The 114,817-nt window shown below is 71.1% G+C and carries 102 protein-coding genes and 2 pseudogenes (1 of these 104 running past the window's edge); 65 read left to right on the top strand and 39 right to left on the bottom strand.

Features of this window, described 5'->3' with window-relative positions:
* The first annotated feature begins 529 nt into the window (after positions 1-529).
* The 13 genes from ACZ43N_RS09230 (at position 530) to pgi (ending at position 18,855) form a co-directional block, all read left to right on the top strand.
* Entirely contained in the window at positions 530-3,208 is a 2,679-nt protein-coding gene (locus ACZ43N_RS09230) for a PAS domain S-box protein (protein ID WP_468096468.1), read from the top strand.
* Positions 3,209-3,512: 304 nt separating this feature from the next.
* A complete protein-coding gene (locus tag ACZ43N_RS09235; protein ID WP_468096152.1) occupies positions 3,513-4,184 on the top strand; it encodes a response regulator transcription factor in 672 nt (223 codons plus the stop codon).
* A 176-nt stretch (positions 4,185-4,360) separates the two neighbouring features.
* Entirely contained in the window at positions 4,361-6,433 is a 2,073-nt protein-coding gene (gene uvrC / locus ACZ43N_RS09240) for an excinuclease ABC subunit UvrC (RefSeq protein ID WP_468096154.1), read from the top strand.
* The gene (rapZ, locus tag ACZ43N_RS09245; RefSeq protein WP_468096156.1) at positions 6,430-7,482 is read left to right on the top strand and encodes an RNase adapter RapZ; all 1,053 of its coding nucleotides are present in this window, start codon (positions 6,430-6,432) and stop codon (positions 7,480-7,482) included. Before uvrC ends, rapZ begins: the two co-directional genes overlap by 4 nt.
* Positions 7,479-8,549, top strand: coding sequence for a gluconeogenesis factor YvcK family protein (locus tag ACZ43N_RS09250; RefSeq protein WP_468096157.1), 1,071 nt, complete (start codon positions 7,479-7,481; stop codon positions 8,547-8,549). Before rapZ ends, ACZ43N_RS09250 begins: the two co-directional genes overlap by 4 nt.
* Positions 8,540-9,529, top strand: a complete 990-nt coding sequence (whiA, locus tag ACZ43N_RS09255) for a DNA-binding protein WhiA (RefSeq protein WP_055710847.1) — start codon at positions 8,540-8,542, stop codon at positions 9,527-9,529. The genes ACZ43N_RS09250 and whiA overlap by 10 nt, the downstream gene beginning before the upstream one ends.
* A gap of 188 nt (positions 9,530-9,717) precedes the next feature.
* Complete coding sequence (locus tag ACZ43N_RS09260; RefSeq protein WP_468096159.1) at positions 9,718-12,675, top strand: M14 family metallopeptidase; 2,958 nt, start codon at positions 9,718-9,720, stop codon at positions 12,673-12,675.
* Positions 12,676-12,944: 269 nt separating this feature from the next.
* Positions 12,945-13,955 (top strand): type I glyceraldehyde-3-phosphate dehydrogenase, encoded by a 1,011-nt coding sequence (gap, locus tag ACZ43N_RS09265; RefSeq protein WP_055538514.1) that lies wholly within the window; start codon positions 12,945-12,947, stop codon positions 13,953-13,955.
* Between the two features lie 134 nt (positions 13,956-14,089).
* Positions 14,090-15,301, top strand: a complete 1,212-nt coding sequence (locus ACZ43N_RS09270; protein WP_468096162.1) for a phosphoglycerate kinase — start codon at positions 14,090-14,092, stop codon at positions 15,299-15,301.
* 39 nt (positions 15,302-15,340) lie between these two features.
* The gene (tpiA, locus tag ACZ43N_RS09275; protein ID WP_468096470.1) at positions 15,341-16,096 is read left to right on the top strand and encodes a triose-phosphate isomerase; all 756 of its coding nucleotides are present in this window, start codon (positions 15,341-15,343) and stop codon (positions 16,094-16,096) included.
* A 102-nt stretch (positions 16,097-16,198) separates the two neighbouring features.
* On the top strand, positions 16,199-16,429 hold the full coding sequence (secG, locus tag ACZ43N_RS09280; RefSeq protein ID WP_055514354.1) for a preprotein translocase subunit SecG: 231 nt from the start codon (positions 16,199-16,201) through the stop codon (positions 16,427-16,429).
* Between the two features lie 204 nt (positions 16,430-16,633).
* On the top strand, positions 16,634-16,969 hold the full coding sequence (locus tag ACZ43N_RS09285; protein ID WP_003957010.1) for an RNA polymerase-binding protein RbpA: 336 nt from the start codon (positions 16,634-16,636) through the stop codon (positions 16,967-16,969).
* Between the two features lie 230 nt (positions 16,970-17,199).
* On the top strand, positions 17,200-18,855 hold the full coding sequence (pgi, locus tag ACZ43N_RS09290) for a glucose-6-phosphate isomerase (protein ID WP_468096163.1): 1,656 nt from the start codon (positions 17,200-17,202) through the stop codon (positions 18,853-18,855).
* 97 nt (positions 18,856-18,952) lie between these two features.
* On the opposite strand, the gene fabG is transcribed toward pgi, so the two are convergent.
* Complete coding sequence (gene fabG, locus ACZ43N_RS09295; RefSeq protein ID WP_468096165.1) at positions 18,953-19,669, bottom strand: 3-oxoacyl-ACP reductase FabG; 717 nt, start codon at positions 19,667-19,669, stop codon at positions 18,953-18,955.
* 109 nt (positions 19,670-19,778) lie between these two features.
* Here fabG and ACZ43N_RS09300 point away from each other — a divergent pair, with 109 nt between their 5' ends.
* Positions 19,779-19,937, top strand: coding sequence for a hypothetical protein (locus tag ACZ43N_RS09300; RefSeq protein ID WP_468096167.1), 159 nt, complete (start codon positions 19,779-19,781; stop codon positions 19,935-19,937).
* A 252-nt stretch (positions 19,938-20,189) separates the two neighbouring features.
* Here ACZ43N_RS09300 and ACZ43N_RS09305 read toward each other — a convergent pair whose 3' ends face one another.
* The 12 genes from ACZ43N_RS09305 to ACZ43N_RS09360 form a co-directional block, all read right to left on the bottom strand.
* Positions 20,190-21,629, bottom strand: a complete 1,440-nt coding sequence (locus ACZ43N_RS09305) for a nitrosuccinate lyase (protein ID WP_468096169.1) — start codon at positions 21,627-21,629, stop codon at positions 20,190-20,192.
* Complete coding sequence (locus tag ACZ43N_RS09310; protein WP_468096171.1) at positions 21,626-23,500, bottom strand: FAD/NAD(P)-binding protein; 1,875 nt, start codon at positions 23,498-23,500, stop codon at positions 21,626-21,628. Before ACZ43N_RS09310 ends, ACZ43N_RS09305 begins: the two co-directional genes overlap by 4 nt.
* Entirely contained in the window at positions 23,497-24,417 is a 921-nt protein-coding gene (locus tag ACZ43N_RS09315; protein WP_468096173.1) for an NAD-dependent epimerase/dehydratase family protein, read from the bottom strand. The genes ACZ43N_RS09310 and ACZ43N_RS09315 overlap by 4 nt, the downstream gene beginning before the upstream one ends.
* 3 nt (positions 24,418-24,420) lie before the next feature.
* Positions 24,421-24,975: a hypothetical protein gene (locus tag ACZ43N_RS09320; RefSeq protein WP_468096175.1), complete on the bottom strand. Its 555-nt coding sequence runs from the start codon at positions 24,973-24,975 to the stop codon at positions 24,421-24,423.
* Positions 24,972-26,657 (bottom strand): class I adenylate-forming enzyme family protein, encoded by a 1,686-nt coding sequence (locus tag ACZ43N_RS09325; RefSeq protein WP_468096177.1) that lies wholly within the window; start codon positions 26,655-26,657, stop codon positions 24,972-24,974. Before ACZ43N_RS09325 ends, ACZ43N_RS09320 begins: the two co-directional genes overlap by 4 nt.
* Positions 26,644-27,480 (bottom strand): hypothetical protein, encoded by an 837-nt coding sequence (locus ACZ43N_RS09330; protein WP_468096179.1) that lies wholly within the window; start codon positions 27,478-27,480, stop codon positions 26,644-26,646. Before ACZ43N_RS09330 ends, ACZ43N_RS09325 begins: the two co-directional genes overlap by 14 nt.
* Positions 27,477-28,664, bottom strand: a complete 1,188-nt coding sequence (locus tag ACZ43N_RS09335; protein WP_468096181.1) for a beta-ketoacyl-[acyl-carrier-protein] synthase family protein — start codon at positions 28,662-28,664, stop codon at positions 27,477-27,479. The genes ACZ43N_RS09330 and ACZ43N_RS09335 overlap by 4 nt, the downstream gene beginning before the upstream one ends.
* Complete coding sequence (locus ACZ43N_RS09340) at positions 28,654-28,947, bottom strand: acyl carrier protein (RefSeq protein WP_468096183.1); 294 nt, start codon at positions 28,945-28,947, stop codon at positions 28,654-28,656. Before ACZ43N_RS09340 ends, ACZ43N_RS09335 begins: the two co-directional genes overlap by 11 nt.
* The gene (locus tag ACZ43N_RS09345; RefSeq protein ID WP_189783644.1) at positions 28,944-29,219 is read right to left on the bottom strand and encodes an acyl carrier protein; all 276 of its coding nucleotides are present in this window, start codon (positions 29,217-29,219) and stop codon (positions 28,944-28,946) included. The genes ACZ43N_RS09340 and ACZ43N_RS09345 overlap by 4 nt, the downstream gene beginning before the upstream one ends.
* 64 nt (positions 29,220-29,283) lie before the next feature.
* Positions 29,284-30,690 carry a class I adenylate-forming enzyme family protein gene (locus tag ACZ43N_RS09350; RefSeq protein ID WP_468096184.1) on the bottom strand — a complete coding sequence of 469 codons (1,407 nt, stop codon included), beginning with the start codon at positions 30,688-30,690 and terminating at the stop codon, positions 29,284-29,286.
* A gap of 6 nt (positions 30,691-30,696) precedes the next feature.
* Positions 30,697-31,890, bottom strand: coding sequence for a 3-dehydroquinate synthase II family protein (locus ACZ43N_RS09355; RefSeq protein WP_468096186.1), 1,194 nt, complete (start codon positions 31,888-31,890; stop codon positions 30,697-30,699).
* The gene (locus ACZ43N_RS09360; RefSeq protein ID WP_468096471.1) at positions 31,887-32,750 is read right to left on the bottom strand and encodes a 2-amino-3,7-dideoxy-D-threo-hept-6-ulosonate synthase; all 864 of its coding nucleotides are present in this window, start codon (positions 32,748-32,750) and stop codon (positions 31,887-31,889) included. Before ACZ43N_RS09360 ends, ACZ43N_RS09355 begins: the two co-directional genes overlap by 4 nt.
* Positions 32,751-33,229: 479 nt before the next feature.
* On the opposite strand from ACZ43N_RS09360, the gene ACZ43N_RS09365 reads away from it, so the two are divergent.
* Positions 33,230-34,630 carry an MFS transporter gene (locus tag ACZ43N_RS09365; RefSeq protein WP_468096187.1) on the top strand — a complete coding sequence of 467 codons (1,401 nt, stop codon included), beginning with the start codon at positions 33,230-33,232 and terminating at the stop codon, positions 34,628-34,630.
* 148 nt (positions 34,631-34,778) lie between these two features.
* On the opposite strand, the gene pgl is transcribed toward ACZ43N_RS09365, so the two are convergent.
* From pgl to tkt, 5 genes are read right to left on the bottom strand one after another with little or no spacing between them, the layout of a single operon-like run.
* Positions 34,779-35,561: a 6-phosphogluconolactonase gene (gene pgl, locus ACZ43N_RS09370; RefSeq protein WP_468096189.1), complete on the bottom strand. Its 783-nt coding sequence runs from the start codon at positions 35,559-35,561 to the stop codon at positions 34,779-34,781.
* Positions 35,558-36,757 carry a glucose-6-phosphate dehydrogenase assembly protein OpcA gene (gene opcA, locus ACZ43N_RS09375; protein ID WP_468096191.1) on the bottom strand — a complete coding sequence of 400 codons (1,200 nt, stop codon included), beginning with the start codon at positions 36,755-36,757 and terminating at the stop codon, positions 35,558-35,560. Before opcA ends, pgl begins: the two co-directional genes overlap by 4 nt.
* The gene (gene zwf / locus ACZ43N_RS09380) at positions 36,754-38,286 is read right to left on the bottom strand and encodes a glucose-6-phosphate dehydrogenase (RefSeq protein ID WP_468096472.1); all 1,533 of its coding nucleotides are present in this window, start codon (positions 38,284-38,286) and stop codon (positions 36,754-36,756) included. The genes opcA and zwf overlap by 4 nt, the downstream gene beginning before the upstream one ends.
* Positions 38,283-39,401 carry a transaldolase gene (gene tal / locus ACZ43N_RS09385; RefSeq protein ID WP_468096192.1) on the bottom strand — a complete coding sequence of 373 codons (1,119 nt, stop codon included), beginning with the start codon at positions 39,399-39,401 and terminating at the stop codon, positions 38,283-38,285. The genes zwf and tal overlap by 4 nt, the downstream gene beginning before the upstream one ends.
* Before the next feature lie 33 nt (positions 39,402-39,434).
* On the bottom strand, positions 39,435-41,537 hold the full coding sequence (gene tkt / locus ACZ43N_RS09390; RefSeq protein ID WP_468096193.1) for a transketolase: 2,103 nt from the start codon (positions 41,535-41,537) through the stop codon (positions 39,435-39,437).
* Between the two features lie 373 nt (positions 41,538-41,910).
* Here tkt and ACZ43N_RS09395 point away from each other — a divergent pair, with 373 nt between their 5' ends.
* The 4 genes from ACZ43N_RS09395 to ACZ43N_RS09410 all read left to right on the top strand — a co-directional run bounded on the left by ACZ43N_RS09395 (position 41,911) and on the right by ACZ43N_RS09410 (position 45,477).
* Positions 41,911-42,867: a heme o synthase gene (locus tag ACZ43N_RS09395; RefSeq protein WP_468096194.1), complete on the top strand. Its 957-nt coding sequence runs from the start codon at positions 41,911-41,913 to the stop codon at positions 42,865-42,867.
* A 197-nt stretch (positions 42,868-43,064) separates the two neighbouring features.
* A complete protein-coding gene (locus ACZ43N_RS09400; RefSeq protein ID WP_055710870.1) occupies positions 43,065-43,427 on the top strand; it encodes a hypothetical protein in 363 nt (120 codons plus the stop codon).
* 57 nt (positions 43,428-43,484) lie between these two features.
* Positions 43,485-44,591, top strand: coding sequence for an amidohydrolase family protein (locus ACZ43N_RS09405; protein ID WP_468096196.1), 1,107 nt, complete (start codon positions 43,485-43,487; stop codon positions 44,589-44,591).
* A gap of 49 nt (positions 44,592-44,640) precedes the next feature.
* Positions 44,641-45,477 carry a DUF4111 domain-containing protein gene (locus tag ACZ43N_RS09410; protein ID WP_468096198.1) on the top strand — a complete coding sequence of 279 codons (837 nt, stop codon included), beginning with the start codon at positions 44,641-44,643 and terminating at the stop codon, positions 45,475-45,477.
* 1 nt (position 45,478) lies between these two features.
* Here ACZ43N_RS09410 and ACZ43N_RS09415 read toward each other — a convergent pair whose 3' ends face one another.
* The 3 genes from ACZ43N_RS09415 to ACZ43N_RS09425 all read right to left on the bottom strand — a co-directional run bounded on the left by ACZ43N_RS09415 (position 45,479) and on the right by ACZ43N_RS09425 (position 48,255).
* Positions 45,479-46,492 carry a COX15/CtaA family protein gene (locus ACZ43N_RS09415; RefSeq protein WP_468096200.1) on the bottom strand — a complete coding sequence of 338 codons (1,014 nt, stop codon included), beginning with the start codon at positions 46,490-46,492 and terminating at the stop codon, positions 45,479-45,481.
* A 72-nt stretch (positions 46,493-46,564) separates the two neighbouring features.
* Positions 46,565-47,281: an ABC transporter permease gene (locus ACZ43N_RS09420; protein WP_468096473.1), complete on the bottom strand. Its 717-nt coding sequence runs from the start codon at positions 47,279-47,281 to the stop codon at positions 46,565-46,567.
* 50 nt (positions 47,282-47,331) lie between these two features.
* Positions 47,332-48,255, bottom strand: a complete 924-nt coding sequence (locus ACZ43N_RS09425; protein WP_468096201.1) for an ABC transporter ATP-binding protein — start codon at positions 48,253-48,255, stop codon at positions 47,332-47,334.
* Positions 48,256-48,547: 292 nt separating this feature from the next.
* Here ACZ43N_RS09425 and ACZ43N_RS09430 point away from each other — a divergent pair, with 292 nt between their 5' ends.
* The gene (locus tag ACZ43N_RS09430; protein ID WP_468096202.1) at positions 48,548-49,462 is read left to right on the top strand and encodes a glycoside hydrolase family 16 protein; all 915 of its coding nucleotides are present in this window, start codon (positions 48,548-48,550) and stop codon (positions 49,460-49,462) included.
* 28 nt (positions 49,463-49,490) lie between these two features.
* Here the strand turns inward: ACZ43N_RS09430 and ACZ43N_RS09435 are convergent, their stop codons facing one another.
* The 5 genes from ACZ43N_RS09435 to ACZ43N_RS09455 are packed head-to-tail and all read right to left on the bottom strand — an operon-like array spanning position 49,491 to position 54,922.
* Positions 49,491-51,590: an ATP-binding protein gene (locus ACZ43N_RS09435; RefSeq protein WP_468096203.1), complete on the bottom strand. Its 2,100-nt coding sequence runs from the start codon at positions 51,588-51,590 to the stop codon at positions 49,491-49,493.
* Positions 51,587-53,068, bottom strand: a complete 1,482-nt coding sequence (locus ACZ43N_RS09440; RefSeq protein ID WP_468096204.1) for a glycosyltransferase family 2 protein — start codon at positions 53,066-53,068, stop codon at positions 51,587-51,589. The genes ACZ43N_RS09435 and ACZ43N_RS09440 overlap by 4 nt, the downstream gene beginning before the upstream one ends.
* Positions 53,065-54,165: a HEAT repeat domain-containing protein gene (locus ACZ43N_RS09445; protein WP_468096205.1), complete on the bottom strand. Its 1,101-nt coding sequence runs from the start codon at positions 54,163-54,165 to the stop codon at positions 53,065-53,067. The genes ACZ43N_RS09440 and ACZ43N_RS09445 overlap by 4 nt, the downstream gene beginning before the upstream one ends.
* Positions 54,162-54,536 (bottom strand): response regulator transcription factor, encoded by a 375-nt coding sequence (locus tag ACZ43N_RS09450; RefSeq protein ID WP_468096206.1) that lies wholly within the window; start codon positions 54,534-54,536, stop codon positions 54,162-54,164. Before ACZ43N_RS09450 ends, ACZ43N_RS09445 begins: the two co-directional genes overlap by 4 nt.
* Positions 54,536-54,922 (bottom strand): response regulator, encoded by a 387-nt coding sequence (locus ACZ43N_RS09455; RefSeq protein ID WP_468096208.1) that lies wholly within the window; start codon positions 54,920-54,922, stop codon positions 54,536-54,538. Before ACZ43N_RS09455 ends, ACZ43N_RS09450 begins: the two co-directional genes overlap by 1 nt.
* Positions 54,923-55,138: 216 nt before the next feature.
* Between ACZ43N_RS09455 and ACZ43N_RS09460 the strand changes: the two genes are divergently transcribed.
* The 8 genes from ACZ43N_RS09460 (at position 55,139) to ACZ43N_RS09495 (ending at position 61,726) form a co-directional block, all read left to right on the top strand.
* Positions 55,139-55,870: a helix-turn-helix transcriptional regulator gene (locus ACZ43N_RS09460; protein WP_468096210.1), complete on the top strand. Its 732-nt coding sequence runs from the start codon at positions 55,139-55,141 to the stop codon at positions 55,868-55,870.
* Complete coding sequence (gene sufB / locus ACZ43N_RS09465; protein WP_055537499.1) at positions 55,867-57,291, top strand: Fe-S cluster assembly protein SufB; 1,425 nt, start codon at positions 55,867-55,869, stop codon at positions 57,289-57,291. Before ACZ43N_RS09460 ends, sufB begins: the two co-directional genes overlap by 4 nt.
* An 89-nt stretch (positions 57,292-57,380) precedes the next feature.
* Positions 57,381-58,574 (top strand): Fe-S cluster assembly protein SufD, encoded by a 1,194-nt coding sequence (gene sufD / locus ACZ43N_RS09470; protein ID WP_468096212.1) that lies wholly within the window; start codon positions 57,381-57,383, stop codon positions 58,572-58,574.
* Positions 58,571-58,891, top strand: a complete 321-nt coding sequence (locus tag ACZ43N_RS09475; protein WP_055514965.1) for a non-heme iron oxygenase ferredoxin subunit — start codon at positions 58,571-58,573, stop codon at positions 58,889-58,891. Before sufD ends, ACZ43N_RS09475 begins: the two co-directional genes overlap by 4 nt.
* A gap of 7 nt (positions 58,892-58,898) precedes the next feature.
* The gene (gene sufC / locus ACZ43N_RS09480; protein ID WP_055712746.1) at positions 58,899-59,663 is read left to right on the top strand and encodes a Fe-S cluster assembly ATPase SufC; all 765 of its coding nucleotides are present in this window, start codon (positions 58,899-58,901) and stop codon (positions 59,661-59,663) included.
* Positions 59,660-60,916 (top strand): cysteine desulfurase, encoded by a 1,257-nt coding sequence (locus ACZ43N_RS09485; protein WP_468096214.1) that lies wholly within the window; start codon positions 59,660-59,662, stop codon positions 60,914-60,916. Before sufC ends, ACZ43N_RS09485 begins: the two co-directional genes overlap by 4 nt.
* Positions 60,917-60,932: 16 nt before the next feature.
* Entirely contained in the window at positions 60,933-61,397 is a 465-nt protein-coding gene (sufU, locus tag ACZ43N_RS09490; protein WP_468096216.1) for a Fe-S cluster assembly sulfur transfer protein SufU, read from the top strand.
* Positions 61,394-61,726, top strand: a complete 333-nt coding sequence (locus ACZ43N_RS09495; protein WP_055514975.1) for a metal-sulfur cluster assembly factor — start codon at positions 61,394-61,396, stop codon at positions 61,724-61,726. The genes sufU and ACZ43N_RS09495 overlap by 4 nt, the downstream gene beginning before the upstream one ends.
* Before the next feature lie 70 nt (positions 61,727-61,796).
* Here the strand turns inward: ACZ43N_RS09495 and ACZ43N_RS09500 are convergent, their stop codons facing one another.
* Positions 61,797-62,702, bottom strand: a complete 906-nt coding sequence (locus tag ACZ43N_RS09500; RefSeq protein WP_468096218.1) for an AbfB domain-containing protein — start codon at positions 62,700-62,702, stop codon at positions 61,797-61,799.
* Between the two features lie 330 nt (positions 62,703-63,032).
* Between ACZ43N_RS09500 and ACZ43N_RS09505 the strand changes: the two genes are divergently transcribed.
* The 6 genes from ACZ43N_RS09505 (at position 63,033) to ACZ43N_RS09530 (ending at position 67,580) form a co-directional block, all read left to right on the top strand.
* Positions 63,033-63,353, top strand: coding sequence for a DMT family transporter (locus ACZ43N_RS09505; protein WP_468096219.1), 321 nt, complete (start codon positions 63,033-63,035; stop codon positions 63,351-63,353).
* Positions 63,353-63,892 carry a TetR/AcrR family transcriptional regulator gene (locus ACZ43N_RS09510; RefSeq protein WP_468096221.1) on the top strand — a complete coding sequence of 180 codons (540 nt, stop codon included), beginning with the start codon at positions 63,353-63,355 and terminating at the stop codon, positions 63,890-63,892. The genes ACZ43N_RS09505 and ACZ43N_RS09510 overlap by 1 nt, the downstream gene beginning before the upstream one ends.
* Positions 63,893-64,303: 411 nt before the next feature.
* On the top strand, positions 64,304-65,293 hold the full coding sequence (gene dapD, locus ACZ43N_RS09515; protein WP_468096223.1) for a 2,3,4,5-tetrahydropyridine-2,6-dicarboxylate N-succinyltransferase: 990 nt from the start codon (positions 64,304-64,306) through the stop codon (positions 65,291-65,293).
* Between the two features lie 118 nt (positions 65,294-65,411).
* On the top strand, positions 65,412-65,636 hold the full coding sequence (locus ACZ43N_RS09520; RefSeq protein WP_468096225.1) for a hypothetical protein: 225 nt from the start codon (positions 65,412-65,414) through the stop codon (positions 65,634-65,636).
* 169 nt (positions 65,637-65,805) lie between these two features.
* Positions 65,806-66,360 (top strand): SigE family RNA polymerase sigma factor, encoded by a 555-nt coding sequence (locus ACZ43N_RS09525; protein ID WP_468096227.1) that lies wholly within the window; start codon positions 65,806-65,808, stop codon positions 66,358-66,360.
* Positions 66,357-67,580: a WD40 repeat domain-containing protein gene (locus tag ACZ43N_RS09530; RefSeq protein ID WP_468096229.1), complete on the top strand. Its 1,224-nt coding sequence runs from the start codon at positions 66,357-66,359 to the stop codon at positions 67,578-67,580. The genes ACZ43N_RS09525 and ACZ43N_RS09530 overlap by 4 nt, the downstream gene beginning before the upstream one ends.
* A gap of 16 nt (positions 67,581-67,596) precedes the next feature.
* On the opposite strand, the gene dapA is transcribed toward ACZ43N_RS09530, so the two are convergent.
* On the bottom strand, positions 67,597-68,499 hold the full coding sequence (gene dapA, locus ACZ43N_RS09535; RefSeq protein WP_468096231.1) for a 4-hydroxy-tetrahydrodipicolinate synthase: 903 nt from the start codon (positions 68,497-68,499) through the stop codon (positions 67,597-67,599).
* Between the two features lie 681 nt (positions 68,500-69,180).
* On the opposite strand from dapA, the gene ACZ43N_RS09540 reads away from it, so the two are divergent.
* Positions 69,181-69,624, top strand: a complete 444-nt coding sequence (locus tag ACZ43N_RS09540) for a phage holin family protein (protein WP_468096233.1) — start codon at positions 69,181-69,183, stop codon at positions 69,622-69,624.
* A gap of 8 nt (positions 69,625-69,632) precedes the next feature.
* Positions 69,633-69,908, top strand: a complete 276-nt coding sequence (locus ACZ43N_RS09545; RefSeq protein ID WP_468096235.1) for a DUF3618 domain-containing protein — start codon at positions 69,633-69,635, stop codon at positions 69,906-69,908.
* A gap of 166 nt (positions 69,909-70,074) precedes the next feature.
* Here ACZ43N_RS09545 and ACZ43N_RS09550 read toward each other — a convergent pair whose 3' ends face one another.
* Positions 70,075-71,154 (bottom strand): YihY/virulence factor BrkB family protein, encoded by a 1,080-nt coding sequence (locus ACZ43N_RS09550; RefSeq protein WP_468096237.1) that lies wholly within the window; start codon positions 71,152-71,154, stop codon positions 70,075-70,077.
* A 109-nt stretch (positions 71,155-71,263) separates the two neighbouring features.
* Here ACZ43N_RS09550 and ACZ43N_RS09555 point away from each other — a divergent pair, with 109 nt between their 5' ends.
* The 3 genes from ACZ43N_RS09555 (at position 71,264) to ACZ43N_RS09565 (ending at position 73,521) form a co-directional block, all read left to right on the top strand.
* A complete protein-coding gene (locus ACZ43N_RS09555) occupies positions 71,264-71,968 on the top strand; it encodes an antibiotic biosynthesis monooxygenase (RefSeq protein WP_468096239.1) in 705 nt (234 codons plus the stop codon).
* Between the two features lie 80 nt (positions 71,969-72,048).
* Entirely contained in the window at positions 72,049-72,762 is a 714-nt protein-coding gene (locus ACZ43N_RS09560) for an ArsR/SmtB family transcription factor (protein WP_468096241.1), read from the top strand.
* A gap of 15 nt (positions 72,763-72,777) precedes the next feature.
* On the top strand, positions 72,778-73,521 hold the full coding sequence (locus ACZ43N_RS09565) for an SRPBCC family protein (protein WP_468096243.1): 744 nt from the start codon (positions 72,778-72,780) through the stop codon (positions 73,519-73,521).
* A gap of 22 nt (positions 73,522-73,543) precedes the next feature.
* Here the strand turns inward: ACZ43N_RS09565 and ACZ43N_RS09570 are convergent, their stop codons facing one another.
* Positions 73,544-75,370: an endonuclease/exonuclease/phosphatase family protein gene (locus tag ACZ43N_RS09570; RefSeq protein ID WP_468096245.1), complete on the bottom strand. Its 1,827-nt coding sequence runs from the start codon at positions 75,368-75,370 to the stop codon at positions 73,544-73,546.
* A 369-nt stretch (positions 75,371-75,739) separates the two neighbouring features.
* Here ACZ43N_RS09570 and ACZ43N_RS09575 point away from each other — a divergent pair, with 369 nt between their 5' ends.
* The 5 genes and pseudogenes from ACZ43N_RS09575 (at position 75,740) to ACZ43N_RS09595 (ending at position 83,349) form a co-directional block, all read left to right on the top strand.
* Complete coding sequence (locus ACZ43N_RS09575) at positions 75,740-77,212, top strand: hypothetical protein (protein WP_468096247.1); 1,473 nt, start codon at positions 75,740-75,742, stop codon at positions 77,210-77,212.
* A gap of 643 nt (positions 77,213-77,855) precedes the next feature.
* Positions 77,856-79,328, top strand: a complete 1,473-nt coding sequence (locus ACZ43N_RS09580) for an alkaline phosphatase PhoX (protein ID WP_468096249.1) — start codon at positions 77,856-77,858, stop codon at positions 79,326-79,328.
* A gap of 507 nt (positions 79,329-79,835) precedes the next feature.
* Positions 79,836-81,419, top strand: coding sequence for a TROVE domain-containing protein (locus ACZ43N_RS09585; protein ID WP_468096251.1), 1,584 nt, complete (start codon positions 79,836-79,838; stop codon positions 81,417-81,419).
* Positions 81,420-81,523: 104 nt separating this feature from the next.
* A pseudogene (locus ACZ43N_RS09590) lies at positions 81,524-82,162 on the top strand (GntR family transcriptional regulator); the annotation flags it as partial.
* A 167-nt stretch (positions 82,163-82,329) separates the two neighbouring features.
* Positions 82,330-83,349, top strand: a complete 1,020-nt coding sequence (locus ACZ43N_RS09595; protein ID WP_468096252.1) for a 1-aminocyclopropane-1-carboxylate deaminase — start codon at positions 82,330-82,332, stop codon at positions 83,347-83,349.
* An 84-nt stretch (positions 83,350-83,433) separates the two neighbouring features.
* Here ACZ43N_RS09595 and ACZ43N_RS09600 read toward each other — a convergent pair whose 3' ends face one another.
* The 8 genes from ACZ43N_RS09600 to ACZ43N_RS09635 form a co-directional block, all read right to left on the bottom strand.
* Positions 83,434-84,663 (bottom strand): TerD family protein, encoded by a 1,230-nt coding sequence (locus ACZ43N_RS09600; RefSeq protein WP_468096474.1) that lies wholly within the window; start codon positions 84,661-84,663, stop codon positions 83,434-83,436.
* A 73-nt stretch (positions 84,664-84,736) separates the two neighbouring features.
* On the bottom strand, positions 84,737-84,970 hold the full coding sequence (locus ACZ43N_RS09605) for a hypothetical protein (protein WP_468096254.1): 234 nt from the start codon (positions 84,968-84,970) through the stop codon (positions 84,737-84,739).
* A gap of 70 nt (positions 84,971-85,040) precedes the next feature.
* Positions 85,041-86,030, bottom strand: a complete 990-nt coding sequence (locus tag ACZ43N_RS09610) for a zinc-dependent alcohol dehydrogenase family protein (RefSeq protein ID WP_468096255.1) — start codon at positions 86,028-86,030, stop codon at positions 85,041-85,043.
* Complete coding sequence (locus ACZ43N_RS09615; protein ID WP_468096257.1) at positions 86,027-86,851, bottom strand: carbohydrate ABC transporter permease; 825 nt, start codon at positions 86,849-86,851, stop codon at positions 86,027-86,029. Before ACZ43N_RS09615 ends, ACZ43N_RS09610 begins: the two co-directional genes overlap by 4 nt.
* Positions 86,848-87,786: a carbohydrate ABC transporter permease gene (locus ACZ43N_RS09620; RefSeq protein WP_468096258.1), complete on the bottom strand. Its 939-nt coding sequence runs from the start codon at positions 87,784-87,786 to the stop codon at positions 86,848-86,850. The genes ACZ43N_RS09615 and ACZ43N_RS09620 overlap by 4 nt, the downstream gene beginning before the upstream one ends.
* Positions 87,783-89,153, bottom strand: coding sequence for an ABC transporter substrate-binding protein (locus ACZ43N_RS09625; RefSeq protein ID WP_468096259.1), 1,371 nt, complete (start codon positions 89,151-89,153; stop codon positions 87,783-87,785). Before ACZ43N_RS09625 ends, ACZ43N_RS09620 begins: the two co-directional genes overlap by 4 nt.
* An 80-nt stretch (positions 89,154-89,233) precedes the next feature.
* Complete coding sequence (locus ACZ43N_RS09630) at positions 89,234-90,004, bottom strand: DeoR/GlpR family DNA-binding transcription regulator (RefSeq protein ID WP_468096261.1); 771 nt, start codon at positions 90,002-90,004, stop codon at positions 89,234-89,236.
* Positions 90,005-90,287: 283 nt separating this feature from the next.
* Complete coding sequence (locus tag ACZ43N_RS09635; RefSeq protein ID WP_468096263.1) at positions 90,288-91,112, bottom strand: NAD-dependent epimerase/dehydratase family protein; 825 nt, start codon at positions 91,110-91,112, stop codon at positions 90,288-90,290.
* Between the two features lie 215 nt (positions 91,113-91,327).
* On the opposite strand from ACZ43N_RS09635, the gene ACZ43N_RS09640 reads away from it, so the two are divergent.
* The 21 genes and pseudogenes from ACZ43N_RS09640 to ACZ43N_RS09740 all read left to right on the top strand — a co-directional run bounded on the left by ACZ43N_RS09640 (position 91,328) and on the right by ACZ43N_RS09740 (position 113,119).
* Complete coding sequence (locus tag ACZ43N_RS09640; protein WP_468096265.1) at positions 91,328-92,296, top strand: 5-dehydro-4-deoxyglucarate dehydratase; 969 nt, start codon at positions 91,328-91,330, stop codon at positions 92,294-92,296.
* Positions 92,293-93,468, top strand: coding sequence for a hypothetical protein (locus ACZ43N_RS09645; protein ID WP_468096267.1), 1,176 nt, complete (start codon positions 92,293-92,295; stop codon positions 93,466-93,468). Before ACZ43N_RS09640 ends, ACZ43N_RS09645 begins: the two co-directional genes overlap by 4 nt.
* A 314-nt stretch (positions 93,469-93,782) precedes the next feature.
* Entirely contained in the window at positions 93,783-94,388 is a 606-nt protein-coding gene (locus tag ACZ43N_RS09650; protein ID WP_468096269.1) for a TIGR03086 family metal-binding protein, read from the top strand.
* A 66-nt stretch (positions 94,389-94,454) separates the two neighbouring features.
* Positions 94,455-95,204 (top strand): MBL fold metallo-hydrolase, encoded by a 750-nt coding sequence (locus ACZ43N_RS09655; protein WP_468096271.1) that lies wholly within the window; start codon positions 94,455-94,457, stop codon positions 95,202-95,204.
* A gap of 171 nt (positions 95,205-95,375) precedes the next feature.
* Entirely contained in the window at positions 95,376-96,086 is a 711-nt protein-coding gene (locus tag ACZ43N_RS09660; RefSeq protein ID WP_468096273.1) for a GntR family transcriptional regulator, read from the top strand.
* A gap of 71 nt (positions 96,087-96,157) precedes the next feature.
* Positions 96,158-97,069 carry a dihydrodipicolinate synthase family protein gene (locus ACZ43N_RS09665; protein WP_468096275.1) on the top strand — a complete coding sequence of 304 codons (912 nt, stop codon included), beginning with the start codon at positions 96,158-96,160 and terminating at the stop codon, positions 97,067-97,069.
* Positions 97,066-98,787, top strand: a complete 1,722-nt coding sequence (araD, locus tag ACZ43N_RS09670) for an L-arabinonate dehydratase (RefSeq protein WP_468096276.1) — start codon at positions 97,066-97,068, stop codon at positions 98,785-98,787. Before ACZ43N_RS09665 ends, araD begins: the two co-directional genes overlap by 4 nt.
* A gap of 190 nt (positions 98,788-98,977) precedes the next feature.
* Positions 98,978-99,910 (top strand): carbohydrate ABC transporter permease, encoded by a 933-nt coding sequence (locus ACZ43N_RS09675; RefSeq protein WP_468096277.1) that lies wholly within the window; start codon positions 98,978-98,980, stop codon positions 99,908-99,910.
* Positions 99,907-100,809 (top strand): carbohydrate ABC transporter permease, encoded by a 903-nt coding sequence (locus tag ACZ43N_RS09680; RefSeq protein ID WP_468096278.1) that lies wholly within the window; start codon positions 99,907-99,909, stop codon positions 100,807-100,809. The genes ACZ43N_RS09675 and ACZ43N_RS09680 overlap by 4 nt, the downstream gene beginning before the upstream one ends.
* Positions 100,806-101,459, top strand: coding sequence for a pectate lyase family protein (locus ACZ43N_RS09685; protein WP_468096279.1), 654 nt, complete (start codon positions 100,806-100,808; stop codon positions 101,457-101,459). The genes ACZ43N_RS09680 and ACZ43N_RS09685 overlap by 4 nt, the downstream gene beginning before the upstream one ends.
* Positions 101,456-102,634 carry a Gfo/Idh/MocA family protein gene (locus tag ACZ43N_RS09690; RefSeq protein ID WP_468096281.1) on the top strand — a complete coding sequence of 393 codons (1,179 nt, stop codon included), beginning with the start codon at positions 101,456-101,458 and terminating at the stop codon, positions 102,632-102,634. The genes ACZ43N_RS09685 and ACZ43N_RS09690 overlap by 4 nt, the downstream gene beginning before the upstream one ends.
* The gene (locus ACZ43N_RS09695; RefSeq protein WP_468096282.1) at positions 102,634-103,479 is read left to right on the top strand and encodes a DUF6807 domain-containing protein; all 846 of its coding nucleotides are present in this window, start codon (positions 102,634-102,636) and stop codon (positions 103,477-103,479) included. Before ACZ43N_RS09690 ends, ACZ43N_RS09695 begins: the two co-directional genes overlap by 1 nt.
* A 17-nt stretch (positions 103,480-103,496) precedes the next feature.
* Positions 103,497-103,898, top strand: a pseudogene (locus ACZ43N_RS09700) (beta-xylosidase family glycoside hydrolase); the annotation flags it as partial.
* Positions 103,899-104,320: 422 nt separating this feature from the next.
* Positions 104,321-105,664, top strand: coding sequence for an ABC transporter substrate-binding protein (locus tag ACZ43N_RS09705; protein ID WP_468096283.1), 1,344 nt, complete (start codon positions 104,321-104,323; stop codon positions 105,662-105,664).
* A 150-nt stretch (positions 105,665-105,814) separates the two neighbouring features.
* A complete protein-coding gene (locus tag ACZ43N_RS09710; RefSeq protein ID WP_468096284.1) occupies positions 105,815-106,618 on the top strand; it encodes a rhamnogalacturonan acetylesterase in 804 nt (267 codons plus the stop codon).
* Between the two features lie 57 nt (positions 106,619-106,675).
* Positions 106,676-107,980, top strand: coding sequence for a pectate lyase family protein (locus ACZ43N_RS09715; RefSeq protein WP_468096286.1), 1,305 nt, complete (start codon positions 106,676-106,678; stop codon positions 107,978-107,980).
* Positions 107,980-109,095, top strand: a complete 1,116-nt coding sequence (locus tag ACZ43N_RS09720) for a pectinesterase family protein (RefSeq protein ID WP_468096287.1) — start codon at positions 107,980-107,982, stop codon at positions 109,093-109,095. The genes ACZ43N_RS09715 and ACZ43N_RS09720 overlap by 1 nt, the downstream gene beginning before the upstream one ends.
* Position 109,096: 1 nt before the next feature.
* Positions 109,097-110,125 carry a pectinesterase family protein gene (locus tag ACZ43N_RS09725; RefSeq protein ID WP_468096288.1) on the top strand — a complete coding sequence of 343 codons (1,029 nt, stop codon included), beginning with the start codon at positions 109,097-109,099 and terminating at the stop codon, positions 110,123-110,125.
* A gap of 365 nt (positions 110,126-110,490) precedes the next feature.
* Positions 110,491-110,706: a hypothetical protein gene (locus ACZ43N_RS09730; RefSeq protein ID WP_468096289.1), complete on the top strand. Its 216-nt coding sequence runs from the start codon at positions 110,491-110,493 to the stop codon at positions 110,704-110,706.
* 34 nt (positions 110,707-110,740) lie between these two features.
* A complete protein-coding gene (locus ACZ43N_RS09735) occupies positions 110,741-111,853 on the top strand; it encodes a right-handed parallel beta-helix repeat-containing protein (protein ID WP_468096290.1) in 1,113 nt (370 codons plus the stop codon).
* Between the two features lie 111 nt (positions 111,854-111,964).
* A complete protein-coding gene (locus ACZ43N_RS09740) occupies positions 111,965-113,119 on the top strand; it encodes a right-handed parallel beta-helix repeat-containing protein (RefSeq protein ID WP_468096291.1) in 1,155 nt (384 codons plus the stop codon).
* Between the two features lie 101 nt (positions 113,120-113,220).
* Here the strand turns inward: ACZ43N_RS09740 and ACZ43N_RS09745 are convergent, their stop codons facing one another.
* Positions 113,221-114,817, bottom strand: partial view of a rhamnogalacturonan lyase B N-terminal domain-containing protein gene (locus ACZ43N_RS09745; RefSeq protein ID WP_468096292.1) — the 3' portion only. Its footprint extends 89 nt past the window's final position; the window shows 1,597 of its 1,686 coding nt (coding positions 90-1,686); the start codon falls outside the window, past its right edge; its stop codon occupies positions 113,221-113,223.

Raw genomic sequence — 114,817 nt, forward strand, 5'->3', positions numbered from 1 at the left:
CGCCCCGTCCTCCGGGCCCGCCTCGCCGTCCCCCGGGACGAGCGGTTCGCCCGCGCCCGGCGGCGAGCCGGACCTGAGCGGCGGTCAGCCCGCGACGGGCCCGGCACCGAACGGGACCCGCTCCCCGAGGGAGGAAGCGCGGGTACCGGACCCGCCCGGCTCCTCCTCAGCGGGCCGCGTGAGCGCACCGCGCCCTTCGTCGTCGGCGGGCCGCGTGAGCGCATCGCGCCCTTCGTCGTCGGCGGATCGCGTGAGCGCATCGCGCCCTTCGTCGTCGGCGGGCCGCGTGAGCGCATCGCGCCCTTCGTCGTCGGCGGGCCGCGTGAGCGCACCGCGCCCTTCGTCGTCGGCGGGCCGCGTACCGAGCCCGCGCCGCCCCGCATCCCCGGTGGACCGCGGTCCCCGTCCGTCGGCGGAGGGCTCCGGCCGGGCCGCGTCGCAGCCCCGGGGTACCGGGACGGGCCGGGGGCGGGGGAGGGGCCTTCGGGGGGTGCCGTTCTTCGCCCGGCTGCGGGTGGGCGCCAAGCTGATGCTGCTCGTGCTGTTGCCGGTGACCGTGCTCCTGGTGTTCACGGTGTTCGCCGCCGTGTCGCACTGGGAGAAGGCGCGGACGCTGCACGACTTCGACACGGCGATCGCGGTGTCCTTCGTGACCGGCGAGGTCTCCGACGCCGTCGCGCGGGAGCGGATGGCCGCGGTGAAGGCCCGGCTGCACGTCGAACCGGGCACGGCGCGCGAGCGCTCCGACGCCCAACACGCCACCGACGACGCACTGCGGCGGGCGTCCCGGCACGCCACCGGCCGGCCGGAGCCCGACGTCGCCGGTGTCCTCGACGCCGTACGCAGGCAACTCCACGCGCTGCGCGTCGAGACGGGCACCACCTCACTGGACGCGCAGACCGTCGCCCAGCGGTACGACGCCATCGAGAACGTCCTGCTCGACACCGTCGCCACCCTGGAGTCCGGCCGCCCCACTCGGGCCGCGGGCCGCGCCGCCGACGCCCATGTGGCGCTTCGCAAGGCCATCGCGGCCGCCGAACGCGAACGGGCCGAGCTCGCCATCCTGTTCGATGTGCCGGCAGGCCAACGCCCCACCGCCGCCGGCCGCTGGACCGAACTGGAGAAGGCACAGCTGCGCACCTTCGAGCAGAACACCTCCGCGGCACTCTGGGCCGAGCTGCACAGCACCATGTTCCAGGCCCCCGGCCGCGCCGTCCGCAAGGTCCGCGACATGCTCGACGACTCCGACACCCGGCCCGCCGACTGGCCCTCGTACGACGCCTGGCTGGCCGACTCCGAGAAGTACGTCGACGATCTGCGCGCCGTCCAGAGCCGGGCCATGCGGGAACTCGCCGGCACCGCGGACCAAGAACTGCGGGCCACCCGGACCCGGGCCTACAGCGAACTGGCCCTCTTCCTGGGGGTCCTGTGCGCCGTCACCGTCCTCGCGCTGGCCCTGCGCCGCTCGATCACCCGACCCCTCGGACAGGTCGCCGCCGGCGCGCGGGCACTGTCGGAGGGCGACCTCTCGTACGACATCCGCTACGCGGGCCGCGACGAACTCGGGGCCGTCGCCGACACCTTCCGCGAACTGCGGGTGACCACGGAGCGGCTGGCCGGCCAGATACGTGCGATGAACATGGCGATCGACGCGGGCCGCCTCGAACACCGGGCCGACGTCGACGCCTTCGACGGCACCTGGGCCCACCTGCTGAGCGGCATGAACGACACCATGGCGTCCTTCGCCGCCGCCCACGGCCGCCGCAAGCGCGCCGAACGGGAACTGGAAGGCATCTTCCACCTCTCCCTGGACCTGCTCTGCATCAGCGGACTCGACGGCTACTTCAAACGCGTCAACCCGGCCTTCGAACGCACCCTCGGATATCCCGCCGAGATCCTGACCGCGAGGCCGCTCGTCGAGTTCGTCCACGAGGAGGACCGCGACAGCACCCACGAGGCGATCGAGCTGCTGGCGAGCGGCGCCGACGTCGCCGAGTTCGAGAACCGGTACGTCCGCGCGGACGGCACCGAGTGCTGGCTCCAGTGGAGCGCCCGGCCGGTCCCCGAGGAGGGCCTCATCTACGCCGCCGCCCGCGATGTCACCGAGAGCCGGCTGGCCGCCCGTGAACAGGCCGCGCTGCGCCGGGTCGCCACCGAGGTGGCCCGCGGGGTGCCGCCGTCCGATGTGTTCGCGAAGGTGGCGGAGGAGGTGGGCGCCCTGCTGAGCACGGCCGCGGCCGTACTGCGCTACGAGACCGACGGCTACTTCACCGTCCTCGGCATCGCGCGCGAACACGTCGACGACGAGGGCGGAGCGCCACGCCTGCCCCGTCGGGAGTCGGCGCGCAAGGTGATGGAGGAGGTGGCCCGGACACGCGGCGCCGCCCGGTCGGGCACCGCAGCGGGCGCCCCCATCGTCGTCGAGGGCCGGCTGTGGGGCGTCGTCGTCGCGGCCTCGCGGCTCGACCCGCTGCCCGAGGGCACCGAGTCCCGGCTCGCCGACTTCACCGAACTGATCGCCACCGCGATCGCCAACGCCGACAGCCGCGCCCAGCTGACCGCCTCACGCGCGCGTGTCGTGGCCGCGGGGGACGCCTCCCGGCGCCGTATCGAACGCGACCTGCACGACGGAGTGCAGCAGCGCCTGGTCTCCCTGCAGCTGGAGCTGCGGATGGCGGAGACCCTCGTCGAGGACCGGGGCTCGGCGCTCGGCAGACAACTGGCCCACCTGGGCAGGGGCCTCGACGACACCTTCCAGGACCTGATCCAGGTGGCCCGCGGCATCCACCCGGCGATCCTCTCCCGGGGCGGTCTGGGCCCCGCCCTGCGCTCCCTCGCCCGCCGCTGCGCGATCCCCGTCGAACTCGGTCTCCGGCTCTCCACGCCCCGCTTCCCGGAGCCGGTCGAGGTGGCCGCGTACTACGTGACGTCGGAGTGCCTGACCAACGCGGTCAAGCACGCGCACGCGAGCGTGGTGAGCGTGACGGCCGAGGACACGAGCGGCGTCCTGGAGGTGGTCGTCCACGACGACGGCGTCGGGGGAGCGGACCCGGGCAGGGGCTCAGGGCTGATCGGGCTCATCGACCGCGTGGAGGCGATCGGCGGCCGGCTCACCGTGGCCAGCCCGCCGGGCGACGGGACGACGCTGTGCGTCCGCCTGCCGCTGACCCCGCCCCCGGAGGCCGGGGACGCCACGCCACGTTCATGACCGCCCGAAGCGTACGCGGCGAGACCCTTCAAGGGGGGAGTGCGGGACTCGGTCGGGCGTACGTTCGGGCGGCCGTGTCGGGCGGCGGAGACGGCCGCCCGGCTCAGTACGCGGGTGAACAACCGGATCCGTCTCCGCCGAGGCAACCGGCCACCCGCGACTGCACTCGTTCGAGGATGCCGTGCGGACACCGAGGTGACGTCCCGGCTCTCCCCCAACTAGGCTTCCAGCTAGCCGTAAGACCCGTGTTCAGGCAGGCTGTCGGGACGAACGGAACAGGTCGGGCAGGGGGAGGCCGAGACCCATGGACGCCGATCAGCATCCGGCGCTCGGGCGGGTGGTGCTCGCGGACGACGACGTGCTCCTGCGTGAGGGGCTGGCAAGCCTGTGCGAGCGCGTCGGCTACGAGGTGGTGGGCCAGGCCGGCGACGGCGGCGGGCTCATGGACCTGGTCGAGTCACACGTACCGGACATCGCGATCATCGACATCAGGATGCCGCCCACGCAGTCCACGGAGGGGCTGAAGGCGGCCCGCGCCATCCGCGAGCGGTACCCCTCGGTCGGGATCCTCGTCCTGTCGGCGTTCGTCGAGGTCGAGGACGCGCTGGAGCTGCTGGCCGGCGGGCGCAGCATCGGTTATCTGCTCAAGAGCCGGATCACCGCCGTGGACGAGTTCCTGGAGACACTCGACCGCATCCGCCGGGGCGGCAGTGTGGTGGACCCGTCACTGGTGCAGGAGCTGGTCGCCGCGCAGCGCCGCGACGATCCGCTGGCCGTGCTCAGCAACCGTGAGCGCGAGGTGCTCGGGCTCATGGCGGAGGGGCGCTCCAACGCGGGGATCGGCAAGCGACTGTGGGTGACCGAGGGGACGGTCGAGAAACATGTGCGGAGCATCCTGGGCAAGCTGAGGCTGCCGGAAGAACCGGATGATCACCGCCGGGTCCTGGCCGTGCTGACGTTCCTGGAGACGCGTTAGGGGTCTTTCACTATGCGCGTCCGATCAGGTCGCGTGGTCTGGTGCCTTGCGAGGTGCGGTGCCGGACCACGCGACCCGGCGGGCATAGTGAAAGGCCCCTTAAAGCCCTGGAGCCGCCCTGGCCAAGGCTCCCCGGGCGCCCCGCGGTGTCACTCCCCGCCAGTAGGGTGTGGAGCATGGCCGATCCCTCCAGCTACCGCCCCAGTCCGGGACAGATCCCGGACTCTCCCGGGGTGTACAAGTTCCGTGACGAGCACCGCCGGGTGATCTACGTCGGGAAGGCGAAGAGCCTGCGTCAGCGCCTGGCCAACTACTTCCAGGACCTGGCCGGCCTCCACCCGCGCACCCGCTCCATGGTCACCACGGCCGCCTCCGTGGAGTGGACGGTGGTGTCCACGGAGGTGGAGGCGCTCCAGCTGGAGTACTCCTGGATCAAGGAGTTCGACCCCCGGTTCAACGTCAAGTACCGCGACGACAAGAGCTACCCGTACCTCGCGGTCACGATGAACGAGCAGTACCCCCGGGTGCAGGTGATGCGCGGTCACAAGAAGAAGGGCGTCCGGTACTTCGGCCCGTACGCCCACGCGTGGGCCATCCGCGACACCGTGGACCTGCTGCTGCGCGTCTTCCCCGTCCGCACCTGCTCGGCCGGCGTCTTCAAGAACGCGGCCCGCACCGGCCGCCCCTGTCTGCTCGGCTACATCGGCAAGTGCTCCGCCCCCTGCGTCGAGCGGATCACCGCCGAGGACCACCGGGAGCTGGCCGAGGAGTTCAGCGACTTCATGGCCGGCCGCACCGGCACCTACCTCCGTCGTCTGGAGCGGCAGATGACGGACGCGGCCGAGGAGATGGAGTACGAGCGGGCCGCCCGGCTGCGCGACGACATCGAGGCCCTGAAGAAGGCCATGGAGAAGAACGCGGTCGTGCTCGCCGACGCGACCGACGCCGACCTGATCGCGGTCGCCGAGGACGAGCTGGAGGCCGCCGTCCAGATCTTCCACGTACGCGGCGGACGCGTGCGCGGCCAGCGCGGCTGGGTCACCGACAAGGTCGAGGCCGTCACCACCGCCGACCTCGTCGAGCACGCCCTGCAGCAGCTCTACGGCGAGGAGACCGGCGACTCGGTGCCCAAGGAGGTCCTCGTCCCGGCCCTGCCCGACCCCGTCGAGCCCGTCCAGGAGTGGCTCACCGGGCGCCGCGGCTCGAACGTCTCCCTGCGCATCCCGCAGCGGGGCGACAAGAAGGCCCTCATGGAGACCGTGCAGCGCAACGCCCAGCAGTCGCTCGTGCTGCACAAGACCAAGCGCGCCTCCGACCTCACCACCCGCTCCCGGGCCCTGGAGGAGATCGCCGAGGCCCTCGACCTCGACAGCGCCCCGCTCAGGATCGAGTGCTACGACATCTCCCACCTCCAGGGCGACGACGTCGTCGCCTCCATGGTCGTCTTCGAGGACGGACTGGCCCGCAAGAGCGAGTACCGCCGCTTCCAGATCAAGGGCCGGGTCGGGGACACGCAGGTCTGGCACGGCGAGGGCCAGGACGACGTCCGGTCCATGCACGAGGTCATCGCCCGCCGCTTCAGGCGCTACCTCGCCGAGAAGGAGAAGACCGGCGAGTGGGCCGACGGCGAGGACGCCCTCACCGAGGAGGACGGCCGCCCCAAGCGCTTCGCCTACCCGCCGCAGCTCGTCGTCGTCGACGGCGGACAGCCGCAGGTCGCCGCCGCCCGCCGGGCCCTGGACGAGCTGGGCATCGACGACATCGCCGTGTGCGGCCTCGCCAAGCGCCTGGAGGAGGTCTGGCTGCCCGGCGAGGACGACCCGGTGGTCCTGCCCCGCACCAGCGAGGGTCTGTATCTGCTCCAGCGCGTCCGCGACGAGGCCCACCGCTTCGCCATCACCTACCAGCGCACCAAGCGGGCCAAGCGGTTCCGGGCCAGCCCCCTGGACGACGTGCCCGGCCTCGGCGACACCCGCAAGCAGGCCCTGCTCAAGCACTTCGGCTCGCTGAGGAAACTGCGCGCCGCGACGATCGACCAGATCTGCGAGGTCCCCGGCATAGGCCGCAAGACGGCCGAGACGATCGCCGCGGCCCTCGCACAGGCGGCTCCGGCGGCACCCGCCGTGAACACCGCCACCGGGGAGATCATGGAGGAAGAGGAGCCCGGCACGACGGCGGACACCTCCGGGGAGCCCGTGGCGGTGTTCACGGCGGGTCCCCCGGACCGGCGACGAGGGCAGGAGACATGACCGAGCACGAAGAGCGCCCAGAACCTCATGAGCGCCCCCAGCGTCCAGAAGAACAGCACCAAGAGCACACAGGGGAGCGCGGGCGGGCCCTCAGCGCGGCGGGCGACCACGCCTCCCAGCACCCAGCGCCCCAGGAAGACGGAGCACACGTGAGTACGGGCATCGAAACAGCCGGGGTCCCCGAGGCGGCCATCCCCGAGCTGGTCATCATCTCCGGCATGTCCGGCGCCGGCCGGTCCACGGCCGCCAAGTGTCTGGAGGACCTCGGCTGGTTCGTCGTGGACAACCTGCCGCCCGCGCTGATCCCCACCATGGTGGAGCTCGGCGCCCGCTCCCAGGGCAACGTGGCGCGGATCGCGGTCGTCGTCGACGTCCGTGGCCGCCGTTTCTTCGACAACCTCCGCGACTCCCTCGCCGACCTCGAGACGAAGAACGTCACCCGTCGGATCGTCTTCCTGGAGTCCTCCGACGATGCCCTCGTGCGCCGCTTCGAGTCGGTGCGCCGCCCGCACCCCCTCCAGGGCGACGGCCGCATCGTCGACGGCATCGCCGCCGAGCGGGAGCTGCTGCGTGAGCTGCGCGGCGACGCCGACCTGGTGATCGACACCTCCAGCCTGAACGTGCACGAGCTGCGCGCGAAGATGGACGCCCAGTTCGCCGGCGAGGAGGAGCCCGAGCTGCGGGCCACCGTCATGTCCTTCGGCTTCAAGTACGGCCTGCCGGTCGACGCCGACCTGGTCGTGGACATGCGCTTCCTGCCCAACCCGCACTGGGTCCCTGAGCTGCGCCCCTACACCGGCCTCAACGAGGAGGTCTCGGCGTACGTCTTCAACCAGCCCGGCGCCAAGGAGTTCCTCGACCGCTACGCGGAGCTGCTCCAGCTGATCGCCGCCGGCTACCGCCGCGAGGGCAAGCGGTATGTGACCATCGCGGTCGGCTGCACCGGCGGCAAGCACCGCTCGGTCGCCACGTCCGAGAAGCTGGCCGCCCGTCTGGCCTCCCAGGGCGTCGAGACCGTCGTCGTGCACCGCGACATGGGTCGCGAATGACCGGACGTGCTGCTCTGCGGCTGAGCAGACTGCGCCGGGTCACCCCGGAAGGACGGACGGCCGGGCCCGCCGAGGCGCGCGGCGGCCGGGCACGTCGTCGTGGCGCCCAGCCCAAGGTCGTCGCGCTCGGCGGCGGCATGGGCCTGTCCGCCTCGCTCGCCGCCCTGCGCCGGATCACCGGCGACCTCACCGCCGTCGTCACCGTGGCCGACGACGGCGGCTCCAGCGGACGTCTGCGCGACGAGCTGGGCGTGCTCCCGCCCGGCGACCTGCGCAAGGCGCTGGCCGCGCTGTGCGGTGACGACGACTGGGGGCAGACCTGGGCTCGCGTCATCCAGCACCGCTTCAAGACCAAGGGCGACCTGCACGACCACGCCGTCGGCAACCTCCTGATCGTCGCCCTGTGGGAGCAGCTCGGCGACCACGTCCAGGCGCTGGACCTGGTCGGCAGGCTGCTCGGCGCCCAGGGCCGTGTGCTGCCCATGTCCGCGGTGCCCCTGGAGCTCCAGGCCCTGGTCAAGGGGCACGACCCGACGCGCCCCGACGCCGTCGACACCGTCCGGGGCCAGGCGACCGTCGCGCTCACCCCCGGCGAGGTGCAGTCCGTGCACCTCGTGCCCCACGACCCGCCCGCCGTGCCCGAGGCGGTGGCGGCCGTCCTCGACGCCGACTGGGTGGTGCTGGGGCCCGGCTCCTGGTTCTCGTCGGTGATCCCGCACCTGCTCGTCCCCGAGCTGCTCGACGCCCTCACCGAGACCAAGGCCCGGCTCGTGCTGTCGCTGAACCTCGCCCCGCAGCCGGGAGAAACCGATGGCTTCTCCCCGCAGCGTCATTTGGAGGTTTTGGCACGACACGCCCCTAAACTCGCCCTGGACGTGGTGCTGGCCGACGAGGCCGCCGTGCCCGACCGCGATTTGCTGACCGAGGCCGCCGAGCGGTTCGGCGCCGCGGTCGAGCTGGCTCCGGTGGCCCGGCCCGATGGATCTCCGCGGCATGATCCGGAGCTGCTGGCCGCCGCGTACGACCGTATTTTTCGGATGCATGGAAGGATCGGCCCATGGCGATGACGGCAGCGGTGAAGGACGAGATCTCCCGGCTACCCGTCACCCGGACCTGCTGCAGAAAGGCGGAGGTCTCGGCGATCCTGCGGTTCGCGGGCGGGCTGCACCTGGTGAGCGGCCGCATCGTGATCGAGGCGGAGCTGGACACCGCGATGGCGGCGCGCCGCCTCAAGCGGGACATCCTGGAGATCTTCGGACACAGCTCCGAACTGATCGTGATGGCACCCGGCGGACTGCGCCGGGGCTCGCGTTATGTGGTGCGGGTCGTCGCGGGCGGCGATCAGCTGGCCCGCCAGACGGGGTTGGTGGACGGCCGCGGCCGGCCCATCCGCGGACTGCCCCCGCAGGTGGTCTCGGGGGCCACCTGCGATGCCGAGGCCGCCTGGCGCGGGGCGTTCCTCGCGCACGGCTCGCTCACCGAGCCCGGCCGCTCGTCCTCCCTGGAGGTGACGTGCCCGGGCCCGGAGGCGGCCCTCGCCCTGGTCGGCGCGGCCCGCAGGCTGTCGATCGCCGCGAAGGCCCGGGAGGTGCGCAGCGTGGACCGGGTCGTCGTACGGGACGGCGACGCGATCGGCGCGCTGCTGACCCGGCTCGGCGCCCATGAGTCGGTGCTGGCCTGGGAGGAGCGGCGGATGCGCCGCGAGGTCCGGGCCACTGCGAACCGGCTCGCCAACTTCGACGACGCCAACCTGCGCCGCTCGGCCCGTGCCGCCGTCGCCGCCGGTGCCCGCGTCGGCCGTGCCCTGGAGATCCTCGGCGACGACGTGCCCGAACACCTCGCCGCCGCCGGACGGCTGCGCATGGAGCACAAGCAGGCCTCGCTGGAGGAGCTGGGCGCGCTCGCCGACCCGCCGCTCACCAAGGACGCCGTCGCGGGCCGTATCCGCCGACTGCTGGCCATGGCGGACAAGCGCGCGCAGGACCTGGGCATCCCCGGGACGGAGTCGAGCCTCACCGAGGAGATGGCCGAAAACCTCGCCGGGTGACAACCCGTCAGCCGCACCCCGCCTCGGCGAACTTGCCGGTGCCGAAGCCCAGTTGGGTTTTCGGCGCCGGCTTTTCGCTTGACGGGTGAATTCCCTGTGTGGCTCGTGCGGCACCCTTGACGTGATCCGGATCTGACATGAGCCTGGCGTCTGTTCGCCACTGTGGCGAACCCACGCAAGGGGGGCTCATGAGACGAAGAGCGAGATCGATCCTCGCTGCCGGCGTGCTCCTGCTGGGCGGCGGCGCGGGGCTCGCGCCGTTCGCCCAGGCGGCCGAGAACAATGGTTCCGGCGATGCGGAAGAGGTCAAGGTCTTCCGCGCCGAGGTCACGAAGGAGCAGGTACCCCTGCTTCTGGCGGCCGGGCAGGACGGACACGAACTCAGCGAGCAGGCACCGGAGAAGGGCACCGCGTCGGTCGAGGTCTACCTCACCGACAAGCAGGCGAAGGCCCTGGAGGAACAGGGCGTCGACCTCAAGGAGCACAGGCTCACCCGCAAGGCGGAGGCCCGGGTGGACGCCGCGGGCGACGGGGTCTACCGCCCCTACAGCGGCGCCGGGAACATCAAGGAGGAGATCCTCCGGACCGGTCAGGAGCACCCGTCCCTGACCAAGGTGGTCTCCATCGGCAAGTCCCTCCAGGGACAGGACATCCTCGCGCTCAAGCTGACCAGGAACGCGAAGAAGACCAAGGACGGCGCCAAGCCCTCCGTCCTGTACATGTCCAACCAGCACGCCCGTGAGTGGATCACCCCGGAGATGACCCGGCGGCTGATGCACCACTACCTGGACAACTACAAGACGGACAAGCGGATCAAGAAGATCGTCGACACCACCGAGCTGTGGTTCCTGATCTCCGCCAACCCGGACGGTTACGACTTCACCCACAAGGCCGACGGCAACCGCCAGTGGCGCAAGAACCTGCGCGACATCAACGGCGACAACGCCATCACCGTCGGCGACGGCGTCGACCTCAACCGCAACTTCGCCTACAAGTGGGGCTACGACAACGAGGGTTCGTCCCCGTTCCCCACCAGTGAGACCTACCGCGGCGCGAGCCCGGGCTCCGAGCCCGAGACCAAGGCCCTGGACGCCTTCGAGAAGCGCATCGGCTTCGAGTACGGCATCAACTACCACTCCGCCGCCGAACTGATCCTCTACGGCGTCGGCTGGCAGGTGGCCACCCCCACCCCGGACGACGTGCTCTACAAGGCGCTGGCCGGTACCCCGGAGAACCCCGCGGTCCCCGGATACCACCCCCAGCTCTCCTCGGAGCTGTACACCACCAACGGCGAGGCGGACGGCCACGCGGCCAACGTCAACGGCACGCCGATGTTCACCCCCGAGATGTCGACGTGCCAGACCGCGTCGAACATCGACCCGGCCGACGCCTGGAAGCCGGAGGACTGCGCCTCCGTCTTCACGTTCCCCGACGACGAGAAGCTGATCAAGCAGGAGTTCGAGAAGAACATCCCGTTCGCGCTCTCCGTCGCCGAGTCCGCCGCGAAGCCCGACCGGCCCAAGTCCTCGGTCGGCCTCGACGCCCCCGACTTCACCCTCGCGCCCTTCACCGCGTCGTACTCGCGCGGCGCCGACCAGGAGATCTCCGTCGTCACCCGCAGGGCGGTGCGCGACAAGGAGCTGAAGTACCGGATCAACGGCCGCGGCCGGACCTACGACCAGACGCTCAGGCCCTGGAAGGGCGGCGAGACGTTCGGCGGTGAGGACAACCTCTGGTTCGACGAGTACCGGGCCAAGGTCCAGGACGGCGAACCGGGCGACAAGGTCGAGGTCTGGTTCACCGGCGAGACGAAGAGCGGCAAGCCCACCCGCAGCGAGCGCTTCACCTACACCATCGCCGAGCGGCCCAAGGCCGACACCCTCGTCGTCGCCGAGGAGGGTGCGACCGCGACCCAGACGCAGACGTATGTCGACGCGCTGAAGGCCAACGGCAAGAAGGCGCTCGTCTGGGACGTCGCGACCCAGGGTGCTCCCGACGCGCTGGGCGTACTGAAGCACTTCAAGCAGGTCGTGCACTACACGGGCGCCGTGCGCCCCGGCGTCGCCACCCAGCTCGAACTGCGCGCCTACCTCAACGAGGGCGGCAAGCTGATCGAGGCTGGCGAGAGCGCCGGCGGCTCCGTCGACCTCGGCGGCGGCACACTGTCCAACGACTTCAGCCAGTACTACCTGGGCGCCTACAGCCGTACGTCCCTGCCCGACGCCAAGGCCTTCACGGGCAGCGGGAAGCTCTCGGGCTTCACGGGAACGCTCGGCGACGCGCCCGGCAACCCGCTGAACACGGCGGGATCGTTCGGCCTCACCTCCGATGCCCTCCCCGCCGACGCCTTCCCGCAGTTCGCGAGCGCCGGGGCGGGCCAGTACCCCGGCACCGTCAACCCGTACGGCCCGTACGAGGGCGCGTCCATGGCGGCGGTCACGCACTCCGACTACGCCTGGAACCGGCTCACCCGCACCATCGACCTCACCTCGGTGACCGCGGCCGACAAGCCCGCGCTGCGCACCCGGATCCTGTGGAACACCGAGGAGGGCTACGACCACGCGGTCCTGGAGGCGCACACCGCCGGGGCGGACGACTGGACGACGCTGCCCGAGGCGGGCGGCGCCACCTCCACCGCCGTGCCCCTCGAGTGCGAGGCCGGGTACTTCATCCAGGCCCACCCGGCGCTGAAGCGGTACCTGACCCCGGGCTCCGGCGGCTGCACGCCGACCGGCACCAGCGGTGCCTGGAACAGCTTCACCGGGGCCTCCGACGGCTGGAAGCAGGTCGAGTTCGATCTGTCCGCCTACGCGGGCAAGTCGGTCGAGGTGTCGTTCAGCTACATCACCGACCCCGGATCCGGCGGTCGTGGCGTGCTGCTCGACAACACCACGGTGGTCACCGGCGGCATCGCCGGCGCGACCGAGGGCTTCGAGACGTCGCTCGGCGCCTGGAAGACCCCCGGCCCGCCCGCGGGCAGCCCGGCGGTCGTCCGGGACTGGGGCCTGTCCGGCGAACTGTTCAAGACGTTCGGCGCGGTCACCACGAACGACACCGTGCTGCTGGGCTTCGGCTTGGAGCAGGTGCCGGGGGCGGCCGACCGCACGGCACTGCTCGGCAAGGCGTTGGCGGCGCTGAGGAGGTGAGCGCCGACTGCGCCGAAGGGCTGGTGGCAGGCCCTGGAGAGGCCACCCCGAACGTCTGGAATCAGATGATCGGGTGGCCGCTCAAAAGGTAATCAGCTTGCAAAACCCGGGCGGTCCGTACCCCTACTGGCGGGTACGGATCGCACCGGCATGTATAGGGCATCTCGATGTCACTCGACGGGCCCCGGGGAGGTAGGGTCGTAGGCGGTCGGGGACATCCCATACAGCTCGCCGGCACTGAGCCGGCGTACCAACGAGGAGATCGGTTCGTGACGATCCGCGTAGGCATCAACGGCTTTGGCCGCATCGGTCGTAACTACTTCCGCGCGCTGCTGGAGCAGGGTGCAGACATCGAGATCGTGGCTGTCAACGACCTGGGTGACACCGCGACCACCGCTCACCTGCTGAAGTACGACACCATCCTGGGCCGTCTCAAGGCCGAGGTGTCGCACACCGCCGACACGATCACCGTGGACGGCCACACCATCAAGGTCCTCTCCGAGCGCAACCCCGCCGACATCCCGTGGGGCGAGCTGGGCGTCGACATCGTCATCGAGTCCACCGGCATCTTCACGAAGAAGGCCGACGCCGAGAAGCACCTCGCCGGCGGCGCCAAGAAGGTCCTCATCTCGGCTCCGGCCAAGGACGAGGACATCACCGTGGTGATGGGCGTCAACCAGGACAAGTACGACCCGGCGAACCACCACGTCATCTCCAACGCCTCCTGCACCACCAACTGTGTGGCGCCGATGGCCAAGGTCCTCGACGAGAACTTCGGCATCGTCAAGGGCCTGATGACGACGGTCCACGCGTACACCAACGACCAGCGCATCCTGGACTTCCCGCACTCGGACCTGCGTCGCGCCCGCGCCGCCGCCGAGAACATCATCCCGACCACCACCGGTGCCGCGAAGGCCACCGCGCTGGTCCTGCCGCAGCTCAAGGGCAAGCTCGACGGCATCGCGATGCGTGTCCCGGTCCCGACCGGCTCGGCCACCGACCTGGTCGTGCAGCTCCAGCGCGAGGTCACCAAGGACGAGGTCAACGCCGCCTTCAAGAAGGCCTCCGAGGACGGCGACCTCAAGGGCATCCTCTTCTACACCGAGGACCAGATCGTGTCCTCGGACATCGTCAGCGACCCGGCTTCCTGCACCTTCGACGCCTCCCTGACCATGGTCCAGGAAGGTACGTCGGTGAAGATCCTCGGCTGGTACGACAACGAGTGGGGCTACTCCAACCGCCTCGTCGACCTGACGGTCTTCGTCGGCAACCAGCTCTGATCGACGGAAACAGGCACTTGATGTGACGGCAGGGCTCGGGCGGCGCAGCGACGCGCCGCCCGGGCCCTGACTCACGTGCGAAACGCCCCTCTTACGATCACGAGCACCACAAGTCCTCTCCGGGAGTCCCCTCAATGAAGACGATCGACGAACTCCTCGCCGGCCCGGTCGCCGGAAAGCGGGTCTTCGTCCGCGCCGACCTGAACGTGCCGCTGTCCGGCACGACCATCACCGACGACGGCCGGATCCGCGCCGTCCTGCCCACCGTGAAGGCCCTCGCCGAGGCGGGCGCCCGGGTGATCGTCGCCTCGCACCTGGGTCGCCCCAAGGGCGCCCCGGACCCGGTCTTCTCGCTCGCCCCGGCCGCCGCCCGCCTCGGTGAACTCCTCGGCGCCGACGTGGCGTTCGCGACCGACACGGTCGGCGAGTCCGCCACGGCCACCGTCACGGGCCTCGCCGACGGCCAGGTCGCCGTGCTGGAGAACCTGCGCTTCAACGCCGGCGAGACGTCGAAGGACGACGCCGAGCGCGCCGCCTTCGCGGACCGGCTCGCCGGCCTCGCCGACGTCTACGTGGGCGACGGCTTCGGCGCGGTGCACCGTAAGCACGCCTCCGTCTTCGACCTTCCGGCCCGGCTGCCGCACTACGCCGGCCACCTCATCGCCACCGAGGTCGGCGTCCTCAAGAAGCTCACCGAGGACGTCAAGCGCCCCTATGTGGTCGCGCTCGGCGGCGCCAAGGTCTCCGACAAGCTCGCCGTCATCGACCAGCTGCTCGGCAGGGCCGACCGCATCCTCATCGGCGGCGGCATGGCGTACACCTTCCTCAGGGCCAAGGGGTACGAGATCGGCAGCTCCCTCCTCCAGGAGGACCAGCTCCCGGCCGTCACGGAGTACCTGGAGCGCGCCGAGAAGACCGGTGTCGAGCTGGTCCTGCCCGTCGACGCCCTCGTCTCGTCCGGGTTCCCGGACCTGAAGGCCAAGGCGCCCGCCAACCCCACCGCCGTCGCCGCGGACGCCATCCCGGCCGACCAGATGGGTCTGGACATCGGTCCGGAGACCCGCAAGCTGTACGCCTCCAAGATCGCCGACGCGGCCACCGTCTTCTGGAACGGCCCGATGGGCGTCTTCGAGCACCCCGATTTCGCCGAGGGCACCAAGGCGGTCGCCCAGGCTCTCCTCGACTCCGAGGCGTTCACGGTCGTCGGCGGCGGAGACTCCGCCGCGGCCGTGCGCATCCTGGGCTTCGACGAGAACGCATTCGGCCACATCTCGACCGGTGGCGGCGCCTCCCTCGAATACCTCGAGGGCAAGACGCTCCCCGGCCTCGCTGCACTGGAGGACTGACCCTCGATGACTGCTGTTGAAAACGGCCGCCTGCCCCTGATGGCGGGCAACTGGAAGATGAACCTCAACCACCTCGAGGCCATCGCCCACGTCCAGAAGCTCGCCTTCGCCCTGGCCGACAAGGACTACGAGGCCTGTGAGGTCGCGGTCCTGCCGCCCTTCACCGACCTGCGGTCCGTGCAGACCTTGGTCGACGGCGACAAGCTCAAGATCAAGTACGGTGCCCAGGACCTGTCGGCCCACGACTCCGGCGCCTACACCGGCGAGATCTCCGGCCCGATGCTGGCCAAGCTCAAGTGCACCTTCGTGGCGGTCGGCCACTCCGAGCGCCGCCAGTACCACGACGAGACCGACGAGATCGTCAACGCCAAGGTCAAGGCCGCCTTCAAGCACGGCCTCACCCCGATCCTCTGCGTCGGTGAGGAGCTGGAGGTCCGCGAGGCGGGCAACCACGTCTCCCACACCCTCGCCCAGGTCGAGGGCGGCCTGAAGGACGTCCCCGCCGAGCACGCCGAGACCGTCGTCATCGCCTACGAGCCCGTCTGGGCCATCGGCACCGGCAAGGTCTGCGGCGCCGAGGACGCCCAGGAGGTCTGCGCGGCCATCCGCGCCAAGCTGGCCGAGCTGTACACCCAGGAGCTGGCCGACCAGGTCCGCATCCAGTACGGCGGCTCCGTGAAGGCCGGCAACGTCGCCGAGATCATGGCCCAGGCCGACATCGACGGGGCCCTCGTCGGCGGCGCCTCCCTCGACGCGGACGAGTTCGTCAAGATCGTGCGCTTCCGTGACCAGTGAGTAGGCGCTAGCGGCGGAACGTCGTAGTCTTGCGGGGGCATGGCTCAGCCGCCATGCCCCTGTCGTCCATCCAGATCCGAGGAAGTTGGTCCAGCCGTGGTTATGGGGTTCTCGATCGCCCTGATCGTCTTCAGCGGGTTGCTGATGCTGCTGGTGCTGATGCACAAGGGCAAGGGCGGCGGCCTCTCCGACATGTTCGGTGGCGGTATGCAGTCATCCGTCGGCGGCTCCTCGGTCGCCGAGCGCAACCTCGACCGGATCACCGTCGTGGTCGGTCTGCTGTGGTTCGCGTGCATTGTCGTACTCGGCATCCTGATGAAGGTCAACAACTGACCTGCGTCACGGACGCACCAATTCGCACGTAAAGCCCCATGCCGGGTACGCGACTTCGGGCGCGGCCTATCATGGGGCTTGCGTCTGGGGTGGGATGTAACTCCAATCACTGGACGCGCGTTGGGCCTTACGTAGACTGAGGCGCTCGCAGCGAAGCGAAACGCCGACTCGCTTCGCCGCACCATCACGCAGGGAGTTACGACCGTGGCAAGTGGCAACGCGATCCGAGGAAGCCGGGTCGGGGCGGGGCCGATGGGCGAAGCCGAGCGCGGCGAGTCCGCACCCCGGCTTCGCATCTCCTTCTGGTGCTCCAACGGACACGAGACCCAGCCGAGCTTCGCAAGCGACGCGCAGGTCCCCGACACCTGGGACTGCCCGCGCTGCGGCTTTCCCGCCGGACAGGACCGGGACAACCCGCCGGACCCACCGCGCACCGAGCCCTACAAGACGCACCTCGCCTATGTGCGGGAGCGACGCAGCGACGCGGACGGCGAGGCGATCCTCGCCGAGGCGCTCGCCAAACTGCGGGGCGAGATCTAGGAATTGAGGCCGGCCGGGCACCCCAGGGTGTCCGGCCGGACCTCTTCGCCGGACACCGCTTTCCTTCTCCAGTCCGTCGCCGCGCTGATACCGGAGCGCACGACCGACGTATCCGTTGTCGAGCCGGACGACGGCGAGACGACAGCTCCTGTTGCCTTGCCTCCATTAGGTTGGGACCGGCAGCGGGGCAAGGTACGCAGGACCAGTAGGAAAGAAGGCTGAAGTCCGAGATGAACGCAGAAAGCCGTACCAGGCTCGACCAGACGCCCGAGTGGACGGCGCTGGCCGAGCACCGGGAGCAACTGGGTCACGTGGAACTGCGGGAGCTGTTCGCGGCCGACCCCGGGCGCGGCACCGGGTACACGCTGGAGGTCGGCGATCTGCACGTCGACTACTCCAAGCACCTGGTCACCGACGAGACGCTGCGGCTGCTGCGGGAGCTGGCCGCCGCAACCGGTGTGTTCGAACTGCGGGACGCCATGTTCCGCGGCGAGAAGATCAACACCACCGAGGACCGTGCCGTCCTGCACACCGCGCTGCGCGCCCCGCGGGACGCGGTGGTCGAGGTCGACGGCGAGAACGTGGTGCCGGCCGTGCACGCCGTGCTGGACAGGATGACCGGCTTCGCCGAGCGGATCCGCTCCGGTGAGTGGACCGGCCACACCGGCCGCCGCATCAAGAACATCGTCAACGTCGGCATCGGCGGCTCCGACCTCGGCCCCGCCATGGCGTACGAGGTGCTCCGCTCCTACACCGACCGCGACCTGGTCGTCCGCTTCGTGTCGAACGTCGACGGGGCCGACCTGCACGAGGCCGTACGGGACCTGGACGCGGCGGAGACGCTGTTCGTCATCGCCTCGAAGACGTTCACCACGATCGAGACGATCACCAACGCGACCTCCGCCCGTGACTGGCTGCTGACCGAGCTGAAGGCGGGCCCCGAGGCCGTCGCCAAGCACTTCGTCGCGCTCTCGACCAACGCCGGGAAGGTGTCGGACTTCGGCATCGACACCGCCAACATGTTCGAGTTCTGGGACTGGGTCGGCGGACGCTACTCGTACGACTCGGCGATCGGCCTGTCGCTGATGATCGCGATCGGCCCGGACCGCTTCCGGGAGATGCTCGACGGCTTCCGGATCGTCGACGAGCACTTCCGCACCGCGCCCGCCGAGTCCAATGTGCCGCTGCTGCTGGGCCTGCTCGGCATCTGGTACGGCAACTTCCACGACGCCCAGTCCCACGCGGTCCTGCCGTACAGCCACTACCTGTCCAAGTTCACGGCGTACCTCCAGCAGCTGGACATGGAGTCCAACGGCAAGTACGTGGACCGGGGCGGCCGCGAGGTCGCATGGCAGACCGGGCCGGTGGTGTGGGGCACGCCGGGGACGAACGGGCAGCACGCCTACTACCAGCTGATCCACCAGGGCACGAAGCTGATCCCGGCTGACTTCATCGGCTTCGCCGAGCCGGTCGCCGAGCTCGGTGACCGGCTCCGGGCCCAGCACGATCTGCTGATGGCCAACTTCTTCGCCCAGACCCAGGCGCTGGCCTTCGGCAAGACGCCGGACGAGGTGCGGGCCGAGGGCGTGGCCGAGGAGCTGGTGCCGCACAAGACGTTCAAGGGCAATCACCCGACGACCACGATCCTGGCGAAGGAGCTGACCCCGTCGGTCCTCGGCCAGCTGATCGCGCTGTACGAGCACAAGGTGTTCGTCCAGGGCGCCGTCTGGAACATCGACTCCTTCGACCAGTGGGGCGTCGAGCTGGGCAAGGTCCTGGCCAAGCGGGTGGAGCCCGCCCTGACCGAGGGCGCCGAGGTGCCGGGGCTGGACGCGTCCACGCGGGCCCTGGTCGCCAAGTACCGGGAGCTGCGCGGCCGTCGGTAGTGGATCGGGTGGGGAGGGGGAGGCACTCCAAGCCCCTCCCCACCCTGCTCTCGGGTCCGCCGGGCTCAGCGCCCGGACCCGGCCGCGGTGACCGGCCTCAGTGCCCCAGGCCCGCGCCTCCGTCGACCGGGATCACGGCGCCGCGCACAGAGCCGGCGCCGGCCAGGAAGGCCACCGCGTCGGCGACCTCCTCGGGGTGGGCCGGTCGTCCGGCCGGGGTCTGCCGCAGCAGCTCTTTGCGCTGCTCCTCGGTGAGCGCGCGGGCCATGTCCGTCTCGATCAGGCCGGGCGCCACCACGTTGCAGGTGATGTCCCGGGGGCCGAGCTCCTGGGTCAGTGCCCGTGCGAAGCCGACCAGACCCGCCTTCGCCGCCGCGTAGTTGGTCTGTCCGGGGTGGCCGTGCAGTGCCGCCGTGGAGGAGATCAGCACGATACGGCCATGGCGTTCCCGGAGCATTCCGCGCACCGCACGCTGGGCGACGCGGAAGGCCCCGGTGAGGTTGGTGTCGATGACGGAGGTGAAGTCCGCCTCGCTCATCCGTACCAGTAGCCGGTCCTGGCTGGTGCCGGCGTTGGCGACCAGGACGGTGACCGGACCGTGGGCCGCCTCGGCCTCCTTGAAGGCCTGGTCCACCTGCTGACCGTCAGTGACATCGCACCGCACGGAAAGAAAGCCCTCGTCACTGGATGGTGCCTCACTGCGGTAGGTCACCGTGACCAGGTCCCCGGACGCCACGAAGCGGCGGGCTATGGCCAGCCCGATCCCCCTGTTTCCCCCGGTCACCAGCACCGAGCGGGGCGTTGCCTGGGTCATCGTGCCTTCCCTTCCTTTCCTGTCCTGTCGTGCCCTGTCGTGTTGTGTCGTCGGCGTCCGCCGGATCCGGTTCCTCTCCCGCAGGCGCCTGCGGCCACAGGACCCCGCGGTGCTTTCCGCGGACCCGTACGCGCGTCCCCACGACACGGACGGCGAGCGCGGCGAAGGCGAGGAGGACGATCCACAAGTGGGCTACGTACATGGCGTCGAGGAAGGCGCGGTGGGCGTCCTCCGCCAGTTGCGGCAGTCGCAGCGAACGAGCCAGTGAGCGTGCCGCCTCGGCCGGGCTCCGCGCGGGCGGCCCGAACCCCGGGGTGGACGCGCTGGAGATCCACTCCGGTTCGGCGGGGGCGCCGCCCAGGCCCCTGACCGGGTCGGCCAGGGGCGTGGCGGCGACATCGAGGACCGAGGTGTCCAGCCGGATCAGCATCTGGGCGCAGACCAGGACCAACGGCCCGGGGCCGGGACGGAGCGGACTCACCCGCTGTCCTGCTCACGTTGCTCACACCGCTCGCATCGCTCATCGGACGCCCGCGTCGTCTTCGTGGTGCCCGTATCCGCGCAGCGCCCGGTCGACCAGCGCGTCGGCCGCGCCCGTGTAGCGGGCCGGGTCGAGTAGCTCCGACAACTCGGCGGGGGTGAAACGGGCCGACAGTTCGGGGTGGCCGGACAGCACCTCTCCGATCGTCCGCCCCGTGTCGGCCGCCTCGATCGAGGCCGCGGTCAGCAGCTTCTTCGCCCGCGCCTTGCCGAGCACCGGGGCGAGGGCCACCGCCAGCCGCTCGGTGACGAGGGCGCCGCCGGTCAGTTCGAGGTTGGCCCGCATCCGGTCCGGGTGGACGCTCAGCCCCTCGGCGAGTTCGACGGCGGTGTGCGCGGCCCCGCCCGCCAGCCGCAGTGCCTCCCGCAGTGGCTGCCACTCGGCGTGCCACGCCCCGGCGGGCCGCTCGTCCTCGGCCAGCAGGCACTGGGCCAGGACGAGGGCATGGGCGGGGACCTGGCGGGCCGCCGCCACGATCAGCGTGGCGAGCGCAGGGTTCCGCTTCTGCGGCATGGCGGAGGAGGCTCCGCGCCCGGCGGCCGCCGGCTCGGACACCTCACCGATCTCGGTACGGGACAGCGTCTGCACATCGAGCGCGAACTTCCCGAGCGCTCCGGTGACCAGCTGGAGCACCGCCCCCAGCTCGGCGACCGGCGTACGCACGGTGTGCCAGGGCAGTACCGGCTCGGCCAGCCCCAGCGCCTTGGCGAACGGCCCCAGCAGCTCCACCCCGCCGCCGTCACAGGCCCCGCCGCCGCTCTCCGCGCGGTCGAGGGCCGCGTACTCGCGGTACGCGGCGAGCGTCCCGGCCGCTCCTCCGAGCTGGGCCGGGAGGGCGGACGCGACGGAGCGGACCCGGACCAGGGCGTCGGCGACCAGCCGCAGCCAGGCCGCCGCCTTCAGGCCGAAGGTGGTGGGCACCGCGTGCTGGGCCAGGGTGCGCCCGGCCAGGACGGTGTGGCGATGTGTGTCGGCCAGCGCGGCCAGGGCGGCGGCGGTGCGGTCCAGGTCGGCGGCGATCACGCCGAGCACCCGGCGGGCCACCAGCATGGCCGCCGAATCGAGAATGTCCTGACTGGTCGACCCCCGGTGCACGTACTCCGCCGCGGCCGGATCCTTCGCGGCGACCACCTCCATGAAGGCGCTCACCAGTGGCACGACGGGGTTGGCCGAGGCCCGCGCCGCGTGGGACAGGGCGACCAGGTCCAGCCGTTCCACATCGGCGACCGAGGAGATCGCCTCCACCGCGGCGGCCGGCGTCAGCCCGACCGCGTGCTGGGCGCGGGCGAGCGCCACCTCGGCGTCGAGCATGGCCTGCAGCCAGGCCTCGTCGGTCACCGCGGCCGCCGCGGGCGTACCGGCCCAGGACGGGGCGAGCAGGCCCGCGTCGGTGCCCACTGACATCCCGCTCACTCTCATCGACTCCCTCCCAGCGCCGCCCGCGCGATCGCGTCCGAGTCCTCCAGCGTCACCGAGCCGACACCCGGCCTGATGCCGACCGCCGTCACCCAGCGCACGCCCTCCGCCGGTACCCCGAAGGCGAACCGGCGAGGGTGCGCTCGGCCCGTCGCGTCCACCAACCGGGGCGGACCGTCGGTCACAGCCAGCCCGCCCGGCTCGTAACCGTCCAGCCGGTACGGGACGCACCCTCCCGAGGCGAGCAGCCCCCGCAGCAGCGGACTGGTACTGCGCGGCAGATCGACGGCGGGCAGCCGGGCCTCGACCAGTGCGTCGACCCGCACCGGGGGGTCGTTCACCAGTTCCGCGTCCACGAGGAATCCCCCCGCCCGCGCCGAGGGCCGTACCCGCATCCCGGGGCCCAGCACATGCACGACGTCCGCCTCGATCAGCGCGATCAGCTGCTCGATGCGGAAGGCGGGCGGCCCGATGGAGGTGAAGGCGTTCAACGGGGTGTACCAGTGGTCGAGCTCGGCACGGTAGGACCCCCCGGTGACGCCGCCGTGGTCGACGACCAGCCGGATCTCGTTGCGCAGGTCCCGCAGGGCGTCCAGAGCCGCCTTCAGCGGGCCGTTCACATTGCCCAGCCGCGCCTCGGCGACATCCCGCCGCAGATACTCCAGCAGCCAGTGCCGGAACTCGTCCCGGTCGGCGAAGTCCCGCTCACCGTAAGGCCGTTCGATGCGTTGCCAGTCCCACCGCTCGGCCGGCGGCACGGCGTACCGGTCGAGCAGGTCCGCCTCGGGGACGCGGCCGGCGAGACACGACCGTACGAACTCCTCGGCGGCCACGGGGCCTTGGGCAGCCCGGATCCAGGCCTCGTAGTACACCGTCCGGACCTCGCGGTCGATCAGAGGCCAGAGGTCGCGGCGAAAGCCGATCGGTCGTCGCCGCAGTCGGGCGATGACCTGCGGGGTCAGGAACCGTGGCTCGTGGCGGCCGAGCGCACCCTTCTCGTTCTCACCGCGGGCGTGGTACGGCACACCGCGCCGCGAACCGGCGTACAGCACCGGCTCGTTGCCGCTCGGCAGGTACACGAGACCGGTCTGGCCCTCCTTGAACGTGCCGCCGCGCCCCTCGGTGAGCAGCGCCAGGCAGTCGAAGAAGTTCAGACCCAGCCCGCGCAACGCGACCGGGGTGCCCGGCGCGATCCCGCTCAGGTCGGCATCGGCCGGGTTGGCGGGTGCCACGTGGACCAGGCCGTGCCGGTCGGCGAAGGAGCGCAGCTCGTCCTCCGCCGGGCTCGGCGTCAGGGCGCCGTGACCGAGGGCCAGCACGACCGCGTCCAGCCCGGTCAGGGGGGCACCCTCCGCCAGTGTCACCGTCTGCAGGCCGTCGGTGGGGTCGTCGTCGAGTGCGATCGCGGTCGTCCGGTGCGTGCGGACGGTGATCCGCGGCGGGGCGGTGTCCAGGAGGCGCCGGAAGACCCACTCCAGGTAGTGGCCGTGGAAGGCGCGCGTCGGGTAGGTGTCCGGGCCGACCCGCCCCGCCTCCTCCAGGACCCACGCGGGGAAACCGCCGGCGCCCTCCCCGGCGCGGATCATGCGCGCCCACGCGTACAGGCTGGGCCCCGGCACCGACGGTCCCGCGCAGTCCACGCTGTCGTCGGTGAACAGGGTCACCTGGGAGGCGACCGTGTTCATCAGCAGCTCGGTGGGCTGGTCGGTACGCCACACCGCGCCCGCGCCGGGCGGGTACGGGTCGACGAGGTGGACCACGACCCGCCGCCCGGCGACCTCCTCGGCATTGGCAAGGATCCGCTCCAGCACCGAGAGGCCGCGCGGGCCGGCGCCGATCACACAGAGGTTGAGAGCGTCACCGGAATCGGTCATTCCTGGCCCAGCCCGTCACGCCAGCTCGGTCTCGTCGGCTTCCAGCCCAGTGCCGCGCGGGCCCGGTCGTTGGCCGCGCCGTGGGCGGAGGTGAGCTGGTGGGCCATGAACCAGCCGAGCAGCCGGGGCGCGAGCGCCGCCGGAACCGTACGGGGCGAGGGACCGGCCAGCACACGGGCGAGATGCGGCAGCCACTGCGCCGCCGGGGCCGGGTCGTCGTCCGTCACATGGAACACCCCGGCGGCGTCCGACTCGACGGCGGCCACGGCCGCCCCCACGGCGTCCTCCACATGCAGGAACGACATGATCCCGGCTCCGCCGCCGGCCAGCGGGAGCCGCCCGGCCGCCACGTACTGCGCTGTCGCGCCGGTACGGGCGTACGCGGTGTGCGGGCCGTACAGCGTGCCGTACCGCAGGACCACGCCCGCGAGGTCGCTGCTCGTGACCAGCCGCTCCAGTTCGGCGACGGCCCGTACGGTCGAGGCCCAGCCGGGGTCGGGGGCGTCGACGTACAGCGGCGCGTCCTCGTCGAGGACCGGCTCCCCGGCCGGGGCGGCGGCGAACGCGATGGACTGGGCGACCAGCCGCCGCGCACCGGCCGCCCGGGCCGCCTCGATCAGGTGGGCGGTGCCCTCGGTGCGCAGCCGCGCGGTACGGGCGAACGCCTCGGGCGGGTCGTCGCGCAGCAGCCGCAGCGCCGACATCTGGTGGACGACCACCTCGGGACGGGCGGCCGACACCGCCGACAGCAGGGCCTCACGATCGAGGGCGTCGGCGACCACCACCTCGTCGGCCTCGGGCGCCCGCCCCTGCGCCCCCTGACGCACCAGCGCGCTCACCTCGTGGCCCCGAGCCCTGAGCGCACCCACCAGCGGACGCCCGACCACTCCGGTGGCCCCGGCGACAAGTACGCGCAACGTTCAGCCCTCCCCGCCACCGGCCGCCGGCAGGGCGACCCGCATCAGCAGTCGGCACTCCTTGTCGCCGTCCCGCAGACAGCTCTCGGCCCGGTTCTCCGTCAGCTTCACGCCGAGACCCTCCGACCAGCCCGCGTGGATGTCGGTGCACGGGCACCGATAGCCCTCCAGGGAACCGGCCATCCGGACCATCGTGATCGCGAAGTTCCGCTTCAGGGTGAGCACGATCAGGTCGTCGTCCTCGACCTCGGTGGCGGCGTTGCGCAGCTCCGGGGGGAACATCCGGTCGCCGCAGTCGTCGTACCGGCGGCGCAGCTCCTCCAGGTCCTTGCGGCCGTCACCGGTGTCGGGCAGCGGCCCGGCCCGGCGGCCCACCCGCTGCCCCACATGCAGGGCGACCTTGCGCAGCGCCTCGGCGTTGATCTCGTTCGCCACGTCCTGCCCGAACCGCGCGGCCACGCCCTGGTACCAGTTGGCGTCGTGCTGCCACCACAGGCGGTACGCCTCACTCGCCCGGGCACGGTGGTTGACGGCGTCGGCGTCGGTGTTCGTGCTCATACGTGGTGCTCCTTGGCGGCGACGACAGCGGCCGCGTCGGCGGTGAACCGGTCGCGCATCACTCGTTTGAGAACCTTGCCGGTGGCGCCCTTGGCGACGTCTTCGGGCTTCATCCGCAGGGCCCGGGTCACCGGGGGGAAACCGGCTTTCCTCAGCGCGGAGTTGACCCGCTCGGTCCACCCCGCGTCGCCGTCGCCGCTCTCGTCGTCCGCGAGCTGGAGCAGCACGTACGCGTCGGCCACCCCGTCGCCGTCCCAGTCCGCCCGTACACCGTCGGGGGCGACCCCGACGACCGTGCAGTCGGCGAGTCCGCTCAGCTCGGCCAGGAGCAACTCCTCGGTACGGGTGCTGAAGACGATGCCGGCGCGGGTGCGGATGGCGTCCGGGGCCCGGTCGAGGTGGTAGAAGTTCCCGTCCTCGTCCTGATGGGCGAGGTCGCCGGTGAGCCAGTAGCCGCCGAGCCGCATGCGGTTCCAGGTCAGCGAGTCGTTCCAGTAACCCGGCGTGAGGGTGGGCGACTTGAGGCCCAGGCGGCCGATCTCGCCGGGCGGCAGCGGGGTGCCGTCCTCCGCGAGCACGGCGGCCTCGGCGAAGCTGATCGGCTTGCCGACACACCGCGAGTACGCCGAGGTGTCCTTGGTGTGCCGGTTGTGGAAGACGGAGTAGCCCGCCTCGGACGAACCGAGCCCGTCCACGAAGACCGAGCCCGCGACACGCGTCCGGCTGAGGTCCCGGCGGATCTCGATGCGGCTCCCGTGCTGGACCAGCGCCCGGATGTGCGCTTCGTGCGCCGCGTCCCCGGTGTTGAACCACACCTGCACGCTGGACAGGTCACGGGCGCTCAAGTCCTCGGCCGCCATCTCGCCGAAGGTCCCGGAGAAGGCCAGCACGGTCGTCGGCCGGAACTCCTCGATGCCGTCCAGCACATCGGTGCCGCGCTGGCTGGAGAGCAGCTTGATGTCGGTGCGCAGCAGCAGGCAGTACAGCAGCGTCGCCACCATCGCGTTGTGCGCGCCCGGCAGCCCGACCAGCGTGCGCTCCATGTCGGTGCCGGTGGAGTAGCGCAGCCGGTGCAACTGCGCGTACATCAGCGTCCGATGGGTGTGCGGCACCCCTTTCGGCATGCCGGTGGTGCCGGAGGAGTGGGAGATGAGCACCGGGTCGGTGGGATCGTGCCGGTACGGGTACGACGCCGGGAGTGACGTGCGGTGCTCGGGCCGGATGTCGCCGGCGGTCACACAGAAGCCGAGCTCCGAGCCCTCCAGCACATCGTGGTGCGGCGCGTCCGTGAAGGCGCCCACCGCGCCCTGCCGCCGTACGTACTCACGGGCGATCTCGGGGGAGAGGTTGCCGTTGACGAACGACGGGATGGCGCCGAGGGAGGTCAGCGCCAGGAAGTTCAGGGCGAACTCGGTGCTGGAGTAGGAGTGGATGGCGACGGGGTCGCGGGGCCGGACACCGTGCGCCGCGTACCAGCCCGCGTACGTCTCCACCACCTCGTACAACTGCCCGAGCGTCAGCACCTCGGGGTGGCCGCCGTCCGGCGCCCGCCAGGTGCCGTCGGTGCGCAGGGCGGGCTCGTCGAGCGCGCGGCCGTACGCCTTGAGGCGGGCCAGGACGTTGCCGGCGCCGAGTTCGGTGTCGGAGCAGATCCGCGCCCGCTCCTGCCTACTGATGAGCATGGGTGTCGGTCTCGTTTCTTTCGGGGAGCGCGTTCGTGGGGGGTTGCGGGTCGGCGGTCAGGACGAAGGCAGGGGCCACCGTGAGCCGGTCGCCTGCCTCCAGCAGCCGCCGGTGGGCGGCGACCAGGTCGAACAGGCCCTGAACGCTGCCGGGGTGCCCGGCTCCGTCGGCTTGGGGAGGCGCCTCGTCCGGTGCGACCGTCACCGGGGTGTCGGCTCCGGGGCGGCCGAGCAGTACCGCCGCGGCCAGGCCCGCCGACTCGGGAAGAGCCGGGACCAGGCGGTCGGTGCTCGCGACCAGCTCCCGGTACGCGGCGGCCAGCCGTGCGCTGCCGCCCAGCTCCACGCCCACCACCAGGACCCGGTCCAGCTCGGGGTCCTCGAGCAGCAGGTCCGCCATCGCCAGCAACTCGGTCAACGGGTCGCCGAGGGTGGAGAGGCTGAACATCTGCCCCGTGATCCCGAACTCCCGACTCGTGTGCCCGAGGACGGAGTTGGCGGTGGCCTGCATGAACAGCAGCGGGTTGTGCACCCGGCCGGAGACCACCCGCCGGCTCGCCAGGTCCGCGGTGGTGGTGTCGCCCATCAGGCTCGCCAGCGCCACGGCCGTACGGGAGCCGTCCCCCGGGCACTTGGTCAGACACCGCGAGGCCACCTCGTACACCAGCGGACTGAACGCCGACTCCACGAAACCGGGCAGCCTCGGCAGCGCGATGTCGCCGTCGGCGCCGGTACCGTGGGTGGCGGTGGTGGCGGTGAGGATGCCGAGGGGGGAGCGAAGAGCCGCCTTCCGGGCCGACAGGGTCTTTCCGGTCGTGGTCACGGCCGCTCCAGGACGAGTGCGGTGTTGGCGCCCCCGAAGGCGGCGTTGATGGTGAGGGCCCGTCGGAGGTCGGCCCGGCGGGGATCGTTCGGCACGTAGTCCAGGTCGCACTCCGGATCCGGCGTGGTGAAGCCTGCGGTCGGCGGGAGTACGCCGTCCATGAGGGCCAGCATCGTGATCACGAACTCCACGACGCCCGCCGCCTCCAGCAGATGTCCGGTGGTGCTCTTGGTGGAGCTGACCGGTATCGCCTCGGCCCGCTCGGGGAAGGCGGCCCGCAGCCCCCGGGTCTCGGCACCGTCGTTGTACCTGGTGCCGGTGCCGTGGGCGTTGACATAGCCGAGGGTCGCCCCGTCCGGATCACCGGCGAGCCGCAGCGCCTGCCGTGCCGCGCGGGTCAGGCCGACGCCCTCCGGATGCGGCTGGGCGATGTGGTGCGCGTCCGTGGCCGCGCCCCAGCCGACGATGCTCGTCAGCGCCCGGGCACCGCGTCGCCGGGCGTGCTCGGCGGACTCCAGTACGACGGCCGCGACCCCGTCGCCGAGCAGCAGCCCGCTGCGGTCGGCACTGAACGGCCGCACCATGCCGTCCTTGGACAGCGCCCGCCCGGAGTCGAACTTGCCGAACGTCTCCTCCTCCACCAGATAGCCGCCGGCGCAGACCGCCACGTCGATGCGGCCGGAGGAGATCAGCCGACAGGCGTGGATGATCGCGGCGGCGGAGGCGACACAGGCGTTGGTGAAGGTCAGCCGGGGCCCGGTCAGCCCCAGCCCCCCGGCCAGCAACTCGGCGAGCCGCGCGGGCACGGCGTCCGCCAGCCGGTCCACCGCCCCTTCCGGCACGCCTCCCCCGGATTCGGCGGCCTTCCGCCAGTACCGAGTGATGCTCGTGCAGTCACCGGCGATACCCAGCAGCACCGCTGTCTCCGAGCCCCGGGGCAGATCCGCCATGTCGAGAGCGTCCGCCCCGCACTCGGCGAGCGCGTGCCGCAGGGCCCAGTCCTCGACGGCGTCGGGACCGTCCGGGGCGACACCGGCCATCGGCGTACGGTACGGGCCGGTGTCGAACCTGGTGGTGGGGGCGAACGAGGGGACACCCGCGAATACCCCCCGCCGCAGGGCTTCGGCACCCGTGCCGAACGCGGTGCGCACGCCGAACCCGGTCACCGTCACCTCACCGGTCAACGGGCTCACCTCCCTGCGCGGCCTCCGGCTGGGCGGCGCTCAGGAACTCGGTGAGCCGACGGAGTGAGGTGAGCTGCGCGATGTCGTCGTCGCCGGGCTCCACGACCAGGCCGTACCGCTCTTCCACCACATGCAGCAGCCAGACCAACCCGAGGGAGTCCAGGACCAGTTCGGCGTCCTCGCCGAGGTCGTCGGGCACACCGGGGAAGATCTTGCGGTCCGACAGCAGCTCCCGGACGGTGTCGGTCGTGATGACGGCCGGCGCGGAGGCTTCCGCGCTCATGCCTTGGCACCACGTCGAACGACCTCGGCGACCAGCCCGCCGAGGGTCAGGGAGGCCAGCGGCTCGATGTCGGTGTCCGGTATCTCCACCCCGAACCGCGACTCCAGCCGCAGCGTGAGCTCGATCAGCGACAGCGAGTCCACTTCCAGCCCGCCGACGGTCACCGGACTGTCGTCCGTGATGCCGTCGCGGCTGGTCAGGATGTTCATCTCGTCGATGACGGCGTTGAGAACGAACTCACGGATCTCGTCTTCCAGGGTTGACGTACTCATGATCAAGTCTCCAGTAACTGTTTTCAGCGAGGGCCGAGTCGAGCGCTCTCGCAAGGGGGGCGGGTCACCCGGTGGAACAGGCGCGCAGCGTCGTCGCCTGGCGTACGAGCTTCCCGTTCGACGTACGAGGCAAGGCGTCCAACAGCCGAACCACCCGGGGCAGCTTGTAATCGGCCAACCGCTCCCGGCACCAGCGCAGCAACTCCTCGGCGGAAGGGGCAGGTTCGACCCCGCCGGTCAGCGCCACATACGCCTCGGTCACGCCCTCGTGGACGAGCACCGCCTGCTCGACCGCCGGATGCTCGCGCAGCACCTGCTCGACCTCGGTGAGGTCGACCTTGAGGCCGCCGATCACGACGAGGGAGTCGGCCCGGCCCCGCACGGTGACGGTGCCGTCGACGTCCACGGTGGCCCGGTCCCTGGTGCGCAGCCAGCCGTCCGCGTACTGGCTGCCGCCCGAGTCGTAGAGGTACGGCGACTCGGCCAGCGCCACGTCCAATTCGCCGTCGCGGTCCCGTACGACGACACCGGGCGCGGCAGGACCGATGGCCGGCCGGGGCAGTGTGCCGCTCGCGTCCATGGCGACCACACCGGTCTCGGTGGTGCCGTACGACTCGCCGACCGGCACGCCGTACGTCTCGGTGAAGCGGGCGGCGACCTCCGGGGGCATCAGCTCACCGCCCGACACGGCGACCCGCAGATCGGGCAGGGCGGGGGGATTCATGGCGGCGGCGAGCAGCTCGTAGTGCATCGGCACCCCGAACAGGGCGGTGATCCGGTGTTCCACCGCGGTCCGCAGGAGGTCCCGGGCGCTGACCCGGGGCGCGAAGACCACGCAGACACCGGCCGCGAGTGAGTGCAGCAGCCCGGCGATCAGACCGAAGCTGTGGGCGGTCGAGCTGAGCAGCAGCAGCCGGTCGCCCTCGCCCGGCATACCGGGGATCGCGGCGAACCGCTCCACCTCCTCGGCCAGCGACCGGGCCGTCCTGCCGATCACCTTAGGCCGCCCGGTGGACCCCGAGCTGAACTGGACCAGCCGGTGCCCGGTGGCGGCGGGGCGCCCGCCCCTGAGCACCTCGGTGGTGACCTCGTACTCGGGCCGGAAACCGAACGCCGCCCGGACGTTCGTACCGGCCCCGACCATGAACTGCGGGCGGCAGACGGCTAAGAGCGCCTCCACCTCGGCCGGCTTCAGCCGGAAGTCGAACAGCAGCACCTGCGCGCCCAGCCGCCACAGCGCGAGCAGCACCTCGACCTGGGTGAAGCTGGGCGGGGTCCTCAGGCCCACGGTGCTGCCGGCCCCGATGCCGTACCCGGCGAACACAGCGGCCTGCTTGGCCACCCGTTCCCGCAGTTCGCCCCGGGTGACCGTCTCCTGCTGGTGCGTCAGATAGGGAAGCCCGTCGTCCCGGGCGTCGAACAGCCGCTCGACGAGGGGGCCCATCCCGTCGTCATCCACGAGCTGAACCATGAGGTCTCAGACCTCCTTGCAGAACTCGCCGATGGGCAGGCCCACATGGCGCTTGTCCTGGGCCAGATAGCCGAGCAGCTCGTCGCCGGTCTGCAGTTCGGTGACGTTGAGGACCTTGCCGCCCGGGCCGAGCACCCGTACGTGCCAGTCGTCCTGCACCGTCAGGCTGACCAGCCGCCCGTCCTCGGCGTGGGTGCGGATCTCGAGGAGCGGCCGCGACTCCAGTTTTGCCCGCCCGACCACCACGCGCCGGGTACGGCCGTCGGCGCCGACCGCCAGCAGCGCGCTGCCGGAGCCGACCTCGCTGAGGTAGTTGGTCCGGTTGCCGGGGCCCAACGTGTAGGAGTGCAGGGCGCCGGCGTTGACCCGGAACGGCCTGATCGGCATGTACGGCAGCGGGTGGGTCTCGCTGCAGCAGAGCACGAACCCGGAGGAGTACGAGCCGACGAGGATGCCCTCGTCCTCCTCGAAGTGCGAGCAGGTGTCCACACAGACCCGGTCGCCGAGCCCGACATGCCGGATGCTCTCCACGGTCAGGGTCGAAAGCTCCAGCTGGGGCGTGGTCGCCTCCAGCAGCCGGGCCAGTGCGAAGACGTCGTCGGCGCTCCGGGGCGTGAACAGGATGCCGTCGGAGCCGCGTTCGAGGACGTCGAAGACGATGGCCGCCTCTTCCAGGTCACCGACGACGGTCACCAGCTTGCCCTCGGCGGATTCGGCCGCCGCGAGAACGATCTCCAGCGGGATCTTGGTCGGGTCCGCGAAGTGGATCACCGTGTACGGCAACGCCATCGCGCCCGCGCAGGACAGCTGGAGCGTCCGGTCGTCACGCACGTCGACGAAGCCGGCTGCCGGGGTGCCGCTCGTGGCGCGGTTCTGCGCGGAGAGTGCGTCCAGCTCGTCCTGGGTGGTGAACTTCCTCAGCAGGACGTCGACTCCGTTGCCGGACTTGGCCTCCTTGGAGCTCGCGGAGTCCTTCGCCTCGCTGTCGCCCTTGTCGGAGGCCTTGTCGCCCGCTCTCTTCGCGGGCGCCGCGGCCGGCCCTCCCGAGACCAGCACCCGGGTGACGGTCGGTGGCAGCGTCCCGAGCAACTCGGCGTCGGCGGAGACGACCCCGGACATCCGGGCGTGGACGGCCGCGTCCACGACCGCCTGGAGCTGCGGACGGGGGACTTCACGGAGATCGATCCACGCGAACCTCATGCGACACCTGCCACGATCGTTGAGTAATGGGTATGGGGGGTGTTCGGAGTGCCGGGGGCACCTGGGGCATGGGAGGCCATGCCGATGTCGTCAGCTCCCCGGCCGCCGGCATGGACGACCTCGGCGAGCCGGGACACGAGAGCGGCGGGGGAGGGGGACGAGAAGATCCGGCGGCCGACGGCCAGCCCCCGGCAGCCGGCGGCCATCACGGCGGTGCCGTACTCGATGAGGTCGGATCCGTCCGCAGGCCCGCCCGCGGCAAGGACGGGGATGGGACTGTGGGCCACCACCTCGGCCATCCGGTCGAGCGGCAGGGCCACGGAGGTCTTCACCATGTCGGCGCCCAGGTCGGCCGCGACGTTCACGACGTGCGCGAGCAGGGCCGGGTCGTGCGGGTTCTCGATGCGGGGCCCGCGCGGGTAGACCATGGCGATCAGCGGCATGCCCCAGGTGTCGCAGGAGCGCGCCACCGCACCCAGATCGGCCAGTTGCCGTCCCTCGGTGTCCGAGCCGATGTTCACATGGACGCTGACCGCGTCCGCGCCGAGGGCCACCGCCTCCTCGACATCGCCGACCAGCACCTTCGCGTCGACATCGGCGGAGCACGCCGTACTGGCGCTCAGATGCACCACCAGCGCGCAGCTCCTGAGGATGTCCGGCGAAAGACTTCGGACCCGCCCTTTGTGGACGATGATTCCATCGGCGCCGCCGGCCACGAGTGCGCGCAAGAGCTCTTCCCATTGACCCGGAGCAGCGACCGGGCCGTCCGAAACACTGTGGTCGAGAGGGATGAGCAGGTGTCGGTCGTCGCCGACGAGGGAAAGTCTCCTCAGGCGCAATGGTTTACCAGTTTTCAGCATGGGTGAAGGGCCTTTCTCCATGGCCGAAAAGGATGGTCGTAGAACTTTCAAATTCTTCCCGCGCCAGCATTCCGTGCGTGATCGGCGGTTGGCAAGGCGTGACCGTCGATAAATTTATATGCGATGGCCGGTATGTTTATTGACAGCGGATTGACAGTAAGTGCAGGCTTGACGCTTTCGCTGAGTGGTGTTCGTGCGTTGTTATGCGGCAAGTGGTGAGGTGGCGGGTGTCGTACGCTCTGGGTGGTTTTCGGGGATGTGTCCCCACCCATAGCGGCATCACATACTTTATTGTCGTGTGCTGAGTAAAAGGGCGCTTATTCTTTCGGTGCGGATTCCGGCGGGAGGCTCGGATTCCTTGTTAGAATCGAATTCCGGGGCTTAGGCTGGCAGTCGCACTCCGGTTCGTGTTACATGCGTGGCCGTCCCCCTCTGGGCCCGGACCATTCGTGTCCGGGCGTACCGGAAGTGAGCCCCCCATGCCCGAATCCCCCGCGAAGACCGCCCCCCAGGCCGTGGGCGCCGGACGGGTCTCCTTACCGTCCGCGCCGGAGCGGTCGACGGCGCCGAAGGTCGCCGTCGCGAGCCTCATCGGCACCACGATCGAGTACTACGACTTCGCCGTGTACGGCACCGCCTCCGCGCTCGTCCTCGGCCCCGCCTTCTTCCCCTCGGGCAACGCCACGGTCTCCTCCCTGGCCGCGTTCCTCACCTTCGCCGCGGCCTTCCTCTCCCGCCCCCTCGGCGTCGTCCTCTTCGGCACGATCGGCGACCGGCTGGGCCGGCGGAACGCCCTGGTCGCCTCGCTGCTGCTGATGGGCGTCGCGACGGTCGGCATGGGCCTGCTGCCCACCTATGAGACCGCCGGACTCCTCGCACCCGTCCTCCTCGTGACGCTCCGTCTGCTGCAGGGCGTCAGCATGGGCGGCGAGTGGGGCGGAGCGGTCCTCCTCGCCGCCGAGCACGCCCCGCCCGGCCGCCGCGCGCTGTACGCGGCCGTGCCGAACGTGGGCCCCTCCCTCGGCTTCCTGCTCTCCAGCGCCGTCATCGTCCCCACGCTGGACATCGTCGGCCGGGACGGTTTCGCCGACTGGGCCTGGCGGGTTCCGTTCCTGCTCAGCGCCGTGCTCGTGGTGGTGGGGCTGTGGGTACGGACGACTGTCGCCGAGTCGCCGGTGTTCGAGGCGGAGGCCGGAGATGGCAGCCGGACACCGGCCTGGGCCGAGGCGGAGGACCGGCCCGCCGAGGCGGCACCGTCCCCGGCGTCCCGCTTCCCGCTCGGCACGCTCATCGTGCGGCACCCCGGCCGGCTGCTGCTCGGCACCGGGGCGGCGCTCGGCGGCTCGGCGGTCTACTACCTCACGATCGTCTACAGCCTGTCCTACGGCCCCAAGGCGCTCGGCATCCCGCAGAACACGATGCTGACAGCGGCGAGTGTCGGGGCGGCGGCCGGGGTCGCGATCACCCTGCCCGTCGCGCGGCTCGCCGACCGGGTCGGGCGGCGGCCGGTCCTGCTGACGGGCGCGGCCGGGTGCGTCCTGTGGGCGGTCCCCATGTACGCCTCGCTCAGCTCGGGGAACGCGCTGCTCATCACCGGCGCGTACTCGGTGGGGCTGATGCTGCTCGCGTTGATGTTCTCGCCGATGGCGGCGTTCCTCGCGGAGCTGTTCCCGGCGCGGCTGCGGCACACCGGGGCGTCGGCGGCGTTCGTCCTCGCCAACACACTCGGGGGCGGGTTCGCGCCGCTCGTCGCGACATGGCTGAACAGCCAGTGGTCGTCGCCGCTGGTGCTCGGTTTCTACACCGGCGGGTTGTGCCTGGTCAGCCTTGCGTGCCTGGCGGCCCTGCCGGAGACCAGGGAGGGGGACTTCTCGGTGTGACGGGGCCTGCCGAGGGCGCCTGACCGCTCGGGGCCGCCTGTGCGCCGCCGGCCGAGGGTGGTTCGTGGTTGCTCGCGCAGGTCCCCGCGCCCCCGCTGGGGGACGCGGGGAACCGCGCGACAAGCCATCACTCAGCCGAGCGTGTCCCTCAGGGAGACGCCGGTGGGTACAGCGAGCGGGGAAGCTCGGACGCCGCCGCCGCGTCCAGGAGCCACAGCGTGCGTGACCTCCCGTACGCGCCCGCGACCGGCGCCTGGATCTCGCCCGCGCCGGACAGGCCGATCGCCGCGGCCCGCGCCTTGTCCTCGCCTGCCGCCAGCAACCACACCTCCCGCGCCGCCCGGATCGCCGGCAACGTCAGGGTGACCCGGGTGGGCGGGGGCTTCGGAGCCCCGCGCACCCCGACCACCGTCCGCTCGGTCTCCCGCACGGCCGGCAGCTCCGGGAACAGGGACGCGACATGCGTGTCCGGGCCGACGCCCAGCATCAGCACGTCGAACCTCGGCGCCGGGCCATGGTTCTCCGGCCCGGCCGCCCGCGCCAGCTCCTCCGCGTACGCGGCGGCCGCCGAGTCCACATCGGCGCCCCACGGTCCGTCCGACGCGGGCATCGCGTGCACCCGCTTCGGGTCGAGCGGCACCGAGTCCAGCAGCGCCTCCCTGGCCTGGGTGACGTTCCGCTCGGGGTCGCCCTCGGGCAGGAACCGCTCGTCGCCCCACCACAGGTCCAGTCGGCCCCAGTCGACGGCGTCCCGCGCGGGTGCCGCCGCCAGCGCGGCGAGCAGGCCGTTGCCGTTGCGGCCACCGGTGAGGACCACCGAGGCGTAGCCGCGCGAGGCCTGCGCGTCGACGACCTTGGTGATCAGCCGGGCGGCCGCCGCCTGCGCCATCAGCTCCTTGTCGCGGTGCACGACGAGCTGCGGAGTGCTCACTGCGAGGCCGCCTTCTTCACCGGCGGCATCTGGGCGGGCGTCGGCCGCTCGCCCTCGTCGTCACCGGCAGCCGGCAACGCGGGCAGGGCCACCGAGGCCGGGGCCGAAGCGGAAGTGGTTGCCGAACCCGAAGCCTGCGCCACCGACGCCGAGGCACTCTCGGAAGCCGACGCCGACGCACCGGTTCCGGCCGAAGCCGCGCTCCCGGCCGACGCCTGGGCCGCCCCGGTCTCGGACGTCGTCGCCCCGACCGGCAGCCCGCTGCCCGCGGAGCCGCCCAGCCGGTCCACCCCGAACCGCAGTGCCGAGGCGTAGGTGTCGTCGGGGTCCAGCCGGCGCAGTTCCTCCGCCAGCAGTTCGGACGTCTCGCGGCGCTTCAGCGCCACCGCCCGGTCCGGCTGGTCCTCCAGCGTCAGCAGGGCGAGGCCGCCGGAGGGCCGGTACAGCCGGATGGGACCGGTGCTGGTCAGCATCCGCACCTCGGTCAGACCGGGGCCCGCCGACACCCCGCGCCGCACATGGACGTGCAGCCGGTCCGCGAGCCACATCGCCAGCAGCTCCACGCTCGGGTTGTACTGCTCGCCCTGCACCTCCGCGGAGATGACCTCGCAGTCCACCTGGTCGAGCGCGGCCGCCAGCATGGAACGCCACGGGGTGATCCGCGTCCACGCCAGATCCGTGTCGCCGGGCTCGTAGTTGTCGGCGCGGGCCCGCAGCTCGTCGATCGGCTTCTCGGCGGAGTAGCTGTCGGTGACCCGCCGCTGGGCGAGCGCGCCCAGCGGATCACGGGCCGGGTCGAGCGGCGCGGTGACCGGCCACCACACCACGACCGGCGCGTCCGGCAGCAGCAGCGGCAGCACCACCGACTGGGCGTGGTCCGCGACCTCGCCGTACAGCCGGAGGACGACCGTCTCGCCGGCGCCCGCGTCCGCGCCCACCCGCACCTCGGCGTCGAGGCGGGACTTCGTACGGTCCCGGGGGCCGCGCGAGACACGCTTGATGACCACGAGCGTGCGCGAGGGGTGCTCGCGGGACGCGTCGTTCGCGGCCTTCAGCGCGTCGTATGCGTTCTCCTCGTCCGTGACGATCACCAGCGTGAGCACCATGCCGACGGCCGGGGTGCCGATCGCGCGGCGGGCCTTGACGAGCGCCTTGTTGATCTTGCTGGCCGTGGTGTCCGTGAGGTCTGTCTTCATGGCCGGCGCCAGCTCCGTCCGTCTCGTTCGAGCATCTCGTCCGCCTCGACGGGGCCCCAGGTACCGGCCTGGTACTGGGCGGGCCTGCCGTGCTTGTCCCAGTACTCCTCGATCGGGTCGAGGATCTTCCAGGACAGCTCGACCTCCTCGGTGCGCGGGAAGAGGTTCGAGTCACCGAGGAGGACGTCGAGGATGAGCCGCTCGTACGCCTCAGGACTGGACTCCGTGAAGGACTCGCCGTACGCGAAGTCCATCGACACGTCCCGGATCTCCATCGAGGTGCCGGGCACCTTGGAGCCGAAGCGGACGGTGACGCCCTCGTCGGGCTGGACGCGGATGACGATCGCGTTCTGGCCGAGTTCCTCGGTGGCGGTGGAGTCGAAGGGGGAGTGGGGCGCCCGCTGGAAGACCACGGCGATCTCGGTCACCCGGCGGCCGAGGCGCTTGCCCGTCCGCAGATAGAAGGGCACGCCGGCCCACCGGCGGTTGTCGATCTCCACCTTGATCGCCGCGTAGGTGTCGGTCTTCGACTTGCGGTCGATGCCGTCCTCTTCGAGGTAACCGATGACCTTCTCGCCGCCCTGCCAGCCGGCCGCGTACTGCGCGAACACGGTGTCCCGGCCGAGGTCCCTCGGCAGTCGCACCGCGCCGAGGACCTTGGTCTTCTCGGCGGCGAGCGCGTCCGCGTCGAAGGAGGCGGGCTCCTCCATCGCGGTCAGCGCCATCAGCTGCAGGAGGTGGTTCTGGATGACGTCACGGGCGGCGCCGATGCCGTCGTAGTAGCCGGCGCGGCCGCCGATGCCGATGTCCTCGGCCATGGTGATCTGCACATGGTCCACGAAGGACCGGTTCCAGATCGGCTCGAACATCGTGTTGGCGAAGCGGAGCGCCAGGATGTTCTGGACGGTCTCCTTGCCCAGGTAGTGGTCGATGCGGAAGACCTGGTCCGGGGCGAAGACCTCGTGGACGACCTTGTTGAGCTCCTCGGCCGACTTCAGGTCGTGGCCGAAGGGCTTCTCGATGACCGCGCGCCGCCAGGAACCGCTCGACTGGTCGGCCAGCCCGTGCTTCTTCAGCTGCTGGATCACGACCGGGAACGCGGACGGCGGTACGGAGAGGTAGAAGGCGAAGTTGCCGCCAGTGCCCTGCGCCTTGTCCAGTTCCTGGATGGTGTCGCGCAGCCGCTCGAACGACACGTCGTCGTCGAAGGTGCCCTGGACGAACCGCATGCCCTGGATGAGCTGCTGCCAGACCTCCTCGCGGAAGGGGGTGCGGGCGTGTTCCTTGACCGCGTCGTGGACCTCCTGCGCGAAGTCCTCGTGCGCCCACTCGCGGCGGGCGAAACCGACGAGCGAGAAGCCCGGCGGCAGCAGTCCGCGGTTGGCGAGGTCGTACACGGCAGGCATCAGCTTCTTGCGTGACAAGTCGCCTGTGACACCGAAGATGACCAGGCCCGACGGCCCCGCGATACGCGGGAGCCGTCGGTCCGCGGCGTCACGCAGCGGATTGCTGCTCGACAAGGTTTTCAGCCCTCCGAGGGTGCGAGGCGCGTCAGCTCCGCCTCGGTCGACTTGAGCAGGTCGTTCCAGGACGCCTCGAACTTCTCGACGCCCTCGTCCTCCAGCAGCTGGACGACCTCGTCGTACGAGATGCCGAGCTTCTCGACCGCGTCCAGCTCGGCACGGGCCTGCTCGTACGTCCCGGCGACCGCGTCACCGCGGATCTCACCGCTCTCGGCGGTGGCCTCCAGGGTGGCCTCCGGCATGGTGTTCACCGTGTTCGGCGCCACCAGCTCGTCGACGTACAGGGTGGGCTTGTACGCCGGGTCCTTCACACCTGTCGACGCCCACAGCGGACGCTGCTTGTTCGCGCCCGCGCTCTCCAGGGCCGCCCAGCGCTCGCCGCTGAAGACCTCCTCGTACGCCTGGTAGGCGAGGCGCGCGTTGGCGACACCGGCCTTGCCGCGCGCGGCCTTGGCCTCGGGCGTGCCCAGGGCGTCCAGGCGCTTGTCGATCTCGGTGTCCACGCGGGACACGAAGAACGACGCCACCGAGTGGATCTTCGACAGGTCGAGGCCGCGCTCCTTGGCCTTCTCCAGACCGGCCAGGTAGGCGTCCATCACCTGGCGGTAGCGCTCCAGCGAGAAGATCAGCGTGACGTTGACGCTGATACCGAGGCCGATGACCTCGGTGATGGCCGGCAGGCCGCCCATCGTCGCCGGGATCTTGATCAGGGTGTTGGGGCGGTCCACCAGCCAGGCGAGCTGCTTGGCCTCGGCGACCGTCGCCTTGGTGTTGTGCGCGAGGCGCGGGTCGACCTCGATGGACACCCGGCCGTCCTGGCCGTCGGTCGCGTCGAAGACCGGGCGCAGGATGTCGGCGGCGTCACGGACGTCCGCCGTCGTGATCATGCGGATGGCCTCCTCGACGGTCACCTTGCGGGCCGCGAGGTCCGACAGCTGCTGGTCGTAGCCGTCACCCTGGGAGATCGCCTTCTGGAAGATCGAAGGGTTGGTGGTGACGCCCACGACGTGCTGCTGGTCGATCAGCTCGGCGAGGTTGCCGGACGTGATGCGCTTGCGCGACAGGTCGTCCAGCCAGATCGCCACGCCTTCCTCGGAGAGGCGCTTGAGTGCGTCTGTCATGGAATTACATCTCCTACGTGTCGTATGTGAGCGTCAGCGCTGGGCGGCCGCGAGCGATTCCTGCGCGGCGGCGGCCACGTTCTCCGCGGTGAAGCCGAACTCCCGGAAGAGCACCTTGCCGTCGGCCGAAGCGCCGAAGTGCTCCAGCGAGACGATGCGGCCGGCGTCACCGACGTACCGGTGCCAGGTCAGACCGATCCCGGCCTCGACGGCGACACGTGCCTTGACGGACGGCGGCAGGACGCTGTCCCGGTACCCCTGGTCCTGCTCCTCGAACCACTCGACGGAGGGCATCGACACCACCCGGGTCGGCACGCCCTGCGCCTGCAGCTGCTCACGGGCCTCCACGGCGATGTGCACCTCGGAGCCGGTCGCGATCAGAATGACCTGGGCGTCGGTGTTCTGCCCTTCAGGCCCTTCGGCCTCGAAGAGCACGTAACCGCCCTTGGCCGCACCCTCGTTGGGCTCGTACGTCGGTACGCCCTGGCGGGTCAGCGCGAGGCCGTGCGGGGCGCCCTTGCCCCACTCCTTCGTCCAGCGCTTGAGGATCTCGCGCCAGGCGATCGCCGTCTCGTTGGCGTCGGCCGGGCGGACGATGTTGAGGCCCGGGATGGCGCGCAGCGAGGCCAGGTGCTCGACCGGCTGGTGCGTCGGGCCGTCCTCGCCGAGACCGATGGAGTCGTGCGTCCACACGTAGGTCACCGGCAGGTGCATCAGGGCCGACAGCCGGACCGCGTTGCGCATGTAGTCGGAGAACACGAGGAACGTGCCGCCGAAGATGCGCGTGTTGCCGTGCAGCGCGATGCCGTTCATCTCGGCGGCCATGGCGTGCTCGCGGATACCGAAGTGGATGGTGCGGCCGTACGGGTTCGCCTCGGACAGCGGGTTGTCCGCCGGGAGGAACGACGACGTCTTGTCGATCGTGGTGTTGTTGGAGCCCGCGAGGTCGGCGGAGCCGCCCCACAGCTCGGGGATCACCGCGCCGAGCGCCTGCAGCACCTTGCCGGACGCGGCACGGGTGGCGACACCCTTGCCCGCCTCGAACACCGGCAGGTGCGACTCCCAGCCCTCGGGCAGCTCCCCGGCCGCGACGCGGTCGTACTCGCCGGCGCGCTCGGGGTTGTTGTCCCGCCACTGCTGGAAGGACTTCTCCCACACGGCACGGGCCGCCTGGCCACGGTCGCCCAGGGCACGCGTGTGTGCGATGACCTCGTCGGAGACCTCGAAGTCCTTCTCCGGGTCGAAGCCCAGGACCCGCTTGGTGGCCGCGACCTCGTCCGAGCCGAGCGCCGAGCCGTGCGCGGCCTCGGTGTTCTGCGCGTTCGGCGCGGGCCAGGCGATGATGGAGCGCATCGCGATGAACGACGGCTTGTCCGTGACGGCCTTCGCGGCCTCGATCGCCTCGAACAGCGCGGCCGGGTCGAGGTCGCCGTTCTCCTTCGGCTCCACCCGCTGCACATGCCAGCCGTACGCCTCGTACCTCTTGACCGTGTCCTCGGAGACGGCCGTCTCGGTGTCGCCCTCGATCGAGATGTGGTTGTCGTCCCACAGCATGATCAGGTTGCCGAGCTTCTGGTGGCCGGCCAGCGACGACGCCTCGGCGGAGATGCCTTCCTGGAGGCACCCGTCACCGGCGATCACGAAGATGTGGTGGTCGAACGGAGACTCGCCGACGGCGGCCTCCGGGTCGAACAGGCCACGCTCGTAGCGGGCGGCCATGGCCATGCCCACGGCGTTGGCGACACCCTGGCCGAGCGGCCCGGTCGTCGTCTCCACGCCCTTGGTGTGCCCGTACTCGGGGTGACCCGGCGTCTTCGAGCCCCAGGTGCGGAAGGACTCCAGGTCCTCCAGCTCCAGACCGAAGCCGCCCAGGTACAGCTGGATGTAGAGGGTCAGGGAGGAGTGGCCGGCGGACAGGACGAACCGGTCACGGCCCACCCAGTCGGGGTCGGCGGGGTCGTGGCGCATCACCTTCTGGAAGAGGGTGTACGCGGCGGGCGCGAGGCTCATCGCCGTACCCGGATGGCCGTTGCCGACCTTCTGTACGGCGTCGGCGGCCAGGACGCGGGCGGTGTCGACGGCCCGCTGGTCCAACTCGGTCCACGCGAGGTCTGTAGTGGTCGGCTTGGTGCTCACCCTGGGTCAGGGCTCCTCTCACATGTCCGGTGCCGGCGTTCTCGGGGCGCCGGCCGCAGTCGAGCCTACCCCCGTAACAACGCGCATTTTTTCGAGTCATTCCAGACTGCCGGGACCGTCCCGGATACGCCTCCCGACCGGCCGTTCCGCATGGTGAGACCAGCGGGTTCGGTCGGTCGACATCTGAATACGCAGCCGCTCATCCGACTGCTCAACCGAAGTGTGTTCGGCTCTTCCCGCCGCCCCGTCCAACACGACCCGACCCCCTTGAAAGGCTGGCTCTGGGCAACGTCTACAGTGGCGTGGTACGCGCGAGCCGTTACGGGGAGTTCACATCCGTGGTGCTCGCTGGGAGTCTCTGTCAGGGGTGTGCGTGACGGCCGTCGAATCCCGTCCACCGGGAGTGCTTGGCGCGAGCAGCACGAGCAGCAGCCGGGGTCAGCGGCCGTTCGGGGCCCGCGTCAAGGCCTTCGTGGCCCTCACCAAGCCGAGGATCATCGAACTTCTGCTGATCACCACCGTTCCGGTGATGTTCCTCGCGGAACAGGGCGTGCCGGACCTGTGGCTGGTGCTCGCCACCTGCATCGGCGGCTACCTCTCGGCGGGCGGCGCCAACGCGCTCAACATGTACATCGACCGCGACATCGACGCCCTCATGGAGCGCACCTCGCAGCGCCCGCTCGTCACCGGCATGGTCACCCCGCGTGAGGGCCTCGTCTTCGGCCTGACCCTCGCGGTCGTCTCCACCGTGTGGTTCGGCGTCCTCGTCAACTGGCTGTCCGCCTGGCTGTCGCTCGGAGCGCTCCTTTTCTACGTCGTCGTCTACACGATGATCCTCAAGCGGCGTACGGCGCAGAACATCGTGTGGGGCGGCATCGCCGGCTGCATGCCGGTCCTCATCGGGTGGTCCGCCGTGACGAACTCGATGTCCTGGGCCGCGGTGATCCTCTTCCTGGTCATCTTCTTCTGGACCCCGCCGCACTACTGGCCGCTGTCCATGAAGGTGAAGGACGACTACGCCCGCGTCGGCGTCCCGATGCTCCCGGTCATCGCCTCGAACAAGGTCGTCGCCCGCCAGATCGTCCTCTACAGCTGGGTGATGGTCGCCGTCTCCCTGCTGCTGACCCCCCTCGGCTACACCGGCTGGTTCTACACGACGGTCGCCCTGGTGACCGGCGGCTGGTGGCTCTGGGAGGCGCACGCCCTCCAGAACCGGGCGAAGAGCGGTGTCACCGGCGCCAAGCTCAAGGAGATGCGCCTGTTCCACTGGTCGATCACGTACGTCTCCCTGCTCTTCGTGGCCGTGGCGGTGGACCCCTTCCTCCGCTGAGGGTTCCTCCCCGAGAGACGTCCGCAACAGCGCCCCTCCAGGGGCGCGGGGCTGTACCCATCTGCGGCTCCGCCGCGCGGGCGCCAGCAACCACGACTCACCTGCACGCCCCACCTGTGTCCACGCACTACGGCGAGTGGCCAACCCCACTGCACCCACCGTCGCAGCACTGCCCTACCGATCGGTAGCATCCAGCCATGGCAGACACGAAGCAGCTCGACGAGGCCAAGGACACCAAGGCCGCAGCCAAGGCGGAGCGCCAGGCAGCCAAGATCGCCAAGCAGATCGGCGCCTTCGCGAAGGCGCACGGCGGCGCCGAGGCCCAGGTCGCCTACATCGGCGAGCGCGGCTCCCGCATCGTCCTCGTGGGCGAGGACGGCGGCTGGGGCGACCTCGTCGCCCCCACCCACGCCATCGCCGAGGAGGCCGTGCGCAAGGCCGGCGTCACGGTCCACGAGGACTTCGACGGCGAGTTCGCCGCCAAGGTACGCACCGGCCCCTACGAGTGGTCCCGGATGGCCGGAATCCAGGTCGGGGGACCGGCCAACAGCAACACCTGAGCCCGCCTCACCCGTTAGGACCTGTGGGAGCACACGGTCCAGCGACGGGGAGTCCGGATGATCGAAACGCCGTCCCTCGTGGATCAGTACTGCCACGGCGTACTGAGAACGGAGCTGGGCCTCGGCACCTTCGAGGCCCACCTCGGCCGCGGCGAGGGACCACCGGCGCCCGGCACCACCTTCTTCGACACCCAGACCGGCTTCGCCGTGCGCCGCTGGTGCCCGCCCCTGCTGGGCCTGGAACCGCACTGCCCGCCGGCCCGCTATCTCGCCCGCCGCCGTGAACTGGGCGTCCTGGAGGCGGGCCGCAGACTGCTGCGGGGCAGCGGCATCACCACCTACCTCGTCGACACCGGACTGCCCGGCGACCTCACGGGGCCGAGCGAGATGGCCTCCACGGGCGATGCGGACGCCCACGAGATCGTCCGGCTCGAACTCCTCGCCGAACAGGTCGCCGACACCTCCGGCACCGTGGAGTCGTTCCTCGCCAATCTCGCCGAGTCGGTGCACGGGGCCGCCGCGCACGCCGTGGCCTTCGCCTCGGTGGCGGGCGTACGGCACGGTCTGGCGCTCGCACCCGAACCGCCCGGCCCCGGCGAGGTGCGCGGGGCCGCCGGACGCTGGCTCGCACACCGGCCCGTCGGCGGGACCCTCACCGACCAGGTGCTCCTGCGTCATCTGCTGTGGATCGCCATCGCCTCCGGCCGCCCCCTCCAGCTCCACGCCGGCCTGAGTGAGCCGGGCCTGCGCATCGACAGCACGGATCCGGTCCTGCTCACCGACTTCGCCCGCGCCACGGCCGGCCTCGGCACCGACCTGGTCCTGCTGCACGGCTACCCCTACCACCGCCACGCCGCCCATCTCGCCGGTGTCTTCCCGCACGTCTACGCCGACCTGGGCGCCGAGCTCGTCCGCACCGGGGCGCGGGCCACCGCCGTGCTCGCCGAGGTCCTCGAACTCGCCCCCTTCGGCAAGATCCTGTTCTCCAGCGGCGCCCATGGGCTGCCCGAACTGCATGTCGTCGGGGCCCGCCTCTTCTGTGAGGCGCTGGCCCGGGTGCTGGGGACCTGGGTGGCGGAGGGCGCCTGGTGCCTGGCGGACGCCCAGCGTGTGGCGGCACTGATCGCGGGGGGCAACGCGCGACGGGTGTACGGGCTGGAGTGAGCCGTACGACGGGTGTACGGGCTGGAGTGAGCCGTACAGACTCGGACCCATGACACGGGATTCGACCAGATCCAGGACCGTCGCCCTACACGCGCCGCCCGGCTTACGGGCGCTGCCCGACACCGCCGTCGACACGGGCGCGCTGCCCGGCACGGCCGTCGCGACCGCCAACCTGGTCCGCCGCTTCGTGGACGGGCTGCGCGGCTGCCCGGCCCCGCTCGCCGTCTGGGCCCACGGCTCCGTCGGCGGGGGCGACTACCAGGAGGGCCGCAGCGATCTGGACCTGATCGCCGTCCTCAACGGCCCGATCACGGCCGGGACCGTCTGGCGGGTGGCCCGGCTGCACGCCCGGCTGCGCCACGAGCCGCTCGCCGCCCAGCTCCACTGCACCTACCTGACCCCCGACACGGCGGCCGACACCGGGCGCAGGCACCTCACCTGGGCGCATGAGCAGCTGTTCCGGCGGACGGTCACCCCGGTCACCCGCCGTGAACTGCACACCTTCGGCGTGGTCCTCCACGGCCAACCGCCCGAGGGCCTGCTGCCGCCGGTCCCGGACGTCGAGCTGGACGCCTTCGTCGTACGCGACCAGCGGGAGTTCTGGCGCCCGGCGGTCGACAAGGCCCACCTGTGGGACCGGGACGTCTGGGTCGACCTCGGCCTGCTCACCTTCGCCCGGGCCACCGCCACCCTGCGGGAGGGCCGGTTGATCTCCAAGCGCGAGGCGCTGGAGCTGCTGCCGGAGCTGGGCGCGCCCGTCGAAGTGGTCCAGGACATCCGGCGCCGGCGCTACCGGGAGCCGTCCGGCGAGGTGCCGCGCAGAGGAGAGCTGACCAGGGCGTTCCTCGGCCCGGCGATCGACGACCTGGTACGGACGTACGGCTGACTCAGCCCTGGGCCGTGACCGGCCGCTCCGCCTCCACCGGACGCGGTACGACCGCCTCGTCCGCCGGCCGCTCCCGCAGGGACAGCAGGACCCGCAGGGTGGCGATCCACACCAGGCAGGAGCCGAGCATGTGGGCGCCTACCAGGACCTCGGGGAGGTCGGTGAAGTACTGGACGTAACCGATGACGCCCTGCGCGAGGAGGACCAGGAACAGGTCCCGGGTAGCGCGCAACGGGTCGCGGGGGGCGTCGACCGCCTTGAGGACGAACCACAGGGCGAAGGTCAGCGTGACCACGATCCAGGCGAGTACGGCGTGCAGCTTGGTGATCGTCTCCCAGTTCAGCGGGATGCGCTCGACCTCGCTGGAGTCACCGGCGTGCGGCCCGGCGCCGGTGACGACCGTGCCGACCGCGATCAGCAGCACCGTCACGCCCACCAGGATCCACACCAGCTGCTGCACCGCCCTGCCGACCAGCGGACGCGGGGCGGCGTCGCCCTCCCGGGTGCGGTGCCACATCACGGCGGCGACCGCGATGAGCGCGGTGGACAGCAGGAAGTGCGCCGCCACCGTGTACGGGTTGAGGCCGACCAGCACGACGATTCCGCCGAGGACCGCGTTGCCCATGACCACCCAGAACTGCGTCCAGCCCAGCCGGGTGAGGTCGCGCCGGTACGGCTTCTGGGAGCGCGCCGCGATGATCGCCCAGCCGACCGCCGCACACAGGACGTACGTCAGCATGCGGTTGCCGAACTCGATGACACCGTGGAGGCCCATCTCGCGCGTGGCGGTGAGCGAGTCGTCGGTGCACTTGGGCCAGGTAGGGCAGCCGAGGCCCGACCCGGTGAGTCGCACGGCACCGCCGGTCACCACGATGACCACCGCCATCACGAGAGCGGCCAGGGCCGCGCGCCGGACCGTCCGGGGATCGGGGGTCCAGCGTTCGGCGATGAAGGCGAGCGGGTTGCGCGCAGCGGAGACGAGGTCGTCGCGGGTCACGTTCGGCACGCGCACCATGGTAGGCCGCCGCTTGTGCACGCGTTCACGAGGGGTCGAGCCCCTCCCGGCGCACCGCTGTGACCAGCCGTGTCACTCCCAGCGGAAGAACCGGGCGGCCGTGCCGAGCCCGAGCACCGCCCACACCGCGAGGATCCCGAGGTCCGCCCACGGCATCCCCGCGCCGTGCTGGAGGACGTCGCGCAGTCCGTCGGAGAGTGCCGCGATCGGCAGCAGCCCGAGCACGCTCTGCGCCGCGTCCGGGAACTTGTCGAGCGGCACCACGACGCCGCCGCCCACCAGCAGCAGCAGGAAGACCAGGTTCGCCGCGGCGAGTGTCGCCTCCGCCTTCAGCGTGCCCGCCATCAGCAGGCCGAGACCCGAGAAGGCCGCCGTGCCGAGGACCAGGAGCAGCAGGACGGCGAACGGGTTGCCCTGCGGTGACCAGCCCATCGCGAAGGCGATCACCGTGAGCAGGATCACCTGGAGGGCCTCGGTGACCAGCACGGACAGCGTCTTCGCGGTCATGAGGCCCCAGCGGGGGAGCGGGGAGACCGCCAGCCGCTTCAGGACGCCGTAGCGACGCTCGAAGCCGGTGGCGATGGCCTGCCCCGTGAACGCCGTCGACATCACCGCGAGAGCGAGGACACCGGGTGCCAGGAAGTCCACGGCCGTGCCCTCGCCGGTGTCGACGATGTCCACCGACCCGAACAGAACGAGCAGCAGGGCGGGGATCACGACCGTCAGGAGCAGCTGCTCGCCGTTGCGCAGCAGCATCTTCGTCTCCAGGACCGCCTGCGCCGCGATCATGCGGGGGAGCGGGGCGGCGCCGGGCCTCGGCGCGTAGGTACCGGTGGTGGTCACGAACGCAGCTCCTTGCCGGTCAGTTCGAGGAAGACGTCTTCGAGGGTGTGCCGCTCCACCGAGATCCGGTCCGGCATCACTCCGTGCTGGGCGCACCAGGAGGTGACGGTCGCGAGGAGCTGCGGGTCGACCTTGCCGGTCACCCGGTAGACACCGGGCGTCAGTTCGGCGGCGGTGGAGTCGGCGGGCAGCGCCTTCAGCAGCGAACCGACGTCGAGGCCGGGGCGGCCGGTGAAGCGGAGGGTGTTCTCGGCGCCGCCGCGGCACAGTTCCTCGGGGGTGCCCTGGGCCATCACCTTGCCGGCGTCGATGATCGCGACGTCGTCGGCGAGCTGCTCGGCCTCGTCCATGTAGTGCGTGGTCAGGATGACCGAGACCCCGTCGGCGCGCAGATCCCTCACGAGGTCCCAGGTGGCCCGGCGGGCCTGCGGGTCCAGACCGGCGGTCGGCTCGTCGAGGAAGACCAGCTCGGGGCGGCCGACCACGGCCATCGCGAGGGCGAGCCGCTGCTGCTGCCCGCCGGACAACCGCCGGTAGGTGGTGCGGCCGCAGCCGCCGAGCCCGAGGCGCTCGATGAGGGCGTCCACGTCGAGCGGGTGCGCGTGCAGCTTGGCCACGTGCCGCAGCATCTCGTCCGCGCGCGCCCCCGAATAGACGCCGCCGGACTGCAGCATGACACCGACCCGCGGCCGCAGCTCGGCCGACTGCGCCACCGGGTCGAGGCCGAGGACGCGCACCGTGCCGGAGTCCGGCTTCCGGTACCCCTCGCAGGTCTCGACCGTGGTCGTCTTGCCCGCCCCGTTCGGGCCGAGCACGGCGGTCACGCCCTCCCGGGCCACCAGGTCGAGGCCGTCCACCGCGGTCTTCGTGCCGTACCGCTTCACCAGGGCCTGGATCCGGACCACGGGCTCACATCGCATGGCCCCGAGTCTAGGGAGGCGCTCACGCCCCGGGACCGGCGGGTGGGTGCACGCCTCGTCCGCACCCTTTCGAGAGCCCTCCGTCTCGAGGCGGCCGCACCGCCGGCACCAGGGGTTCCCGCGGCCGTCGCACATCGGTGCAAGAGCCGCCACCTCGAGCATTCTGGGCTGATCGGGTGAAGCGGTCCTGACTCGCATATGCCGATCTTCTGACGGTGCTTCACTTGCCATGGTCTGCCCCGGGCGACAGGTGGACCCCTTCTCCCTTCCCCTGAAAGGCAGTTGACCCCTCATGATCGGATTCTCCTCGCGCACCCGGCTCAGGGCCGCGGCCGCACTCGTCGCCTGGGGGCTGCTGGGCGCGGCCCTCGCGGTGCTGCCCGCCCCGCGGGCGGTGGCCCAGCCCGTGCTGGGACCGCAGCTCTTCGACGACCTGGCCTACAGCACCCACCAGGATCCGCTCCTCGCCCAGCGCGGCTGGACCCTGCGGTCCGGCCAGGGCGGGCCCGGCGTGCCCGGCGCCACGTGGCAGCCGCAGAACATCACCTTCGCCACCGAGGCCGGCGCCTCCGTCATGACGATGCGTTCCGGCACCAACGGCACGGCGGCCGGCACCGAACACACCGAGATCCACCAGCAGCGCAAGTTCCAGTACGGCACCTATGCGGCGCGGGTGCGCTTCAGCGACGTGCCGATCTACGGACCCGACGGCGACCGCATGGTGCAGACGTTCTTCACCATCTCGCCGCTGAACTATTCGATGGACCCCGCCTACAGCGAACTCGACTTCGAGTACCTGCCCAACGGCGGATGGGGCATTCCCGGCAGCGCGCTGCTCGCCTCCTCCTGGGAGACGTACTCGGAGGACCCACCCCAGGAAGAGCACGTCACCACCGAGGAGCGCGCGAGCTTCTCCGGCTGGCACGACCTCGTCATCACGGTCGACGGCACGGCCGTCACCTACTACGTCGACGGCCGGCTCTTCGCCACGCACGGCGAGCCGTACCTGCCCGAGTCGATGATGAGCATCCGGTTCAACCACTGGCTGATCAACCTGACGGGGATCAACAGCCGGAAGACCCGCGCGTACGAGGAAAAGGTCGACTACGTGTACTTCGCCCAGAACCAGGTCCTGAGCCCCTCGGAGGTGCAGGCCGCGGTGGCCGACTACCGGTCTCGTGGGGTGACCTTCGAGGACACCGTCTGAGCGGGGACCGGCGCTTGACGGGGCGGTCTCAGGAGGAGGCCGCCCCGTTCTGGCCGGTGATCGGCAAACGGGCGGTGAAGGTGGTGCCCCGGCCCTCCTCGGAGCGCACCTCCATCTCGCCGCCGTGGTTCGCCACGATGCTGTGGACGATGGTCAGTCCCAGACCGGTGCCCGGGATGGCCGCGTCGGTGGCGTTCGAGGCACGGAAGAACCGCTGGAACAGCCTCTCCTGCTCGGCCGCCGGAATGCCGATGCCGTTGTCGCTGACGGTGAGGACCGCCTCACCGTTGTGGGCCTCGGCGCCCACGGTGACCTTCCCGCCCTCCGGGGTGAACTTCACGGCGTTGGACAGCAAATTCATCAGGACGCGGTCCAGTTGGTCGCCATCGGCCTCGAGCACCAGGGGCCGCGACGGGCAGTGCGTCTCCAGGGCCACCGAGGCGGCCTCGGCGGCCGGGCGGATCGCGTCGGCCGCCGACGCCACCAGACCGTGCAGGTCCACCGGCTTCTTCATGGAGCCGAAGGTCCCCGACTCGATGCGGGAAAGGGTGAGCAGATCCTCGATGAGCGCCCGCAGGCGGTTGGCGTTGCGGTCGACCACGTCCAGCATCCGCAGCTGCGGCGGGGTCAGCGGCCCCGTCTCCTCGTCCTTCAGCAGCTCGACGTACCCCACGATGCTGGTCAGCGGGGTGCGCAGCTCATGGGAGACGGTGGACAGGAAGTCGCTCTTGGCCTTGTCCAGCGCGCGCAGATTCTCGACCAGACGCGTCTCCTTCTCGTACAGCAAGGAGGTGTGCAGTGCGCGGCCCACACCGCTGGCCATGGACTCGGCGATCTCGACCTCCACCGGACGCCAGGGGCGGTCGCCGCTGGTACGGGCCGCGCACACCGCGCCGATCGGTTCCCCGCCGACTCCGATCGGTGTGACCACCGCCGACTCCAGGCCCAGCGCCGCCGCGGCGGCCCGGTTCTCGGCCGGCATGCCGACCTGTCCGAAGGAACCCGGGGCTCCCGTCATCGGGGTGGGGCCGGACAGATAGCGGGGCAGGTCGGCGACCAGCCAGACCGTTCCCCGCCGGTAGTGGTCGCGGACCACGTCCGCCGGGAGCGGCGGTATGGCCCGGGCCTCCGCCTCGGGCAGCAGACCCCGCTCGGCGGACCACACCCGGGCCACCGGGAAGGCGGAGCCGCCGTCGTCCGTGAGCAGGATGAAGACGTAGTCGGCGGCGAGGATCTCGCCCATGCCGGCGCACGCGGTGTCGAGGGCGTAGTCCACGTCGAGGCGGTCCCTGATCCGGATGCCCAGCGCGCGCGCCGCCTGCGACAGGCCCGCGCGTTCCCGCTCGACCCCGCGCAGCCGGTCGCTCTCGTCGGCGAGCACGTTGACCGACCGGGCCACCGCCCTGATCTCCTCCGGCCCCGCCTCCCGCGCCCGCGCCGAGTGCTCGCCCGCCGCCAGCCGGCCGAGCGTCCGAGCGGTGCTCATGAGCGGCCTGGTCAGGGCGCGGGTGGTGCGCACGGACGCCAGGACGGCGACCGCTCCGCCCACCGCGAGCAGGGCCCCGATGCCCCCGATGCTGGTCTCCAGGATCGTTTCGGCCCGCTCGTCCTGACGCTTCATCTCCCGTTTGAGGCTCAGGTCGAGGCGCCGGTTGGTGGCGTCGAAGGCCGCGAACCGCCGGGCCGCCCGGACGGTCAGCCGGTTCACCTCGTCGCTGCCCGGAGCGGCCTTCGCCTGCCGGTCGGCGACGGCCACATAGGCACGCAGCTCCCGTTCCTGCGCCGACAGGTTCCGCCGGGCCGCACCGGTGGTGTCATCGAGGGCGGCGGCGAGGACGGCGAAGGACTGTTCACGGGCGCGTTCGTAGCCGACGAGCTCCGTCTCGTCGCCGGTGAGGAGATAGGTGCGTACCGCACGGTGCATGTGGATCGCCTGCTCGCGCACATGCAGGTTCTCCCGCACCTGCGGCTCCAGCTCGGTGAGGACCTGACGGTGCACCCTGTTCGCCATGGCGGTGGTGATGAGCGCTCCCGCCCCCACGATCAGCAGGAGGGCGATCAACAGCGCGAAGGTCGCCGTGAGCCGGCGTGCCACACGGACGCCGTGCCGCCGCGGGGGCGTCCTCATCTCCGCTTCCCGCCTTCCCGGATCTGTTCGGAGCCGAATCCGCTGCGTGCCATCGAGCCCCACACCTGCGGGGCCCGGTGCAGCGCGTCCCACATGCCCCGCAGTCGCCACCACGCGGTGAACTGGCGGTAGCCGACGTTCTCGACGACGACACCGACGAAAGCGCCCCACACGTCACGCCACCGCGAGAACCGGTGGTACGCGTACTCCTCCACCGCGACCGACACCAAACTGACGATCATGGCGTAGACGTACGCGGCGAGCAGGAAGCGCCACAGAAAGGTCACGTCGACCGCGCCGAGCAGGACCCCGAGGGGCACCAGAACCAGCCCGGCGAGCTCCACCAGCGGGGCCGCCAGCTCGAAGAGCACGTAGAACGGCATGGCCATCGTCCCGACGCGCCCGTACCGCGGGTTGCCGATCATGCGGCGGTGCTTGAGCAGGATCTCCGTCAGACCGCGCTGCCACCGCCGCCGCTGGCGCCCCAGCACCCGCAGCTCGGAGGGTGCCTCGCTCCAGGAGATCGGCTCCGTGACGAAGACGATGCGGTAGTCGCGGCCCTGTTCCCGCATGTGCCGGTGGAGGCGGACGACGAGCTCCGCGTCCTCGCCGATGCAGTCCGGGTCCATCCCGCCCACCGCCACCACCGCGTCCCGCCGGAACAGGCCGAAGGCACCGGCGATGATCAGCAGTCCGCCGACCTTGGACCATCCGGTCCGGCCGAGGAAGAAGCCGCGCAGATACTCGACGACCTGCGCCCGGCCGAGCGGGTCGGCGGGCACGTGCGCCTCGACCACGCGTCCCGCCTTCACGGTGCAGCCGTTGGCGATCCCGACCACACCACCGGTGGCGATCACCCGCAGCGGATCGTCGCTGAACGGCTTGGCCACGGCGAGCAGCGCCTGCGAGTCGAGGATGGAGTCTGCGTCCACCATGCACACCAGCGGGTAGCGGGCCAGGTTGATCCCGACGTTGAGCGCGTCGGCCTTGCCGCCGTTCTCCTTGCGGACCACCACCAGATGCACCGGTCCGCCCCTGGGCAGATGCAGCGAGACCACCGAGCCCCGCAGGGGGACGTCCTCAGGGACGACATGGTCGACCTCGGCGAGGTCGAAGGCTTCGACGAGGGTCTCCAGGGTGCCGTCGGTGGAGCCGTCGTCGACGACGATGACCTCGAACACCGGATAGTGCAGCAGCAGCATGGCCCGGACGGCCTCCGTGATGCCCGCCGCCTCGTTGTAGGCGGGCATGATCACCGAGACGGGCGGGGTGAAGGGGCTGCCCGCGGCGTCCTCGTAGCCCGCGAAAGCTGCCCGGCGCATTCTCCTGGCGATCTCCCCGAGGGCGACGAGGTTGAGCACCAGATGCCCGCTGTTGATGGCCAGGAAGTACAGGATGATCACGGTGTCGGACACTGTGATCACGTCGTGCAGGGCACCCAGCGGTCCCTCCCAGACGCCGTTGGCCGCGACGTTCACAGGCTCACCTCCACCAGGACGTCCTGCCGCGTGCCGCCGACGGCCGCCTCCGCGAGCACGGCCCTGGCCTGTGCGGCCGCCCGCGTGTCCGGGCGGTCGCGGACGGCGCCGCGCAGCGCCGCCACGCCCGTCGGGCCGAGTCGCAGCAGGGCCCGCGCCCCGGTGCCGGCCACGTGCGGGTCGGGATCGCCGAGCAGTGCGGCCAGCGGGTCGGTCGCGGCCTCGGCGCCCAGGTTGCCCAGGGCGCCGGCGGCCACGATGCGCAGGGCGGCCGGCCGGCCGGGGCGGATGGCCGCCAGCAGCGGCTCCAGGCCGTCGGGCATGCCCAGCCTGCCCAGCGCGCGCGCCGCCCGGATACGGACCTCGGTCTCGGGGTCCTCGCGCAGGGCCCGGACGATGTCGGGGGTGCGGGCGATCGCACCGGTCACCCCGAGCACCTCCACGGCCACGGCCCGCACGAGGGGCACCGGGTCCCGGAGCCCCGCCGCGATCCGGTGCCACGCGTCGGCCCCGAGGGAGGTCAGCGCCGCGGTGATGATCTTGGGTGACACGGCGCGCGGTCCGTGCAGGCTTCTCAGCAGATGCGGTACGGCCGCCGGATCATCGGTCCGGCCCAGGGCCCGTGCCGCGGCCAGCCGCACCTCCCGGTCGTGGTCGTCGAGCAGACGGCACAGCGACGGGGTGGCCGGACGGTGGCGCAGCTGACCGAGCACCTGCGCGGCGCGCCCCCGCCGGACCGCGCTGCGGCTGCCCAGGTCGGCGACGGCCTCCGCGGCGGAGCCGCGCATCTCGTACAGCCGGACCAGCGCCGTGCGGGCCCTGCCGGACACCTTGCCCAGCATGGCCGCCACGGTCGGCTCCAGCGCCGCCCAGGTGCGCCGGTCGATCCGCGCCATGCGCTGCAGCAGCTCGCCGTGTTCCTCCTCCGGCGCGCACAGCAGCTCCAGCAGCAGGTCGCGCACCGGCGCCGCGACCCGCTCACGTCTGCGCCTGCGGTACGTACGGGCGCCGCGGATGCCCGTGACCAGCAGCGTCAGCGCCAGTCCCACGCCAAGCAGGTAGAGCAGCGCGTCGGTGACGAAGTCGAGCGGGATCACCGCTCGGCCCGGGTGAGCACCGCGTTGACCCGGCTGGACAGCTCGCGCGGGCTGAAGGGCTTGACGATGTAGTCGTCGGCGCCCGCCGAGAAGCCGAGTTCGACGTCTCCCTCCTGGGAGCGGGCGGTGATCAGGATGACCGGGAGCGACGCGGTCTCCTCCGCCGCGCGCAGCTCGCGGCAGACGTCCAGCCCGGACATCCCCGGCATCCGGATGTCGAGGAGCACGAGATCCGGCGGACGCTCGCGCAGTGCGCGCAGTGCGGCCATGCCGTCCTCGACGGCCGTGACGTGGTGGCCGCTCTGTTTCAGCTTGAACGCGACGAGGTCCCGGATGTCGGCGTCGTCGTCGGCTACCAGCACACGGGCCATTACTCCTCCTGCGATGCGGAACGGCGGTGGGAGGCGACGAGGCCTGCCACCGCCGCCTGCCGGAACGGCTTCGCCAGCAGTCCGTCCGTCGGGAGCTCGCCCAGGTCCTCCCGGTCGAGCACGGAGGCGACGACGAGACGGCACCGTTTCGTCCGCTCGTCCGCTCGCATTCTGCGGATGACCTCCCGCCCGTCGATGCCGGGCAGCAGTACGTCGACGATCGCCATGTCCGGGGGATCGGCGAACGCCAGGTCGAGCCCCTTCTCACCCGAGTCCGCGGTGGTCACGCGGCAGCCGAGGGCACCCAGATGCCGCGTCAGCAGGGCACTGACGTCCTGGTCGTCGTCGATCACCAGGACGTGGAGGGGGCCGCGTTCACCGTCCATTCGCCATCCCGATCAGTAGGCGGATGCCTACAAAATAGGATTATTTGTCACCTATCGCCACACAGGGAACACAAGTCACACGGGTGCCTCGCCGCCGGTGATCGATCAAAGATCGTTTCGGCAGGTGGGATTAGGTATGCCTAAGTGATGCAGGGCACGGTCGGGTCCCCCGGGCGCGGCTTGCCCCCCTCCGCGGAATTACGCAACAATGGCGTTGTGAAAAACGTGGGCGCGGCTCCGCAGGAGGAACTCGCGACCGGTGAGCGATCGACACGCAACCGGGTCGCGCGCTCCATCCTGGACCACGGCCCGTCCACCGTGGCCGACTTGGCCGCCCGCCTCGGCCTGACCCAGGCCGCCGTCCGCCGACACCTCGACGCCCTGGTCGCCGACGATGTCGTGCAGCCCCGTGAGCAGCGCGTCTACGGCGCGCGCACGCGCGGGCGCCCGGCCAAGGTGTTCGCCCTGACGGACTGCGGCCGCGACGCCTTCGACCAGTCGTACGACAAGCTGGCCGTGGACGCGCTCCGCTGGATCGCGGACCAGGAGGGCGGGGAGCAAGCCGTCGCCGCCTTCGCCCGCGCCCGGGTCGCCGCGCAGGCGGGCGAGTACCGCAAGGCCGTCGAGGCGGCCGCCCCCGAAGAGAAGACCGAAGCCCTGGCCAAGGCCTTGAGCGTGGACGGGTACGCTGCTACGGCACGCAGTGCCCCGCACCCGCATCAGGGTGAGCAGCTCTGCCAGCACCACTGCCCGGTAGCCCATGTGGCCGAGCAGTTCCCGCAGCTCTGCGAGGCCGAGACCGAGCTCTTCGCCGAACTGCTCGGTACACACGTCCAGCGGCTGGCCACCATCGCCCACGGCGACGGCGTCTGCACGACGTTCATCCCCAGAGTTTCCAAGACAGCCACCAACGCATCCGCAAGCACGGCCGGGAGGAACCCCGCATGACTCTCCCCATCGAGGAGACCGCCCACCCTGAGCTCGAGGGCCTGGGTAAGTACGAATACGGCTGGGCGGACTCCGACGAGGCCGGTGCCGCAGCGAAGCGCGGCCTGAACGAGGACGTCGTCCTCGACATCTCCGGCAAGAAGTCCGAGCCGGAGTGGATGACGAAGCTGCGTCTCAAGGGCCTGAAGCTGTTCGAGAAGAAGCCCATGCCGAACTGGGGCTCGGACCTGTCGGGCATCGACTTCGACAACATCAAGTACTTCGTGCGCTCCACGGAGAAGCAGGCGGAGTCCTGGGAGGACCTGCCCGAGGACATCAAGAACACCTACGACAAGCTGGGCATCCCCGAGGCGGAGAAGCAGCGCCTCGTCGCCGGTGTCGCCGCCCAGTACGAGTCGGAGGTCGTCTACCACCAGATCCGCGAGGACCTGGAGGAGCAGGGCGTCATCTTCCTCGACACCGACACCGCGCTGAAGGAGCACCCGGAGCTCTTCAAGGAGTACTTCGGCACCGTCATCCCGGCCGGCGACAACAAGTTCGCCGCGCTGAACACCGCCGTGTGGTCCGGCGGCTCCTTCATCTACGTGCCGAAGGGCGTGCACGTCGAGATCCCGCTCCAGGCCTACTTCCGAATCAACACGGAGAACATGGGCCAGTTCGAGCGGACCCTGATCATCGTCGACGAGGGTGCCTACGTGCACTATGTCGAGGGTTGTACGGCCCCGATCTACAAGTCGGACTCGCTGCACTCCGCGGTCGTCGAGATCATCGTCAAGAAGAACGCCCGCTGCCGCTACACGACCATCCAGAACTGGTCGAACAACGTCTACAACCTGGTCACCAAGCGCGCCGTCGCCTACGAGGGCGCCACCATGGAGTGGATCGACGGCAACATCGGCTCCAAGGTGACGATGAAGTACCCGGCCGTCTACCTGATGGGCGAGCACGCCAAGGGCGAGACCCTCTCCATCGCCTTCGCGGGCGAGGGCCAGCACCAGGACGCCGGCGCCAAGATGGTCCACATGGCCCCGAACACGTCCTCGAACATCGTCTCGAAGTCCGTGGCGCGCGGCGGTGGCCGCACCTCCTACCGCGGTCTGATCGAGATCGGCGAGGGTGCCCCGGGCTCCAAGTCGAACGTGCTGTGCGACGCGCTGCTCGTCGACACGATCTCCCGCTCGGACACGTACCCGTACGTCGACGTCCGTGAGGACGACGTGTCCATGGGCCACGAGGCGACCGTCTCCAAGGTCTCCGAGGACCAGCTCTTCTACCTGATGAGCCGCGGTCTGTCGGAGGACGAGGCCATGGCGATGATCGTGCGCGGCTTCGTCGAGCCGATCGCCAAGGAACTGCCCATGGAGTACGCGCTGGAGCTCAACCGGCTGATCGAGCTGCAGATGGAAGGCGCGGTCGGCTGACCCCAGACCTTCCGGTCCAGCAGCAGGCGGCCCGCCTCTCCGGGGCGGGCCGAAGATCGTAAACGTAGGAAGAGAGCAGACCGACAGCCATGGCTGAGGCTCAGAACATCCCGGTGGGGAGCACCACCGCCGGCTCGATCGCGGTGGCCGCCGAGTCGACCGTCGTCTCGCGCATGAGCGCGCCCCCGTCCTTCGACGTGGCGGACTTCCCCGTGCCGCACGGCCGCGAGGAGGAGTGGCGCTTCACCCCGCTGGAGCGACTGCGCGGGCTGCACGACGGCACCGCCGTCGCCACCGGTGACGGCATGAAGGTCGACGTGCAGGCCCCCGAGGGCGTCACCGTCGAGACCGTCGGCCGCGACGACGCCCGCCTCGGCAAGGCAGGCACCCCGGTGGACCGCGTCGCCGCCCAGGCGTACTCGGCGTTCGAGAAGGCCGGTGTGATCACCGTCCCCAAGGAGACGGTCCTCACCGAACCGATCCGCATCGCCGTGCACGGCGAGGGCGGCACCGCCTTCGCCCACCAGGTCGTCGAGCTCGGTGCCTTCGCCGAGGCCGTCGTCGTCATCGACCACACCGGTGACGCCGTGCTCGCCGCCAACGTCGACTACATCCTCGGTGACGGCGCCAAGCTGACCGTCGTCTCCGTGCAGGACTGGGACGACAAGGCCGTGCACATCGCCCAGCACAACGCCCTCGTCGGCCGGGACGCCTCCTTCAAGTCGGTCGTCGTCACCTTCGGCGGCGACGTCGTCCGCCTCCACCCGCGGGTCACCTACGCCGGCCCCGGCGGCGAGGCCGAGCTGTTCGGTCTGTACTTCACCGACGCCGGCCAGCACCAGGAGCACCGCCTGCTGGTCACGCACAACGTGCCGCACTGCAAGTCCAACGTGGTCTACAAGGGCGCCCTCCAGGGCGACAACGCCCACGCGGTGTGGATCGGCGACGTCCTCATCGAGGCCGCGGCCGAGGGCACCGACACCTACGAGATGAACCGGAACCTCGTCCTCACGGACGGCGCCCGCGTCGACTCCGTGCCCAACCTGGAGATCGAGACCGGCGAGATCGTCGGCGCCGGCCACGCCTCGGCGACCGGCCGCTTCGACGACGAGCAGCTCTTCTACCTGATGGCCCGCGGTATCCCCGCCGAGGAGGCCCGGCGCCTCGTCGTGCGCGGCTTCTTCGCCGAGCTGGTCCTGCAGATCGGCGTCGACGACATCGAGCAGCGCCTGCTGGAGAAGATCGACGAGGAGCTGGAGACCGTGTCTGGACCGGGCCGATGACCACCTTCGTACGCGCCTGCGGGCTGAGCGAGCTGGAGGAGGACACCCCGAAGCGGGTGGAACTCGACGGCACGCCGGTCTCGGTCGTGCGGACCGAGGGAGAGGTGTTCGCCATCCACGACATCTGCTCCCACGCGAACGTCTCGCTCTCCGAGGGCGAGGTGGAGGACTGTCAGATCGAGTGCTGGCTGCACGGCTCCGCGTTCGACCTCCGCACCGGCAAGCCGTCCGGCCTTCCCGCGACGCGCCCCGTCCCCGTATACCCCGTAAAGATCGAAGGGGACGACGTGCTCGTCTCCCTCACCCAGGAGTCCTGAGGCACCCATGGCAACGCTTGAAATCCGAGACCTGCACGTCACCGTCGAGGCCGACAACGCCACGAAGGAGATCCTCAAGGGCGTCGACCTCACCGTGAAGCAGGGCGAGACGCACGCCATCATGGGCCCCAACGGCTCCGGCAAGTCGACCCTCGCCTACTCGCTCGCGGGTCACCCGAAGTACACGATCACCGGCGGCACCGTGCTGCTCGACGGCGAGGACGTCCTGGAGATGTCCGTCGACGAGCGCGCCCGCGCGGGCCTGTTCCTGGCGATGCAGTACCCGGTCGAGGTCCCCGGCGTCTCGGTCTCCAACTTCCTGCGCACCTCCGCCACCGCCATCCGCGGCGAGGCCCCCAAGCTGCGCACCTGGGTGAAGGAGGTCAAGGAGGCCATGCAGCGCCTCAACATGGACCCCTCCTTCGCCGAGCGCAACGTCAACGAGGGCTTCTCCGGCGGTGAGAAGAAGCGCCACGAGATCCTCCAGCTCGAACTGCTCAAGCCGAAGGTCGCGATCCTCGACGAGACGGACTCCGGTCTGGACGTCGACGCGCTCCGGGTGGTCTCCGAGGGCGTCAACCGCGTCCGTGAGACCGGTGAGGTCGGCACCCTGCTGATCACGCACTACACGCGCATCCTGCGCTACATCAAGCCCGACCACGTCCACGTCTTCGCGGGCGGCAGGATCGTCGAGTCCGGTGGCCCCGAGCTCGCCGACAAGCTGGAGAACGAGGGCTACGAGGCATACACGAAGGGTGGCGCATCCGCGTGACACAGCTGCCGGGCCTCCTCGACACAGAGGCGCTCCGCAAGGACTTCCCCATCCTGGACCGTCAGGTCCACGACGAGCGGAAGCTCGTGTACCTGGACAACGCGGCGACCTCGCAGAAGCCGCGTCAGGTGCTGGACGCCCTGAGCGAGTACTACGAGCGCTACAACGCCAACGTCCACCGCGGTGTGCATGTGCTCGCCGAGGAGGCCACGGCGCTGTACGAGGGCGCGCGCGACAAGGTCGCCGCGTTCATCAACGCGCCCAGCCGCGACGAGGTGATCTTCACCAAGAACGCCTCCGAGTCGCTGAACCTCGTGGCGAACATGCTCGGCTGGGCCGACGAGCCCTACCGGGTGGACTCCGAGACCGAGATCGTCATCACGGAGATGGAGCACCACTCCAACATCGTGCCCTGGCAGCTGCTCGCACAGCGCACGGGCGCGAAGCTGAGGTGGTTCGGCCTCACCGACGACGGCCGGCTCGACCTGTCGAACATCGACGAGATCATCACGGAGAAGACGAAGATCGTCTCCTTCGTGCTGGTGTCCAACATCCTGGGCACGGTCAACCCGGTCGAGGCGATAGTGCGCCGGGCGCAGGAGGTCGGCGCCCTGGTCTGTGTCGACGCCTCGCAGGCCGCGCCGCACATGCCGCTCGACGTCCAGGCCCTCCAGGCCGACTTCGTGGCCTTCACCGGCCACAAGATGTGCGGTCCGACCGGCATCGGCGTCCTCTGGGGCCGCCAGGAGCTCCTGGAGGACCTGCCCCCGTTCCTCGGCGGCGGCGAGATGATCGAGACGGTGTCGATGCACTCGTCGACGTACGCCCCCGCCCCGCACAAGTTCGAGGCGGGCACCCCGCCGATCGCGCAGGCGGTCGGTCTGGGCGCGGCGATCGACTACCTCACCTCGATCGGCATGGACAAGATCCTCGCCCACGAGCACGCGCTCACCGAGTACGCGGTGAAGCGGCTCGCGGAGGTCCCGGACCTCAGGATCATCGGCCCCACCACGGCCGAGGACCGGGGTGCGGCGATCTCCTTCACGCTCGGCGACATCCACCCGCACGACGTGGGCCAGGTCCTCGACGAGCAGGGCATCGCGGTCCGGGTCGGCCACCACTGCGCCCGCCCCGTCTGCCTGCGGTACGGAATTCCCGCGACCACGCGAGCGTCGTTCTATCTGTACTCCACGCCGGCGGAGATCGACGCGCTGGTCGACGGCCTGGAGCACGTACGGAACTTCTTCGGCTGATGGGACGAGCGATCGTATGAAGCTGGACTCGATGTACCAGGAAGTCATCCTGGACCACTACAAGAACCCGCACGGGCGGGGCTTGCGGGATGGCGACGCCGAGGTGCACCACGTGAACCCCACGTGCGGCGACGAGATCACCCTGCGCGTGAAGTACGACGGTACGACCATCGAGGACGTCTCGTACGAGGGCCAGGGCTGCTCGATCAGCCAGGCCAGCGCCTCCGTGCTGAACGAGTTGCTCGTCGGCAAGGAGCTGAAGGACGCGCAGCGGATCCAGGAGACCTTCCTGGAGCTGATGCAGTCCAAGGGGAAGATCGAGCCCGACGACGCGATGGAGGAGGTCCTGGAGGACGCGGTCGCGTTCGCCGGGGTCTCCAAGTACCCGGCCCGGGTCAAGTGCGCCCTCCTCAGCTGGATGGCGTGGAAGGACGCGACGGCCCAGGCGCTGGGCGCCGACGCCGAAAGGAAGACGGCATGAGTGACACCGTGGAGATGAAGCCGGCCTCCGAGGAGGAGATCCGCGAGGCCCTGTACGACGTCGTCGACCCCGAGCTGGGCATCGACGTCGTCAACCTGGGTCTGATCTACGGCATCCACATCGACGACGCGAACATCGCGACGATCGACATGACCCTGACCTCGGCGGCCTGCCCGCTGACGGATGTCATCGAGGACCAGGCCAAGTCCGCCACGGACGGCCTCGTCAACGAGCTGCGCATCAACTGGGTGTGGATGCCGCCGTGGGGCCCGGACAAGATCACGGACGACGGCCGTGAGCAGCTTCGGGCGCTCGGGTTCAACGTCTGATACGGACGGCACATGGGTGTGGCCCCCGGCGATTCGCCGGGGGCCACACCCATGTCGGAGGGACGGCCGGTCAGGACAGGCCCTTCTCCATGGCGAACGTGGCGTCGGCGAAGTACTGGCCGCTGTGCTCGTAGCGCTCGATACGGAGCTGGAAGTTCCGGTGGCGCACGAAGTAGCCCGGGTAGTTGACCGACTCCAGCATGATCGTGTCCGAGTACGCGGAGCGCGGGCAGAAGGTGGCGTCCTGCTTGAAGAGGCCGGAGCCGTCGTTGCCCGACGCGCGGAGCACGAAGTTCTGGTGGCGGACGTAGCGACCGTCCGACATCCGGAAGGAGTAGCAGGAGGAGTTGGCCAGGCCGGCGACGACCTTGAAGGAGGAGTCCTCCCGGGTCTCGCTGCCGCTGGACGGACCCACCTGGTCGAGCCGGACGTAGCCATTGCTCAGGTGCCAGTACCGGTCCGGGTAGTTGACGGACCGTACGGACTGCAGGCTGGTGCCGGACGGCGGCTTCTTGCCGGGCGACGTCGACTTCGACGGCGCGGTGGTCGGCTTCGCCCCGCCCTGCTGCTTCTCGGAGTCCTCCGAGTCGTCGGAGTCCGACGCGTCCTTGTCGCCCTTGGCCCCCTTCGCGCCGTCCTTGGTGCTCTGCGGCTCGGACAGTCCGCTCTTCCCGTCGGGGGCCTTGGTCGGCGGCGCCGGGGGAAGGGAGAGGGGGGCGACCGGGTCGTCGGCCAGGGTGGTCCGGTCCGTACGCGTCCGTGACGTGTCGTCAGAGCCGGAGTCCTGAAGGACGATCGCGGTCACACACGACGACACGACGGCCAGGGCGAGCGCCCCGGCCAGCCAGAGACGGCGGGTGCCCGGTATTCGGGTGTCGTCGGGGGCGACACCGGTTTCCCACACCTTCGCGGATCTCAGCACCGGAAGGTTGGGGGTGTTCTGGTCCGGATCAGGTCCGGGCTTCGTTGGCGGCATGCGCGGTTCCCTCGGCGTCGCACAGGCGGACGCGAATTCGTCATGCGGGTCAGGGGAGGTGGTACGTGTCACCGGTGTGTGCAAACCCTTGCGGTCGTCACACAATCGGGAGATTGACCGTTGAAACAGTAGTGGACCAAGTGGTGTGCGGGGAGCCCTTTCGGAGAGCGCTTCCATAACGGAACGGCCCCGAAACGGGGGGCCCTTGGGGTGACATTTCCGTGCGGGTGCCCCCGTTCGGGGACGGACGGGGGCACCCGCACGAGGCGCCGGGTCTCTGTCCGTCCATCGATGTGTACGCCCGTACGTATCATGTGTACGCTAGTACACATGGGATATCTGCTGCTCGGCTTCGCCATCGCCGCCGAGGTCGTCGCCACCACCGCCATGAAGTACAGCGAAGGCTTCAGCAAGGTGGGCCCCTCGCTGATCACGGGGATCGGCTACCTGGTCTCTTTCGCCCTTCTCGCTCAGGCGCTCAAGTCGATGTCGATCGGCACGGCTTACGCGATCTGGTCCGGCGTCGGTACCGCGAGCGTCGCCGCGCTCGGCCTGGCGCTCTTCGGGGAGGGGCTGGGCACCGCGAAGGCGGCCGGAATCGTGCTGATCATCGCGGGAGTCGTCGTGCTCAACCTGGGAGGCGCCCACTGATGGCCCGGCGTTACGACCCCGAGCGGCGGCAGCGGATCATCGACGCGGCGATCCGCGTCGTCGGGGACAAGGGCATCGCCGGGCTGAGCCACCGGAGCGTGGCCGCCGAGGCGGACGTACCGCTCGGCTCGACGACGTACCACTTCAAGACCCTCGACGACCTCATGGTGGCGGCACTGCGGCAGGCCAACGAGGGGTTCGCGCGCACGGTCCTGGCCCGTGGCGCGCTGCAGGACCCGGAGACCGACCTGGCCGCCGAACTCGCCGCGCTCGGCAGCGAATGGTTCGCCGGCGACCGTACGGGCCTGGAGGTCGAGTACGAGCTCTACCTGGCCGCCCTGCGCCGCCCGGGTCTGCGCCCGGTCGCCGCCGAGTGGGCCGAGGGCTTCGCCGACTGCCTCGCCCTGCGCACCGACCCGGTGACCGCGCGGGCGCTGGTCGCCCTGATCGACGGGATCTGCCTCCAGGTGCTGCTGACGGGGGCGCCGTACGACGAGGAGTACGCGCGGGAGGTGCTGGCGCGGGTGATCCGCCGCTGAGGGGGGCGGTGCTCCGGGGTTGAGGAGCGCCGACGTGCGCGGGGGCGGGGCCGTCGGTACTGGGGAGGGGCGAGGACGGCAAGGACGGCGAGGTTGTCGACGGCAGCGGGGCCGTCGCCACGGCGGTGGGGAGGAGGGCGCGGCTGTGGGGCTCGGGGGGCGGGCGACCCGCTTCCTGGGTGAATGCGCGTTCTCTGGCGGGCGGGCCCCTGGGCGGCGAGGGTGTCCCGAGCCGACTTCCCCGCAGGGGCGCGGCCGGTGTCTTCCGGGGTGTGGCCGGACTTCCTCGGGGATACCTGTCCGAGAGCCGCGGGTGAGGGGCCGGGACCTCGTCGGACAGAGGTGCCCGGCTCCTGAGACGGCCCGGCCGTGGGTTGGCCTGGGTCGGCCCCGGACGGTTAGGTTTCCCTCATGACCGACACGACTGTTCCTCGCACCACCGGCGCCGTGGCCGCCGGCCTCGCCACGATCGCCGCCGACGGCACTGTTCTCGACACCTGGTACCCCGCGCCCGAGCTCGCCGCCGAGCCGGGCCCGTCCGGCACCGAGCGGCTCGACGCCGACCGGGCGGCCCAGCTGCTGGGCGGCGGCGCGACGGCGGCGATCGGTCAGGACACCCGTCGGGGCGTGGAGGTCGTCGCGGTCCGCACGGTCATCTCCTCGCTCGACGAGAAGCCGGTCGACACGCACGACGCCTACCTCCGCCTCCACCTGCTCTCCCACCGCCTGGTGAAGCCGCACGGCCAGAGCCTGGACGGCATCTTCGGCCTCCTGGCCAACGTCGCCTGGACCTCGCTCGGGCCGGTCGCCGTCGACGACCTGGAGAAGGTGCGGCTCAACGCGCGCGCCGAGGGCCTGCACCTCCAGGTCACGTCCGTCGACAAGTTCCCGCGGATGACCGACTACGTGGCCCCCAAGGGCGTCCGTATCGCCGACGCCGACCGGGTCCGGCTGGGCGCGCACCTCGCCGAGGGCACCACCGTCATGCACGAGGGCTTCGTCAACTTCAACGCCGGCACCCTCGGCACGTCGATGGTCGAGGGCCGTATCTCCGCCGGTGTCGTCGTCGGCGACGGCTCGGACATCGGCGGCGGCGCCTCCACGATGGGCACCCTGTCCGGCGGCGGCAACGTCATCATCTCCATCGGCGAGCGCTGCCTGGTCGGCGCCGAGGCGGGCGTCGGCATCGCCCTCGGCGACGAGTGCGTGGTCGAGGCCGGCCTGTACGTCACCGCGGGCACCCGCGTCACGATGCCCGACGGCCAGGTCGTCAAGGCCCGCGAACTCTCCGGCGCCTCCAACATCCTCTTCCGCCGCAACTCGGTCACGGGCACGGTCGAGGCCCGCCCGAACAACGCCGTCTGGGGTGGGCTGAACGAGATCCTGCACAGCCACAACTGACCCTCGGTGGACCCCGTACGGGTTGGTCGGCGTGACCTCCGGGTGGGTTCGGCAGATGAACTGGTGGGACGCACAGTCCTATCGGAGGCCGAACCGACGAGATGAGGGGCCGGACACGATGAGGATCGACCGGGCGAGGACCGTGACTCGAATGGTGACCGGGGTGGTGGGCGCGGCCGTGGTGTGCTGGCTGCCGGCCGGCGCCGCGCACGCCGACGAGACCAACACGGCCTCGCACAACGGGCCGCGTATCGGGCTCGTCAATGTCGGGCAGGTCGACGACCCGATGGAGGACGTGCTGGAGCACACCCTGCTGTTCGGCGACGGGTACCGCTGGGGCTGAGCCCGCCCCACCCAGGAGTCCGGGGCCCGCACCGCGTTCGCGCGCGGTGCGGGCCCCGGCCCGTGTCCGGGAACTTTTTTCGGCACGTCGGCATAGCGGCGGGCCGATCCGCGCGTCACACAGAGCACAGGGGCGGGACACAGGGCCCGCCGGGGAAGAGAAGGTGACGATGGATGCCGCTGGTCAGGAGAGTTTCCGGGAGTTCGTGGCCGGGCGGTCGTCGGCGCTGCTGAAGACCGCCGTCCTGCTCAGCGGTGGTGACCGGCACGCCGCCGAGGACCTGCTGCAGAACGCGCTCATCAAGGCGGCCGGACGTTGGCAGCGGATCGACGAACCCGAGGCGTACGTACGGCAGATCCTCTACCGGCAGCAGATCAGCCGCTGGCGGCTGAAATGGCGGCGCAGGGAGGTCACCGTCGCCGAGCTGCCCGAGAGCGGCGCCGCCGACGGGGCGGCCGGTGTGGAACTGCGCCTGGTGATGCGCGGCGCGCTGGCCCGGCTGACCGCACGGCAGCGGACCATGCTCGTGCTGCGCTACTTCGAGGACCTGCCCGAGGCCGACGTGGCCCGCATCCTCGGCTGTTCCGTCGGAACCGTCCGGTCCACCACCCACCGTTCCCTCGCCCGACTGCGGGAACTCGCGCCCGAACTGGCCGCTCTCGGTCCGACCGAGGCCGTGCAGCAGCCTTCCCGTGACTTCTCGCCCGTGGAGGTGCGTCCGTGAACGTCGACGAACTGGTGCGTGAATGCCTGCGGGAGCAGGCCGCCGAACAACCGCCCCTGGAGCCGGGCTTCGCCGACCGTGTGCTGAATGTGCGACGCCGGCGCCGGACCCGCAGGCTCGCCACCGTCGCCGCGGCGACCGCCGCCGTGGTCGCCGTCGCGGTCGCCGTGCCGCTGCTGCAGTCCGGCAAGGACCAGGTGCGCCTCGCCAGCGAGATGAACAAGAGCGACATCATCGCCCATCCCGATCAGTCGCCGCCGCGCGACATGATCGCCGCCGGGGACGTGGCGCTGGCCGCGTACTACACATACTCCACCGTCAAGACGTCGAAGGACACCGCGGTCAGGCAGCGCACGTACCGGATCCTCGACCAGAGGACCGGGAAGTACGTGGAGGACGACCGCTGGTCCATGATCTCGGTCGCCCCGGGTATGCGGACCGCGGCCGTCCTGGAGCGGGACCTGCCGGTCAAGCGGATCGGGCTGCTCGACCTGCTCACCGGTGAGGTGGACCGCTGGATCCCGGTCGAACGCGGCGTCGCGGGCATCGAGTTCTCGTCCGACGGCAGCAAGCTCGTCGCCACCACCTACAGCAAGAACCCGGACCTGCTGACCAGGGTCGACTACGACTCCGACGGCGACGGCAAGAAGAACGACTACGAAACGGATTATTCGACGTCCCATCGGACCGGGTTCTACATCGTCAACGTCGACTCGGGGAAGGCCGACTGGAGCGAGGTCGTGACCGACAACCAGGACGGGCTCGTCAACTCCCGTCAGGACTTCGCCTTCAGCGGGGACGCCAAGTCGGTCTACACCGGGCTGACCATGGAACCGCACCAGCAGTACTACGATCTCAAGGGCAACAAGGTGCCCGCGCCGCCGGACGAGAGGTACCTGCACTGGTCCGTGGAGGCGCGGCTCTCCCCGGACGGCAAGCTCGGGGCAGGTGACTTCGCGGGCGGCGCCAAGACCACCGCCTCGTGGATCCTCGACCCCCGCACCGGCGAGCACCTCCACAAGGTGCGCGGCCAGCAACTGCTCGCCTGGGTCGACAACAAGCGGCTCATCGCCTGGGACATCACGCCCGGGGACAACGAGTTCCACAACGCCCTGGTGCTCGTCACCATCGGCAGCGACAAAACGCTCCCTCTCAGCGGCGCCCGCAAGGGCAACGACGGTGCCGCCGGGCGCTGGAACCCGGTCTTCGCCACCCGCTGACGCCGGGGCGCGCGCCTCAGAGAGCGACCAGTTCTTCGTACGCCCCCAGCAGCCCGTCGGCCACCTGTCGGCCGGCGGGCCGCAGCGGTGCCCGGACCGGACCCGCGGGCAGGCCGAGCCGCCCGAGCAGTGCCTTCGCCGTCACGGTGCCGGGCAGGCCCGAGGCCATCATCGCCTCCGTGAGGGGGATCGCCGCCCGCTGCAACCGCGCCGCCCGGGCGGTGTCGCCCGCGTCGAACGCGTCGACGATCGACCGGAAATGACGGGGCACCGCGTTGGCGACCGTGCCGATGTAACCGGCGCCGCCGAGCGCGTACAGCGCCAGGACGTACTCGTCACAGCCCGTGTAGTAGGCCAACTCGGTCTCCGCCAGCACCTTCTGGGTGCCGAGAAGGTCGTACGCGCAGTCCTTCACGGCCACGATCCGGGGGTGCGCCGCGAGCCGGATCATGGTCGCCGGTTCGATACGGGTGCCGGTGCGGCCGGGGATGTCGTACAGGGCGAGCGGGAGGCCGCAGCGGTCGGCGAGTTCACGGAAGTGGGCCTCGACGGCGTCCTGTGGGGGCCTGCTGTAGTACGGGGTGACCGCCAACAGGCCGTCCGCGCCCGCCTTCTCGGCGGCCAGGGCCAGCTCCACGGTGTGCAGGGTGTCGTACGTGCCCACACCGGCCACGATCGTGGCCCGGCCCCCGACCGCCGCCCGGACCGCGCGGATCAGCTCTGTCTTCTCCGTGTCCGTCGTCGTCGGTGCCTCACCCGTCGTACCGGACAGGACCAGCCCCTCGCAGCCCTCCGCCACCAGCCGGTCGGCGAGCCGCTGCGCCCCGTCGAGGTCGAGCGCTCCGCTCGCGGTGAACGGGGTGATCATCGCGCAGAGAGCGCGGCCGAAGGGGGCGGGGCGGTGCGTCACGGTGGTCATGGGGGTAGTCTCGGCGCGCACATTGTGAAGCTCCACTTAATTCTTCTACGAGGTGGGTGGGAGATTTGCTACGAAGATGAGAGAGGTAAGCCGACGGTGTCGCCCGAGTCCTTCGCCCGGCTCGCGGGGGAGGGGCCGAAGGTGACGGCGACCGCGGGGACCGGTACCGGGAAGCCCCGGCCGAGCGGCGACAGGCCGGGGATCCCGGCGTCCCCGTACTGATCGCCGAAGCGGCCCTCCTCCAGGCCCGCCTCGACTGGTTCCAGACCCAGCTCGCCCGCCTGGGGGCGCGTGGCCGGGAACCGTCTGACCGCGCCGGATGCTCAGGCGGCGACGTGGCGTACCGCGACCGCGCACCTCCCCGCCTGACGCGGGTGCACCTCCCAGCCGTTCAGGCAGTGGGGGAGTATCGCAAGGCGGAGTAGCGCCCGCGTACCAGGTGTACGCGGGCGATGCGGCAACGCGACAACGCGGCAAGGTCCCGTGCCGCGCCTCGCGAGCCGGTGAACCTTTCCGGTCACGGGACAGCGCTTACGCAGCCGACCTCGACGGCAATGGGGGGCCCGCCGGGGGCGGCCGGCACCGGACGCCGCGAGCTGTCCGGCAAACCTTTCCGGTCACAGCACTAGCGCGGGTCGGTCCGGGTACTCGGGACCTCCCGATATGTGAGGAGGCGGAACTGTGACCGGGACCCTCGAAACCAGGCCGGACCGAGCCGCGCGTTCCGGGGCGCGCGGACAGGATCACCACTCCGTGGGCGAGCTGGTGGGACAGGCCACCGAACAGCTCTCCCTGCTCGTGCGCCAGGAGATGGCCCTCGCCAAGGAGGAGCTGGCCGAGAAGGGGCGGCGCGCGGGGCGCGGCGGCGGGCTGCTGGGTGCGGCCGGAGCCGTCGCCTACGTCGGGTTCATGACGATGGCCGGCGCCGCGGTCGCGGCGCTCTCCCTGGTCGTGGACGTGTGGGCCGCGGCGCTCATCGTGATGGGTGTGCTGTTCGTGATCGCGGCCGTACTGGCCGCCGTCGGACGCGCCCAGCTCAGGCGGGCCACCCCGCCCAAGCCGGAGCAGGCGCTCCACAGCGTCAAGGCGGATGTCGACGAGATCAAGGGAAGGGCACGGCGATGATGATGGCCATGGGTGCGTCCGGCGGTGCGAAGGAGTGGGCGGGGGACAAGGAGGCCGTCGGGGCCAAGGGGCCCGACGAGCTGCGCCGACAGATCGAGGTGACCCGCGCCAGGCTCGGCGACACGGTCGAGGAACTAGCGGCGAAGGCCGATGTGAAGGCGCGTGCCCGTGAGCGCGTGGCCTCCGTGCGGCAGCGGGTGCCACGGGAAGCGGTGATCGTGGGAGGGGCGGGGGTGGCCGTGGTGGCCACCGGCGTCTTCGTGTGGCGCCACTACTACCACTAGCCACTGGTGGTACGTCCGGCGCGGACCGGGACACGCGGTGGTCGGGGGAGGGCGCCTTCGGGTGCCCTTTCGTGTGCACTCGCGGGCCGAGGGCCCCAGCGCTGATCGGGGCTCGATCCCTGGTCGGGGTGCGCGCCCCCCGACCAGGGGCCGATCGGGTCGCCCGTCAGTTGATCGGCTCGACGTCCTCCGAAGTGGTCGTCGTACGGGCCCTCGCCTCCCGCAGGGCCCGTAGACGTGGCGGCCAGGCGCGGGTGTCGCGGGGCTCGACGTACGGCTCCTCCGAGGGCGGCCGCCCCTCGACGATGGCGCGCTCGCGGGAGAGCTCGGCGTCGAACTCCAGGCCGAGGAGGATCGCGATGTTGGTGAGCCAGAGCCAGACCAGGAAGACCACGGCGCCGGCCAGCGTGCCATAGGTCTTGTTGTACGACCCGAAGTTGGCCGCGTAGACGGCGAACCCGGCGGACGCGGCGAGCCAGATCAGGGTGGCGACGACACCGCCGGGGCTGACCCAGCGCAGACCCCGGCCGCGGACGTTGGGCGCGGCCCAGTACAGCAGCGCGATCATCAGGGTCACCAGCACCAGCAGCACCGGCCACTTGGCTATGCCCCACAACGCGATGGCCGCGTCACCGAGCCCCACCATCGTGCCCGCCCGCTCGGCCAGCGGCCCCGTGAAGACCACGATCAGCGCGCTCGCGGCGATCATCAGCATCAGCACCAGGGTCAGTGCGATACGCAGGGGCGTCAGCTTCCACACGGGGCGGCCCTCCGGCAGGTCGTACACCGCGTTGGAGGCGCGGATGAACGCGGCCACGTATCCGGACGCCGACCACACCGCCGTCAGCAGGCCGACGACGGCCAGTACCCCGCCGGTGCCGCCACCGCTGTCACTCAGCTGGACGACGGCGTCCCGCAGGACGTCCCGTGCCGGTCCCGGCGCCAAGTCGCCGATGTTGTGGAGGAGTTCGTCGATCGTGCGCCGCCCGGCGACCCCGAGCAGTGAGACGGTGAGCAGCAGCCCGGGGAACAGCGACAGCACCCCGTAGTAGGTCAACGCCGCCGCGCGGTCGGCGAGTTCGTCGTCCAGGACTTCTTTGGCCGTGCGCCGGATCACCGCCCACCACGAACTCCTCGGCAGCCGGATGGGGCTGCCCGCCACCTCGGGCCCGTTCCCGTCCCCCGTCCCCGTCCCCGTCCCCGCCCCCGTGTTCGCCTGCCCGGCGTCGGACCGCATCTCGTCCATGACCAGGCGGGTCTCCCGAATTCGGGCCTCGAATCGCTGACTTGACCTGAATCTTGCTTGAGGTTGAAGGGTGGGGGTGCCCGTACAGCGAGCACCCCTGGAGAGCGCCATGACCCGTCGTACCGCTGCCCATCCCGTCCTCGACCGCCCCGGCGTCGGAGCGCCCTTCTTCAGCACCTGGCGCGTCGGCACGCCGCAACGGCAACGCCAGGTCATCGACGCCGTGGCCGACACCTGGCTGGAGCGACCCTGGCCCGCCGAAGGGCTGCTGGGCTACTTCCTCTACACCGGCGAGGACGGCTCCACCCTGCTGCACTACTCGCAGTGGGCGGACGAGCAGGCCTACGACGCCTTCGTGCGGACCCGCCGACAGGAACGCAACGACGCGATCGACACCGCCGTGCCGGACATCGAGCGCGTCCGGCTCGGGCGTTACCGCCACTACCGCAGCCTCACCGGGGGCGATCGCGACCTACGGGTGCCGGGGTGCGTCGTCATCGTCGACGTCGAGTTCGACGGGCCGGATCCGGTCCGGCAACGGGCCTGGGTGGACGCCGTGGAGGAGGCGCTGGCCGCCGAGCCGAACCCGCACCCCGGCGGTATCGCCGCCCACTTCCACCTCGGTACCGACGGCACCCGGGTGCTGAACTACGCCGAGTGGGAGAGCGCCCAGGCCCACATCGACGCGCTCGCCGCCGACGGTGACGGTGTCGGCTCACCCACCGGACTCTGGCGTCGGGTCCAGACCTGGCCGGGGCTGAAGCGCAGCACGGTCAGCCGTTACGAGTACGCCCTCGGCCTCGTACCCGACTGACGGTTGGAAGACGAGCCCGAGGCGCACCGAAAAGTTGAACCGTCTGGACAAGAAAAGTTTTCGGTGACAGGGTTGGAGCCATGTGGGACGTCACCGTCATCGAGGACCCGGAAGCCGCAGCCGCCTCGCTGGACCCCGTACGGGCCCGGCTGCTGGCCGAGCTCGCGGCCGGTCCGGCGAGCGCCACGATGCTGGCCGGGAAGGTCGGGCTGCCCCGGCAGAAGGTGAACTACCACCTCAAGGCGCTGGAGCGGCACGGTCTGGTCGAGCTGGCGGGGGAGCGCCGCAAGGGCAATGTCACCGAGCGGCTGATGCGGGCGACCGCCGCGTCGTACGTGATCTCGCCGCTCGCTCTCGCCGCCGTGCAGCCGGACCCGGACCGCTTCCGGGACCAGCTCTCGGCACGCTGGCTGCTCGCGCTCGGTGCCCGGCTCGTCCGCGACGTCGGGGCGCTGATCACGGGCGCGGCCAAGGCGCGCAAACGGCTCGCGACCTACGCGCTCGACGGCGAGGTCACCTTCGCCTCGGCCGCCGACCGCGCCGCGTTCGTGCAGGAGCTGACGGCCGGGGTGAGCGCCCTCATCCGCAAGTACGACGCCCCCGACGCCGAGGGCGGCCGGGGACACCGCGTCGTCGTCGCCGTCCACCCCACGATCACGCGCACCACGGGGACGGCGGACGAAGCAGCAGCTGAACCCACCACCGGACTTCCGGCCGAACCCACCGCCGAACCCACCGCCGGGCTCACGGCCGAACCCAGGCCCGGGAGCCCCGCCCCCGAACCGCACCAGTAGGACTCAGGAGCCACCATGTCCAAGGAATTCGAGATCGCCCGCGAGTTCGAGGTCGACGCCACGCCGGAGCAGGTGTGGGAGGCCGTCACCAGCGGTACCGGCGGCTGGCTGTGGCCGATGGAGGCGCCCGAGCCGCGGGTCGGCGGCAAGGGGCCCTTCGGGTCCGAGGTCACCGCCTGGGAGCCGCCGCACCGCTACACCAACCGGGTGGAGGACGTCGAGGGCATCTCCGAGCAGACCCTCAACCAGCTCGACTACACGATCGAGCCGCGCGACGAAGGCCGCCGCGCCTGGGTGCGGTACGTGCACAGCGGCATCTTCGTCGACGACTGGGACAACCAGTACGACGCCGCAGGCCGGCACACCGACTTCTATCTGCACACCCTGCGCCAGTACCTCACCCGCTTCGAGGGCCGCCCGGTCACCGCCTTCGCCACCTTCGACGGTCCCGAGGCGTCCTCGGGCGCCGACGCGTTCACCGCCGTCGCCCGGGCGCTGGGCCTCGCGGACGACACCGCCGAGGGCACGCGCGTCCGCGCGAAGGGACCCGGGGGCCGGCCCCTGGACGCCGTCGTCGACCACCGCAACGCCTACTTCATCGGACTGCGCACCGAGGACGCCCTCATCCGCTTCTTCGGCCGCAACCACTGGGGCCACCCCGTCGGCGTCAGCGTCCACGACTTCGCGCCGGGTGCCGACGCCGCAGCCGACGAGGCGGCGTGGAAGGGCTGGCTGAACGGGGTGTTCAGCCAGCCCTGAAACCACTCGGGATCCTCGGCCGTTACGGGCGGAACCGCAGCACCGACGGGTCGTGGTCGCTGATCTGGTCGTGGAACTCCGCGTTGATGTGCACGCTGTCGTAAGTGAACTCGCAGGAGCGCCGGATCGACGGGCTCACCAGGATCTGGTCGAGGACCTGCGCGTTGCCCTGGTAGACGTAGGAGTAACGCTCGCTCTTCGGCAGTGACTTGACCGCCGACCACAGCACGCCGTCGTCCTCCAGCAGCTTGGCGGTCTCGGAGAACTCGAAGTCGTTGATGTCGCCGAGGGCGATGACGTTCGCGCTCTTCTGCTTCGCCAGGATGTCCTTGACGAACGTGTTCACGGCGGTCGCCTGGAGGTGGCGCTGCGTCTCCGAGCTGCGCGTCGGCGGCTGGAACTGCGAGTGCAGCGCCTGGTCGCCGCCCTTGGACGAGAAGTGGTTCGCGATGACGAACACCGACTCGCCGCGGAAGGAGAACTCGCCGACGAGCGGCTTGCGGCTGTTGGTCCAGGCGGCGTTCGCCGGGTCGATACGACCGGGGGAGACCGTCAACCGGGCCCTGCCGTACGCCTTCGTCACACCGACGGCCGTGGTGGCGTCGCCGCCCGCACGGTCGGTGAAGGAGACCCGCTGGGGGTTGAACAGGAACACCTGGCGGATGTTGCCGCCGGGCTCGCCGCCGTCCGCGAGGTCGACCGGGTCGATGGAACGCCAGTCGTAGCTCGGGCCGCCGGCCGCCGCGATGGCGTCGATCAGCTTCTTCACCGTCTGGTCGGCTGCGACCGTGCCGTCCTTCGTGGCGCCGCTGTTGTCCTGGATCTCCTCCAGGGCCACGATGTCGGGCGACTTCAGGTTGTTCACGATCGCGGCCGCGTGGGCGGCGAACGTGGTGTCGGAGGGGTCGAGGTTCTCGACGTTGTACGTCGCCACCGCGAGCTCGCCGCGCGCCTGCTTACGGGTCGTCTCGCGCTCCAGGCCGCCCTGCTTCAGGGTGCCGAGCTTGCTCGCGACCAGCGTGTAACCGCCGAACTGGCTGTAGTCCAGGGGGCCCTCGGTGGTGCCCGTCAGCATGTCGCCGACGTTCGCCTTCGGGAAGTCGGCGACCGCACCGAGCGACTGGATCTGGAGCCGGCCGGTGTTCTGCGAGGTGTAGGAGCCGTAGACCGTGCCGCCGCGGCGGTTGGCGTTCTCCCGCGGCTTCACCGTGACCCACAGCTCGGTGAACCGGTCGGTCGCGGTGACCACGCGGGCGTCGGCGACCTGGACGTTCATGCCCTCCAGGGACTCGTAGTAGTCCAGGGCATAGGCGGCGGGGTCGAGGGTGAGCCCGTTGACCGAGCCGTTCGCGGCGGCGTCGCCCGCCGGGGTGTACGCGTCCGGCACGGACGCGGCGTCGACGACGGTCGCGGCCGGAACGGCGTTGCCGCTGGAGACGACGGTGACGGTGGGGCGGGTGATCTGGGTCACCGACTGGTTTCCGGACGAAGTGCCGCCCGGCACGAACTCGCCGACCGTGCCCGTCACCGTGACCGCGTCGCCCACGGAAACCTTCGGCGTGGAGCCGGTGAAGACGAAGACGCCCTCGCTCGTGGCGGGGCTGTCGTCCGCCTGGGTGTCCTGCATCCAGAAGCCCCGCGACGAACCGAAGGCCCGTACACCGGTGACGATGCCCTCGACACCGGTGACCTGCCGGCCGACCAGCGGCGAGGTGCGGGTGGTGCCCTGGATGTCGTGGATGCGTATCGTGTCCGCCGCCGCGGGCGTGGTCAGGACCACGGCGGACACGGTGGAGCAGATGGCGGCGACGGTCAGCGCGCCGATGCGCGCGGTTCTCTTGCTCGGCAAGGGGATCCCTCCGGGGACGTACATGGGCGCCGGGACGAGGGTGGACGGGGGGTGGCCAGTTACCGGTGGGGCGGTGTGACGCGCGTAGAACGCTGGGCCGCCCGACAGGGCGTCCAAGGGAGGCCGGGGTGTCGCCCCCGTAGCTACCCGTGAGTTTCTACGCGCGTCAATCTCCTGCCTGGTCAGGGCACTTGTCAAGGTTTCAGCCACGTCCGACTCCTGGCAGGTACATGAACCGGGCGGCATGGGTGGAAATCCGTCTAGGCTGAGCGGCTGCCACGGTGGTGCGCGGACCGGCCCCGCCGCGCCACCGACGATGCTTGTTCCGTACACCACTCGCCGTCGTTCGCCCCGAGGAGAACCCCGCCGATGTCAGACAGCTCGCCACTGCCGCCGGTGCGGCTCCGCTCCGAGGCGGAACTGGCGCGGGACGCGCTCGCCACCCCGCTGCTCTCGCGCGCCGCGCGACTCGCCCGCTGGGCAGGGCCGAAGACGCGGGTGGGCGCCGGGGGTGAACTCGTCGAGGAACAACTGCCCGCCGCGGCCGAGGCGCTCGGGCTCACCGGCGAGGACGCCACCGCCGACGACGCGGCGGCCCTGGCGAGCGAGGCGTGGCGGGTGGCCGTGGACACCGGGCTCGTCGAGATCGTGGACCCGGGCGACGAGGGGCAGGGCACGGTCACCGCCGGCGACGCGCTCGCGCTCCTCACCTCCGGTGCGCCCCGGGACGTGCTCGGCGTCTGGCTCGCCGCGCTGGCGGCCGCGCTGGCCGACGCGAGCGTGCCCGAACTCGACGGCCTCGTCGACGCCATGGAGTCCGGCGGCGAGATCGACTTCGCCGAGCTGGACTGGGATCCCGAGGCCGAGGCGGAGTTCCTCGACGGGGTGCTCGGCAACCTCTACCTCCTCACCGTCAGCGAGGACGGCCCAGGCGACGGGCCGGTACCGCTGCCCGCACTCGCCGCCTCGATGATCGTGCCCGACGACATGGGGGAGCCCACCAACGACGTACTGGAGCAGGTGTCGGACGCGATGATGCGGCTCGACGACCAGTTCCGGGTGCTGGAACCGGTCGGGCTGGTGGAGTACCAGCCCGTCGACGAGGCGCTCATGACGGACGCCGAGGAGACCGCGTCCGCCGAGGGGGCCGGGGCCGCACCGGTCGTCGACGAGACCGACGTCACCCGGTACGGCATGGTGCGACTCACCCCGCTCGGGCTGTACGGGATGCGGGCGCGACTCCAGGAGGCGGGACTCGTGGCGCCCGCCGTGGGGGACCTCGCCGACAAGGGCGCGGACACCCTGCTCGACGGCACGGCCGAGTATCCGCCGGGGGCGGCCCTCGCCGAGACCGAGCAGTGGCTCGCGCGCCACGAACCGCTGTCCGCCGCACGGGAGTTGCTTGCCGCCGCCCGTGGCGCCGACCAGGGGGCCCCGTTGCGGCGGCTGCGCTGCCAGCAGGCGCTGTCCCTGGTGGGGGCCGCCGCCGAGCCCGCACTGCGGGAGGTGCTCGACGACGCCGAACTGGGCGGGCTCGCCCGGGTGTGGCTCACCGAGCGCGGGGCCGGGGACGTGCCGGCACCGTCCGAGGAGATGGTGTTCTGGCTGACCATCGACACGGTGGCCGCGCAGCTGGCGGCCGAGGGGAACTCGGCTGAGCTGCGGGGACTGGTGGAGGGGCTCGCGCAGCAGCACCGGGGGTTCTTCGACGCAGCGTGGCGGGTGGGGCATCCGGCCACGGCGGACGTGCTGGAGGCGATGGGGAGGATCCACCCGGACAAGCGGGTGGCCAAGGAGGCGCGTAAGGCCGCGTTCAAGGCGCGGTCGCAGAAGGGGGAGTGAGGGGCGGGGCGCCTTAGGGGTCCTTTCCCTATGAGCGTCCGTTCAGGCCGCGTGGTCTGGTGCCGGGCATCGCAAGGCGCCGGAAGGTCCTCGTAGCGGAGCTACCAGGACCTTTGGGCAACGCGGCGAGGTGCGGTGCCGGACCGCGCGACCCGGGCGAGCATTGTGAAAGGACCCCTTATGGCTCGGGGCCGGCCGGGGGATGTCGGGCGGTGCGGGTGGATCGGGGTTGGTCGCGCGGTTCCCCGCGCCCCTTTCGGTGCCTGCGAGCGAGGGCGTGGGTGGTGGAGCGCCTGAGTGCTCGGGCGTTGTGGTGCGTCGGCGCCGTGCGGGTGCGTGGGGGCCTGTCGCGGAGTTCCCCGTGGCCCTGAAGGACGGGGCCGCGCCCCGCTTTCTCCCTGCCGTTGCCGGCGCCTCCCGTGGCCGGGGTCGCGCCCTGCCATGGCCGGCAGGGCCGCAGGCTCCTGCCAGGGGCGCGGGGAACCGCGCGACCAACCCCCACTCACCCGCACCCGCCCGACAACCCCGGTCCCCCGAGCCCTCGCGCGGTGTTCAACCACCGTTCAGCCGGGGGCGGGACAGTGCGGCGCGAAGCCTGGGTCCGCCACCCTCCACGGTCCTCCCACCGCACGCAGGAGACAGCATGTCGCTCACCCGCAGGGACTTCGCCAGTCGATCCGCGGTCGCCGGCGCCGGTGTCGCGCTGGCCGGCACCGTGGGCGCCCTCGCCACCGCGCCGAACGCCCTCGCGGCGTCGGGCACCGCCGCGGACGACACGGACGGCGCCGACCTCGACGGCTCGGACGGCACGGGGGCGCACCGGCACGGCGGGGTCGGTTACGGGCCCCTCGTTCCCGACCCCGAGGGGATCCTCGCCTTGCCGGCCGGTTTCACCTACACGATCCTCACCTACAGCGGGCGGACCAGGCTGGAGTCCGGTGAGTTCACCCCGGGCAAGCACGACGGCACCGCCGCGTTCCCCGGCCCCCGGGGCACCACCCTCCTCGTCAACAACCACGAACTGAAGGGCCCCCGCGCCAACTGGCCGCACCCGGTGCCCCTCACCGAGGGGCTCGTCTACGACCCGGCCGCGTCCGGCGGCTGCACGGTCGTGGAGGTCCGCCCCGACGGCCGGGTCGCCGAGTGGGTCGGCATCGCGGGCACCTCCACCAACTGCGCGGGCGGCAGCACCCCGTGGGGCACCTGGCTCACCTGCGAGGAGAACTCCGACCGGGCCGGCGTCAACGGCATGACCAAGGACCACGGCTACGTCTTCGAGGTCGACCCCTGCGACCGGCGCGCCAACCGCGACCCCAAGCCGCTGAAGTTCTTCGGCCGGTACGACCACGAGGCCGTCGTCATCGACCCCAAGCGCGGCCACGCCTACCTCACCGAGGACGCCGCCGGCCCCAACGGCCTCTTCTACCGCTGGACCCCGCCGAAGGGCTTCACCCACGGCCCTCGGAAGTTCCGCGCCCTCGCCGACGACGCGGGTGTCCTCCAGGCCCCCACGTGCTACGACTCCGGCGGCCGTTTCGTCGACGACCTCTCCCGCGCCACCCGGATCGGCACCGTCTACGGCGTCGACTGGGTCGACGTCCCCGACCGGGACGCGCGAACCGTCGCCGTGCGCAAGCAGTTCGACGAGATCACCCGCGCCCGCAAGCTCGAAGGCATGTGGTGGGGCGACGGCGGCGTCTACATCGTCTCCTCCTACGCCCGCGCGGAGAGCCCCGGCACCGCGCACGACGGCCAGGTCTGGTTCTACGACCCCAAGCGCCGCACCCTCACCCTGAAGGTCCTGCTCGGCGTCAACCCGGACCCGTCCGCAGACGGCGCCCTCGACGGCCCCGACAACATCACCGTCTCCCCCTACGGCGGCATCGTCATCGCCGAGGACGGCGAAGGCGTCCAGCACCTGTTCGGCGCCACCGACAGCGGCCGCACGTATCCGATCGCCCGCAACGACCTGAACATCGGCACCGAGGAGGAGCCGGAGTACAGCGAGTTCGCCGGCGTCACCTTCTCGCCCGACGGAAAGACCCTGTACGCCAACATCCAGAAGCCGGGCATCCTGCTCGCCATCACCGGCCCCTGGAAGCGGCAGAAGCGGTAATTAATTCGCTCGCCCCTCCCGCGACCGTCCTCCTAGAGTGATGCACGTCCAGGTGCGAAGGCAGGACCTACTTCCACTGATAATGGGGCGGTCGCGGGTTCGAGTCCCGTCGCCGGCACCAACACGCCGGTGTAGCTCAGATGGCAGAGCACCTACGTCGGTTCCGCCGAATTCGATCTCTGGACACCTAAAACTTCATGCACCTCCCGGTGCGCCGGCTGCGGCTCCTTCTTCTCCAAAAAGAATCCACGCCGCCGCCACCTTGATCTCGGGAGGCGCGGCACAAGGTGGGTGCCCGGTGCGCAGGCAGCGGATACTTCGGGAACTGGTGAGGGATTTCCTCCTGCGGGTTCGAATCCCGTCATCGACCCTCGGTCGATGTGGCGGAATGGCAGACGCGCCTGTTATAGGGCCGCCGCCGACCTCGATCTCGGGCACCCTCCTTCTGCCGCGCCTCCCTCCGAAAAAAGTACGCACAACGTGCGGAGGAATTCGGGGGAATTCACCATGGCGCGGTTCAACAGCAAGAGCACCCGGGCGCGGCCCACCTCGCGCGTCACCTCGACGGGACGCGTGCTCCGCACCCACCAGGGCGGTCGCGGCCAGGAGCGGGACGAGCGCTCGGAGCTGTTCCTGCTCTCGATCGCCAACTTCGTCGCCCAGAAGACGTTCTACGAGTCCGGCGAGGACCGCGACGACCGGTTCGCCGCGCTCGTCCGCCGCCTCGCCGTCACCGACCCGGAGTGGACGGCCGGCCTGCTCAGCTGGCTGCGCGGCGAGGGCAGCCTCCGTACGGCCTCCCTCGTGGGCGCCGCCGAGTACGTGAAGGCCCGGCTCGACGCCGGCGTCACCCACGGCCCGACCAACCGCCAGGTCATCGACTCGGTGCTGCGGCGCCCGGACGAGCCCGGCGAGCTGCTCGCGTACTGGACCTCCCGGTACGGCCGCGCCCTTCCCAAGCCCGTGAAGCGGGGTGTCGCCGACGCTGTACGACGCCTCTACCACCCTCGGTCGCTGCTGAAGTACGACACCGCGTCCAAGGGCTACCGCTTCGGCGACATCCTCAACCTGGTGCATGCGGCGCCGGCCCCGGACAAGCCGTGGCAGGGCGACCTGTTCCAGTACGCCCTTGACCGGCGGCACAACCCGGACACCGCGGTCGTGCCCAAGTCGCTGCCCGTGCTCGCGGCCCACCGGGACCTGATGGCCCTGCGGCCCGCCAAGCGCCGCAAGGTCGTGACCGGCGCGGGCGGAGCCCAGCGGCTCGCGGACGCGGGCGTCACCTGGGAGGCGCTGGCCGGCTGGCTCCAGGGACCGATGGACAAGGCGGCCTGGGAGGCCGTCATCCCGTCCATGGGTGCCATGGCCCTGGTCCGGAACCTGCGCAACTTCGACGAGGCGGGCGTCTGCGACGAGGTCGCGGGCCGGGTGGCGGCGAAGATCAGTGACCCGGCCGAGGTCGCACGGTCCCGGCAGTTCCCGTTCCGCTACCTCGCCGCGTACCGGCACGCGCCGTCGCTGCGCTGGGCGTACCCGCTGGAGCAGGCGCTCGGTCACTCGCTGACCAATGTGCCCGCACTGCCCGGCCGGACCCTGGTCCTGGTCGACCGCTCGGGCTCGATGTTCTACTCGCGGCTGACCGACCGTTCGTCCCTCACGTACGCGGACGCGGCGGCGATCTTCGGCACGGCGCTGGCGCTGCGGGCGGCGGACGCGGATCTCGTCGAGTTCGGCACCACGAGCCGGCCGGTGTCGTTCCGCAAGGGCGAGTCGGTGCTGAAGATCCTGGAGCGTTTCGGCGACCTCGGCGGTACCAACACCACCGAGGCGGTGCGCGCGCACTACCGCAAGCACGACCGGGTGCTGATCGTCACCGACGAGCAGGCCGCCTACAGCCACCACGGAGACCCGACCGCCCAGGTCCCGGCCGACGTGCCGGTCTACACCTGGAACCTCGCCGGCCACCGGGCGGGCCACGGCCCCTCCGGCATGGCGAACCGCCACACCTTCGGCGGCCTCTCGGACGCGGCGTTCCGGATGGTCCCGCTGCTGGAGGCGGCGCGGGACGCCGACTGGCCGTGGAGCGGATGACGACGAGGTGAAGGTGTGACGACGCAGTGAGTGTGGCCCGTACCAGCCGAGGTGCGAGCCACGCTCTTGTTCGCGGCCCGAACTGACATCTAACATTTCAGTCCATGGAGGCCATACGACCGGTGAGCCGCACCCTGCTGAGGGACCGCGCCTACCTCGCCATCCGGGACGCCATCGTGGCCGGGGAGATCGAACCAGGCGCCGTGGTGCGGGACGCCGAGTTCGCGGAGCTGCTGGGGCTGTCCCGCGCGCCGGTGCGGGAGGCCTTCTCGCGGCTGGTGGACGAGGGGCTGCTGGAGAGCAAACCGCAGAGCTATACACGGGTGACGCCCGTCGTGGCCGCCGATGTGCGCGACGCCGCCGCCGTGGTCGGCGCGATGCACGAGCTGGTCACACGGGTCGCCGTGCCCCGGCTGTTCGCGGCCGACGTGGAGACGATGCGGTCGGCCAACGCGCGGTTCGCGACCGCCGTCCACGGGGGTGATGTCGACGCCGCGCTGGACGCCGACGACGAACTGCACGACGTCCTCGTCCGGGTGAGCGGCAACCGCGCGGCCGCCGCGACCATCGCCCGCTACACCCCGCTCATCCGCCGGCTGGAGCGACGCCGCTTCGGCGAGGGCGGCAACTGCCGCTCGGCCGGGCTGCACGACCGGTTGATCGAGGCCTGCGCGGCCGGTGACACGGACGGGGCGGTCGCCGTCACCGCGGAGATCTGGCGCGGACTGGCGGCTCTCGCCGACGAACCGGACGAAGCCGGGGCCGGCCCCGCCGCCGAGGCCCAGGGGGCGTCCGGCGCCGGAGTCGAGGCCGTTCCCGCCGCCGCATCCGAAGGCGGACCCTCCGCCGAAGCCGCCGTCGAAGCCGAAGAGCCCGCCACCGGCGTGGACCACTGACCCCGGGAGGACCCGTGTCCCTTGCTTCCTACGAGCGCTACCCGCTCCTCTTCGGGCCCTCGCCGGTGCACCGGCTGGAACGCCTGACCGCCCACCTCGACGGCGCCTCCCTCTGGGCCAAGCGGGAGGACTGCAACTCCGGCATCGCCTACGGCGGCAACAAGACCCGCAAGCTGGAGTACCTCGTCGCCGACGCACTCGCCCAGGGCTGCGACACCCTGGTCTCCATCGGCGGAGTGCAGTCCAACCACACCCGCCAGGTCGCCGCCGTCGCCGCCCGCGCCGGACTCAAGTGCGTCCTTGTGCAGGAGAGCTGGGTGGAGTGGCCCGACGCCGTCTACGACAAGGTCGGCAACATTCTGATCAGCCGGCTCGCCGGCGCCGAGGTGCGGCTCGTGCAGGCCGGGTTCGGCATCGGCTTCAAGGAGAGCTGGGAGCTGGCCCTCAGGGAGGTCGAGGAGTCGGGCGGCAAGCCTTACGCCATCCCGGCCGGCGCCTCCGACCACCCCCTCGGCGGCCTCGGCTTCGCCGCATGGGCCTACGAGGTCGCCGAGCAGGAGCGGGACCTGGGCGTCTTCTTCGACACGGTCATCGTCTGCTCGGTCACCGGCTCCACCCAGGCCGGTATGGTCGCCGGCTTCGCCGCCCTGGAGGAGGCCGGCGGACGGCCGCGCCGGGTCCTCGGCATCGACGCCTCCGCCAAGCCGGACACCACCCGCGCCCAGATCGCGCGCATCGCCCACAACACCGGTCAACTCATCGGCGTCAAGCGCGAGTTGGCCGAGGCGGACGTGGAACTGGACGAGCGCTACCACGCCGGGATCTACGGCGTCCCCGACGACACCACCCTCGTCGCGATGCAGCTCGCCGCCCGCACCGAGGGCATGATCACCGACCCCGTCTACGAGGGGAAGTCGATGGCCGGGATGATCGACCTCGTCGAACGCGGCGAGATCGGCCGGGACTCGACCGTCCTCTACGCCCACCTCGGTGGCCAGCCCGCGCTGAACGCGTACAGCGGCGTCATCCAGTGACGAGGTGACGAGGTGACGAAAGGAGGGGCGGATCCGGCTGGTCCCGATCCGCCCCTCCTCGTTCCCGTCCCCGTTGCCGGTGGGTCAGAGCGCCTGGGCCGCCGGCTTCACCATGCCCCTGACCGTGCGGGACTTCACGAAGTCACCCATGGCCGTCATCTCCCACTCGCCGGAGAACTGGCGGATCAGCTTGGCCATCATCACACCCGTCTGGGCTTCGGCGTTGGTGAGGTCGAAGCGGACGAGTTCCTCGCCGGTGGCGGCGTCCAGGAGGCGGCAGTAGGCCTTGGCGACCTCGGTGAACTTCTGGCCGGAGAAGGAGTTGACCGTGAAGACCAGGCCGGTGACCTCCTGGGGGAGCCGGCCGAGGTCGACGGTGATGACCTCGTCGTCGCCCCCGCCCTCACCGGTGAGGTTGTCGCCGGAGTGGCGGATGGCGCCGCCCACGATGGTCAGCTTGCCGAAGTAGCAGCTGTCGATGTGGTTGCGCTGCGGACCGTACGCGATCACCGACGCGTCCAGGTCGATGTCCTTGCCCCGGTACGCCGGCTCCCAGCCGAGGCCCATCTTGACCTGAGACAGCAGCGGGCGGCCGCCCTTGACCAGGGACACCGTCTGGTTCTTCTGCAGGCTGACCCGGCCCTTGTCCAGGTTGATCTTCCCGGTGCCCGGAGCGGGAGGAGCCGGCGGGGCGGGCGGCGCCGGGGGCGCGGCCGGTGCCGTGGCGGGCGGTGCCGGAGGGGACACGGGAGTGTGCAGGGTGGGGGCCGGCGGAGCCAAGGGCTGGGCCGGGGTCACGGGCTGGGCAGGGGCCTGGGCGGGCTCCTCCACCGTGACGCCGAAGTCCGTCGCGATGCCGGCCAGGCCGTTGGCGTACCCCTGGCCGACGGCTCGGGCCTTCCACGCGCCGTTGCGCAGATAGATCTCCACGATCACCAGGGCCGTCTCCGTGCCGAGCTGCGGCGGGGTGAACATGGCGATCACCGAGCCGTCGGCGGCGTTGCGGAGGGTGGCGGTGGGTTCGATGCCCTGGAAGGTCTGGCCGGCCGCGTCCGGGCTGGCCGTGATGACGATCTTCTCGATGCCCGGGGGGAGGGCCGTGGTGTCGACCGTGATCGAGTCGGGGGTCGTACCGCCGCCCGAGCGGTACGTCACGCCCGGGCCGCTCGGCTGGTTGTAGAAGATGAAGTCGTCGTCCGAGCGCACCTTGCCGTCGGCGGTGAGCAGCAGGCCCGATACGTCGAGCCGCACGGGGGCGGAGACGTCCACCGCGACACGGGGGGCGGGCAGCGGGATGTTCGAGCCGGGGGTCATAGCTGTCATACGGGGTGAACGATTCAGGCCGCTTTACCGTTCCCTTACCCAGCGGGCCGGGCGGCCGTTCGGGTCAGCGGGGTTGCCGGCGTCGGTTGCGGGGGTGCTCCCGGGCGGTGCGTTCGTTGCCCCGTCGGTAGTTCCCGGTCCAGCGGGCCATGACCAGCTGCGGGTCGCCCGCCGTCACCTCGGCGAGGAAACGGTCGGCACGTGGGCCGCGCAGCGTGGTGGCCGCGCGGCCGTGATGGTCGATCGTCACCGTGCGGTCGGAGTGCTCGGTGTAGGTGAATCCCTGCGGGCGTGGCATGTGCAGGATGGTAGGGGCGGAAGGCAGGGGCGCCCCAGTGAATATCGGTCAGTGAGGTGCCCGCCCACCGCTACGGCACCACGACGATCTTCCGGCCCAACCCCGACGCGAACTGGTCCAGAGCCTCGGGGTACCGGTCCAGCGGCACCCGGTCGCTGATGAAGACGTCCGGGTCGAGCACCCCGTTCGCGAAGAGTTCCGCCGCGCGTTCGAAGCTGTGGAGGACCGCCATCGAGCCGGTGATGGTGATCTCCTGGTTGTAGACGCGGTACGGGTCGATCGTGACCCGGGTCGCGTAGTCGGCCACCCCGAACTGGAGGAAGGTGCCCGCCTTCGCCACCCGGTCCAGGCCGTCCTGGATCGCGGCCGCGTTGCCGGTGGCGTCCACCACCAGGTCCCAGCCCTGCGGCCGCTCCAGCTCGTCGGGGTTCGCGGCCGCCCCCGAGACACCCAGTCGCCGTGCCGTCTCCAGCCGCGCCGGGTTCACGTCCACGACGTCCACGCTGGCCGCGCCGGTCCGCTTGGCCAGCTCCAGCATCATCAGGCCCATCGTTCCCGAGCCGTAGATCAGCACATGTGCGCCGAGACGCGACCTGAGCACGTCGTAGCCGCGTACCGCGCAGGACAGCGGCTCCACCAGCGCCGCGTCCTGGGTGCGCACATGGTCCGGCAGCTTCACGCAGTTCGCCACGGGTGCCACCGCGTACTCCGCGGCGCCGCCGGGCGTCGTGACCCCGATCGCGGCCCACCGTTCACAGAGGTTGTTGTGGCCGGTACGGCAGTAGCGGCACTCGTGGCAGTACAGGGACGGGTCCACCGCCACCCGGTCGCCGGCCGCCAGCTCGGTGACCCGGGCGCCCACTTCCACGACCTCGCCCGCGAACTCGTGGCCCGGCACGATCGGCAGCTCGGGGGCGAACTCGCCCTGGAGGATGTGCAGGTCGGTGCCGCACAGGCCGCACGCGGCGACCCGGACGACGACCTCGCGGGGGCCCGGTGCCGGGTCCGGGACCTCGGCGACGACGGCCTTGCCCACGGACTCGATGACGGCGGCCTTCATTTGACGGCTCCCAAGGACAGGCCCTGGACCAGTTTGTCCTGGGCGGCGAACCCCGCGGCGAGCACCGGCAGGGAGATGACGAGGGACGCGGCGCACACCTTCGCCAGGAACAGGCCCTGGCTGGTGATGAAGCCGGTCAGGAAGACGGGGGCGGTCTCGGCCACGACACCCGTCAGCACCCTCGCGAAGAGCAGCTCGTTCCAGCTGAAGATGAAGCAGATCAGTGCGGTGGCGGCGATCCCCGGGGCGGCGATCGGCGCCACCACCCGGGCCAGCACCGTCGGCAGGCGGGCGCCGTCCAGGTGGGCCGCCTCGATCACCGCGACCGGCACCTCCGCGAGGAAGGACTGCATCATCCACACGGCGATCGGCAGGTTCATGGAGGTGTGGAGGAGGACCAGCAGCCAGATGTTGTCGAGGAGCCCCGCGTTCTTCGCGAAAAGGTAGATGGGGAGCAGGCCCGCCACCACCGGCAGCATCTTGGTGGAGAGGAAGAAGAACAGGACGTCCGTCCACTTGCGCACGGGGCGGATCGACAGGGCGTACGCCGCCGGGAGGGCCAGCAGCAGGACGAGCAGGGTCGAGGCCAGGGACGCCACCGTGGAGTTGATCAGGGCGGGCCAGGGGCTCGCCCCGCCGTCCACGCCGAAGAACTCGCGGTAGCCGTCCAGGGTCAGCGCGGCAGCGAAGGACGGCGGGTTGGTCGCCGCGTCGGACTCCGCATGCAGGGACGTCAGCGCCATCCAGGCGATGGGCAGGAAGAAGACGACCCCGGCGAACCAGGCCAGCAGACCGGGGCCCCTGCGTCGCAGCGTGTTCATGACCGCCCCGCCTCCTCGCGGAACAGCGACGAGACCACGCGCAGCGCGAACGTCGCGATGATGAGCGAACCGATGACGACCAGGACGCCGGCCGCCGAGGCGAGGCCGTTCTCATGGGCCTGGTAGAAGGTCTGGTAGATGGTGTACGGGAGGTTCGCCGTGCCCAGGCCGCCGGAGGTGATCGTGAAGACGGCGTCGAAGTTCTGGACGATGTGGATGGAGCCCAGCAGGGCTCCCAGTTCCAGGTAGCGGCGCAGGTGCGGCAGGGTCAGATGGCGGAAGACCTGCCAGTCGCTCGCGCCGTCGACGCGGGCCGCCTCGATCTGCTGGTGGTCGCGGGACTGCAGGCCCGCCAGCAGGATCAGCATCATGAACGGCGTCCACTGCCACACCAGCGAGGCCTCCACCGCGAGCAGTGGCGTCCTGGAGATCCAGTCCGGCTGCGGACCGCCCACGGCGTGCAGCAGGCCGTTGAACAGGCCGTACTCCGGGTTGTAGAGGACGTGCTTCCACAGCAGGGCCGCCGCCACCGGGACCATCAGGAACGGGGCGATGAGCAGGGTGCGGACGAGGCCCCGGCCGCGGAACCTCCGGTCGAGCAGCAGCGCCAGCAGCAGCCCCAGGACCAGGCCGGCCAGGACCACGGCGACCGTCAGCAGGATCGTCGTCCACACCGAGCGGCGCAGCTCGGGGTCGGTGAGGACCTCGCCGTAGTTGGCGAGGCCGGCGAAGCTCCGGGCGTCGGGGTAGAGGGAGTTCCAGTCGAAGAAGGAGATCAGCAGCGTGGCCACGAAGGGAAGCTGGGTCACGGTGATCATGAAGACGAGGGCGGGGAGGAGCGGGGCGCGGGTCGCCCAGGCGCGCAGCCGGGCGTTCGGCCGGCTCTGGGTACGTACGGGTGTCGCCGCCCTCGGCGCTGTGGTGGTCGTGGTCATCGTCCCTCGTACTCCTCGGAGATCTGCTCGGCGAGCGCCTGCGCCTTCCTCAGGGCCGACTCCACGGACTGGCGTCCGGCGATGGCCGCGCTGATCTCCAGGGAGACCTTGGTGCCGAGATCGGTGAACTCGGGGATGCCGACGAACTGGATGCCGGGCGCGGGCCGCGGCTGCACCCCGGGGTCGGCGGGCCGGGCGCCCTCGATGGCCTCGCGGGTCATCTCCTGGAAGGCGGCGGCCTCCGCGCGGTAGTCGGGGTTCGCGTAGGTCGACTCCCGCTTGCCGGCGGGTACGTTGGACCAGCCGATCCGGTCGCCGACCAGCTCCTCGTACTCCTTGCTGGACGCCCAGGAGACGAACTTCCAGGCCTTGTCGGGGTTGCGGGAGGCTTTCTGGATGCCCCAGGCCCAGGTGTAGAGCCAGCCGGAGGACTCGGCCCGCTCGACCGGCGCCGGTGCGTAGCCGATGTTCCCCTTCACGGGGGAGTCGTCGGCCTCCAGGGAACCGGCGGCCGAGGTGGCGTCGTACCACATGGCGACCTTGCCCTGGGTCATGTTGTTCAGGCACTCGGCGAAGCCGGACTGGGCGGCGCCGGACTCGCCGTGCCTGCGGACGAGGTCGACGTAGAACCGGGTCGCCCGCTCGAACTCGGGGGAGTCCAGGCGCGCCTTCCAGTCCTTGTCGAACCAGGTGCCGCCGAAGGTGTTCACGACCGTGGTCAGGGGGGCCATGACCTCGCCCCAGCCGGGCAGGCCACGCAGACAGATGCCCCTCATGCCGGGCTCGGCGCCGTCCGCCTCCGCCGCGAGCCCGGCGACCTGCCGCCAGGTGGGGCGGTCCGGCATGGTGAGCCCCTGCTCGGCGAACACGTCCTTGCGGTACATCAGGAAGGACGACTCGCCGTAGAACGGCTGCCCGTAGAGCCTGCCGTCGTCGCCGGTCAGCGACTGGCGCATCGGTTTCAGGATGTCCCCGGCGTCGAACGCGGGATCCTTCTCGACGTACGGGTCCATGTCCTCCAGCCAGCCGTTCCTGGCATAGATCGGTATCTCGTAGTTGCTCAGGGTCGCCACGTCGTACTGGCCGGCCTGGTTGGCGAAGTCCTGACTGATCTTGTCGCGGACGTCGTTCTCCGGCAGGACCGTGAAGTTCACCTCGATGCCGGTCTCCTCGGTGAAGTGCGCGGCTGTGAGCTTTCGCAGCTCCTGCATCTGGGGGTTGTTGACCATCAGTACGTTGATGGCGTCGCCGCCGGATCCCGCCCCGCCCGCTCCGGCCCAGCAGCCGGAGAGAAGCGGGGCGAGCAGCGTCCCTGCGGCGACCGCGGCGAGTGCTGCGCGCGGCCTCCGTCGGCTCGGGATTCGCATGGATCGCTCCTGGACGTATGGGGAGACAAGGGGTGCTTCGAGGCGTGGAGGTGCCGGGGGAGTGGGTCGGGTGGGAGAAGTCAGATGCGGATGACCTGGGGGCCCAGCAGGGCGTACCGGTGGGCTTCCGCCGTGGACAGTGAGGTGCTCGTGACGATCGCGTCCAGGTCGCTCACCTCGGCGAACCGGCAGAAGCTGACCGCGCCGAACTTGGTGTGGACGCCGGTGAAGACGGTGCGCCGGGAGGCGCGGATGGCCTGGGCCTTGACCTCGCTGACGGCCGGGTCGGGGGTGGTGAGCCCATGGTCGCGGGTGATGCCGTTGGCGCCGATGTACGCCAGGTCGATGACGAAGCCGGCGAGCATCTTCGTCGTCCAGTGGTCGACGGTCGCGAGGGTGCCGGGCCGCACCCGGCCGCCGAGCAGCAGCACGGTCGTGTTGCCGGCCTCGGCGAGCGCGCCCGCGGTGGCGAGGGAGGCGGTGACCACGGTCAGCGGCCGGTCGCGGGGCAGGGCCTCGGCGATGAGCTGCGGGGTGAAGCCCTCGTCGACGAAGACGGTCTCCGCGTCCCCGAGCAGCTCGGCCGCCGCGGCGGCGATCCGGCGCTTCTCGGGGACGTGGCTGGTGGCGCGGAAGGCGAGCGTCGTCTCGAACCCGGCGCTCTCCACGGGATACGCGCCGCCGTGCGTACGCCGTACCAGCCCGTGCTCCTCCAGGGCGCGCAGATCACGCCGTACGGTCTCCTTCGCCACGCCCAGGTCGGCGGCGAGTCCGGCGACGTCCACGGAGCCCGTGCGGCGGGCGGCCCTGACGATCTCGCGCTGCCTCTCCTCCGCGCTCATGGCCGACACCCGCTCTCCCTCGCCGTCGTACTGCCCGTTCGGGCCCGTTCGGGACCTCGGTGCCAGTTCTACAGGGGGTGCGTGGCGCTGACCAGGCTTGTTACGCGCCCGATGATGCCCGTCCCTGCCCGTTTCGACGGCGGCTGCCCGCCGCGGACCTGGGGCAAAGGTGCGATCGGGCAGCGGGCGTGCCCGCATACGGCGGCGGGCGGGCCCGTTCGGTGCCCGCACGCCGCTCTCGTCCGTCGCACGGCCCTCGTTTTCCGTACGACGGGCGACCTCGGCCGCCGCGTCAGTGCGGCCAGATCGGCGGCGCGCTCACGAAGTGGCCGCCCAGGCGGGCGTGCGCCTCGTTGTCGGGGTCGAGTTCGCCCTGCTCGGCGATGAGTTTGCCTGCGTACGGCTCGGAGTCGTCCTGCGGCTCGTAGCCCAGCGCGCGGGCGGTGGACAGGTCCCACCACAGACGGGTGTTGGCGGAGGAGCCGTAGACCACGGTGTGGCCGACGTGCTCGGCGGTCAGGGCCGCGTGGAAGAGCCGGGCGCCGTCGGCCGGGCTCATCCAGATCGAGAGCATGCGCACACTGGTCGGCTCGGGGAAGCAGGAGCCGATCCGCACGGACACCGTCTCCAGGCCGTACTTGTCCCAGTAGAACTGGGCGAGGTCTTCGCCGAAGGACTTGGACAGGCCGTAGAAGGTGTCGGGGCGGCGCGGGGTGTCGACCGGGATCAGCTCGCTCGGATCAAGCGGCGTGTCGCCCCTCGGGCGGGGCGTGAAGCCCACGGCGTGGTTGGAAGAGGCGAAGACCATGCGCGGGACGCCCTCCTGGCGGGCGGCCTCGTACAGGTTGTAGGTGCCCTCGATATTGGCCCTGAGGATCTTCTCGAAGGGGGCTTCCAGTGAGATGCCCGCGAGGTGGATGATCGCGTCGACGCCCCGTACGGCCTCCCGCAGGGCCTCCTTGTCGGCGAGGTCGGCGGTGATCGCGTCCGGCTCGCCCTCGACGGGGCGCAGGTCGAGGAGGCGCAACCGGTAGCCGTGGGCCGGGAGGAGTTCCCGCATCAGGGTGCCGAGACCACCGGCGGCGCCGGTGAGCAGAACGGTGCGGGGAGCGGGCATCCTCGGGTCTCCTTGCCTCGCCATTCGTACATATGGGCGTCCAGTATTCACATTCGTGGAAACGCTAGGGAGTGGGGGTCCGGTGCGTCAAGGATGCCGCCGGTGTGGGCCAAGGGCGTGAATTGGCTGGTGTGGCGGGGGTTGACGAGCTTGACCGCCCAGGTGGGGGCGCCCTAGCGTGACGTCGTTCAGAGATGTAGACACTGATCAGCGACATGGACTTGGGAGAGCCCGTGACGTCAGCCTCGCTCGCCGCTCGACTCAGTGTCCCGACCGGGCCGCTGTTCTTCCCCGTCACCGCGTACGGCCCGGACGGCCGGATCGACCCCGACGTCCTGCGCGCGCACGTACGTCGTGGCGTCGAGGCCGGGGCCGCCGCCGTCTTCGCCTGCTGTGGCACCGGGGAGTTCCACGCGCTCACCCCCGAGGAGTTCCAGGAGTGCGTCCGGGCTGCCGTGACGGAGACCGCCGGACGGGTGCCCGTCGTCGCCGGCACCGGTTACGGGACCGCGCTCGCCGAGCGCTACGCGCGGCTCGCCGCGGAGGCCGGCGCCGACGGACTGCTCGCCCTGCCGCCCTACCTCGTCGTCGCCGCCCAGGAAGGACTCCTGCGGCACTACCGCCGGCTGGCCGCCGCGACCGCGCTCCCCGTGATCGTCTACCAGCGTGACAACGCCGTCCTCACTCCTGACACGGTCGTCGAACTGGCCCGCACCGAGGGCATCGTCGGTCTCAAGGACGGAGTGGGCGACCTCGACCTGATGCAGCGGATCGTGAGCACGGTACGCGGGGAGGCGCCGGGCGACTTCCTCTACTTCAACGGACTGCCGACCGCCGAACTGACCCAGCCCGCCTACCGGGGCGTCGGCGTCACCCTGTACTCGTCGGCCGTCTTCTGCTTCGCCCCGGAGATCGCCCAGGCGTTCCACCGGGCGCTCGACACGGGCGACGGCACGACCGTGCAACGGCTGCTGGACGGTTTCTACCGCCCCTTCGTCGAACTCCGGGCCCAAGGACGCGGCTATGCCGTGTCACTGGTGAAGGCCGGGGTACGGCTACGGGGGCTGGACGTGGGTGAGGTACGGCCGCCGCTGCACGAGCCGGCGGAGGAACACGTCAAACGGCTGGGCCAGTTGATCGAGCGCGGATACGCGCTGCTGGAGGAGTGTCAGGAGGGCAAGTGAAGGCGTCTACGTTCGTCTACCCGTGGGACGTCAACGGGGATCCGGCCGCCGCGGAACGCATCGCGGAGCTCGGTGTGCGGCAGGTGACGCTCGCCTCCGCCTACCACTCCACCCGCGCGCTCACCCCGCGCCACCCCCGGCACCGCGTCGTCACCGCCGAGCACGCGGCCGTGCTGTACCCGCCGGGTGAACGCTGGGAGGGGCGGACCCTGCGGCCGTACCCGGCGGGGCAGTGGGCACCCGGCGACGCGTTCGGGGAGGCCGCCGGGGCGCTGGCCGCCGCCGGCCTCGAGGTGCACACGTGGGTGGTCCTCGCCCACAACTCCCGGCTCGGCGCGGAGCACCCGTCGACCTCCGTGGTCAACGCGTACGGCGACCGGTACCCGTGGGCGCCGTGCATCGCCCAGCCGGAGATCCGCGAGTACCTCGTCGACCTGGCGGCGGAGGCCGCGGCCCGGCCGGGCTCATGCGGTACCGAGCTGGAGTCGCTCGGCTGGTACGGCCTCCAGCACCTGCACGCCCACGACAAGACGGGCGGGGTCGGGCTCGGGGACGCCGGGCAGTACCTGATGGCGCTCTGCTTCTGCCCGACCTGCCGTGCCGGGTACGCCGACGCCGGACTGGACCCGGACGCGCTGGCCGCGGCCGTGCGGGACGCGCTGGAACCACTGTGGCGGGGCGAGCCGGTCGACGAGGGGTGGCCGGCGGTCGAGAAGCTCCTCGGCGCGCACTGGGCGGCGGGGACGCGGGTGTGGCGCGACGCGGTCGCCCGCTCCTTCCAGGAAGCCGCCGTCACGGCGGTGCGGGCCGCCGCGCCCGAGGGGTTCCAGGTGCTGCTGCACGCGGACCCCGTGACGTACCACTGCGGGGCGAACCCCGGGGTCGACCCCGCGCACATCCTGGACGTGGCGGACGGCGTCGTCGTCCCGTGCGCGGGCGGGCCGGGACTGATTCCCGCGTTCGCGGAGGTCGGCGCGGAGGGGGCGGTGCTGGCCGCCAACCTCGGCGTCGTGTCGGGGATGGGGGGCAGTCCGGGGACGCTGGGCGCGGACGCCCGGCGGGCGGCGGAGCTGGGGGCGACGGAGATCCGGCTGTACCACGCGGGTCTGGCATCGGACCAGGACCTGACGGCGGTGCGGGAGGGGTTGACTGCTGTGCCGGGCGCCCTGTAGCCGGGAGTCGTCGGCGGGCGCGGGTGGGTGGGGGTTGTTCACGCCCACGCGGCGGAGCCGCATGTGTCACCGCCCCGCGCCCCTGAAAAGCGACCGGGGCTGCGCCCCGTGGCTTTCCGGATGAAGGGCGGGCCGCAGGCCCGTCCCGTCAGGGGCGCGGGGAACTGCGCGAGAAACCACAAGCCACCCGCACCCGCCAACACCACCCGCACCCCCCCTCCCGGATGGCGCCCTGCTTCCGCGATGAGTTTTCCCCTTCACGTCGGTCTACCGAAAAGAGGCGCACACCCTCGACCGACCCGAAGGAGCCCCGGATGACCGTCGACGACACCGACCCCACCACGACCCCCCTCGATCTCACCGCTCAGACCCGCGTCGTCGCCGCTCTCGCGCGGACCGTGGGGGACGAGCAGCTCTCCGGCCCGACCCCCTGCCCGGACTACGCCGTGCGCCACCTGCTCGGGCACCTGCTCGGTCTCTCCACCGCCTTCAGGGACGCCGGCCGCAAGGACCTGGGGCCCACGACGGACACCGACCCCGGCGCCTCCCTCCCCGACATCGGCCCCGACTGGCGCGAGGCCCTGCCCCGGGCGCTCGGCGAACTCGCGGAGGCCTGGCGAGACCCGGCCGCCTGGACCGGCGCCACCCGGGCGGGCGGGGTGCCGCTGCCGGGGCCCGTCGCCGGTGCCGTCGCCGTGAACGAGCTCATGGTGCACGGCTGGGACCTCGCCCGTGCCACCGGACAGCAGTACGAGCCGGACCCGGACGTCCTGGCCGCGTCCCACGCCTTCCTCGCCGCGTCGGTCGGTGACCCGAGCCGGGACAGTATTTTCGGCCCCGTCGTGCCCGTACCGGACGACGCGCCCCTCCTGGACCGCGCCATCGGCCTGAGCGGACGCGACCCGAACTGGAAGCCGTAGACGTTCCCCAGACAGAACACGCGAAATCCGGCGCACGCCCCCGCCCGCGTCCGTACGCTCCCCCACATGCCCCTGAGCCTCACCGTCCTCGGCACCGCCTCTCCGCACCCCCGGCCGGGCCGGCCCGCCTCCGGCTATCTGCTGCGCGGCGGGGGCGCGGAGATATGGGTGGACGCCGGATTCGGCACCTTCGCCGAGTTGCAGCGGCACACGGACCCCACGAGGCTCACGGCGATCTGGCTGTCCCATCTGCACGCCGACCACAGTGCCGATCTGCTCGCTGCCGCGTACGGCTTCGCGTACGGCGGCCTCACCCTGCCCGCGCCGATCCCCGTCTATGCGCCCGGCGGCTGCGCCCGGCGGGTCGCGGCCTTCTTCGGCCGGACGGACACCGCCTTCCTCAGCAGTGTGTTCGAGTTCCGCTCGCTGTACGACGGGCACACCGCCCGACACTGGAACCTCACCCTCACCGCGCGCGCCGTCGTGCACGACGCGGAGGCGTACGGGCTGCGCGCCGAGTGCCAGGGGCGGGTGTTCGCGTACTCCGGGGACAGCGGGCCGTGCGACGCGCTCACCCATCTGGCGGGCAGCGCCGACCTCTTCCTGTGCGAGGCGGACGTCGCGGCACATCGCGAAGGCGAACCCCGGGTGCATCTCACGCCGGAAGACGCCGGAACGTACGCCAAGGGAGCGAGCCGGCTTCTCGTCACGCATGTGGGGCCCACCCTGACCAGGGAGGAAGCCGCCGGACGTGCCGCCGCGGCGTTCGGCGGGCCCACCGAGAGCGCACGCGAGGGCGACACCACGGTCGTGTGACGGCAACCACCGATTCTTTTGCCGGAAGCATTGACGGAACACGAGCCCCCTCCTACCTTCAACGCGTCGTACTTCGTACGTCATATATGAGACGCGATACGCGAGATCAGTACGAGAGATGCCGGGACCGGCAGCTCGTCGGGGGATCTCCGTGACTCCGAGAGGCCGCGCATGACCTCTGTGCCCACGCCGATCCCGTCCCGCACGCAGTTCGTGCTGGAGGGGATCAAACACCGCATTCTGACCGGCCAGTTGACGCCGGGTCAGGCCCTGGTCGAGACCGAGCTGGCCGCGCAGTTCGGGGTGTCGAAGACCCCCGTGCGCGAGGCGCTGAAGACGCTGGCCGGTACCGGACTCGTCGTGATGAGCCAGTACAAGGGCGTCACGGTGCGCATGGTGGACGCGGACATGGCACGCGAGGTCTACGACGTACGGCTGCTCCTGGAGCCGGAGGCTCTGCGGCGCTCGGTGCGGCGCGGTGCCTCATGGGACGCGGCGAGCGACGCGCTGACCAGGGCCGACGCCGCCATGGACACCGCTGAACGCTCGCTCGCCAACCGGGAGTTCCACCGCGCGCTCTACGTTCCCTGCGGCAACCCGCTGCTCGGCCGGATGCTCGACGAGGTGCGCGACCAGGCCGCCCTGGTCTCCGCCGTCGCCTGGGCCGCCGACCCCTCGTGGGAGCGGGAGGCCGCCGAGCACCGGGAGATCCTGCGGCTCGCCCTCGACGGCGACGCCGACGGCGCGGCCGCCGCCCTGCACGCGCACATCGCCTCGTTCGTCGAGCGGGCCTTCCCCGAGGCCCGCGACGACGACGGGGGCCGGCACGTCGGCCGGACCCAGGGCGACCGCGAGACCCGCAGGCCCCGCACCGCCCAGTAAGCCCCCGAGTCCACGAGTCCCGCAGCCGCGCAGGCGACGGCCTCCGCAGTCCTCGCAGAGGAAGGTCATCCATGAGCAGCGTGACGTTCGAAACCCAACGGACGGCTCTGGCCGACGTGGTGGCCATCCCGGTGACTCCGTTCGCCGAGGACGGCACCGTCGACCAGGGCGCCCACCGGGCCCTGCTGCGTCGGCTGCTCGACGGGGGAATCACCACTCTCACCCCCAACGGCAACACGGGCGAGTTCTACGCGCTGACCCCCGAGGAGCGGCGCCTGGTCACCGAGCTGACCATGGACGAGGTCGGCGACCGCGCCGTGGTCCTGGTCGGAGTCGGACACGACATCCCGACCGCGGTCGCCTCCGCCGAGCACGCCCGTGCGGCAGGCGCCCAGATGGTGATGGTCCACCAGCCGGTCCACCCGTATGTCTCGCAGGGCGGCTGGGTCGACTACCACCGGGCGATCGCCGAGGCCGTGCCGGAGCTGGGCGTCGTGCCCTACATCCGCAACGCGCAGCTGTCCGGCGCCCGTCTCGCCGAACTCGCCGACGACTGCCCGAACGTGATCGGCGTGAAGTACGCGGTCCCGGACGCGGCGCGCTTCGCGGCCTTCGCCCGCGACGCCGGCCTGGACCGCTTCGTCTGGGTGGCCGGACTCGCCGAGCCGTACGCGCCCTCGTACTTCTCGGCGGGCGCGACCGGCTTCACCTCAGGGCTCGTCAACGTCGCCCCGGCCGTCTCGCTGAACATGATCGAAGCGCTTCGATCGGGCGACTATCCGGCCGCCATGAAGGTCTGGGAGCAGATCCGCCGTTTCGAGGAGCTGCGCGCCGCGAACGGCTCCGCCGACAACGTGACCGTGGTCAAGGAGGCCCTCGCCTCGCTCGGCCTGTGCCGCCGGGACGTCCGGGCGCCCAGCAGGCGACTTCCCGAGGGCGAGCGGGCCGAGGTCGCCTCCATCGCCGCGGGGTGGTCGGTATGAGGAAGCCGGAAGAGCTCCGCAGCCACCAGTGGTACGGCACCGACGGCCTGCGCTCCTTCAGCCACCGCGCCCGCACCCGTCAGCTCGGCTATCTGCCCGAGGAGCACCTGGGCAAGCCGGTCATCGCGATCCTGAACACCTGGTCGGACATCAACCCCTGCCACGTCCACCTCCGTGACCGCGCGCAGGCGGTCAAGCGGGGCGTGTGGCAGGCGGGCGGTTTCCCGCTGGAGTTCCCGGTCTCCACCCTCTCGGAGACCTTCCAGAAGCCGACCCCGATGCTCTACCGCAACATGCTCGCGATGGAGACCGAGGAACTGCTGCGCTCCTACCCGGTCGACGGGGCCGTGCTGATGGGCGGCTGCGACAAGTCCACGCCCGCCCTCCTGATGGGCGCCGCGAGCGTCGACCTGCCGACGGTGTTCGTGCCCGCCGGGCCCATGCTGCCGGGCCACTGGCGCAACGAGGTCCTGGGTTCCGGCACCGACATGTGGAAGTACTGGGACGACAAGCGCGCCGGGCTCATCGGCGACTGCGAGATGACCGAACTGGAGTCCGGCCTCGCCCGTTCGCCCGGTCACTGCATGACGATGGGCACGGCCTCCACGCTCACCGCCGCCGCCGAGGCCCTCGGCGTCACCGTCCCCGGCGCGTCGAGCATCCCGGCCGTCGACTCGGGGCACGACCGGATGGCCGCCAGGTCGGGGCTGCGGATCGTCGAACTGGTCCACAAGAACCGAAGGTTGAGCGACATCCTCACCGCCGACGCCTTCGAGGATGCCGTCACCACCGTCCTCGGACTCGGCGGCTCCACCAACGCGGTCATCCACCTCATCGCCATGGCCGGCCGCGCGGGCGTCAAGCTCACCCTGGACGACTTCGACCGCATCGCCCGTACGGTCCCGGTCCTGGCCGACGTCCGGCCCGGCGGCCAGAAGTACCTGATGGAGGACTTCCACTTCGCGGGGGGCCTGCCCGGCTTCCTGTCCCGGATCACCGACCTGCTGCACCTGGACCGGCCCACCGTCTCGTACGACACGCTGCGCGAGCAGCTCGACGGCGCGCTCGTCCACAACGACGACGTGATCCGCACCCGGGAGAATCCGGTCGCCGCCGAGGGCGGTGTCGCCGTCCTGCGCGGCAACCTCTGCCCGGACGGCGCGGTCATCAAGCACATCGCCGCCGAACGGCACCTGCTCAAGCACACCGGTCCCGCGGTCGTCTTCGACGACTACAAGACCATGCAGCGCACGCTCGACGACCCGTCGCTCGGCATCACCGCCGGCAGCGTCCTCGTCCTGCGCAACTCCGGCCCCAGGGGCGGCCCCGGCATGCCCGAGTACGGGATGCTGCCCATCCCCGACCATCTGCTGAAGCAGGGTGTACGGGACATGGTGCGGATCTCCGACGCCCGCATGAGCGGCACGAGTTACGGCGCCTGCGTGCTGCACGTCGCGCCGGAGTCGTACATCGGCGGCCCGCTCGCCCTGGTCCGCACCGGCGACCCGATCACCCTCGACGTCGAGGCGCGCACCCTCCATCTCCACGTGGACGACGAGGAACTCGAGCGCCGCCGAGCGGAGTGGACCCCGCCGCCCGTCCGCTACGAACGCGGCTACGGAGCCCTCTACAACGACCAGATCACCCAGGCCGACACCGGCTGTGACTTCGAGTTCCTGGCCAGACCGGGCAAGGTCCCGGACCCGTACGCCGGTTGAACAACCCGACCGACCCGAGCCCCAGGTCTTTCAGGGGCGCGGGGAACTGCGCGACAAGCCCGACGCACCCGCACCCGCCAACGCACCCCAAGAGGCACCCCGTACCGCGCACCCACGCACCCACGCACACCGAGAAAGCGCTTCCTGCGCGACAGCGCACCACGACGTACCCAGAAACGGAGCCACAGTCATGGCCCAAGCCGCAGCCGTGGCGAAACCCCGTACGCCACCCCGGCGGAGCCCCGCGCGGGGCCGTGCCTCGCTGCCCTACCTGCTGATCGCCCCGGCCGCCCTGCTCATGCTGGGCTTCATCGCCTACCCGGTCGTCAGCGTCTTCTACTACAGCCTGCAGCACTACAACCCCACCAAGCCCTGGCGTAACGGCTTCGCCGGCTTCGACAACTTCGTCCACGCCTTCACCGAGGACCCGCTGTTCTGGGACACCCTCGTCTTCAGCGCCAAGTGGGTGGTCGTCGAGGTCGGGCTCCAGCTGCTGTTCGGTCTGGTGCTCGCGCTGATCGTCAACCAGACGTTCGTCGGCCGGGCCCTCGGCCGCGCGCTCGTCTTCTCGCCGTGGGCCGTCTCCGGCGTCCTCACCTCCGTGATCTGGGTGCTGCTCTACAACTCCCAGACGGGCATCACCCGTTATCTCGCGGACATCGGCATCGGCGAGTACGGCACCAGCTGGCTCTCCGACACCTCCACCGTCTTCTCGGCGGCGGTCGTCGCCGACCTGTGGCGCGGTGTCCCCTTCTTCGCGATCCTCATCCTCGCCGACCTCCAGTCCATCTCGAAGGACCTCTACGAGGCCGCCGAGGTCGACGGCGCCGGCCGCGTCCGGCAGTTCTTCCACATCACGCTGCCGCACCTGAAGGACGCGATCATCCTCTCCACGCTGCTGCGCGCGGTGTGGGAGTTCAACAACGTCGACCTCCTGTACACCCTGACCGGCGGCGGACCCGCGGGGGAGACCACCACCCTCCCGCTGTACATCGCCAACACCTCGGTCGACGCCCACAACTTCGGCTACGCGTCCGCCCTGACCACGGTCGCGTTCGTGATCCTGCTCTTCTGCTCGATGGTCTATCTGCGGCTGAGCAAGTTCGGAGGCGAGTCCAAGTGATCACCAAGGACGCCGAGAAGGTCGCTCCGCCGACGCCCGCGCCGGCGGCCCCCGAGCCCCCGCAGCGGCCCCGCAAGCAGCACCGCGCCTGGGACGAGGTGCCCCGCCGGCAGATCTATCTGCCCCTGTCGGTCTACCTCGTCTTCACCCTCGTCCCCTTCTACTGGATCCTGCTGTTCGCGCTCCGCAAGCCCGGATCCACCTCGCTCGTGCCGTGGCCCATCACGTTCGAGCACTTCGAGAAGGTGTGGAACGAGCGCAGCTTCGGCACGTACTTCCTCAACAGCGTGCTCGTCGGGGTCGTCACCCTGCTGATGACCACGCTCGTCGCTCTCGCCGGCGGCTACGCCCTCGCCCGCTTCGACTTCAGGATCAAGCGCGGCTTCATGCTGGCGCTGCTGTGCTCCCAGTTCGTCCCGGGCGCGCTGCTCCTCGTGCCGCTGTTCCAGATCTTCGCCGAGCTACGGATGATCAACTCGCTCGGCAGCGTCATCCTCGCCGAGACGGTCTTCCAACTGCCGCTGTCGATCATCCTGATCAGCAACTTCATCAAGAATGTGCCGTACTCACTGGAGGAGGCGGCCTGGGTCGACGGCTGCAACCGGTTCACCGCGTTCCGCGTGGTCGTACTGCCGCTGCTGCGGCCCGGTCTGATCGCGGTGGGGTCCTTCGCCTTCGTGCACTCCTGGAACCACTTCCTGTTCGCGCTGATGTTCCTCAGCAACCAGGAGAAGCAGACCATCCCGGTCGGCCTGAACACCCTGCTCAGCGCCGACAGCGTCGACCTGGGCGCACTGGCCGCGGGCGGCATCATCGCCGCCGTACCCGTCGTCATCGTCTTCGCCTTCATCCAGAAGTGGCTGATCACCGGCTTCAGCGCGGGGGCGGTGAAGGGATGAGCAACCGCAGGAGAGGACCCTCCCTCGTGGCGCTCGCCGGGGCGGAGCCCCGCGACGCCGGCCGGGACACGCTCGCCGTGGACGACGGCTGGACCGCGGCCGGCGGTGGAACCACGGGGGGCTCCACCGCCGACCACGGCCATGTCTTCACCGTGCGCAACCGGAGCGAGCAGGTCCGGGCGCTCGACGGCGGCTGCGACACCCCCGAGATCATCCGCCTCACGGGGACGAACGACGCCGACACCGGTGACGACGGCGAGAAGCTCGACTGCGACCACGCCACCGGCGGCTACGACCTGAGGAAGTACCTCGCCGCGTACGACCCGCGCACGTGGGGCTCCGCGAGACCCAGCGGCCCCCAGGAGGAGGCCTGCCGGACGTCGGCGGCCCGGCAGGCCGAGCGCGCGGGCTTCGGGAGCGGTCTCGTGGGGCTGCCGGTGAGCGGGGCGTGGTGCGTGCGCCCGCACGGCGGAGGGGGGCCTGGACGCGGAGCTTCGGCAACCGACGACAACGCCGCAGGTGTGCGTGCCACGCCCCGCGCCCCGGGCGCGATCGGAACGACGGGCCCTAGCCTGCACCAGAAGATCGACAGCGCCGGGAGGGCCGACCGAGAGGTGGCACGCGGCGCGGGCGCAGGGAGGAACCGATGAACCACACCACCACGTACGACACCCCGATCCCGCTCGTCCTCGCGGGCGCCCGCGGCCACGGCCGCTGGCACCTGGAGAACATCCGCCGCCTGGCCGACAAGGGGATCGTCCGACTCGCCGGCATCTGCGAGCTGACCCCGTTGGGTGCCGACGAGATCCCGGCCGGGCTCGGCACCCCCGAGCAGTCCGCCGACTTCGGCGCGCTCCTCGACTCCACCGGCGCGGCGATCGCCGTGATCTGCACCCCGATCCCCACCCACACCGACCTGGCGCTGACCGCAGCCGAGCGGGGCGTGCACATTCTGCTGGAGAAGCCCCCGGCCCCGTCGTACGCGGAGTTCCGCCGGATGGCGGACGGGGTGGCCGCTGCCCAAGTCGTGTGCCAGATCGGCTTCCAGTCGCTGGGCTCGCACGCGGTGCCCGCCATCCGGAAGATGATCGCGGACGGGCTGATCGGCGAGGTCACCGGCATCAGCGGCGCCGGCGCCTGGGCCCGCGCCGAGGCGTACTACCGGCGCGCGCCCTGGGCGGGCAAGCGCCGCCTGGGCGGTGTCGACGTGATCGACGGTGCGCTCACCAACCCCCTCGCCCACGCCGTCGCCACCGGGCTCGCGCTCGGCGACGCCGGCCGCGCCGAGGACGTCACCGGCATCGAGACCGAACTGCTGCGGGCCAACGACATCGAGTCCGACGACACCTCCTGCGTCCGGATCACCACCGCCCGAGGCGGCCGGATCACCGTCGCGGCCACGCTGTGCGCGGAGAACCCCGACGAGCCGTACAACGTCGTCCACGGCACCAGCGGCCGGATCACCTTCTGGTACAAGCAGGACCGCGTGCTCGTCCAGCGGGCCGGCCACGGCCCCGAGGAGATCGAGTACGGCCGCACGGACCTGCTGGAGAACCTGGTCGACCACCTCGTCGACGGCGCCGACCTGCTGGTCCCGCCGGACACCACCGGCGCGTTCATGAAGGTCGTCGAGGCGATCCGCACCGCCCCCGACCCCCTCCCGCTCCCGGCCGGCGCCTGGCACCGGCTGCCCGAGGAGGACCGCCGGGTCGTCGACGGCATCGACGCCCTGGTCACGGCCGCCGCCGACACCCTCTGCCTCTACTCCGAACTGAAGGCGCCCTGGGCGCTCCCCGGCACACCGGCGAAAGAGGTGGGCACCTGATGACGACCGACGAGTCCCTCATCCTGCGGGTGGCGGGGCGTCCGGTGGGCCGTTGTCTCGTGCGGCCCGAAGTGCCGGCCCGCCTCTCGCCTCGCCCCTACCTCCATCCCGTCACCACCCTGTCCGGTACGGCGGTCACCGAGCTGAGCCCCGCCGACCACCTTCACCGCCTCGGCGTCGGTGCCGCCGTTCCCGACGCCGAGGTGCACACCTTCTGGGGCGGGCGGACCTACGTCCGCGACCGGGGCCCGACCGAGCTCGACCACCACGGCTCCCAGCGCCACATCGCCTTCCAGCTGCGTGACCCCGACGGCTTCGTCGAGGAACTGCGCTGGGTGGCGTCCGGCACCGAGCTGCTGCGCGAGCGCCGTACCGTCGCGGCCACCGAACTGACCGACCGCGCTCGGGCGTTGGACTTCACCTTCTCGCTCACCCACACCACCGGCGCGCCGGTCTCGATCGGCAGCCCCGCCACCAACGGACGCTCCGGCGCCGAGTACGGCGGCTTCTTCTGGCGGGCCCGCAAGGAGACCCGGCCCCCGCGCGTGTTCACCGCCGACACCGAGGGCGAGGCCGAGGTCCACGGCACCCGCGCCGACTGGCTCGCCCTCGCGGGCGACACCTGGACGCTCGTCTTCGCGGGGGCCACCGCCACCACCCGCCACGACCCCTGGTTCGTCCGCGTCGACGAGTACCCCGGCGTCGGCTCGTCCCTCGCCCACACCGAACGCCTGACCGTCGAGCCGGAGGGGACCGCCGTACGCCGGATCGTCACCGTCGTCGCGGACGGCACCCTCGACCGGGGCGAGGCGGCGGCTCTCGTCCGCAAGGCGGTGAGCCCGTGACCACCTCCGCGAGCGCACCCGCCGTGACCGAGGTGGAGCTGCGCCTCGACAGCGAGGAGCCGGGAGCGCGCGCCGGGCTCGCCGTGCTCGGGGACGCCTTCCGCTGGATCGGGCTCCAGCGGGACACCGACGGGAGCGTGCACCCCGTCCACCGGTTCGCCGAGGGGGAGCGGGACGCGCCTTTGCCGTGCCCGGCGCCCGAGGGGCGGGCCCGGCTGCGCATCGAGACGCGCGCCGGGGCACGCTGCCACTTCTCCTGCGACGTGGGGGACGGGTGGCGGTCCTCCGGCCAGGTCTTCGCCGCCACGCCCTGGCGCTGGGTCGGCGCCCCGCTCGGCCTCTTCGCGGTCGCACCCACCGGCGGGGGACACGCCGGCGCGGCCACCTTCACGAAGTTCAGGATCACCCCCTCCTCGTAAGCCGTAGGCCTGTTGGGAGCCGCAATGACGCACCTCCGCAGCAAGCGCTTGCCGACCTGGTCGGGGGCGAGCACGGGTGCGGGCCGGACCTTGGCGGCGGTCGCCGCCCTGCCGGGCTCGCTGGGGCTCGGAGCCGTCGGGAAGGACGCGCGGTTCTCGGAGTACCGCACCTACGGCCAGGGTGCCGGGGTAACCGCCGACCGCCCGCAGCTCCCGGCGCCCGACGCCCCCCACCCGCACGGTTGCCGCGTACCTCACCGGGGCGGACGGCTGCGCGCCGCACCTGCGGCGCGCCCGCCACTGAGTCCCGGCCCCCGGTGGCAGCACCGGCCCCCACAACCAGGAGCTTCGTTTCTCCCCCGCAAGCGGGAGGTACCCCCACCCCGGCCTGAAGGCCCGGGTATCCACGAAGGAAGGCCCCGATGAAGATCAGCAATCACAGAAGCAGGCGCGCCGCCCTGGCCGTCGCCCTGGGATCCGTCCTCGCCCTGACCGCCACCGCCTGCGGTGACGACGGCAGCGGGGCCGGCGGCGACAAGGGCTCCGAGGGCAGCGGCAAGGGCGAGATCGTCTTCTGGGACAACAACGGTGGTGTCCGCACCGACATCTGGAAGGAGATCATCGACGACTTCCAGAAGGCCAACCCGGACGTCAAGGTCGAGTACGTCGGCATCGCGGCCACCGAGTACCAGTCCAAGGTCGACACCGCCATCCAGGGCGGCGGTCTGCCGGACGTCGGCGGCGTGGGCGCGGCCATGGCCGCCGGGTTCGCCGCGCAGGGGGCGCTGGAACCGCTGGACGACCGGCTCTCCAAGTCCTCCCTGAGCGGCAGGCTGAACGAGGCGATGGTCGAGTCGCTGAGGTCCGCGGGCGGCGGCGAGGCCCTCTACTCGATCCCGACCTCCGCGAACAACGGCGTCCTCTACTACCGCACCGACCTGTTCAAGGCGGCCGGCCTCGACGAGCCGACCACCTGGGACAAGTTCTACAAGGCCGCCGAGAAGCTCACGGACAAGGACAAGAACGAGTTCGGCTACACCATCCGCGGCGGCGCCGGCTCCATCGCCCAGGCGCTGGACGCGATGTACGGGCAGTCCGGCATCACCTCGTTCTGGGACTCCAGCGGTGACAAGACCACCGTGAACGACCCGAAGAACGTGGCGGCGCTGGAGAAGTACGTCGGCCTCTACAAGAAGGTCACGCCCGCGGCCGACCTCAACAACGACTTCACCAAGATGGTCGCGCAGTTCGACTCCGGCACGATCGGCATGCTCAACCACAACCTGGGCTCCTACCAGGACCATGTGAAGGCGTTCGGCGACAGGTTCCGGGGCATCCCGCAGCCGATCGGCCCCGGCGGCAAGCGCGTCCAGGTCTCCAACCCGGTCGACGGGCTCGGGATGTTCAAGAGCTCGAAGAACAAGGAGGCCGCCTGGAAGTTCATCGAGTTCGCCATGTCGCACGAGGAGAACTCGAAGTTCAACGAGTCGGCGGGACAGGTGCCGGCGAACAACGACGCGGCCAAGGACGCGTGGATCCAGAAGGCCGAGCCGACGAAGCTGGCCGCCGCCGCGCTGACCGACGGGTCGACCACGATCGTGCAACTGCCGTACTACCTGCCGGACTGGAACACGATCTCGAAGGCCGACAACGAGCCGGCCTTCCAGAAGGTGATGGACGGGCAGACCAGCGCGAAGGAGTTCCTCGACTCACTGGCCGACCAGCTGAACAAGGCGCAGGCCGAATGGAACAAGCAGAAGGGCTGACGCTCCGCAGGCAGGCCGTACTTCGGCTGCCGGTCGTTTCGGCTGGTCGCGTGTTCCCCGCGCCCCTGAAGGAAGGGGGCGCGGGACCCCCGTGCAAGGCACCGCACCACCTTCGAATCCCCGCACGCCTGTTGAGAAAGGCACCCGCACGTGTCCCTCACCCGTAGACAGGTCACCACCGCGGCGCTCGCCGCGGTTCCACTCGCCGCCGCCACCGGGCCCGCTTCCGCCGCCGTCTCCTCCGGCCGGGTCCGCCGTGAGCCCACGGTCCACATCGCCGGCGACTCCACGGCCGCCCAGAAGTACGCCGACGCCCGGCCCGAGACCGGGTGGGGCATGGCACTGCCGTTCTTCCTCCGCACCGCGCTGAAGGTCTCCAACCACGCCGTGAACGGGCGGAGTTCGAAGAGCTTCATCGACGAGGGCCGCCTGGATGTCGTCCTGCGGGCCATCCGGCCCGGCGACTTCCTGGTCATCCAGTTCGGTCACAACGACTCCAAGGCCGCCGACCCCACCCGGTACACCGAGCCGTGGACCACCTACCAGGACTACCTGCGCCAGTACATCGACGGGGCGCGCGCCCGGGGCGCCCGGCCGGTCCTCGCCACCTCCGTGGAGCGCCGGAAGTTCGACGCGGGCGGGACGGCGCAGTCGACGCACGGCGAGTACCCGGCGTCGATGCGGGCTCTCGCCCGGGAGGAGGGTGTCGCCCTCCTCGACATCCAGGCGCTGTCCATCGCGCTCTGGGCCAGGCTCGGGGTCGAGGAGACCAAGAAGTACTTCAACTGGACCGGGACCGAGCAGGACAACACGCACTTCAATCCGCCGGGGGCCATCGCCGTGGCGCGGCTGGTCGCCTCCGAGCTGCTGCGACGCCGGGTGCTCGCCGACCGCGACGTGCGCCGTCTCGACGCGGAGATCCCCGAGTCCTGGATCACCTGGCCACAGGCGTAGTGCTCCGCCCCTCAAGGGGCGACCCTTCCCCCTTGCTCTTGAAAGGAAGCCGCACCCATGCGTCATCTCTGGCATGCCCATGCCATTACTGCCTTTGTCGGCTGCACCGCCCTCGTCGTCGGTGTCACCGGGACCGGCGTGGCCCACCCGGGGTCCCCTGACCTCGGCCGGCAGGTCCTGCCCGCCGGTGACGGCTGGGGCTCGGCCGAGGGAGGCACCAGCGGAGGCTCCGCGGCGGATGCCGAGCATGTCCACACCGTCACCACCTGGGCGGAGTTCAAGGCCGCGCTCAGGGCCGGTGGCGACGCACCGAGGATCATCAAGGTCAAGGGGATGATCGACGCCGTCTCCCAGGGCTGCGAGGCCTTCGTCACCGGCGGATACGACCTCCGGCAGTACCTGAAGGACTACGACCCGGCCGTGTACGGCAACGACCAGGTCGCCATGGGCCCGCAGGAGGACGCGCGGGTGGCGTCCGCCGCCAGGCAGGACGCGGAGATCAAGGCCGACATCCCCAGCAACACCACCATCGTCGGCGTCGGCAGGAACTCCGGCATCCTCGGCGGCAGCCTGCAGATCAAGGGCGTCTCGAACGTCATCATGCGCAACCTCACCATCGAGGCGCCGCTGGACTGCTTCCCCGAGTGGGACCCCACCGACGACGACCGCACAGGGAACTGGAACTCCGAGTACGACGCCGTGGTGGTCCACGGCACCCACCATGTGTGGCTCGACCACAACACGTTCACCGACGGGCGCCACCCGGACAGCGAACGCCCGGTGCACTTCGGCAAGGTCTTCCAGCAGCACGACGGTCTCACCGACATCGTGCGCGGCTCCAACCACGTCACCGTGTCCTGGAACCGCTTCGAGAACCACGACAAGAACATGCTGATCGGCAACAGCGACAGCACCGCCGCCCTGGACTCCGGCAAGCTCAACGTCACTCTGCACCACAACCGCTTCGAGGGGATCCTCCAGCGCTCCCCGCGGGTGCGGTTCGGGCAGGTCGACGTCTACAACAACCACTACGTGGTGGACGAGGACCAGAAGGACGACTACTACGTCTTCGGTGTCGGCATCTCCTCGCAGCTCCACGCCAGCGACAACGCCGTCACGCTGCCCGCCGGGGCCAAGGTCGGCAAGGTCCTGAAGAAGTGGAACGAGTCCCCGCTGACCGCCGAGAACAACTACGTCAACGGCAGGCTCTCCGACCTCATCGCCGTCCACAACGCGGAGATCCCGGCCGAGACCCTCCGGTCCGGCGCCGGCTGGACGCCGACGCTGCGCAAGAAGGTCGACCACCCGCGCGCCGTTCCCGCGATCGTCAAGGCGCAGGCGGGCGCCGGAAAGGTCTGCTGATGACCGATCGGGGGACAGCCCTGAGCAGACGGTCCTTCGTCGTCGCGAGCGCCGGAGCCGCGCTCGCGCTGGGAACGACCGTACCGGCGCACACCCGTGGCCGGTCGCCCTTCGGACGGTACGGCTCACCGGCCGCCCCGCTCGACGAGCGGACGCTGTACGTCCATGCCGGGGGCGCCGGGGACTTCACCACCGTGCAGGCCGCCGTCACCGCGGCGACCGGCAGCAGGTACACGCTGGTCATCGCACCCGGTGTGTACCGGGAGACCGTCGCCGTGAGCGTCGCCCGGAAGGACATGACCTGGATCGGTGCCTCCGGCGACGCCCGCGACGTGACGGTCGTCCACGACAACGCGGCCGGCACTCCCAAGCCCGGCGGCGGCACCTACGGGACGACCGGCTCGGCGACCACGCTCGTCCAGGGCGACGGGTTCACGGCGAGGGACGTCACCTTCGCCAACGACTGGCTGCGCGCCGACCACCCCGAGATCACCGGTACCCAGGCCGTCGCCCTCAAGGTGCAGGGCGACCGCTCGGCGTTCGTGCGGTGCCGGTTCCTCGGGCACCAGGACACGCTGTACGCCGACTCGATGGCGCTCGGCACGTTCGCCCGCCAGTACTTCCGGGACTGCTACGCCGAAGGCGACGTGGACTTCGTCTTCGGTCGGGCCACCGCAGTGTTCGAGCGCTGCCGCTTCCACACCCTGACCCGGACCGACCTGGCCTGCGCCCCGTACGGGTTCGTGTTCGCGCCGTCCACCGCGGGCGCCAACCCGCGCGGCTGTCTGGTGACCCGCTGCCGGATCACCAGCGGGGCCCCGGACGCCCACTACAAGCTGGCCCGGCCGTGGGTGCCCAGCTCCGACACCACCGCCAGGCCGATGCTGACGGTCCGCGAGACCCGGCTCGGGGCCGGGATCGACGCGGTGGCCCCGTACACCCACATGTCCTCCGGTTTCCCCTGGCAGGACCAGCGGTTCGCGGAGTACCGGAACACCGGCCCCGGCGCCCGGATCACCGTCCCGGACAACCGGCCCCAGCTCACCGCCGAGGAGGCCGCCTCGCACACCCGTGAGGCGTACCTCGGCGACTGGGCGCCCTGGAAGGGGTGCTGACGTGCGCCGGCGCACCCTGCTCACCGGGCTCGCAGGCGGCCTTGTGGCCGTCGGCGCCACCCCCGCCTTCGCCGCCGGCCGCCGGGTCCTGCACGTCCGGCGCGGCGGCTCCGTCCAGGCCGCCGTGGACGCGGTGGACGGCCCCGGCTGGACGATCGTGGTGCATCCGGGCACCTATCGCGAGGTCGTCGACATCCCGGCAGGAAAAGGTGAGTTGACGCTCCTTGGGGCCTCGCGGGACCCGCGCGCCGCAGTGATCGTCTTCGACCGGGCCAACGGCACCCCCCGGCCCGAGGGCGGTACGTACGGCACGGCGGGCTCGGCCACCTTCACCTCGGCGGCGCCCGGACTGACCGTCCGCGACCTGACCCTCGCCAACGACTGGCTGCGCGCCGACCACCCCGACATCGCCGGGACCCAGGCGGTGGCCGCGCACGTCACCGGTGACCGCAGCCACTTCGAGAACGTCCGGTTCCTCGCCCACCAGGACACCCTCTTCGCGGACACCACCGCGCTCGACGCCTTCGACCGGCAGTACTACCGCCACTGCCACATCGAGGGGGACATCGACTTCGTCTTCGGCCGGGCGCGGGCGGTCTTCGAGTCCTGCCGCTTCCACACCCTCCAGCGGGACGTCCCCTTCACCCCCAAGGGCATGGTCTTCGCGCCCTCCACCGCCCGAGCCAACCCCTACGGGTTCCTCGCCCTGCGAGGCCGGATCACCTCCGGCGCCGAGAACGGGGCGTACAGGATCGCCCGCCCCTGGGTCCCCTCGTACGAGACGACCGCCTGGCCCTGCCTCGTCGTACGGGACACCTGGATCGGCCCCGGCATCGACGCCGTCACCCCGTACACCAACATGCGCGAGGCCTACCCGTGGCAGACCATGCGCTTCCGCGAGTACGGCAACTCCGGTCCCGGGGCATCCGTCACGGTGCCCGAGAACCGGCCGCAGCTCACCGAGGCCGAGGCCGCGCTGTGCACCCGGCGGACGTATCTCGGGGACTGGAGGCCCGATGGCTGCCCGTGACCCCGGCGACGGCCCCGACCTGTCGGGCGCGCCTGGACCGGGGGAGGTCCGCGAGCGGGTCGGGCGCCGGGCCTTCGTCACCGTCGCGTCGGCCGCCGCCCTGTTCGCCGGAACCGGTGCCGCCGCCGTGGCGGCCGAGCCCCCGGCCCTCGCCGGTCTCGACGGCACCCCCCCCGGCTTCCACCCCCTCCTCAAGGACGAGCTCCGCTTCCCCCTCGCCCGGGGCACCTCCCCGATCCGCGACGTCCGCGCCTGGCGGCGGGCCGCCCGCGCCAAGGTCGAGGAGCCCCTGTGCGTCGCCCCGGACCACACCCCGTTCGCGCCCGGGTTCGGCGAACAGCGCTCCGAGGGGGACGGCTGTACCCGTGAGCTGGTCACCTGCGCTGTTCTTCCCGGACGGCGGCCTCGATCCGCCGTTCCCCGCCGACGGCGTGCGCGTGGCCCACCACAAGCCGCGCACCGTCTGGCGTTCCCGCCGCGCCGAGGAGCGGCTGCGGCTGAAGACCTGGCCGGACCTCGGCCATGTGTTCACCGCGACCCAGCAGGACGAGGTCGTCGACTGGCTCGACTCCGTCCTGTGAACACCCCACCCGCACGAGAAAGGAACCGCTCTCCATGTCTCGTCGTACCGCTCTCGCCCTGGGCACCGCCCTCGCCCTCGGCACCGGTCTGGCCGTGCTCCCCACCCAGGCGCACGCCGCGACCGTCGTCGTCAACACCACGACCGCCCTGTCCAACGCCCTCAAGAACGCCACCCCCGGAACTGTCATCCAGGTGCGCGGCGGCACGTACTACCCGACGGCCACCCTCCAGTCCACGGCGAACGGCACGTCGTCCAGCCGCATTCACCTCCAGCCGTACGGCTCGGAGACCGTGAAGATCGACGGCTCGAACCTGCCCGACGGCGACTGGATCTTCAAGCTGACCGCGGACTACTGGACCGTCTCCGGGATCACCTTCCAGAACTCCCCGGACAGCGCGGTCGTCTGCCAGTCCTGTGCCTCCACGGTCTGGGACACCATCAAGACCATCAACGGCGGCGACTCCGGCTTCACCCTCACCGGCGACGGCACCACCGACAACACCGTCCGCAACATCGACTCCTACGGCCACTACGACCCGGCGACCCACGGGGAGAACGCCGACGGCATCGCCGTGAAGTTCGGCTCCGGCTCGGGCAACCTCATCACCGGTGCCCGTCTCTACAACAACGCGGACGACGGCCTGGACTTCTGGTCGTTCTCCTCGCCCGTGACGGTCGAGCACACCTGGGCGATGGGCAACGGCAGGAACCGCTGGGGCGACTCCGCCTTCGCGGGCGACGGCAACGGCTACAAGCTGGGCGGCGACGGCGAGACCGTGGCCCATGTCATCAACAACTCGGCGGCCTGGGACAACGCCGGCAACGGCATCACCGAGAACAGCAACAAGGGCGCCATCGTCATCAACCGCACGACCGCCTACGCCAACGCCAAGTGGGGCTACTACTTCGCGACCGGCGGGGCCCGCCTCGGCAGGAACCTGGCCGTCGGCAACGGCTCCGGTCCGGTCACCAAGGGCTCGTCGGTCGTCTCGTCCGGCAACAACTGGGACTCCGGTGTCTCGACGCCCGCGTTCCGCTCCACCAACGCCTCGACGACGTACAACGCCCGTCGGTCGAACGGCGCGCTGCCCGTGACCACGTTCCTCACCACGGGCAGCAACACGATCGGCGCGACGATGGACTGAGCCTGGGGCGCGGCAACCTTTCCCGGCGGGGCGACGACCAGTGATCAGAAGCGGGCCGGGGCGGCCCCTCCGGCCCGCTTCGTTCCTCGTCCCCCTGAGAAAGGAACCCCTGTGCGTCAGAGCATCGGGCGCCATCGCAGATCCGGCACCCTGTCGATAGCCGCCGCGGTGGCCGTCGCCGCGGGGGCGGGCGGCGTCTTCCTCGGCCTCTCGAACGACGGCGCCCAGGCCGCCGCGACCACGGTCACCGTCTCCAGTACCGCGTCGCTGGAGTCCGCCCTCGCCCGCGCCACCGCAGGAACGACGATCAAGGTGCGTGGCGGCACCTACCGGCCCACCAGGACCCTGAAGTCCACGGCCGACGGCACCGCCTCGGCCCGGATCACGCTCACCGCGTACGGGCACGAGAAGGTCAGGATCGACGGCTCCGCGCTGCCCGCCGGGTCCTGGCTCGCCGCCATCGACGGCGACCACTGGACCGTCTCCCACATCACCTTCCAGAACTCCCCGGCGCAGGGTTTCGTCGCCACGTCGTCCGTCGGCGGGATCTTCGACACCCTCGTCACCGCGAACAACGGCGACTCCGGCTTCACCCTGCGCGGCGACGGCACCACCGGCAACCTGGTGCGGAACCTGGACAGCCACGGCAACTACGACGCCGGGAACCACGGCCAGAACGCCGACGGCATCGCCGTGAAGTTCGGCTCCGGCAGCGGCAACAGGATCACCGGCGCCCGCCTGTACGACAACGCCGATGACGGGCTCGACCTGTGGCAGTTCTCCTCGCCGGTCACCGTCGAGCACTCCTGGGCCTTCGGCAACGGCAGGAACCGCTGGCACGACAGCGCGTTCGAAGGCAACGGCAACGGTTTCAAGCTGGGCGGCGGCGGTGCCTCCGTCGCCCACCGGGTCAACGACAACGCGGCCTGGGACAACACGCTGCACGGCTTCACCGAGAACTCCAACACCGGGGCGATACGGCTCCACCGCAACACCGCCTACGCCAACAAGGCGGACGGGTTCCACTTCGCGACCGGCAGGGCCCGGCTGGCGCGGAACCTCGCGGTGGGCAACGGCACGGGGAAGGTCCGGCTGGGCTCGCGCACGGTGTCCGCGGCCAACAACTGGGACAGCGGGGTGGCCACCCCGTCGTTCAGGTCCACGGACGCTCGCGCGGCCCACGGGGCACGCGGGGCCGGTGGTTCGCTGCCGGCCACGGCGTTCCTGACGACCGGCTCCACGACCGTCGGCTCGACGATGCGCTGATCCGCGAAAAGGGCGCCCCCCGCCGGTCGTCACCGGCGGGGGGCGCTTGTCGTGCCGACCGAGGGGGGCTCAAGTCGGCACCACTGCCGGCCGAGGGGGGCTCAGGCCAGCAGGTCCACACAGTCGAACGAGGTGCCCGGGCTCAGGAAGGCCGTGCCGCTCGATCCACTGACGATATCGATCCTCAGTACGTTGTACTCACTGGTGTTCGACTTCCATGCGCTCGCAGGGACGCTGAACCGGAACGTGTGGTTGTTCCCCCGGTACGAACCCGTGGTGAGGGACCGTGTCGAGGGCTGGTTGGGGGCCGCCGGGATCGACGACACCCACTCGTTGATCGATACCCGGGGCCGCCCGTTCGAGAACGCGTCCGTGACACCGATCCTCAGCGTGTGCGCGGCGGCGGCCTGCGCGGCGGTCAGCTTGAAGTACACGCGGACCCCGTTGTTCACGTCCTGCCACACGTACGCCGGGAAGTTCGCGGCCGGCTCCCCGCCGCCCAGGGTGACATCGCCCGTCCACTTCGCCGCACGGCCGTCGGAGGGGTGCGCGTACGTCATCAGTTCGGCGTTCTTGAACCCGCGCGGCGTGCCGTCCCAGTCGCCGAGCCGCCAGAGGGTCTTCGCCGCGGACGGATCCCCGGTGATGGTGATGCTGTTGAGCGCGGTGGTACCGCCCGCCGTCACTTTCACCTGCCGGGTGTGCACGGCCAGCTCGCCCTTGTAGACGGTCAGGGTGTACGTGCCCGGCAGCATGCCCTTGCAGGAGAAGGCGCCGCTGCCGGTCGAGGCCTTCGTCCAGTACTGGGCCTCGGCGGACGCGAAGCCGAGCGTGTACGCGTGCTTCGGATCCATGCCCTTGAGCCCGACGCCGGCCACCCTGCCGCGCCCCGCCCTGCCGACCCAGCCGGTGATGCCGAGGCCGTCCACCCAGGACGTGTCCAGCCTGTCGTGGGCCAGAGAAGAGGAGGGGGCGCCGCCGTCGGTGAAGGCCAGGACGTACGGGCCCTGGAGGCCGAAACGTTCCGGCTCGGTCTGGGCCTGGTTGTAGTGCAGGATCTCGTAGAGCCCGGCGCCCTTGTCGTTGGAGTGACGCAGCAGCGAACGGTAGAAGGGACCGCCGGATGCCTTCTCGTGGTTGGAACGGACGATCCACAGACCGACCTCACCGGTGGTGAAACCGATGTGGTCGTAGTCGATGACCCGCTTGCCCGAGTAGTGCTTGGAGTGCGTGGTGCCGTCGGAACGCCGCCACACGTCACCCGCCTCGATGACCTTGTCGGAGCTCTCGATCCAGGAGTCCGGGCCCTCGTTGGGGAACATCCCCGGCTTGATGCGGACGAGGAAGCGGGTCGCGGTGAAGGAGGCGTCCGCCTTGTGCGTCCACAGGTAGATGTTGTTCTGACCGCTGCGGGCCGCGTACCACTGGGTGATCGCGCCGTGCACGGCCTTGACCAGGATCGTCGGCCCCGACTGCCGGAGCGTGACGGTGGCCGTGCCGAACCCGGACTCGACATGCGAGTGCCTGCCGCCGTAACCCTCGTACTCCTTGCCCCTGTACCGCAGGGACGTGAGGTCGCCGGTGGATTTGGAGATCTTGAAGACCAGGCCGGCGCCGGTGTCGACGACGAAGTTCCGGCCGTCGTCGGAGTGCCCGAAACCGGCGGCGGACGCGGTGGACAGCAGGCCGGTGCCGCCC

The sequence above is a fragment of the Streptomyces sp. NPDC030814 genome (assembly GCF_055572155.1).

Coding starts and splice junctions, on each gene's coding strand:
- pgi (WP_468096163.1), top strand. CDS start 17,200: ATGAACGCAGAAAGCCGTACCAGGCTCGACCAGACGCCCGAGTGGACG.
- ACZ43N_RS09270 (WP_468096162.1), top strand. CDS start 14,090: ATGAAGACGATCGACGAACTCCTCGCCGGCCCGGTCGCCGGAAAGCGG.
- ACZ43N_RS09415 (WP_468096200.1), bottom strand. CDS start 46,492: ATGGTGCGCGTGCCGAACGTGACCCGCGACGACCTCGTCTCCGCTGCG.
- ACZ43N_RS09405 (WP_468096196.1), top strand. CDS start 43,485: ATGATCGAAACGCCGTCCCTCGTGGATCAGTACTGCCACGGCGTACTG.
- ACZ43N_RS09735 (WP_468096290.1), top strand. CDS start 110,741: ATGTCTCGTCGTACCGCTCTCGCCCTGGGCACCGCCCTCGCCCTCGGC.
- sufU (WP_468096216.1), top strand. CDS start 60,933: ATGAAGCTGGACTCGATGTACCAGGAAGTCATCCTGGACCACTACAAG.
- ACZ43N_RS09320 (WP_468096175.1), bottom strand. CDS start 24,975: ATGAGCACGAACACCGACGCCGACGCCGTCAACCACCGTGCCCGGGCG.
- ACZ43N_RS09615 (WP_468096257.1), bottom strand. CDS start 86,851: ATGAACACGCTGCGACGCAGGGGCCCCGGTCTGCTGGCCTGGTTCGCC.
- ACZ43N_RS09350 (WP_468096184.1), bottom strand. CDS start 30,690: ATGGTTCAGCTCGTGGATGACGACGGGATGGGCCCCCTCGTCGAGCGG.
- ACZ43N_RS09410 (WP_468096198.1), top strand. CDS start 44,641: ATGACACGGGATTCGACCAGATCCAGGACCGTCGCCCTACACGCGCCG.
- ACZ43N_RS09675 (WP_468096277.1), top strand. CDS start 98,978: ATGGCCCAAGCCGCAGCCGTGGCGAAACCCCGTACGCCACCCCGGCGG.
- ACZ43N_RS09310 (WP_468096171.1), bottom strand. CDS start 23,500: ATGACCGATTCCGGTGACGCTCTCAACCTCTGTGTGATCGGCGCCGGC.
- ACZ43N_RS09665 (WP_468096275.1), top strand. CDS start 96,158: ATGAGCAGCGTGACGTTCGAAACCCAACGGACGGCTCTGGCCGACGTG.
- ACZ43N_RS09600 (WP_468096474.1), bottom strand. CDS start 84,663: ATGACCCCCGGCTCGAACATCCCGCTGCCCGCCCCCCGTGTCGCGGTG.
- ACZ43N_RS09230 (WP_468096468.1), top strand. CDS start 530: ATGCTGCTCGTGCTGTTGCCGGTGACCGTGCTCCTGGTGTTCACGGTG.
- tpiA (WP_468096470.1), top strand. CDS start 15,341: ATGGCGGGCAACTGGAAGATGAACCTCAACCACCTCGAGGCCATCGCC.
- ACZ43N_RS09365 (WP_468096187.1), top strand. CDS start 33,230: ATGCCCGAATCCCCCGCGAAGACCGCCCCCCAGGCCGTGGGCGCCGGA.
- ACZ43N_RS09520 (WP_468096225.1), top strand. CDS start 65,412: ATGAGGATCGACCGGGCGAGGACCGTGACTCGAATGGTGACCGGGGTG.
- ACZ43N_RS09720 (WP_468096287.1), top strand. CDS start 107,980: ATGACCGATCGGGGGACAGCCCTGAGCAGACGGTCCTTCGTCGTCGCG.
- ACZ43N_RS09560 (WP_468096241.1), top strand. CDS start 72,049: ATGTGGGACGTCACCGTCATCGAGGACCCGGAAGCCGCAGCCGCCTCG.
- ACZ43N_RS09500 (WP_468096218.1), bottom strand. CDS start 62,702: ATGCCGCCAACGAAGCCCGGACCTGATCCGGACCAGAACACCCCCAAC.
- ACZ43N_RS09585 (WP_468096251.1), top strand. CDS start 79,836: ATGGCGCGGTTCAACAGCAAGAGCACCCGGGCGCGGCCCACCTCGCGC.
- ACZ43N_RS09510 (WP_468096221.1), top strand. CDS start 63,353: ATGGCCCGGCGTTACGACCCCGAGCGGCGGCAGCGGATCATCGACGCG.
- ACZ43N_RS09555 (WP_468096239.1), top strand. CDS start 71,264: ATGACCCGTCGTACCGCTGCCCATCCCGTCCTCGACCGCCCCGGCGTC.
- sufD (WP_468096212.1), top strand. CDS start 57,381: ATGGCTGAGGCTCAGAACATCCCGGTGGGGAGCACCACCGCCGGCTCG.
- ACZ43N_RS09610 (WP_468096255.1), bottom strand. CDS start 86,030: ATGAAGGCCGCCGTCATCGAGTCCGTGGGCAAGGCCGTCGTCGCCGAG.
- sufC (WP_055712746.1), top strand. CDS start 58,899: ATGGCAACGCTTGAAATCCGAGACCTGCACGTCACCGTCGAGGCCGAC.
- rapZ (WP_468096156.1), top strand. CDS start 6,430: ATGACCGAGCACGAAGAGCGCCCAGAACCTCATGAGCGCCCCCAGCGT.
- ACZ43N_RS09640 (WP_468096265.1), top strand. CDS start 91,328: ATGGACTTGGGAGAGCCCGTGACGTCAGCCTCGCTCGCCGCTCGACTC.
- ACZ43N_RS09425 (WP_468096201.1), bottom strand. CDS start 48,255: ATGCGATGTGAGCCCGTGGTCCGGATCCAGGCCCTGGTGAAGCGGTAC.
- ACZ43N_RS09695 (WP_468096282.1), top strand. CDS start 102,634: ATGACGACCGACGAGTCCCTCATCCTGCGGGTGGCGGGGCGTCCGGTG.
- ACZ43N_RS09625 (WP_468096259.1), bottom strand. CDS start 89,153: ATGCGAATCCCGAGCCGACGGAGGCCGCGCGCAGCACTCGCCGCGGTC.
- ACZ43N_RS09360 (WP_468096471.1), bottom strand. CDS start 32,750: ATGCTGAAAACTGGTAAACCATTGCGCCTGAGGAGACTTTCCCTCGTC.
- ACZ43N_RS09620 (WP_468096258.1), bottom strand. CDS start 87,786: ATGACCACGACCACCACAGCGCCGAGGGCGGCGACACCCGTACGTACC.
- ACZ43N_RS09340 (WP_468096183.1), bottom strand. CDS start 28,947: ATGAGCGCGGAAGCCTCCGCGCCGGCCGTCATCACGACCGACACCGTC.
- ACZ43N_RS09545 (WP_468096235.1), top strand. CDS start 69,633: ATGGGTGCGTCCGGCGGTGCGAAGGAGTGGGCGGGGGACAAGGAGGCC.
- ACZ43N_RS09685 (WP_468096279.1), top strand. CDS start 100,806: ATGAGCAACCGCAGGAGAGGACCCTCCCTCGTGGCGCTCGCCGGGGCG.
- ACZ43N_RS09455 (WP_468096208.1), bottom strand. CDS start 54,922: ATGGACGGTGAACGCGGCCCCCTCCACGTCCTGGTGATCGACGACGAC.
- ACZ43N_RS09430 (WP_468096202.1), top strand. CDS start 48,548: ATGATCGGATTCTCCTCGCGCACCCGGCTCAGGGCCGCGGCCGCACTC.
- ACZ43N_RS09550 (WP_468096237.1), bottom strand. CDS start 71,154: ATGGACGAGATGCGGTCCGACGCCGGGCAGGCGAACACGGGGGCGGGG.
- ACZ43N_RS09355 (WP_468096186.1), bottom strand. CDS start 31,890: ATGAGGTTCGCGTGGATCGATCTCCGTGAAGTCCCCCGTCCGCAGCTC.
- araD (WP_468096276.1), top strand. CDS start 97,066: ATGAGGAAGCCGGAAGAGCTCCGCAGCCACCAGTGGTACGGCACCGAC.
- ACZ43N_RS09325 (WP_468096177.1), bottom strand. CDS start 26,657: ATGCTCATCAGTAGGCAGGAGCGGGCGCGGATCTGCTCCGACACCGAA.
- ACZ43N_RS09495 (WP_055514975.1), top strand. CDS start 61,394: ATGAGTGACACCGTGGAGATGAAGCCGGCCTCCGAGGAGGAGATCCGC.
- fabG (WP_468096165.1), bottom strand. CDS start 19,669: ATGACCCAGGCAACGCCCCGCTCGGTGCTGGTGACCGGGGGAAACAGG.
- ACZ43N_RS09250 (WP_468096157.1), top strand. CDS start 7,479: ATGACCGGACGTGCTGCTCTGCGGCTGAGCAGACTGCGCCGGGTCACC.
- ACZ43N_RS09235 (WP_468096152.1), top strand. CDS start 3,513: ATGGACGCCGATCAGCATCCGGCGCTCGGGCGGGTGGTGCTCGCGGAC.
- ACZ43N_RS09690 (WP_468096281.1), top strand. CDS start 101,456: ATGAACCACACCACCACGTACGACACCCCGATCCCGCTCGTCCTCGCG.
- tal (WP_468096192.1), bottom strand. CDS start 39,401: ATGACAGACGCACTCAAGCGCCTCTCCGAGGAAGGCGTGGCGATCTGG.
- ACZ43N_RS09505 (WP_468096219.1), top strand. CDS start 63,033: ATGGGATATCTGCTGCTCGGCTTCGCCATCGCCGCCGAGGTCGTCGCC.
- ACZ43N_RS09475 (WP_055514965.1), top strand. CDS start 58,571: ATGACCACCTTCGTACGCGCCTGCGGGCTGAGCGAGCTGGAGGAGGAC.
- dapD (WP_468096223.1), top strand. CDS start 64,304: ATGACCGACACGACTGTTCCTCGCACCACCGGCGCCGTGGCCGCCGGC.
- ACZ43N_RS09420 (WP_468096473.1), bottom strand. CDS start 47,281: ATGATCGCGGCGCAGGCGGTCCTGGAGACGAAGATGCTGCTGCGCAAC.
- dapA (WP_468096231.1), bottom strand. CDS start 68,499: ATGACCACCGTGACGCACCGCCCCGCCCCCTTCGGCCGCGCTCTCTGC.
- ACZ43N_RS09580 (WP_468096249.1), top strand. CDS start 77,856: ATGTCGCTCACCCGCAGGGACTTCGCCAGTCGATCCGCGGTCGCCGGC.
- uvrC (WP_468096154.1), top strand. CDS start 4,361: ATGGCCGATCCCTCCAGCTACCGCCCCAGTCCGGGACAGATCCCGGAC.
- sufB (WP_055537499.1), top strand. CDS start 55,867: ATGACTCTCCCCATCGAGGAGACCGCCCACCCTGAGCTCGAGGGCCTG.
- ACZ43N_RS09525 (WP_468096227.1), top strand. CDS start 65,806: ATGGATGCCGCTGGTCAGGAGAGTTTCCGGGAGTTCGTGGCCGGGCGG.
- ACZ43N_RS09705 (WP_468096283.1), top strand. CDS start 104,321: ATGAAGATCAGCAATCACAGAAGCAGGCGCGCCGCCCTGGCCGTCGCC.
- ACZ43N_RS09450 (WP_468096206.1), bottom strand. CDS start 54,536: ATGGCCCGTGTGCTGGTAGCCGACGACGACGCCGACATCCGGGACCTC.
- whiA (WP_055710847.1), top strand. CDS start 8,540: ATGGCGATGACGGCAGCGGTGAAGGACGAGATCTCCCGGCTACCCGTC.
- ACZ43N_RS09305 (WP_468096169.1), bottom strand. CDS start 21,629: ATGAGAGTGAGCGGGATGTCAGTGGGCACCGACGCGGGCCTGCTCGCC.
- ACZ43N_RS09715 (WP_468096286.1), top strand. CDS start 106,676: ATGCGTCATCTCTGGCATGCCCATGCCATTACTGCCTTTGTCGGCTGC.
- ACZ43N_RS09635 (WP_468096263.1), bottom strand. CDS start 91,112: ATGCCCGCTCCCCGCACCGTTCTGCTCACCGGCGCCGCCGGTGGTCTC.
- secG (WP_055514354.1), top strand. CDS start 16,199: ATGGGGTTCTCGATCGCCCTGATCGTCTTCAGCGGGTTGCTGATGCTG.
- ACZ43N_RS09650 (WP_468096269.1), top strand. CDS start 93,783: ATGACCGTCGACGACACCGACCCCACCACGACCCCCCTCGATCTCACC.
- ACZ43N_RS09660 (WP_468096273.1), top strand. CDS start 95,376: ATGACCTCTGTGCCCACGCCGATCCCGTCCCGCACGCAGTTCGTGCTG.
- opcA (WP_468096191.1), bottom strand. CDS start 36,757: ATGAAGACAGACCTCACGGACACCACGGCCAGCAAGATCAACAAGGCG.
- ACZ43N_RS09400 (WP_055710870.1), top strand. CDS start 43,065: ATGGCAGACACGAAGCAGCTCGACGAGGCCAAGGACACCAAGGCCGCA.
- ACZ43N_RS09345 (WP_189783644.1), bottom strand. CDS start 29,219: ATGAGTACGTCAACCCTGGAAGACGAGATCCGTGAGTTCGTTCTCAAC.
- ACZ43N_RS09435 (WP_468096203.1), bottom strand. CDS start 51,590: ATGAGGACGCCCCCGCGGCGGCACGGCGTCCGTGTGGCACGCCGGCTC.
- ACZ43N_RS09260 (WP_468096159.1), top strand. CDS start 9,718: ATGAGACGAAGAGCGAGATCGATCCTCGCTGCCGGCGTGCTCCTGCTG.
- ACZ43N_RS09575 (WP_468096247.1), top strand. CDS start 75,740: ATGTCAGACAGCTCGCCACTGCCGCCGGTGCGGCTCCGCTCCGAGGCG.
- ACZ43N_RS09655 (WP_468096271.1), top strand. CDS start 94,455: ATGCCCCTGAGCCTCACCGTCCTCGGCACCGCCTCTCCGCACCCCCGG.
- ACZ43N_RS09565 (WP_468096243.1), top strand. CDS start 72,778: ATGTCCAAGGAATTCGAGATCGCCCGCGAGTTCGAGGTCGACGCCACG.
- ACZ43N_RS09605 (WP_468096254.1), bottom strand. CDS start 84,970: ATGCCACGCCCGCAGGGATTCACCTACACCGAGCACTCCGACCGCACG.